The sequence below is a fragment of the Roseibium sp. genome, from assembly GCF_965276855.1.
In the GTDB taxonomy this organism is placed as follows: domain Bacteria; phylum Pseudomonadota; class Alphaproteobacteria; order Rhizobiales; family Stappiaceae; genus Roseibium.
This window is the reverse complement of the sequence record NZ_OZ255700.1, coordinates 3,778,030-3,893,372: the sequence shown is the minus strand read 5'-3', so window position 1 is coordinate 3,893,372 and position 115,343 is coordinate 3,778,030. Positions and strand designations below refer to the sequence as shown.

Annotated in this window: 106 protein-coding genes (2 of these 106 only partly in view); 38 read left to right on the top strand and 68 right to left on the bottom strand. The window is 56.7% G+C overall.

Features of this window, described 5'->3' with window-relative positions; genetic code table 11:
- On the top strand, positions 1 to 211 hold the 3' end of the coding sequence (locus ACQY4Z_RS17935) for a permease (protein ID WP_428523525.1). The gene continues 812 nt to the left of window position 1, outside the view; the window shows 211 of its 1,023 coding nt (coding positions 813–1,023); its start codon lies off the left edge, out of view; its stop codon occupies positions 209 to 211.
- Between the two features lie 53 nt (positions 212 to 264).
- Here the strand turns inward: ACQY4Z_RS17935 and ACQY4Z_RS17930 are convergent, their stop codons facing one another.
- From ACQY4Z_RS17930 to ACQY4Z_RS17915, 4 genes are read right to left on the bottom strand one after another with little or no spacing between them, the layout of a single operon-like run.
- The gene (locus ACQY4Z_RS17930; protein WP_428523523.1) at positions 265 to 1,602 is read right to left on the bottom strand and encodes an NAD(P)/FAD-dependent oxidoreductase; all 1,338 of its coding nucleotides are present in this window, start codon (positions 1,600 to 1,602) and stop codon (positions 265 to 267) included.
- Complete coding sequence (locus tag ACQY4Z_RS17925) at positions 1,602 to 3,101, bottom strand: aldehyde dehydrogenase (RefSeq protein WP_428523521.1); 1,500 nt, start codon at positions 3,099 to 3,101, stop codon at positions 1,602 to 1,604. The genes ACQY4Z_RS17930 and ACQY4Z_RS17925 overlap by 1 nt, the downstream gene beginning before the upstream one ends.
- Positions 3,102 to 3,103: 2 nt before the next feature.
- Positions 3,104 to 4,009 carry a dihydrodipicolinate synthase family protein gene (locus ACQY4Z_RS17920; protein ID WP_428529602.1) on the bottom strand — a complete coding sequence of 302 codons (906 nt, stop codon included), beginning with the start codon at positions 4,007 to 4,009 and terminating at the stop codon, positions 3,104 to 3,106.
- A gap of 29 nt (positions 4,010 to 4,038) precedes the next feature.
- A complete protein-coding gene (locus tag ACQY4Z_RS17915) occupies positions 4,039 to 4,749 on the bottom strand; it encodes a GntR family transcriptional regulator (RefSeq protein ID WP_428523519.1) in 711 nt (236 codons plus the stop codon).
- 129 nt (positions 4,750 to 4,878) lie between these two features.
- Here ACQY4Z_RS17915 and ACQY4Z_RS17910 point away from each other — a divergent pair, with 129 nt between their 5' ends.
- Positions 4,879 to 5,856 carry a GlxA family transcriptional regulator gene (locus tag ACQY4Z_RS17910; RefSeq protein WP_428523517.1) on the top strand — a complete coding sequence of 326 codons (978 nt, stop codon included), beginning with the start codon at positions 4,879 to 4,881 and terminating at the stop codon, positions 5,854 to 5,856.
- Positions 5,857 to 6,024: 168 nt separating this feature from the next.
- Here the strand turns inward: ACQY4Z_RS17910 and ACQY4Z_RS17905 are convergent, their stop codons facing one another.
- Positions 6,025 to 6,903, bottom strand: coding sequence for a LysR family transcriptional regulator (locus ACQY4Z_RS17905; RefSeq protein ID WP_428523515.1), 879 nt, complete (start codon positions 6,901 to 6,903; stop codon positions 6,025 to 6,027).
- A gap of 93 nt (positions 6,904 to 6,996) precedes the next feature.
- On the opposite strand from ACQY4Z_RS17905, the gene ACQY4Z_RS17900 reads away from it, so the two are divergent.
- Together ACQY4Z_RS17900 and ACQY4Z_RS17895 are read left to right on the top strand one after the other, a co-directional pair.
- Positions 6,997 to 8,253: a M24 family metallopeptidase gene (locus ACQY4Z_RS17900; RefSeq protein ID WP_428523513.1), complete on the top strand. Its 1,257-nt coding sequence runs from the start codon at positions 6,997 to 6,999 to the stop codon at positions 8,251 to 8,253.
- 1,017 nt (positions 8,254 to 9,270) lie between these two features.
- Complete coding sequence (locus tag ACQY4Z_RS17895) at positions 9,271 to 9,777, top strand: hypothetical protein (protein ID WP_428523511.1); 507 nt, start codon at positions 9,271 to 9,273, stop codon at positions 9,775 to 9,777.
- Positions 9,778 to 11,119: 1,342 nt separating this feature from the next.
- Here ACQY4Z_RS17895 and hypE read toward each other — a convergent pair.
- The 21 genes from hypE to ACQY4Z_RS17790 form a co-directional block, all read right to left on the bottom strand.
- Positions 11,120 to 12,169 (bottom strand): hydrogenase expression/formation protein HypE, encoded by a 1,050-nt coding sequence (gene hypE, locus ACQY4Z_RS17890; protein WP_428523509.1) that lies wholly within the window; start codon positions 12,167 to 12,169, stop codon positions 11,120 to 11,122.
- Positions 12,166 to 13,299, bottom strand: a complete 1,134-nt coding sequence (gene hypD, locus ACQY4Z_RS17885) for a hydrogenase formation protein HypD (protein ID WP_428523507.1) — start codon at positions 13,297 to 13,299, stop codon at positions 12,166 to 12,168. The genes hypE and hypD overlap by 4 nt, the downstream gene beginning before the upstream one ends.
- The gene (hypC, locus tag ACQY4Z_RS17880) at positions 13,296 to 13,586 is read right to left on the bottom strand and encodes a HypC/HybG/HupF family hydrogenase formation chaperone (RefSeq protein ID WP_428523505.1); all 291 of its coding nucleotides are present in this window, start codon (positions 13,584 to 13,586) and stop codon (positions 13,296 to 13,298) included. Before hypC ends, hypD begins: the two co-directional genes overlap by 4 nt.
- A gap of 3 nt (positions 13,587 to 13,589) precedes the next feature.
- Positions 13,590 to 15,071, bottom strand: coding sequence for a sigma-54-dependent transcriptional regulator (locus tag ACQY4Z_RS17875; protein WP_428523503.1), 1,482 nt, complete (start codon positions 15,069 to 15,071; stop codon positions 13,590 to 13,592).
- Positions 15,068 to 15,898, bottom strand: coding sequence for a hydrogenase nickel incorporation protein HypB (gene hypB / locus ACQY4Z_RS17870; protein WP_428523501.1), 831 nt, complete (start codon positions 15,896 to 15,898; stop codon positions 15,068 to 15,070). The genes ACQY4Z_RS17875 and hypB overlap by 4 nt, the downstream gene beginning before the upstream one ends.
- Positions 15,898 to 16,230, bottom strand: coding sequence for a hydrogenase maturation nickel metallochaperone HypA (gene hypA / locus ACQY4Z_RS17865; RefSeq protein WP_428523499.1), 333 nt, complete (start codon positions 16,228 to 16,230; stop codon positions 15,898 to 15,900). The genes hypB and hypA overlap by 1 nt, the downstream gene beginning before the upstream one ends.
- A 1-nt stretch (position 16,231) precedes the next feature.
- Entirely contained in the window at positions 16,232 to 17,122 is an 891-nt protein-coding gene (locus ACQY4Z_RS17860) for a hypothetical protein (protein ID WP_428523497.1), read from the bottom strand.
- A 3-nt stretch (positions 17,123 to 17,125) separates the two neighbouring features.
- Positions 17,126 to 17,929, bottom strand: a complete 804-nt coding sequence (gene hybE / locus ACQY4Z_RS17855; protein ID WP_428523495.1) for a [NiFe]-hydrogenase assembly chaperone HybE — start codon at positions 17,927 to 17,929, stop codon at positions 17,126 to 17,128.
- Entirely contained in the window at positions 17,926 to 18,756 is an 831-nt protein-coding gene (locus tag ACQY4Z_RS17850; RefSeq protein WP_428523493.1) for a hydrogenase expression/formation protein, read from the bottom strand. The genes hybE and ACQY4Z_RS17850 overlap by 4 nt, the downstream gene beginning before the upstream one ends.
- 10 nt (positions 18,757 to 18,766) lie before the next feature.
- A complete protein-coding gene (locus ACQY4Z_RS17845; protein ID WP_428523491.1) occupies positions 18,767 to 19,150 on the bottom strand; it encodes a hydrogenase in 384 nt (127 codons plus the stop codon).
- A gap of 12 nt (positions 19,151 to 19,162) precedes the next feature.
- A complete protein-coding gene (locus tag ACQY4Z_RS17840) occupies positions 19,163 to 19,465 on the bottom strand; it encodes a HypC/HybG/HupF family hydrogenase formation chaperone (RefSeq protein WP_428523489.1) in 303 nt (100 codons plus the stop codon).
- A 22-nt stretch (positions 19,466 to 19,487) separates the two neighbouring features.
- A complete protein-coding gene (locus ACQY4Z_RS17835; RefSeq protein ID WP_428523487.1) occupies positions 19,488 to 20,096 on the bottom strand; it encodes a HyaD/HybD family hydrogenase maturation endopeptidase in 609 nt (202 codons plus the stop codon).
- 393 nt (positions 20,097 to 20,489) lie between these two features.
- A complete protein-coding gene (gene cybH / locus ACQY4Z_RS17830; RefSeq protein ID WP_428523485.1) occupies positions 20,490 to 21,236 on the bottom strand; it encodes a Ni/Fe-hydrogenase, b-type cytochrome subunit in 747 nt (248 codons plus the stop codon).
- Between the two features lie 9 nt (positions 21,237 to 21,245).
- Positions 21,246 to 21,452, bottom strand: a complete 207-nt coding sequence (locus ACQY4Z_RS17825; RefSeq protein ID WP_428523483.1) for a hypothetical protein — start codon at positions 21,450 to 21,452, stop codon at positions 21,246 to 21,248.
- A gap of 11 nt (positions 21,453 to 21,463) precedes the next feature.
- Positions 21,464 to 23,257, bottom strand: a complete 1,794-nt coding sequence (locus tag ACQY4Z_RS17820) for a nickel-dependent hydrogenase large subunit (RefSeq protein WP_428523481.1) — start codon at positions 23,255 to 23,257, stop codon at positions 21,464 to 21,466.
- Positions 23,258 to 23,260: 3 nt separating this feature from the next.
- A complete protein-coding gene (locus tag ACQY4Z_RS17815) occupies positions 23,261 to 24,355 on the bottom strand; it encodes a hydrogenase small subunit (protein WP_428523479.1) in 1,095 nt (364 codons plus the stop codon).
- A gap of 221 nt (positions 24,356 to 24,576) precedes the next feature.
- A complete protein-coding gene (hypF, locus tag ACQY4Z_RS17810) occupies positions 24,577 to 26,832 on the bottom strand; it encodes a carbamoyltransferase HypF (protein ID WP_428523477.1) in 2,256 nt (751 codons plus the stop codon).
- 5 nt (positions 26,833 to 26,837) lie between these two features.
- On the bottom strand, positions 26,838 to 28,271 hold the full coding sequence (locus ACQY4Z_RS17805) for a nickel-dependent hydrogenase large subunit (RefSeq protein WP_428523475.1): 1,434 nt from the start codon (positions 28,269 to 28,271) through the stop codon (positions 26,838 to 26,840).
- Complete coding sequence (locus tag ACQY4Z_RS17800; RefSeq protein WP_428523473.1) at positions 28,268 to 29,215, bottom strand: HupU protein; 948 nt, start codon at positions 29,213 to 29,215, stop codon at positions 28,268 to 28,270. The genes ACQY4Z_RS17805 and ACQY4Z_RS17800 overlap by 4 nt, the downstream gene beginning before the upstream one ends.
- A 41-nt stretch (positions 29,216 to 29,256) precedes the next feature.
- On the bottom strand, positions 29,257 to 30,582 hold the full coding sequence (locus ACQY4Z_RS17795; protein WP_428523471.1) for an ATP-binding protein: 1,326 nt from the start codon (positions 30,580 to 30,582) through the stop codon (positions 29,257 to 29,259).
- A 633-nt stretch (positions 30,583 to 31,215) separates the two neighbouring features.
- Positions 31,216 to 32,241 (bottom strand): LacI family DNA-binding transcriptional regulator, encoded by a 1,026-nt coding sequence (locus tag ACQY4Z_RS17790; protein WP_428523469.1) that lies wholly within the window; start codon positions 32,239 to 32,241, stop codon positions 31,216 to 31,218.
- A gap of 215 nt (positions 32,242 to 32,456) precedes the next feature.
- On the opposite strand from ACQY4Z_RS17790, the gene ACQY4Z_RS17785 reads away from it, so the two are divergent.
- The 7 genes from ACQY4Z_RS17785 (at position 32,457) to ACQY4Z_RS17755 (ending at position 41,253) form a co-directional block, all read left to right on the top strand.
- Complete coding sequence (locus ACQY4Z_RS17785) at positions 32,457 to 34,319, top strand: thiamine pyrophosphate-binding protein (RefSeq protein WP_428523467.1); 1,863 nt, start codon at positions 32,457 to 32,459, stop codon at positions 34,317 to 34,319.
- Positions 34,320 to 34,381: 62 nt separating this feature from the next.
- Positions 34,382 to 35,524: a substrate-binding domain-containing protein gene (locus ACQY4Z_RS17780; protein WP_306147373.1), complete on the top strand. Its 1,143-nt coding sequence runs from the start codon at positions 34,382 to 34,384 to the stop codon at positions 35,522 to 35,524.
- Between the two features lie 150 nt (positions 35,525 to 35,674).
- Positions 35,675 to 37,162, top strand: a complete 1,488-nt coding sequence (locus ACQY4Z_RS17775; RefSeq protein WP_428523464.1) for a sugar ABC transporter ATP-binding protein — start codon at positions 35,675 to 35,677, stop codon at positions 37,160 to 37,162.
- 12 nt (positions 37,163 to 37,174) lie between these two features.
- Positions 37,175 to 38,125, top strand: a complete 951-nt coding sequence (locus ACQY4Z_RS17770) for an ABC transporter permease (RefSeq protein WP_428523462.1) — start codon at positions 37,175 to 37,177, stop codon at positions 38,123 to 38,125.
- Positions 38,122 to 39,087, top strand: a complete 966-nt coding sequence (locus tag ACQY4Z_RS17765; RefSeq protein WP_428523460.1) for an ABC transporter permease — start codon at positions 38,122 to 38,124, stop codon at positions 39,085 to 39,087. Before ACQY4Z_RS17770 ends, ACQY4Z_RS17765 begins: the two co-directional genes overlap by 4 nt.
- Positions 39,088 to 39,130: 43 nt before the next feature.
- Complete coding sequence (hisD, locus tag ACQY4Z_RS17760; protein ID WP_428523458.1) at positions 39,131 to 40,462, top strand: histidinol dehydrogenase; 1,332 nt, start codon at positions 39,131 to 39,133, stop codon at positions 40,460 to 40,462.
- A 308-nt stretch (positions 40,463 to 40,770) separates the two neighbouring features.
- Positions 40,771 to 41,253: a phage integrase central domain-containing protein gene (locus ACQY4Z_RS17755; protein WP_428523456.1), complete on the top strand. Its 483-nt coding sequence runs from the start codon at positions 40,771 to 40,773 to the stop codon at positions 41,251 to 41,253.
- Here the strand turns inward: ACQY4Z_RS17755 and ACQY4Z_RS17750 are convergent.
- The 13 genes from ACQY4Z_RS17750 to ACQY4Z_RS17690 form a co-directional block, all read right to left on the bottom strand.
- The gene (locus ACQY4Z_RS17750; protein WP_428523315.1) at positions 41,168 to 42,325 is read right to left on the bottom strand and encodes a Gfo/Idh/MocA family protein; all 1,158 of its coding nucleotides are present in this window, start codon (positions 42,323 to 42,325) and stop codon (positions 41,168 to 41,170) included. The genes ACQY4Z_RS17755 and ACQY4Z_RS17750 overlap by 86 nt on opposite strands.
- Positions 42,326 to 42,334: 9 nt before the next feature.
- Positions 42,335 to 43,390 (bottom strand): sugar phosphate isomerase/epimerase family protein, encoded by a 1,056-nt coding sequence (locus ACQY4Z_RS17745; RefSeq protein ID WP_428523317.1) that lies wholly within the window; start codon positions 43,388 to 43,390, stop codon positions 42,335 to 42,337.
- A 50-nt stretch (positions 43,391 to 43,440) separates the two neighbouring features.
- Positions 43,441 to 45,078: a dihydroxyacetone kinase subunit DhaK gene (locus ACQY4Z_RS17740; protein ID WP_428523454.1), complete on the bottom strand. Its 1,638-nt coding sequence runs from the start codon at positions 45,076 to 45,078 to the stop codon at positions 43,441 to 43,443.
- An 11-nt stretch (positions 45,079 to 45,089) separates the two neighbouring features.
- Complete coding sequence (locus ACQY4Z_RS17735) at positions 45,090 to 46,085, bottom strand: ABC transporter ATP-binding protein (RefSeq protein ID WP_428523453.1); 996 nt, start codon at positions 46,083 to 46,085, stop codon at positions 45,090 to 45,092.
- Positions 46,078 to 47,175: an ABC transporter ATP-binding protein gene (locus tag ACQY4Z_RS17730; RefSeq protein WP_428523451.1), complete on the bottom strand. Its 1,098-nt coding sequence runs from the start codon at positions 47,173 to 47,175 to the stop codon at positions 46,078 to 46,080. The genes ACQY4Z_RS17735 and ACQY4Z_RS17730 overlap by 8 nt, the downstream gene beginning before the upstream one ends.
- A 5-nt stretch (positions 47,176 to 47,180) precedes the next feature.
- Positions 47,181 to 47,369 (bottom strand): hypothetical protein, encoded by a 189-nt coding sequence (locus ACQY4Z_RS17725; protein WP_420340084.1) that lies wholly within the window; start codon positions 47,367 to 47,369, stop codon positions 47,181 to 47,183.
- A complete protein-coding gene (locus ACQY4Z_RS17720) occupies positions 47,366 to 48,307 on the bottom strand; it encodes a carbohydrate ABC transporter permease (RefSeq protein WP_420340083.1) in 942 nt (313 codons plus the stop codon). The genes ACQY4Z_RS17725 and ACQY4Z_RS17720 overlap by 4 nt, the downstream gene beginning before the upstream one ends.
- Positions 48,304 to 49,251, bottom strand: a complete 948-nt coding sequence (locus ACQY4Z_RS17715; protein ID WP_420340082.1) for a carbohydrate ABC transporter permease — start codon at positions 49,249 to 49,251, stop codon at positions 48,304 to 48,306. Before ACQY4Z_RS17715 ends, ACQY4Z_RS17720 begins: the two co-directional genes overlap by 4 nt.
- Before the next feature lie 121 nt (positions 49,252 to 49,372).
- The gene (locus tag ACQY4Z_RS17710) at positions 49,373 to 50,692 is read right to left on the bottom strand and encodes an ABC transporter substrate-binding protein (RefSeq protein WP_008194494.1); all 1,320 of its coding nucleotides are present in this window, start codon (positions 50,690 to 50,692) and stop codon (positions 49,373 to 49,375) included.
- Between the two features lie 218 nt (positions 50,693 to 50,910).
- On the bottom strand, positions 50,911 to 51,936 hold the full coding sequence (locus tag ACQY4Z_RS17705; RefSeq protein ID WP_428523448.1) for a LacI family DNA-binding transcriptional regulator: 1,026 nt from the start codon (positions 51,934 to 51,936) through the stop codon (positions 50,911 to 50,913).
- A gap of 485 nt (positions 51,937 to 52,421) precedes the next feature.
- Positions 52,422 to 53,180, bottom strand: a complete 759-nt coding sequence (locus ACQY4Z_RS17700; RefSeq protein WP_371932249.1) for an ATP-binding cassette domain-containing protein — start codon at positions 53,178 to 53,180, stop codon at positions 52,422 to 52,424.
- A gap of 31 nt (positions 53,181 to 53,211) precedes the next feature.
- Complete coding sequence (locus tag ACQY4Z_RS17695) at positions 53,212 to 54,333, bottom strand: ABC transporter permease (protein WP_428523446.1); 1,122 nt, start codon at positions 54,331 to 54,333, stop codon at positions 53,212 to 53,214.
- Positions 54,334 to 54,413: 80 nt separating this feature from the next.
- The gene (locus ACQY4Z_RS17690) at positions 54,414 to 55,364 is read right to left on the bottom strand and encodes a sugar ABC transporter substrate-binding protein (protein ID WP_428523444.1); all 951 of its coding nucleotides are present in this window, start codon (positions 55,362 to 55,364) and stop codon (positions 54,414 to 54,416) included.
- A 184-nt stretch (positions 55,365 to 55,548) separates the two neighbouring features.
- On the opposite strand from ACQY4Z_RS17690, the gene ACQY4Z_RS17685 reads away from it, so the two are divergent.
- Positions 55,549 to 56,550 (top strand): LacI family DNA-binding transcriptional regulator, encoded by a 1,002-nt coding sequence (locus ACQY4Z_RS17685; protein WP_428523442.1) that lies wholly within the window; start codon positions 55,549 to 55,551, stop codon positions 56,548 to 56,550.
- Between the two features lie 40 nt (positions 56,551 to 56,590).
- Here ACQY4Z_RS17685 and ACQY4Z_RS17680 read toward each other — a convergent pair whose 3' ends face one another.
- From ACQY4Z_RS17680 to ACQY4Z_RS17670, 3 genes are read right to left on the bottom strand one after another with little or no spacing between them, the layout of a single operon-like run.
- Positions 56,591 to 57,748 carry a Gfo/Idh/MocA family protein gene (locus ACQY4Z_RS17680; RefSeq protein ID WP_428523440.1) on the bottom strand — a complete coding sequence of 386 codons (1,158 nt, stop codon included), beginning with the start codon at positions 57,746 to 57,748 and terminating at the stop codon, positions 56,591 to 56,593.
- A gap of 11 nt (positions 57,749 to 57,759) precedes the next feature.
- Positions 57,760 to 58,653 (bottom strand): TIM barrel protein, encoded by an 894-nt coding sequence (locus ACQY4Z_RS17675; protein ID WP_428523438.1) that lies wholly within the window; start codon positions 58,651 to 58,653, stop codon positions 57,760 to 57,762.
- Between the two features lie 25 nt (positions 58,654 to 58,678).
- Complete coding sequence (locus ACQY4Z_RS17670; protein WP_428523436.1) at positions 58,679 to 59,782, bottom strand: Gfo/Idh/MocA family protein; 1,104 nt, start codon at positions 59,780 to 59,782, stop codon at positions 58,679 to 58,681.
- 143 nt (positions 59,783 to 59,925) lie between these two features.
- Between ACQY4Z_RS17670 and iolD the strand changes: the two genes are divergently transcribed.
- The 5 genes from iolD (at position 59,926) to iolG (ending at position 65,561) form a co-directional block, all read left to right on the top strand.
- Positions 59,926 to 61,791, top strand: a complete 1,866-nt coding sequence (gene iolD / locus ACQY4Z_RS17665; RefSeq protein WP_428523434.1) for a 3D-(3,5/4)-trihydroxycyclohexane-1,2-dione acylhydrolase (decyclizing) — start codon at positions 59,926 to 59,928, stop codon at positions 61,789 to 61,791.
- On the top strand, positions 61,791 to 62,777 hold the full coding sequence (gene iolC / locus ACQY4Z_RS17660; protein ID WP_428523432.1) for a 5-dehydro-2-deoxygluconokinase: 987 nt from the start codon (positions 61,791 to 61,793) through the stop codon (positions 62,775 to 62,777). Before iolD ends, iolC begins: the two co-directional genes overlap by 1 nt.
- Before the next feature lie 103 nt (positions 62,778 to 62,880).
- Positions 62,881 to 63,723, top strand: coding sequence for a 5-deoxy-glucuronate isomerase (locus ACQY4Z_RS17655; protein WP_428523430.1), 843 nt, complete (start codon positions 62,881 to 62,883; stop codon positions 63,721 to 63,723).
- On the top strand, positions 63,720 to 64,571 hold the full coding sequence (locus ACQY4Z_RS17650; protein ID WP_428523428.1) for a class II fructose-bisphosphate aldolase: 852 nt from the start codon (positions 63,720 to 63,722) through the stop codon (positions 64,569 to 64,571). The genes ACQY4Z_RS17655 and ACQY4Z_RS17650 overlap by 4 nt, the downstream gene beginning before the upstream one ends.
- Positions 64,572 to 64,574: 3 nt before the next feature.
- Positions 64,575 to 65,561, top strand: a complete 987-nt coding sequence (gene iolG, locus ACQY4Z_RS17645; RefSeq protein WP_428523426.1) for an inositol 2-dehydrogenase — start codon at positions 64,575 to 64,577, stop codon at positions 65,559 to 65,561.
- Between the two features lie 55 nt (positions 65,562 to 65,616).
- Here iolG and ACQY4Z_RS17640 read toward each other — a convergent pair whose 3' ends face one another.
- From ACQY4Z_RS17640 to ACQY4Z_RS17620, 5 genes are read right to left on the bottom strand one after another with little or no spacing between them, the layout of a single operon-like run.
- Entirely contained in the window at positions 65,617 to 67,086 is a 1,470-nt protein-coding gene (locus tag ACQY4Z_RS17640; RefSeq protein ID WP_428523424.1) for an aldehyde dehydrogenase, read from the bottom strand.
- Between the two features lie 8 nt (positions 67,087 to 67,094).
- A complete protein-coding gene (locus ACQY4Z_RS17635; protein ID WP_428523422.1) occupies positions 67,095 to 68,129 on the bottom strand; it encodes an LLM class flavin-dependent oxidoreductase in 1,035 nt (344 codons plus the stop codon).
- 2 nt (positions 68,130 to 68,131) lie between these two features.
- Entirely contained in the window at positions 68,132 to 69,055 is a 924-nt protein-coding gene (locus ACQY4Z_RS17630; RefSeq protein ID WP_428523420.1) for a flavin reductase family protein, read from the bottom strand.
- Positions 69,055 to 69,831: an alpha/beta fold hydrolase gene (locus tag ACQY4Z_RS17625; RefSeq protein WP_428523418.1), complete on the bottom strand. Its 777-nt coding sequence runs from the start codon at positions 69,829 to 69,831 to the stop codon at positions 69,055 to 69,057. Before ACQY4Z_RS17625 ends, ACQY4Z_RS17630 begins: the two co-directional genes overlap by 1 nt.
- Positions 69,803 to 70,402 (bottom strand): amino acid synthesis family protein, encoded by a 600-nt coding sequence (locus ACQY4Z_RS17620; RefSeq protein WP_428523416.1) that lies wholly within the window; start codon positions 70,400 to 70,402, stop codon positions 69,803 to 69,805. Before ACQY4Z_RS17620 ends, ACQY4Z_RS17625 begins: the two co-directional genes overlap by 29 nt.
- A 119-nt stretch (positions 70,403 to 70,521) precedes the next feature.
- Between ACQY4Z_RS17620 and ACQY4Z_RS17615 the strand changes: the two genes are divergently transcribed.
- Positions 70,522 to 71,397, top strand: coding sequence for a LysR family transcriptional regulator (locus ACQY4Z_RS17615; RefSeq protein WP_428523414.1), 876 nt, complete (start codon positions 70,522 to 70,524; stop codon positions 71,395 to 71,397).
- A gap of 223 nt (positions 71,398 to 71,620) precedes the next feature.
- Here ACQY4Z_RS17615 and ACQY4Z_RS17610 read toward each other — a convergent pair whose 3' ends face one another.
- The 3 genes from ACQY4Z_RS17610 to ACQY4Z_RS17600 all read right to left on the bottom strand — a co-directional run bounded on the left by ACQY4Z_RS17610 (position 71,621) and on the right by ACQY4Z_RS17600 (position 75,621).
- Positions 71,621 to 73,576, bottom strand: a complete 1,956-nt coding sequence (locus ACQY4Z_RS17610; protein ID WP_428523412.1) for a tripartite tricarboxylate transporter permease — start codon at positions 73,574 to 73,576, stop codon at positions 71,621 to 71,623.
- Positions 73,577 to 73,651: 75 nt separating this feature from the next.
- Positions 73,652 to 74,602, bottom strand: a complete 951-nt coding sequence (locus tag ACQY4Z_RS17605; protein WP_428523410.1) for a Bug family tripartite tricarboxylate transporter substrate binding protein — start codon at positions 74,600 to 74,602, stop codon at positions 73,652 to 73,654.
- Between the two features lie 107 nt (positions 74,603 to 74,709).
- Positions 74,710 to 75,621, bottom strand: a complete 912-nt coding sequence (locus ACQY4Z_RS17600; RefSeq protein ID WP_428529599.1) for a hydroxyacid dehydrogenase — start codon at positions 75,619 to 75,621, stop codon at positions 74,710 to 74,712.
- 148 nt (positions 75,622 to 75,769) lie between these two features.
- Between ACQY4Z_RS17600 and ACQY4Z_RS17595 the strand changes: the two genes are divergently transcribed.
- Together ACQY4Z_RS17595 and ACQY4Z_RS17590 are read left to right on the top strand one after the other, a co-directional pair.
- Complete coding sequence (locus tag ACQY4Z_RS17595; RefSeq protein WP_428523408.1) at positions 75,770 to 76,933, top strand: mandelate racemase/muconate lactonizing enzyme family protein; 1,164 nt, start codon at positions 75,770 to 75,772, stop codon at positions 76,931 to 76,933.
- An 86-nt stretch (positions 76,934 to 77,019) separates the two neighbouring features.
- Positions 77,020 to 78,018 (top strand): aldo/keto reductase, encoded by a 999-nt coding sequence (locus tag ACQY4Z_RS17590; protein ID WP_428523406.1) that lies wholly within the window; start codon positions 77,020 to 77,022, stop codon positions 78,016 to 78,018.
- Positions 78,019 to 78,160: 142 nt separating this feature from the next.
- On the opposite strand, the gene ACQY4Z_RS17585 is transcribed toward ACQY4Z_RS17590, so the two are convergent.
- Positions 78,161 to 79,096: a LysR family transcriptional regulator gene (locus ACQY4Z_RS17585; protein WP_428523404.1), complete on the bottom strand. Its 936-nt coding sequence runs from the start codon at positions 79,094 to 79,096 to the stop codon at positions 78,161 to 78,163.
- Between the two features lie 107 nt (positions 79,097 to 79,203).
- Here ACQY4Z_RS17585 and ACQY4Z_RS17580 point away from each other — a divergent pair, with 107 nt between their 5' ends.
- The 5 genes from ACQY4Z_RS17580 to ACQY4Z_RS17560 all read left to right on the top strand — a co-directional run bounded on the left by ACQY4Z_RS17580 (position 79,204) and on the right by ACQY4Z_RS17560 (position 84,700).
- Positions 79,204 to 80,247 carry a D-cysteine desulfhydrase gene (locus ACQY4Z_RS17580; RefSeq protein ID WP_428523402.1) on the top strand — a complete coding sequence of 348 codons (1,044 nt, stop codon included), beginning with the start codon at positions 79,204 to 79,206 and terminating at the stop codon, positions 80,245 to 80,247.
- A gap of 68 nt (positions 80,248 to 80,315) precedes the next feature.
- Positions 80,316 to 81,281: a glycine betaine ABC transporter substrate-binding protein gene (locus ACQY4Z_RS17575; protein WP_133953293.1), complete on the top strand. Its 966-nt coding sequence runs from the start codon at positions 80,316 to 80,318 to the stop codon at positions 81,279 to 81,281.
- Between the two features lie 94 nt (positions 81,282 to 81,375).
- Complete coding sequence (locus tag ACQY4Z_RS17570) at positions 81,376 to 82,431, top strand: quaternary amine ABC transporter ATP-binding protein (RefSeq protein ID WP_428523399.1); 1,056 nt, start codon at positions 81,376 to 81,378, stop codon at positions 82,429 to 82,431.
- On the top strand, positions 82,428 to 83,969 hold the full coding sequence (locus ACQY4Z_RS17565; protein WP_428523397.1) for an ABC transporter permease subunit: 1,542 nt from the start codon (positions 82,428 to 82,430) through the stop codon (positions 83,967 to 83,969). Before ACQY4Z_RS17570 ends, ACQY4Z_RS17565 begins: the two co-directional genes overlap by 4 nt.
- Positions 83,966 to 84,700, top strand: coding sequence for an alpha/beta fold hydrolase (locus ACQY4Z_RS17560; protein WP_428523395.1), 735 nt, complete (start codon positions 83,966 to 83,968; stop codon positions 84,698 to 84,700). Before ACQY4Z_RS17565 ends, ACQY4Z_RS17560 begins: the two co-directional genes overlap by 4 nt.
- Positions 84,701 to 85,030: 330 nt before the next feature.
- Here ACQY4Z_RS17560 and ACQY4Z_RS17555 read toward each other — a convergent pair whose 3' ends face one another.
- The 8 genes from ACQY4Z_RS17555 to ACQY4Z_RS17520 form a co-directional block, all read right to left on the bottom strand.
- Positions 85,031 to 85,366, bottom strand: a complete 336-nt coding sequence (locus ACQY4Z_RS17555) for an IclR family transcriptional regulator domain-containing protein (RefSeq protein WP_428523393.1) — start codon at positions 85,364 to 85,366, stop codon at positions 85,031 to 85,033.
- 322 nt (positions 85,367 to 85,688) lie between these two features.
- A complete protein-coding gene (locus ACQY4Z_RS17550; RefSeq protein WP_428523391.1) occupies positions 85,689 to 86,027 on the bottom strand; it encodes a RidA family protein in 339 nt (112 codons plus the stop codon).
- A gap of 9 nt (positions 86,028 to 86,036) precedes the next feature.
- Positions 86,037 to 87,431 (bottom strand): NAD(P)/FAD-dependent oxidoreductase, encoded by a 1,395-nt coding sequence (locus tag ACQY4Z_RS17545; RefSeq protein ID WP_428523389.1) that lies wholly within the window; start codon positions 87,429 to 87,431, stop codon positions 86,037 to 86,039.
- Positions 87,418 to 87,726 carry a (2Fe-2S)-binding protein gene (locus tag ACQY4Z_RS17540; protein ID WP_428523387.1) on the bottom strand — a complete coding sequence of 103 codons (309 nt, stop codon included), beginning with the start codon at positions 87,724 to 87,726 and terminating at the stop codon, positions 87,418 to 87,420. The genes ACQY4Z_RS17545 and ACQY4Z_RS17540 overlap by 14 nt, the downstream gene beginning before the upstream one ends.
- Complete coding sequence (locus ACQY4Z_RS17535) at positions 87,701 to 88,801, bottom strand: NAD(P)/FAD-dependent oxidoreductase (protein WP_428523385.1); 1,101 nt, start codon at positions 88,799 to 88,801, stop codon at positions 87,701 to 87,703. Before ACQY4Z_RS17535 ends, ACQY4Z_RS17540 begins: the two co-directional genes overlap by 26 nt.
- A 61-nt stretch (positions 88,802 to 88,862) precedes the next feature.
- Positions 88,863 to 89,861 (bottom strand): TRAP transporter substrate-binding protein DctP, encoded by a 999-nt coding sequence (gene dctP, locus ACQY4Z_RS17530; protein ID WP_428523383.1) that lies wholly within the window; start codon positions 89,859 to 89,861, stop codon positions 88,863 to 88,865.
- 40 nt (positions 89,862 to 89,901) lie between these two features.
- On the bottom strand, positions 89,902 to 91,212 hold the full coding sequence (locus ACQY4Z_RS17525; RefSeq protein ID WP_428523381.1) for a TRAP transporter large permease: 1,311 nt from the start codon (positions 91,210 to 91,212) through the stop codon (positions 89,902 to 89,904).
- Positions 91,209 to 91,679: a TRAP transporter small permease gene (locus ACQY4Z_RS17520; protein ID WP_428523379.1), complete on the bottom strand. Its 471-nt coding sequence runs from the start codon at positions 91,677 to 91,679 to the stop codon at positions 91,209 to 91,211. The genes ACQY4Z_RS17525 and ACQY4Z_RS17520 overlap by 4 nt, the downstream gene beginning before the upstream one ends.
- Positions 91,680 to 91,788: 109 nt before the next feature.
- On the opposite strand from ACQY4Z_RS17520, the gene ACQY4Z_RS17515 reads away from it, so the two are divergent.
- Entirely contained in the window at positions 91,789 to 92,718 is a 930-nt protein-coding gene (locus ACQY4Z_RS17515; protein ID WP_428523377.1) for a LysR family transcriptional regulator, read from the top strand.
- Positions 92,719 to 92,962: 244 nt separating this feature from the next.
- Here ACQY4Z_RS17515 and ACQY4Z_RS17510 read toward each other — a convergent pair whose 3' ends face one another.
- From ACQY4Z_RS17510 to ACQY4Z_RS17490, 5 genes are all read right to left on the bottom strand, one after another.
- The gene (locus tag ACQY4Z_RS17510; RefSeq protein WP_428523375.1) at positions 92,963 to 94,936 is read right to left on the bottom strand and encodes a putative bifunctional diguanylate cyclase/phosphodiesterase; all 1,974 of its coding nucleotides are present in this window, start codon (positions 94,934 to 94,936) and stop codon (positions 92,963 to 92,965) included.
- 340 nt (positions 94,937 to 95,276) lie between these two features.
- Positions 95,277 to 96,860, bottom strand: coding sequence for a gamma-glutamyltransferase family protein (locus tag ACQY4Z_RS17505; RefSeq protein ID WP_428523373.1), 1,584 nt, complete (start codon positions 96,858 to 96,860; stop codon positions 95,277 to 95,279).
- Positions 96,850 to 98,364, bottom strand: a complete 1,515-nt coding sequence (locus ACQY4Z_RS17500) for a tripartite tricarboxylate transporter permease (RefSeq protein WP_428523371.1) — start codon at positions 98,362 to 98,364, stop codon at positions 96,850 to 96,852. Before ACQY4Z_RS17500 ends, ACQY4Z_RS17505 begins: the two co-directional genes overlap by 11 nt.
- A complete protein-coding gene (locus ACQY4Z_RS17495; RefSeq protein ID WP_428523369.1) occupies positions 98,357 to 98,875 on the bottom strand; it encodes a tripartite tricarboxylate transporter TctB family protein in 519 nt (172 codons plus the stop codon). Before ACQY4Z_RS17495 ends, ACQY4Z_RS17500 begins: the two co-directional genes overlap by 8 nt.
- Positions 98,872 to 99,816: a tripartite tricarboxylate transporter substrate binding protein gene (locus ACQY4Z_RS17490; protein ID WP_428523367.1), complete on the bottom strand. Its 945-nt coding sequence runs from the start codon at positions 99,814 to 99,816 to the stop codon at positions 98,872 to 98,874. The genes ACQY4Z_RS17495 and ACQY4Z_RS17490 overlap by 4 nt, the downstream gene beginning before the upstream one ends.
- 124 nt (positions 99,817 to 99,940) lie before the next feature.
- On the opposite strand from ACQY4Z_RS17490, the gene ACQY4Z_RS17485 reads away from it, so the two are divergent.
- Complete coding sequence (locus tag ACQY4Z_RS17485) at positions 99,941 to 100,846, top strand: LysR family transcriptional regulator (protein ID WP_428523365.1); 906 nt, start codon at positions 99,941 to 99,943, stop codon at positions 100,844 to 100,846.
- A 311-nt stretch (positions 100,847 to 101,157) separates the two neighbouring features.
- On the opposite strand, the gene ACQY4Z_RS17480 is transcribed toward ACQY4Z_RS17485, so the two are convergent.
- Entirely contained in the window at positions 101,158 to 101,844 is a 687-nt protein-coding gene (locus ACQY4Z_RS17480) for a FadR/GntR family transcriptional regulator (RefSeq protein ID WP_428523363.1), read from the bottom strand.
- Positions 101,845 to 102,024: 180 nt separating this feature from the next.
- Here ACQY4Z_RS17480 and ACQY4Z_RS17475 point away from each other — a divergent pair, with 180 nt between their 5' ends.
- The 5 genes from ACQY4Z_RS17475 (at position 102,025) to hydA (ending at position 107,022) form a co-directional block, all read left to right on the top strand.
- Positions 102,025 to 102,819: an ABC transporter substrate-binding protein gene (locus ACQY4Z_RS17475; protein WP_428523361.1), complete on the top strand. Its 795-nt coding sequence runs from the start codon at positions 102,025 to 102,027 to the stop codon at positions 102,817 to 102,819.
- A gap of 79 nt (positions 102,820 to 102,898) precedes the next feature.
- Entirely contained in the window at positions 102,899 to 103,570 is a 672-nt protein-coding gene (locus ACQY4Z_RS17470; protein ID WP_141185456.1) for an amino acid ABC transporter permease, read from the top strand.
- On the top strand, positions 103,570 to 104,307 hold the full coding sequence (locus ACQY4Z_RS17465; protein ID WP_428523359.1) for an amino acid ABC transporter ATP-binding protein: 738 nt from the start codon (positions 103,570 to 103,572) through the stop codon (positions 104,305 to 104,307). The genes ACQY4Z_RS17470 and ACQY4Z_RS17465 overlap by 1 nt, the downstream gene beginning before the upstream one ends.
- 28 nt (positions 104,308 to 104,335) lie before the next feature.
- Positions 104,336 to 105,619, top strand: coding sequence for a cysteine desulfurase-like protein (locus tag ACQY4Z_RS17460; RefSeq protein WP_428523357.1), 1,284 nt, complete (start codon positions 104,336 to 104,338; stop codon positions 105,617 to 105,619).
- Positions 105,616 to 107,022, top strand: coding sequence for a dihydropyrimidinase (gene hydA, locus ACQY4Z_RS17455; RefSeq protein WP_428523355.1), 1,407 nt, complete (start codon positions 105,616 to 105,618; stop codon positions 107,020 to 107,022). The genes ACQY4Z_RS17460 and hydA overlap by 4 nt, the downstream gene beginning before the upstream one ends.
- Positions 107,023 to 107,137: 115 nt before the next feature.
- Here hydA and ACQY4Z_RS17450 read toward each other — a convergent pair whose 3' ends face one another.
- Positions 107,138 to 107,569 (bottom strand): hypothetical protein, encoded by a 432-nt coding sequence (locus tag ACQY4Z_RS17450; protein ID WP_428523353.1) that lies wholly within the window; start codon positions 107,567 to 107,569, stop codon positions 107,138 to 107,140.
- 89 nt (positions 107,570 to 107,658) lie between these two features.
- On the bottom strand, positions 107,659 to 108,558 hold the full coding sequence (locus ACQY4Z_RS17445) for a LysR substrate-binding domain-containing protein (RefSeq protein ID WP_428523351.1): 900 nt from the start codon (positions 108,556 to 108,558) through the stop codon (positions 107,659 to 107,661).
- A gap of 115 nt (positions 108,559 to 108,673) precedes the next feature.
- Between ACQY4Z_RS17445 and ACQY4Z_RS17440 the strand changes: the two genes are divergently transcribed.
- The 6 genes from ACQY4Z_RS17440 to ACQY4Z_RS17415 all read left to right on the top strand — a co-directional run bounded on the left by ACQY4Z_RS17440 (position 108,674) and on the right by ACQY4Z_RS17415 (position 114,560).
- Positions 108,674 to 109,828: an ABC transporter ATP-binding protein gene (locus ACQY4Z_RS17440; RefSeq protein ID WP_428523349.1), complete on the top strand. Its 1,155-nt coding sequence runs from the start codon at positions 108,674 to 108,676 to the stop codon at positions 109,826 to 109,828.
- A complete protein-coding gene (locus tag ACQY4Z_RS17435) occupies positions 109,828 to 110,748 on the top strand; it encodes a carbohydrate ABC transporter permease (RefSeq protein WP_428523347.1) in 921 nt (306 codons plus the stop codon). The genes ACQY4Z_RS17440 and ACQY4Z_RS17435 overlap by 1 nt, the downstream gene beginning before the upstream one ends.
- Positions 110,745 to 111,680 (top strand): carbohydrate ABC transporter permease, encoded by a 936-nt coding sequence (locus tag ACQY4Z_RS17430; protein ID WP_428523345.1) that lies wholly within the window; start codon positions 110,745 to 110,747, stop codon positions 111,678 to 111,680. The genes ACQY4Z_RS17435 and ACQY4Z_RS17430 overlap by 4 nt, the downstream gene beginning before the upstream one ends.
- Before the next feature lie 128 nt (positions 111,681 to 111,808).
- Positions 111,809 to 113,068 (top strand): extracellular solute-binding protein, encoded by a 1,260-nt coding sequence (locus ACQY4Z_RS17425; protein WP_428523343.1) that lies wholly within the window; start codon positions 111,809 to 111,811, stop codon positions 113,066 to 113,068.
- 74 nt (positions 113,069 to 113,142) lie between these two features.
- Positions 113,143 to 113,967, top strand: coding sequence for a phosphodiesterase (locus ACQY4Z_RS17420; protein ID WP_428523341.1), 825 nt, complete (start codon positions 113,143 to 113,145; stop codon positions 113,965 to 113,967).
- A 218-nt stretch (positions 113,968 to 114,185) separates the two neighbouring features.
- On the top strand, positions 114,186 to 114,560 hold the full coding sequence (locus ACQY4Z_RS17415; protein ID WP_428523339.1) for a hypothetical protein: 375 nt from the start codon (positions 114,186 to 114,188) through the stop codon (positions 114,558 to 114,560).
- A 266-nt stretch (positions 114,561 to 114,826) separates the two neighbouring features.
- On the opposite strand, the gene ACQY4Z_RS17410 is transcribed toward ACQY4Z_RS17415, so the two are convergent.
- A protein-coding gene (locus ACQY4Z_RS17410) for a sigma-54-dependent transcriptional regulator (protein ID WP_428523337.1) crosses the window boundary here: on the bottom strand, positions 114,827 to 115,343 show its 3' end. The gene runs 860 nt beyond the window's last position; 517 of the gene's 1,377 nt are visible here — the last part of the coding sequence; its start codon lies off the right edge, out of view; it ends in the stop codon at positions 114,827 to 114,829.

Here is a 115,343-nt window from a genome sequence, read left to right as displayed (position 1 = left end):
CTACGCCGCCTTGCCACTCACGCGCGGTCTCGTCGACAACGGCATGTCCCCAGGCGCGGCGATGGCTTTCCTCGTCTCTGGAGGCGTCGTCAGCATCTGGGGAGCGCTCGCGATCTTTCCCGTGCTCAGACTACGTCCCTTCTTGCTCTACCTGGCGCTGGCCATCACCGGCTCCCTGCTCGCCGGTTATGCCTTCGGTTGGGTCTATTGAGTCTTGAACAGCCAAAGGCTGATGGTTTTTAGGATACTTTTGGCGTGGCCCGTCTATTCGTCAGCAGCCCGCCATTCCTTCCAGCGCAATACGGCATTGGCTCCGAGTTCGCGAAACGGCTGCGGCGGCAGTTTTTTGGGCGAAGACTCCGCCCCGAAATGCCGCGTGATGTCGCTCTCGATACCGAGGGCAAGTTCCGCGGCGCCCATCCCGGTCAGGGTTCCGCGCGCGGTGCCAAGACCGTTCTGAACACACCCGGAATAGATACCGTCGTCCAACTCCCGCATCACAGCCACACCGTTCATGGAAAGGCACAGATGTCCGGCCCATTGGTATTCCATCTTCACCCCGGCCAGTTGCGGGAATCGCCGATCGAACTTGGCCCGCATGACCCTGGCTGCGCGGTCGACATGCGCCTGTTCCAGCTTCATGTTCGGCTTCAGAACTGCGCAAGTGCGTGTGACAATCCGGTTGCCGCCCTGACCGGTATCGATCCGCCTTAAGGTCGTGCCCATCGGGTCGGAGGGAGTGATCCCCCATCGAGGCTGTCCACCGAGTTTCTTCAAAGCATCTTCATCGAGTTCCGGGGTCATCACGGCAAACAAGAACAGCTGCATCAACCGGTCACGTTCATAACCGAAACTCTCCAGATGACCATTGATTGTCAGAATGATCCTGCCAGTTGAAACCTTGCCGCCGGGCGTCACGACGAGCCAGCCCGAGTCCTGCTTGGAGAACGAGGTTACCGGGCTCTCTTCAAAGAGTGATACGCCGGCCCGTCTCAACCCGGATGCCAGACCGCGCACATAACCTGCTGGCTGTAACATCACGGTGCCGGGGGTATAGAGCCCGCCAAGATAGTGACGGCTTCCCGTCAGCTCCGTCATTTGGCGCGAGTCAAGCAGTTCATAGTCTTCGCCGAGGCTGGCAAGGTGGTGCGCATAGCTCTTGTTATGAGCGGCAGCCTTCACGCTGGCAGCACCGTTTACCTTGCCCGCCGGATCGAAATAATTCGCGTCAATCTGGTATTCGTCTACCGCTTCGCGTGCGAAATAGATAGCCTGACGGTTGAGGGCTATCAGGGACTTGTCGTCACCAGCCCCGGCATAGTCCTCTGATGTCAGTTCATGCGGCAGATCGATCATGAACCCGGAATTGCGTCCGGCAGAGCTCTCTGCGATGGGCAAGGCATCCAATACGACAACCTTCAAGCCGGCATCGATCTGCGTCAGCCGACGCGCCGCGCTGAGCCCGGCGAAGCCTGCACCGATGATGGTGACGTCCGCCGTGAGGTCCTCGCCGAGAACCTGCGGCCGCAGCGGTGCCGGCAGAATCCGGTTCCAGGCCGCCGGCCCTTGCAAACTTGGCAGGCATTTGGCGGCCCGCTGCATCAGCCGACCGCCTCGTCCTCGTCGTCGGCGAGATCCACCCAGATTGTCTTCAGCTGGGTGTACTGGTCATGGGCTGCAAGGCTGTTATCACGGCCGCCAAACCCGGACTGCTTGTAACCTCCGAAGGGCGTCGAGATATCGCCTTCGCCGAAACAGTTCACCGTAACGGTCCCTGCCCGGATTGCCCGCGCGCCGCGCAGGGCCTTCTTGGTGTTGGAAGTGAAGATCGATGCGGCAAGGCCGTATTCAGTGGCGTTGGCCATGGCAATTGCTTCGTCAAACCCACGCACGGTCAGAACACTCAAAACCGGTCCGAAGATCTCTTCCTTGGCAATGGAAGACTGTGCCTCGACTTCAAGCACGGTAGGTTCTACGTAGGCCTCCCCATGGGTTTTGCCGCCCATCAAGACGGTGGCGTTCGTGTCGAGATAAGAACTGACTTTCTGGAAATGCGCACTCGACACAAGCGCACCGACCCGGTGCTCCGGATCAAGCGGATCGCCAAGGGTCCATTCACGGGTATGAGCCAGAATCCGCTCCATCAGCGCGTCCTTGATCTCCTCTTCGACGATCAGGCGCGAACTCGCCGAGCAGTTTTCGCCCATGTTCCAGAATGCGCCATTGACCACATGCGCTGCAACACGATCGAGATTGTCTGCATCTTTCAGAACAACGCTGGGGTTCTTGCCGCCCATCTCTAGAACGACTTCCTTCAGATTACTGTCTGCCGCGTAGTGCAGGAACCTGCGTCCCGTTTCGGTCGATCCGGTGAAGGACACCATGTCAACATCCATATGCCGCCCGAGCGGCTCGCCGACCTCCGGACCGGTACCCGGCACCACGTTAAAGACACCGCGGGGGATGCCCGCCTCCATGGCAAGTTCGGCAATGCGCAGCGCCGTTAGAGAGGTTTCCTCCGCCGGCTTGACGATCACCGAACAACCTGCTGCCAGCGCAGGCCCGATTTTCCAGGCCAGCATCAGGAGCGGGAAGTTCCATGGCAGCACAAGACCGACCACACCAATCGGCTCACGCACGATCATCGCGATGTGGTCGTCCGATGCAGGGGACACCTGATCATAGATCTTGTCGATCGCCTCCGCGTGCCATTTCAGGCAATGGATTGTCTCCGGAACATCGACGGTCTCGCAGTCGAAGATGGTTTTGCCACTGTCGAGGCTTTCCATCACCGCCAGTTCCCGCCGGTTCCGGGTGAGCAATTTGGCAAAGCGGATCAGAACGTCCTTCCGTTCACCGGGAGACAATTTCGACCAGCGCCCGTCTTCAAATGCATCGCGCGCTTTTGAAACAGCGAAGTCGACATCCTCAGAGCTGCAGGCCGCTATATCGGCCAGCGTCTCACCCGTGGCCGGGTTTACGCTTGAGAATGTCTTTCCCGATTGTGCCGGCCGATAGCTGCCATCGATAAAGGCGTTGGTCGGCAAAGTGAGTTTGGCGGCCAGAGCCTTGTACTCGTCACGCGTCAGAAGATCGGTCATGGTCACGCTCCTGCCGTGATGTCATCAATGGTGGATTTCAACACGCGAACAACCTGCTCGAGTTGGCGTTTGTCGTCCTTGTTCAGCGCCTTCAGCGGGGGGCGCGGCGGTCCGGCATAAAGACCACTCATCTCAACACCGTGCTTGACGCACTGGATGAATTTGCCGCCCTGCTCCAGGACGCGCATCAACGGCATCATCGCCGACATTATCTTGCGCCCCTTGGAGAAATCGCCCTCGACCGCACAGGCCTGGTAGAGCGCGACATGTTCCTCGGGCAAGAAATTGGAACCGGCACAAACCCAGCTCCGCGCACCCCAGGCAAAGAACTCCAGTGCTTGGTCGTCCATGCCACATGACATCTGGATATGCGGATAGTCACGGGCCAGCAGATGCACCCGGTTGATGTCGCCTGAGCTTTCCTTGATGGCGCAAACATTGCGGGACCGGCCAACCCGGTCCAGGAACTCCTCGCCCATGTTGACGCCCATCCGGCCCGGATAATTATAAAGCATGATCGGTAGATCCGCCGCCCGGTCGATGGTCAGGACATTAAGCGCATTTTCCCTCTCCGTCGGCACCGCATAAGGCGGCGTGGCCACCAGGACAGCTTCGGCATCCATCTTTGCCGCACCTTCCGCCAAAGCGATGGAGTCCGGCGTGCGCATAGTGCCCGTACCGACGATTAGCGGAAGACGTCCCGCTAGCTTGTCCTTTGTGAACTGCGCAAGTTCCAGACGTTCTTCCACTGTCTGGGTATAGTTCTCGCCCGTTGAACCGCCCGAAATCACGCCATGAACGCCGCTGTCGACCAGGTGATCGATCACCTTCTCCAGCGCATCCCAGACGACATTGCCATCGGCATCATAAGGCGTCACGGCAGGCGTATAGATACCCTCAAAAGTCAGTCTTGGTGTCATCCAGATGGTCTCCCGCTTCAGGCGGATTTAAGATTGGGGGGCTGACCGAGTGGGGCTTCCAACCCGGGCGGCATGACAAAGAGCTCAATCTGGTCGCGCGACAGAGCCCAGTGTTCGAGCGCAAGCTCGGCAGCCCGGACATCATTGCCCGTTTCGATCGCCGCTATCATCGCATCATGTTGGTCGCTGGCCAGTTTGAGCCGATCATCCTTCGCCCCGTTTTTCGGGCGGAAGAACGTCATTCCGATGCGGGTGTGGTCAATCAGCAGCCGGTCAAGGCTCGCCATCAGGTAGCTGTTGCCGGCCATCAGGCCGGTGATGCGGTGAAAACGATCGTTCGTCAGCGCACGCGCGGTCACGTCACCGGTGTCCATCGCCTCCCGAAAGGCATCTTGTGCCGCCTTCAGTTCATCGATCTGTGCCGGCGTGGCGTTCTGGGCAGCCAGGCGCAGTATGGCGCTGTAAATCAGCGGTGCGGCCAGGAAGAAATCGCGCAGCGTGAAATGAGTCATATCGGAAACACGCGCGCCGCGATTGAGCTGCAACGAGACATACCCCTCGCCGGACAACTGCTGCAGCACCTCCCGCAAGGGTGTGCGTGACAGTCCGTAGAGATCACAAAGCTCTGTTTCTTCAAGCGCACTTCCGGGCTTGCGCTCCAGCGTCAGGATCGCACGCTTCAGATCTTCATAGGCGACCGTCTTGGCCGTTCCACGCTGAGGGGGCATCACTCCGCTCCGTTTCGATTTTGGTTGACCGATTTGTATACAATGTGAATACAATGACAACACATAAATCATACAATGATGCCCGATGCTCGAAACGGGCCAAGGCGACAGGCTCCGGAGAAAAGCGACATGCCCACAACGCGCGACGTCACCTTCCTGCTGCTCGACGATTTTTCCCACATTGCCTTTGCCTGTGCCGTTGAGCCGCTGCGCATCGCCAATCTGCTTCAGGGTGAGGAGATTTACCGCTGGCGTCTTGCGTCGGTTGATGGTGAACGCGCCGTTTGTTCAAACAAGACGGTCACCCTTGTCGATCAGGGCCTGACTGACCTGGCTCCGCGCAGCAGCCTGTTTCTGATTTCCGGGCAAAATGTCGGCGACCGGGCAACACCGGGCGTGCTCGCTTTCCTACGGCGCGAACGGGCGCGCGGCACCCGGATCGGTGCCATCTGTTCTGGCGCTCATGTGCTGGCAAGCGCCGGATTTCTGAACAACCGCCGGGCGGCCATCCACTGGTCTTTCCATGACAGCTTTCAGGAGAATTTTCCGGAAGTCGAACTGTGCCGCAACGTCTTTGTCGCCGACGAGACCTTTGTGACCGCCTCGGGCGGCACGGCAGCGACCGATCTGATGCTGCACCTGATTGGCGAAACACACGGTGAAGACCTTGCAGCAGCGATTGCCGACATGATGGTCTATTCCGGCGTCCGCCCCGCTGATGCGGCCCAGCAGATTTCCCTCCAGGCCCGCCACGGCATCCGCAATCCGCACATCGCCGAAGCCATACGGCTTCTCAATGAGAGTGCGCCCTACTACCTGCCAACGTCAGAGATCGCGCGTACGATCGGCATTTCCACACGGCAACTGGAGCGCCTGTTTCAGAAGCACTTGAAAATGTCGCCGAAGCAGTTTGCCATCAACCAGAAACTGACCAGAGCGCGAAACCTTTTGCTGCAGACTGAGCAGTCGATCTCCGAAATCGCTCTGGCTTGCGGCTATGAGTCGCCGTCGCACTTCATCCGCACCTATCAGAACCGCTTCGGCGTCACCCCGCACAACCAGCGGGTCTTCGCTGCCACACCTCAGACTGTATACCAACTCGCCTGACCGGTGCAGCAGATCCGGTCTGGCAACGTCACCCACCCACCGCGGTGGATGCGGGATTGGCAACTTTTGTCGAGTTTGGGTTAGACGGGGCAAACAACGGACATTCCCTGCGATAAAATCGAATTTCCGCTCGGCAAACAAACTGCCGACAACGCAATTGCACAAAGATCAGCTTTGACCGAGGTGTTTGGCAAGGTTGTCAATTTCGGGCCGAACAGCTTTCGCTGCCTGCCAAACCAGAAAGTACCCCTTGCCGGTTTTCAGCGGCTTATCGACCAGCCTCACAAGCCGCCCGGATGCCAAGTCTGCTTGCAAGAGCGAACAGCTTGCCAAGGCGATGCCCTCGCCCTCTAAGGCCAAACCGATGGAATGACTGTAACTCTGGCACAATGTTTTGGTCAGACCGTGAAAAACGCTTTGATGTTCCCGCTGTTGCCATACGTCCCAGTTGATCCAGTCCGGTGCATGTCTCTTATAGTCCAGCAGCCTCGAATTTTGGTGGGCGTTGGCAAAGCGTTCGGCCTCAGCGGGAGAGGCAACAGGGGCCAGTTCCTCGTCCATCAGCAAATGCCCTTCCCACCCCTCGGGAACCTTGTAGGCGTAGATAATGGCAAGGTCGTTGCTGGCTGAAAGCACGTCGCGGGGATCATCCTTAACGACCGTTTCGACAGGACAGGATGAAGAGCTGAGCGCAAAAGACCGAAGGCGCTCGAACAGCCAAAAGACTGACACTGCTGAATTGGCTGCGATGCGGACGGAAGACGCCGCCGGCGACCTAACCTGATCAAGCGCGCCTTGAAGATAGTCCAGTGCCATGGCCACGGGATCGGCCAGTTGTGCCCCGGCCTGCGTCGGTTTGAGGCTCCGCGCGCAGCGCTCAAACAAATCCGCACCCAGCCAGTTCTCGAGTTGCTTCACACGCTTGCTGACCGCGGCTTGCGACACATAAAGCTCAGACGCTGCAGCGCTGAAGCTGCCGGCGCGCAGCGCCGTTTCAAAGAACACAAGCGTGTCGAGCGGCGGAAGCGATTTTCGTCGGCTATCCATTCTCATTGGTTATAGCTATGCCTGAGAATTTTCAATATTCACCGCGTGCCGATGTAGAATTAGTTTTGGCTCAAACTTATTGGGTGAAACGACATGGCAAATTTCGACTGGCATGCAGAGCGAAGCGATCTGGATGGAATCGCATTGCTTGATCGCGCACCAGAAGATCAAGGGATCGATCTGAAAGCCGTCAGACTGTACCGCCTTGGCCGGGTGCGCGAGCAGATGGCTCACTTTGGCGTTGACGCAGTCATCCTGTCGGACCCCATCAACATCCGCTACGCCACAGGCGCGCGGAACATGCAGGTGTTTTGTCAACGCAATGCACCGTCGCGCTACCTGCTGCTAACCGCCGCGAGATCTCTCCTTTTCGAGTTTACCGGATGCCTGCATCTTGGGCAGGGCTGGGAAACAATTGACGAAGTGCGCCCCGCCAAGACCGCCAGCTTTGTCGCGGCCGGTCCCGGCATTCAGGCCCGGGAAAAGGCCTGGGCAGTTGAAATGGCGGACCTGATCAAGGAGCTTGCCGGGAAAGGAGCAACCGTCGGGCTGGAGCGGCTGAATGCCGGAACAGCGATTGCACTTAAGGACTGCGGTCTGCGCATCGTTGATGCTCAGCAACCGGTCGAAATGGCGCGCTCGGTCAAGTCCAGCGAAGAAATGAAATGCGTGAATGCCTCATTGCGGGCGACCGAGACCGGCGTGGCCAGGTTGCGGGATGCAATCCGCCCCGGAATGACAGAAAATGAACTGTGGTCCGTCTTGCATCAATCGGTGATCGCGCAGAATGCGGATTATTGCGAAACACGGCTTCTTAACGCAGGCGCCCGGACGAACCCGTGGTTTCAGGAAACCTCCAGCAACGTCATTGGTGAAAACGAATTGATTGCACTCGATACGGATGTGGTCGGCTGTCACGGCTACTATTCCGATTTCTCGCGCACATTCCATGCTGGACCGGGAAAACCGACCGAGGTGCAACGCGAGCTCTACAAGGTTGCGTACGAACAGGTCCAAAGCAACATGGACATTCTCCATGCGGGCATGAGTTTTCGGGACTATGCGGAGCGTGCGTGGGATATCCCGGAAAAATTCTACGACAACCGCTATTACCTCTCGGCCCATGGCTGCGGCATGACGGGCGAATACCCTTATCTGTATCACAAGGGGGATTTTCCCGATGCTGGATATGACGGAGAGATCGTCGCCGGCATGACGATCTGTGTTGAAAGCTATATCGGCGCCGCTGGGGGCTGCGAAGGTGTCAAACTTGAGCAACAGGTTCTGGTAACAGAAACGGGCATTGAGCTGCTGTCCCTCTTTCCCTTCGAAGAAGAACTGCTGCGTTAAATTTTCTTATAAATGTTTCTGTATTTTCGCGAAGTTCAGCGCCATTGCTCAAAATTGGCGCAACCCTCCAATGAAATCGGCGATATGCCTTGGAATAACCGTTTACCCAATGACAATCAACCTGATGCCGAGTTCAACACGATCATAAAGATTAATGATGTCCTGGTGCCATATGCTAATTCAGCCGCTTAAATGATTGGTTCCGATGCTCCGTGGCTGATTGGTACTGTGGAGGCGGTTATAGGCCCACTAAGATTGAACAAGAATATTCCCTTCGACAAAATGGTTTTCCGCTTTACGCTGTTGTGAAGCGAGCTATGGAGAATATTGGTGTTCTTGCTGCCGATCCCGGCGTGATCTCTACACGTCTAATGCAGATGAATCTGATAAGTGGCGTTGTGAAAGGATGATTAGCCCCCGTCTGAAGCAAAAGCCAAGGCTGACCTTTCATAACACAGAACGACGACAACGCAGTTCCTAGATACGCAAAAGCATCATCAATCGGAACATCTGTCCTCGATTTAGGCAAAGGAAATACATTCTCTGCCCGCAGGAAAGCCGCCTCAAACACAGCACATGAGGCAGTCCCTCCGCCAAACCTTACGGCTTTACGAACATATGCTCCCGTTCGCCATAGATGGGTCAAAGCGCATTGCGATCGTCGTGAAGGCGATCACCAGATAGCGATTACCGGTCTTCACATAGCCCGCATAGAAGAACCTCTGGCCCGTGTAAGCGCCGTATCGGTTCTTCGCGTTGACCGAGCCGCAGATCTTTCATGCCATACCACCCTCGAATTCGTTAATCACGTCGAACGTGAAAACGGCCGAGTAGGGATCAACAAGCGTCTCAGCCGCTTTCATCCTCACAGCCTGCTCAAGTGCAGGATCTACTCGCGAGACCTATATCGCCTGCAATATCGCTCTGAACGAGCGGATGGGAAAAAGTCGTTGTCCTGCATCGGCCTTTCGCCCTCAGCCCAAACGCACAAAATTCTCGATCGGCTCTGAAGCAGCGTTGTCTAACATCGCCCGGATCATCGATATGCACTTCTGCGCAATGATGGGCCACACTCCGGTGACGTATGAAAGTTCAAAGGAGATCTTTGGCGAGCCATTCGACTTCGACAAAGCTCTTGAGTTCTCATCCACCCTGGGCAAGGTGTCAGCAAAGCTGAAGATTCTTGATTTGGCTGATGAAGAAACGATCGCCCTTTGCCGCCTCGGGAATATGTCGTTGAAGACAGTCGATTGTCGCAGCGCACAAGAAGCCTTTTTCGACCGGCGCAAGTCATATCTCGTTCGCTTGAAGAACCGGAGCATCCGGGGCAGTCCCAATCACGAGGCACAGGCCGATCTCCTAGCTGTTGGAAGCATGCTGAAAGCCCTCGACTATGAGGTCACCGGGAAGAACCTGATGCTCGGCTGCCGGTTGATCGGCCGCGACTTCGGCGATCGCCCATCTGGATACAAAAACCGCTATCAGAAGGTGATGAAAACGCTCCGCGGCAAGAAGCCAGCATGACTTCGATTTGCAACAAGTTCGATCCGGATTTGTCAGCAATTCGCATCAAATTCGGAAGGAGTTTTCCAGCCGGAACTTCATGAAAACATTGAGCTAATTGAAGAACCAAAAATCCACTACACTAACAAAGGAATAGAACAACAGACAAATAGATCATTCTTTGGGGCCTGCGGCCCCGCGAGCTTCGCTCCGGCCTTCGCCTTCGGCTCCGGCACTGCGCACGCTCGCAATGAAACTCCCTCCTGGAAGAGATTGAAAAAAAGATCTCAAAAACATCCCGGCATCGGACTTGGTCTGGCTGAAACAAGAAGATCAGAGAAAGGCACCGGCTCGCGCCTGCGGCGCTCTCCGCCCCCTTCCTCCGGCTTAGCGAAGCGTTAGGTTTTCTCCTCCGGAAAGAAGAACAGAAACTGTTCCAGCTCGATGGGCCGTTCCGGCCCGACGAGCGCTCTTTGATAATGTATACATCACGCGGTCTTTGTGCCGGGTCTTGGCACCAAGTCTTGACACAACACCAAGATGGCGTGTGTTTCTGCTCTCCTCCCCCTCCCCGGCTGACAATCGCCTCGTCCGAACCCACCAGATATGCCAGAGGATCGATTTTAAGAGTCACTGGTACACACCGCGCACTCTCAACGATAATCACACACGCCAAACAGAAAGCGCGCCATGGGGCTTCCCTGTCGATCTGGCGTTTCAAGAACTATCGGTCCGGACGCACATCTATTTCGGGACAAAGGCCAGCAAGGTATTTCGCGATCGACACTGAGATGATCATCAGCCTGATTGGGCAAATGAAAGACAGCCGATCAGAGGGTCAGATTGCTATCGGTTTGATGGCTGGAACTATCCGGCCAGACCTCGCCACGAAACAGTTTCAACGACGTGGCTCGGAATTAGCGGTCGATTGAACTTGGCGATCTGCAGAAAAGCTCGGGTTCGCGTTTGCGGTTGAGCAAAAACAAGCAGATGCTGTTGACTTAATTTGCACTTAATACAACCAACCTGGCCGATTGATGAACAGCGGATCAAAGGATCGCACGGGTTTGCCGGTCGAAATTTTGAAAAAAGTTCACCCTGAAACGAGCGTTATGAACTTTGGTGAACCAACTTTGAACCAAATGTTCCGGGAATTGGAGTGGATCTGCTGGTGAGCCCAGAAGGCATCACCCTCGCATCATCGCGGTTTCTCTAGGACTTCGCTTTTGACGCGTGTCAGTTATCGCAGTTCACGCAAGATGGATCCAGCTCAGGAGTACTTGTCGGCTTTGGGAGAGAAAACAATATCCAAACTCTGATTGAAAACCTCTAAATCAGACAGCGGCCTCCTCCCCAATTTAGATTAGCAAATTCTGGGCAGTTGCTCGCCTACAAGCATGTCCACCAACCGTTCGCCGCCGAAGAGCGTGCGCATGGTCACCCGGCCGGAATGCCCGTCGAGAGCCTTGCCGATCACGACCGCATCGCGTCCTTCGGGCGTGGACCGCATGGCCGCAAGGGCCGCGTCCGCCTGGGTTTCGGGAACGAACATCACCAACGTGCCCTCATTGGCAAGATAAAGCGGGTCCAGCCCGAGGATTTCGCAAATGCCCTTGACCTCGGCGCGGAGCGGCACTGCCGTTTCGTCGATCTCGATGCTGACGCCGGCTGCTTCGGCCATTTCGTTCAAGGAGGACGCCAATCCGCCCCGGGTCGCATCGCGGGCTGCGCGGGTGTCCGGTGCTGCCGCCAAAACCGCCTCGATCAGCGTATTCAAGCTCTGACAGTCCGATGTAATATCGCTTGAAAGCGCCATATCGCCGCGAGCCGCCAATATGGCCGCGCCATGATCGCCCAGAACGCCGTTGACGATGGCAACATCGCCCGGCCGGATCTGACTTGCGGCCATCGATCGGCCCGGAGGGATCACACCTACCCCTGTTGTCGTCACGAAAACCTTGTCCGCAGCGCCTTTGCCAACGACCTTGGTGTCGCCAGTTACGACGCGCACCCCAGCTTTTTCCGCTTCGATTTGCATGGAGGCCACCACCCGGCGCAGCAAGGCGATCTCGCAGCCCTCTTCGATGATAAAAGCCGCCGACAACCAGAGCGGTTTGGCGCCACCAACTGCCAGATCGTTGACGGTGCCGCACACAGCGATCTTGCCGATATCGCCGCCGGGAAACTCCACCGGCGAAACCACAAAACTGTCCGTGGTCATGGCCAATTGAGCGCCAGGTTCTTGCAAGGCATCCGCCGTCAGGCGCGCCTGATCCTCATTGCTGGCTGGCCTGAAGACATCGGTGAACACCTCTTCGATGAGGTCCCGCATGGCCTTGCCCCCACCGCCATGGGCAAGGGTTACGCGGTCCCCGCGCAACCGGGAGGCCTTGATTGGAGCCGCCATGTTCATTCCGCCGCCTCCATCGCGCTGTACTGGAAATAAGCCGCGCATGCGCCTTCTGAACTAACCATCAGCGCCCCAAGCGGCATGTCGGGCGTACAGCCCTTGCCGTAATGTGGGCATTGATACGGCTTCAGACGGCCTGTCATCACTTGCCCACAGGCACAGCCCTCTGGCTCCTCGACCGACCGTTCCCCGGCGCCATACCCGACCTTGAAGCGGACCTCCGCATCAAAGGCCTTGTAGACATCGCGAATGCGCAGGCCACTGGCGTCGATTTCCCCAAGACCGCGCCATTCAAACCGCGGGCGCGGCTCATAAACGTCTTCAATGGCCGCCAGAGACACCGGATTTCCGTGCTCCGGAACAACACGGGCGTACTGATTTTCCACTTCAGCCCGACCGTCGCGGATCTGCTCTAGTACCATCAGCACCGACTGCAGCAGATCGAGCGGTTCGAATCCCGCAACCACAATCGGCTTTCCATAGACTTCGGCAATAAAGTCATAAGGGTGGGTGCCGATAACCATGGAGACATGGCCCGGCCCGACAAAACCGTCAAGAATCATGTCGGGATCATCAAGAAGTACCTTTATCGGTGGTGGCACGGTGATGTGATTGCAAAAGACTGTGAAGTTCGTGAGGTCTTCGCGGGCGGCCTGCTGGATCGACAAGGCCGTCGACGGGGTTGTTGTCTCAAAGCCCAAGCCGAAGAACACAACTTCCCGTTCCGGATTGCGGCGTGCGAGCTCCAATGCATCAAGGGGCGAATAGACCATGCGAATGTCCGCGCCGTCCGCCTTGGCCTGCAGCAAGGATTTCCGGGAACCGGGAACCCGCATGGCATCGCCGAAGGTCGTGAAGATCACCTCCGGCCGCTCGGCGATCTCAACACACTCGTCGATCCGGCTCATGGGTAGTACACAAACCGGACACCCGGGTCCATGAATGAATTCGATGCCTGCAGGCGTCAACCGGTCCAGTCCGTAGCGGAAGATGGCATGGGTGTGCCCCCCGCAGATCTCCATGATGTGGACGGGTTTATCTGCCGTTGCGCCGATATCTTCAACGACTTCTTCAATTTTTGACAACACGGATTTGGCAGCAACCGGGTCCCGGAACTCTTCGACATATCTCATTGTCCTGCCTCCAGTGCAGCATCCCCCTGCGCCATGGCCTCCAGGGTTTCCTGGGCTTCGCCAAGGCCGCGCAATGCTTCCAGCGTCTTTTCCGCTTCGTCCTCATCAATCAGGCTCATCGCGAAGCCGACATGGATCAATGTCCAACAGCCGACGAGGTCAGCCGGATCGGTGCCGGCAACGCACGCAATATTCACCTCGCGGCGGACACCCGACACTTCAGCCAGAGCCATCAGCTTTGATGCATCCGTGATCTCGACAATCTGTCCAGGAATTCCCAGGCACATGGGTCAGTCCTCCTCTTGTTCGGCAGGGGCATTGCCCGGTTGCCGGATGCCGCATCGGTCGAGTTTGGCCCTCAGGCCAACACGCGACAGGCCGAGTTCGTTGGCTGCCCGGCTCTTGTTCCACTTCAGCCGGGTCAAAGTTTCGCGCAGGATCCGCATTTCGATCACTTCGATGCGGTCCTTGAGCGTCCCCTCGCCGGAAATCACGTCGTCCGCATCCGCGTTGATACTTGGCGGCGAAGACGGGTCCGCCTGCAAGATGTGGCGGGAAATGAGCTCGGGACCGAGAACAGCTTCCTGAGCTGCAATCAACATCCGCAAAAGCTCGTTCTCAAACTCTGGTAGGTTGCCCGGCCAATCATAGTTCGACAAAAACTCGACCGCGAGATCGGACAGACCGTTGACCGGTTTGCCATGCTTCACCGCCAGTTCGAACAGAAGGTTTTGCCCCAACACCCCAATGTCCTCGATCCGGGACCGTAACGGCGGCAGATTCAGTTCAACCCTAGCAAGGGCATAGAAGAGATCCTTGTTAAATGCTCCCCTCGCAACCCGTTGCGACAGGTCGTCGGGCGCTCCGGTCAAGAAGCGGATGTTCGTGGTCAGCGTTTCACTGCCGCCCAATTGTTCGAAGGTCCCTTCTGTTGCGGCCCGCAACAGCGTGAACTGCATCTGATCGCTCAAGGTTTCGATACCGTTGAGGAACAAGGTGCCGCGATCCGCCTTCTGAAAGAGCCCGACCTTGTTGGTCGGTACGCCTGGAAGCGTTCCCCTTTTTGCTCCGAGCAGCTTCACCTGAAGCATCGCATCGGACAATCCGACACAGTTGAGTTCATAAAACGCCTGATCAGAGCGCAAGGACGTATAGTGGATGGCGCGCGCGATCTCCGCCTTGCCGGTTCCCGATTCACCGCAAATCATAACCGGGACATCAAAGCTGGCGTACTTACGGGCCTGTTCGATGACGGCATTCATCGGGGAATTCGGCGCTCGCAAGACCTTCTCAAACCCCAACCCTTCCCGCAGCGCCTTTCGCCGGGTTTCCAGCTTGCTTTCCACCGAACGGGCTAAAAAGCGCATTTCCAACGACATCCGGTCATGCTCGCGGGTGAGCTGAAACAGCTGCGCGGCATTCTTGGCGACCATCATCAGATGATCCGGATGCCAGGGTTTCGTGAGGAATTGATAGACACCAGCCTCGTTGATAGCCGCGATCATATCGTTGGTTTCTGTATAACCGGTGATGACGATGCGCACCGTTTCCGGCCACTTCTTACGCACCTCGGACAGAAACTCGATGCCCGTGGTTCCCGGCATCCGGTGATCGCAGAGAATGACCTGGACGAAATTCTCTTCCATGAGCCGGGTTGCCTCATCGGCGTCAAGCGCTGTCAGGCAGTCGAACTCGTCCTCCAGCGTCATGCGCATGGACGCCAGCGAGTGCTCCTCATCGTCGACCAGCAAAACCGTCGGCAAGCTGCTCATTCCGCCGCTCCCCGTTGCGCTTTGACGGCCAGATTGTCCCGCAGCCAGGCCGTCCATGCCTGCATGCCCTCTCCCGTGCGCGCCGACAGTCTCAGGATCTCAATATGCGGGTTCACCCGCCGAAGGTTGGCCTCATAAAGATCCAGATCCACATCGCAATAAGGCGCAAGGTCGACCTTGTTCAGGATTGCCAACCGCGCTGCGGTAAACATGTCAGGATATTTCAAAGGCTTGTCTTCACCCTCGGTCACAGACAGGATCGCCACCTTGCAGTCCTCTCCGAGATCAAAACTTGCCGGACACACAAGATTGCCGACATTCTCGATGAACAGGACACTGTTCGTGCCAAGCGCCAGATGTTCGATGGCGTGACCAACCATATGACCGTCCAGATGACATCCCTTGCCGGTGTTCACCTGTATGGCCGGCGCGCCGGTTGCACGGATCCTTTCAGCGTCGTTCTGAGTTTGCTGATCGCCCTCGATCACCGCTAGTGGAACATCCTCAAGTGCTTCGATTGTCTTACACAAAAGCGTTGTTTTCCCCGATCCGGGCGAGGACACCAAATTGATTGCAAAGACATCCAGAGCGCTCAGTTTGGACCGATTGCGATCCGCATACCTGTCATTTTTGGAAAGAATATCGGTCTCGATCTCAATCAGCCGATCCTGAGAAAAACCGGGTACCGAGGTCCCCGCTGCTCCTTGTCCATAATGATGGCAATTGCCTTGTTCATGGGAATACTGATGAGAGTGATCATGATCATGCGTGTGATCATGTGTATGCACTTTCACTTGTCCGTCGCCGCATCCGCATACCGTACACATCAGACCACCTCCAAGTCCTTGATTCGCATTTCGTCTCCCCCCTGCGGCATCATCTTGCCACCACCACAACTTGGGCAGGGGTCCAGACGATGCTCTATCGCCTTTTCCTCCATACAGTCGTAGCACAGCGCCCGTCCGGGCAAGTCGATCACAATCAGCTCCGCTCCTTCGGCAACGGAATTCCGCATCACCACATCGAAAGCAAAATGAAGGGCCTCAGGTTCTATTGCAGCGAACCTGCCAATTTCGAGCCGCACCCGTGTCACCTTCTCAACATTATGCGCCCGCGCCTGATCCTCAATGACCTCCCGCAAACCCTCGCAGATTGACATCTCATGCATCATCCACCTCCATCAACGATACGGGCATGCAGGGATCGAGAATGTCCAGCACAAGACCCGCCAGATCCGCTTTTTCGCGCGGCAAGTTTGCTAGGGACTGGTCCAGAACCCCACCTGGCGCCAGAAGGTGATCGGTCGGCGTGATCCGCCGAAAATTCTTGACGTGGCCGTCTTCAATCTCCGCACTGATCGCGTACAAACCGCGTGCTGCGGGCACAACCGCGCGCCCCGGCGCCACGATGGCGACGTCTTGAAGGCGGCCCGTCAAACAGTCCTGCGCATCATAAAGCCGAGCCGTTGCCCTCCACAGCGGGCCGCGGCCAAATTCTTCTTCGATGTGACGCATGACAGGACGATGCGCCTGCCGGGCAGCTACAGAGTTCTCCAGGGCTGCAGCTCCAAACACATTCTGGCGGGTCGCTGCCGTCAGATCGGCAGCGCAGGCCTCTCCGGGTCCGAAATCCGTCCGGATTTCATGCAAAACCTGCGTTATCGGACTGCCAGACGCCAGAAACATCGCAAAATCGCCGGGCTCCTCCGGAAGTGATCCCAGCGGACCAAACAGAGCCGCACGAACCACCGCCGTATCAGATCCCGAGATCTGCGGAATGGGCTGCGGCCGCCCGCCAAAGAATCCCGGCCAGGTCACGCAGAATTTCAGCAAATGATCTCTGAGGATCTCACGCGTCAGATCCTCCTTCGGGGTTTCGGTTAATGGTAGGCCGAAGGCCATGCGGGCGGCGATGTCTTGAGCCGTGCGGCACAGGTTGAACAGGCGCGGCAGCAATTCGGCAGCCTCTTCGACCGGCTTGCCGATGACAAGGCTGGCCACCGGCAGCGGAGCCGTTGGTCTTGCCTTGACGGTTGCCCCCCGCGCCCGCATCTCTCAAGCCTCCGCAGCCGCTTGGGCGGCCAAACCGCCGGTAATGATGGCACGCCGGGTCGGCACTGTCTCGCGTTCTGGCCCGTCGTCGGCCTCACGGTCATTTGCGGGCGCCGCAGCCGCTTCCCGGGCCGCCCGAATATCAGCGGCACGGTCGGTGTCAGCGATGTTGCCGGGATCAAACAGCGCCGCCATAACCGCTCGCGCCACCTCCACCGCCTGCATCTGCGTCTTGAACTCGAACATGGGCGAAAACAGCGAGCACGCCATGTAAGCGCCTGTCATCTCGCGGGTATTGTGGATGAACTCGTAGTCGCCAGACGGAAAGTTGAGAATGTCCTTGGTTCCCGGCCGGATTTCGGACCAGTTGTCGTCTTCGCTGGGCATCAACACCAGGTTCATGAACCAGGGCGTGATCAAGACACCGAGCGGGCGCTCGTTCCACACCTGAAATCCGACCGCCTCTACCGACAGCGTCTTGTTGACCATCGGCAGGTCCCGCATGCTGGCATGCCAGACCTCCCGAAAATCCGACGTCAGCCGTTGGGCAATTTCCTCCAACTTTCGGTCTTGGGCCACCGCTTCGGATCCCGGGTCTTCCAAAACCATGAACTGTGCCTTCGGCGCACTGCAATTGGGGCAGGACCAGTCGCCCGGAAGATCCCGAAATGCCGTTCCGGGCTCAACCTGCCGGTAATCGTCTCCTTCTGCAGGATCATATGGCGTCCAGCAGATCTTACATTCCATGATCGCCGCCGGGCTGATCTTGTCGGCCGCGCCGAGATAGCTGCCTTCGAAACCGCTCATGAGATCGCCTCCAGCACCTTCAGGATCCGCGCACCGCTGTCGGTCAGGTCTTCCGGCGCCGCCACGGCCACTTCCGGCACACCGGTCACTTCGAACGTATCGAGGATCAGGGTGTCCATGGAGTTGAAGAACTGAACCCGCCAGACATGGGCCAAGGCGGTCGCGGTGATGCGGCAGTTGCCATAACCACGAGAAAGAATGGTCACCGCCCCCTCGCCCAGAGCCGTATCCAGCCAGGCCAGGTCTTCTTCCGTGTGTGGCAGGAGGGACAGATTGATCACATGCAATTCGGAGCCAGGTCCAAAGTTAGCCGACTTGTCTTGAAGTTCTGCCAGCAGCGCCGGCGCATTGATCACGCCCGGCCCAGGCGGTGTCGCGTCCAGCTGTCCCTGCCTTACCGGCGCGAACGGATTTTTGGTCACGCTGGCGGAAATTGGTCCGACTTCCAAAGCGTTGATGCCGGCACCATTCAAGCGCCAGACACCAGCAAAGACGCTTTCCTGCACGGCAATTGCCGGGACACCCCGGACCTTCGCCGCCACCTCGCCGTCGCCGAGGGTGTCCGAGATCAGCTTCATGCTTTCTACATCGAGGTCGGACAGATCAAAACGGGCGGGCGTATGCGCTGTACAGGCGTCCGCCACAGCGCGCAAAACGGCAAATGCCGGTTCCAGATCCTCAAGCGATGCTTCGACGTCGGGCAAACGCGGCGCATAGCTGCGCATGTCCTGCGGCATCGCCATGTATTCGAGCTGATCGTCGCCCTCCGCCATGGGCTGTGAACCGGGGCCGAAACCGACAGGTGGTGTGAGGAAACTGTTGGACATGGTCGGTTCCTTATTCAGCTGCGATCGGTGCGGCGATGATCTGGGTGATGCGCTCGACATATTCGTGCCAATCGCGAACCTTAGGTATTCCGCCGGCAAAACTCCCTGATCGATAAAACAGTAGGCTCGGCGTTTTCAGGACACCTGCGGCCTCGCGCACTTGGTATTCGACCGGATCGGCAACAACCGCGCAGTCGAACCGGCGTTGAAATGCCTGATGAAGTTCAGGCAGGATCACCGCAACGTCCGCCGTCTCCAGATTGCGGGACGGGTCACCGGGTACGAACAGAACATGGTCGCCGGGCGCTTCGATAAAGGCCGCCACTTCGGCCATGGTCGTCAACGTTGGCCAGCCGTAGTCGTCGGTCAGCCGGGCAATGAGCGGGTGGGTCATAACGGGTCCTCCTCAAGCGGTCGTTCGGCCGGCATCGAGCGCCGCCTGCAAGTGACTGGGCAATTGCGGTTCTGCAGCATCAAGATCGGCAAAGGCGTCACCCACTGCCCCTCCTGCCATCACAGCGCGCAGACCGGCCAGAGCAGCGGAAATCTTCTCAGCCTCATCAGCACTGATCACTTCTCTGGACGCCCCTAGAAAGGTGAGTACCCAATCCCCAACAGCAGCCTGAGGCGTCAGCGAAAGATCAACGATCTCGTGACACTTGCCATCACTCGCTTTGCCGGCGATGCCATCAATATCGATGAGTTTCATGGGTATACCGACACACATGGGGCTACTCGCTGACCGGGAAAAAACGGTCATCGCCGGTCCGGCAGGCAACTTCCGCAGATGGCCGTCCCGCCTCATAGGCGCCGCGCAAGATCGACGGATCCGCGAGCAACCGCGTGTCGCCCTTTCCAGGCTTCGCCTCGATGCCGAGTTCGGAGAGTTTGCGAAGTCCGATTTTCACCGCCGGGACGATCTGGTCGGCAACAGCCGGACGCAATCCGCCGCCGTAATCTTCGAGCTCTTCCGGCTGGCAGCCAATCAAGATAAGGGTTTCGGGGCAATAGCCCATGAGCTGCGCCGTAGCGATCACGTCCTGAAAGCCCGTCTGATGAAGAGACATCTTCTTGGCGCCCATGAAACGGGGCACCTCGTCGCCCTCGATAATCTTCAGGGTGCCCGGTTCGAGACCGTAGTCGATGGCGTCAAAAACAAGCAGGATGTCTGCGGCTTCCAGAAACGGCAGCAGATAGAGCCCCTGGGTCCCGCCATCCAAGAGCTGGACCGTATCGTCGAACGCCCAGCTTTCGGCGAGCGCTTCCAAGCAACGGACACCGAACCCCTCATCTGCCCAAAGCACATTGCCGATACCGAGAATGAGCACTTGCCCCGTCATGTCCCCTCCCAAGGCCGTGGTTATTTGCTTTCCACTTCATCTAGGATTGAGAGTATCGCGGGTTTTTCTGTGTTCAAATGACTTAGTTCAATTTGCGGAAATATTTTGTAATCAATTGTTTTTCCGTCATTATTCGAGATCCAGGCATCTGACAGATTTACATCTCCGGAAGAAAAGTTTCCAACAATCCTAATTTCCGGATACATCTTTTACATATTCAAATCCAACTCAGAATGCTGCATCCGATTGGGCCTCTAACCGGATTAGACTTTTAAACTGACACTTGCCGAGGGCTCCGGGCTGTCAGGGCCTCGCTGGGACAGGGCCCCACAAACAACAAGTGGCAGACCTTTTGGACTGCCACTGGTTTTTGTCACCGCAAACGACGAACCCTCAGTCCGGTTTGTCATCCTTGAAGGTTCGATGTCCGGAAATCATCGTCGAAACGATGGACTGGCGGCTCATGATGTCCTCGCGAATGGCCACGTAGATGTGAATGATCATGAAGATCACGATCCACCACATGCCCAGGTGATGGTAGGTGTGCACCAGCATGCTGTTGCCGCCGACCAGCGTGAACACCCAACCGAACATCACATCCGCCCAACTTCCATGACCCAGGCCTTCGCCGTAAAGGGCAAAGCCGGTGATGATCATGAAACTCACCCCAAGGGTGATGAAGCAGAACATTGCTAATTGCGCGAGCGGATTGTGACCCACGTATTTCTTGGGTTCCTTTTCTAGGAACAGATACCAGCGGATCTCGAACAAGACTTCGCGCCACCAAGAACCACTGAGTAACGGCACGTAGAATAGCTGCCGAGCATGGTGGTTACCGAAAATAGCCCAGTACATTCGGCCCAGGAAGCCGATCGCCAGGATCCACCCGGCCGCAAAATGGGCAAAGCGGATGTATCCGAACACGAACTGGTAGGTCGCCTCGGCGATAATCATGGTTGGCGGAGGAGAGCCGATGAAGTATCCGGTCACACACAGGACCAGGATCGCTGCGGCGTTGATCCAGTGCCAGATCCGAACCGGCGCTTCGTAGACATAAACACTGGTCTGACGGCTGGCGCTGGAGAGATCCTCCGGATCGGCATGCGTTCCGGCCAGAGGGTCGCCTAACATGTCTGCCATGGGAGCCTCCTATGACCTGACCAGAACCCTGCGCACAAACCGCAGAGCTGCATGGATCACAATCCCGGCCGCTGCGGCCCCGAGGACCAGCAGCACCAGATGGTCGGCCGAGGTCAGCCAATGGACATCGCCTTCGACCCAAGCCTTTTCATGGCCACCATGGGCAAGAGCCGCAGTGGCGGACAGTAGATAAGAAACAATCGCCAAACATTTCATGTCCAGTCTCCTCAGCGGATCTTCACGGTGGTGAGTTCGTCCCCATCCGGGGACATCACATGGGTGGAACAGGCCAGGCACGGATCGAAACTGTGCAAAGTTCGCAGAATTTCGACTGGTTCTTCGGGGCGCTCCATCTTGGTGTTCATAAGGCTTGCCTCAAAGGCGCCGATGTTGCCCTGACTGTCCCTGGGCGAACCGTTCCAGGTGGTCGGCACGACACATTGGTAGTTCTCGATCCGGCCATCCTTGATCTTCACCCAGTGGCCAAGCGCACCACGCGGAGCTTCTGTCATGCCCACGCCCTTGGCTTCCTTCGGCCACGTTGAGGGGTCCCATTTGGCGACATTGGCAGTGCTTTCGTCGCCGTTCTTGATGTTGGTCATCAACTTGTCGAAGAAATGCTTCTGCAGTCTGCCGCAGTATTCGCTTTCCAGCGCCCGGGCCGCCGTGCGCCCGAGAGTGGAGAACAAGGCATCGACCGGCAGGTCCATTGTTCTGAGAAGTCCGTTGACCTGATCGGAGATATCTTCATGCCCCTGCGCATACCCCACGATGTAGCGGGCAAGCGGGCCGACCTCCATTGCATTGCCCCGCCAGCGCGGCGCCTTGATCCAGCTGTATTTGGCGCCCTCATCAATCTGCTTGATGTTGGTCTTGCTGCCCTTAAGGTTCGGCCCCAGCTCGAACTTGGCTTCGGTCTTGCCGTCCCAGGGATGCAAGCCCTTGCCCGGCTCACCGTAGTCGTACCAACTGTGATCCACGAACTCCTGGATCTGCTCCGGATCGCGCACGTCGACATCATGGACGGTCGTCAAATCGCCATCGATGATCGCGCCGCGCGGCAGGTAGAGCTGCTCCGGAGAGAAATCATTGGCATGCTCAGGAATGTCGCCATAGGCCAAAACAGCCTTGGAACTGAGCCCCCCGCCATAGAGCCAGTTCTTGTAGAACCCGCCGATAGCAATAACGTCCGGTAGATAAACGTTCTTGTTGAACTCTATGCACTTGTCGATGATAGAGCTGACCAGGTTCAGACGCTCCATGTTGATCGCCCCGACCGCGCCTGTTGAATGCACGTTGATTGGACAGGGCACGCCGCCCACCAGCCAGTTGGGGTGCGGGTTCTTGCCGCCAAAGATCGTATGGACCTTGACGACCTCTTTCTGCAGATCCAGTGCTTCGAGATAATGTGTGGTCGCCATCAGGTCCGCTTCCGGCGGCAGCAGATAAGCGGGATTATCCCAATATCCATTTTTAAATAAACCCAGCTGACCGCTTTCAACGAACTGTTTCAATCGGTTCTGCACATCCCGGAAATATCCCGGCGACGACAACGGATGACTCGGTGAGACTGCCTGCTGTAGCTCGCTGGTCGCCTTGGGATCGGCCCGCAAAGCATTTATCGGATTCACCCAGTCCAGCGCATGTAGGTGGTAGAAGTGCACGATGTGATCGTGGATCTGCAGATTGAGCTGCATCATGTTGCGGATCGAGTTGGCATTATCCGGGATCGTGATCCCGAGCGCGTCCTCGACCGCACGCACGGAAGTCAGCGCATGCGTCCCGGTGCAAACGCCGCAAATCCGTTCGGTGAACGCCCAGGCATCGCGTGGATCGCGGCCTTTCAGGATCACCTCAAGACCTCGCCACATGGTGCCGGTCGAAACGGCGTTGCGAATGTAACCTTCATCGTCGACATTCACTTCGCAGCGCATGTGACCTTCGATCCGGGTAACCGGATCGACCACGATCCGCTGACCTGACGTGTCGAGATCGAAGCCGTTGGGTGTCTGGACAACCATGGATCAGGCCTCCTCTTTGCTGGGCTGTGACTGGGTTTTCTTCTGGGCGGTCTTGAGAGCGGAGATCGCGGCATGGGCGGCAACACCGGCGCCAACCACGCCGGCCGCGGCAAACCCGACCTGATCGGCGTTGGATTCCACACCGAACTGGGTCAGATCAGTGACGCGGTCATAGAACGTTCCCTGGTCCCAGAAGCCGTCTTCGGAACAGCCGATGCAGCCGTGGCCCGACTGGATTGGGAAACTGACGCCATCGTTCCAGCGGATCGTGGAACAGGCGTTGTAGGTCGTCGGCCCCTTGCAGCCCATCTTGTACAGGCAGTAGCCCTTGCGCGCATTTTCATCGTCCCATTCCTCAACGAACTGACCCGCGTCGAAATGAGGGCGGCGGTAGCATTTGTCGTGAATGCGCTGTCCGTAGAACATCGCCGGCCGGCCCTGCCGGTCGAGTTCAGGCAGACGGTCAAAGGTGAGCATGTAGGTGATGACACCGGTCATGACCTCGGCGATCGGTGGACAACCGGGCACCTTGATGATCGGCTTGTCCAGGATCACCTTGTGGACGGGCGTTGCCTGGGTCGGGTTCGGCTTGGCCGCCTGAACGCAGCCATAGGACGCACAGGCCCCCCAGCTGATGATCGCCTTGGCATCCTTGGCTGCATAACGCAGCTTTTCGACAAACGGCTTGCCGCCGGTGATGCAGAACATGCCGTCTTCGTTCAGCGGCGGATTGCCTTCGACGGCGAGGATGTATTGCCCCTTGTATTTCTGAATGGTGTCTTCAAAGGCCGCTTCAGCCGCGTGACCTGCCGCGGCCATGAGGGTATCGTCGTAATCGAGACTGATCATCGACAACACCACATCTTTGGCCAGCGGATGCGCAGACCGGATGAAGCTCTCCGAGCAGCAAGTGCATTCCAGGCCATGCACCCAGATGACCGGTGTCCGCGGCTTGGTTTCCATGGCATGCGCAATCTTGGGAACGAACGCAGGTCCGAGCCCAAGTGCCGACGCGGTCAGCGAACAGTATTTCATGAAACTGCGCCGGGTGATCCCTTGTCGGCGCATCACGTCGTAAAAGGTTTCAATATCGGCCACGAATGTCTCCTCCACCAACGGCATTGGACACCGGAGTGAACACCGGCATCTTTCATCATTGGAGCCTGAAGGGGCTGGCCGGACGTTTCAAAGCGTTGACACGAGAAACCGCATTATTTTTTTATTTGATATATTTCAAAATGATACGCAGGAACGGGCTAAAATTCCGCCCAGTCGAGCGGTTACCAAACAACCGCTCGTTCCGCTGGATGGCAATTGAGTTACCGCTCCGAGAGGACCCGCGCCGCCGCGACAAGGGATTGTCCCAACGCCACACCGCCGTCATTCGCCGGCGACGTTCGGTGGACCAAGACGGGAACACCCCGAAGTGCTTTCATGCAGGCGTTGAGCAGGGTGACACTCTGAAAACACCCCCCGGACAAAGCCACGGCACGCGCACGGCCCGAGGCGACTAGCGATCGGGCGGGCGCCGCAAAGGCATGGGCCAGTCCGGCATGAAACCTTGCGGCGATGGCGGCTGCCGGGACACCATGGTCCTGATCTGCGACAATCGCTTTGAACACGCTTGCGGTGGTGATTTGATCGCCACTTTGCCTAAACTCGTAAGGACGATCAAGATCCTCTGGCGCTGATGCGGCAAGAGCTTCCAGTCGCATGGCGGCTTCGCCCTCAAAAGTCTGTTCCTCGGGACACAGCCCAAGGACAGCAGCGACCGCGTCAAACAACCGGCCTGCCGAGCTGGAAGCAAACGAATTGATCCCGGCTAAGGCCGCCTGCCGGATCAGCGCCACGGGCTGGTCTGGAAACAGGCGGTCAGCGGCTGTTCCCAGATCCGCTCGATCAAGCCGCATCACTGCGTTCCGCCAGGGCTGGCGCTGGGCCGCGTCACCGCCAACCAGCGGCGCTGGTTCCAGGAAAAACTCCCGACTGAAATCATTATAATCGCCCAGCAGCAGTTCACCGCCCCAAATGGAGCCGTCTGCGCCGAGCCCCAAACCGTCCAGGATGATGCCCGCCACAGCGCCGCCGGTAAGCGGCCAGCCATTGTCCGCCATGCAGGCGGCAAGATGGGCATGATGGTGCTGAACCGAGATCAACGGCATTTCACCGGCGCGGCTTTCCGCATGCTGGGACGACCGGTAGCCAGAATGCAGATCGCAGGCAAACACTTCCGGCTGATGATCGAACAAGGCCGCGTAATCTGAATCTGCCTTGCAGAACTCGTCAAAGGTCAACGCCTCGTCCAGATCGCCGAGATGGTGCGACAGCAGCGCCCGCCCGTTCTTGATTAAGCAGATTGCAGATTTCAGATGGGCACCAAAGGCCAGGACCTGCGGGGCATGCTCGAACCCGTCCGGCAGGGGCAGTGTTTCCGGCACCCTGCCCCGCGCCCGGCGCAGGCACATGATCCCGTGTTTGGTCACCTGTTCCACGCTGTCGTCGAGACGGCGTTCGATATCCCGGTCGTGAAGCAAAAAACCGTCGGCGAGATGACCGAGCTTTTGCTTTGCCTCCTCGTTACCAATCACCTGCGGTTCGCCGGATACATTGCCGGACGTCATGACCAGTGGCCGCCCGACAGCGTCCAGCAATAAATGATGCAGTGGTGTGTAGGGCAGCATCCAGCCGAGTTTTGTCTGTCCGGGTGCGAGATCCTCGGGCAAGGTTTCTGCCATCGGCAACAAGACGATTGGGGCGGCCGGGTCCTTGAGCAGGTCCAATGATTCGGGATCGGTCCGGGCGTATCGCTCGACATCTGCCAAGCGCCCCATCAGCGCCAGCGGCTTGGCTGGGCGGTTCTTCCGGCGCCGCAGGGTGGCGATGGCCTCGGGCTTCGTGGCGTCGCAGGCCAGATGAAAGCCACCCAATCCCTTGATCGCCAGAATATCGCCGTTGAGCAGTCGCTGTGCGGCCCATTGGATCGGGTCTTCGTCTGTTGGGACACCATCGGCCTCGCCCCAGACCTTCGGGCCGCAGTTCGAACAGGCAATCGGCTGGGCGTGAAAGCGGCGGTCCGCCGGATCCTTGTATTCCCGGGAGCAGTCATCGCACATCCGGAAAGCTGCCATTGACGTCATTTTCCGGTCGTAAGGCACGCCTTTCAGGATGGTGAACCGCGGTCCGCAATGGGTGCAGTTGGTAAAGGCATAACCACTCCGGCGCGGATCGGGTCCGTAAATGTCGGCGACACAGTCCTCGCAAGTGGCCGCGTCCGGTGTGACAGCCGTTTCAGCGCCTTGCCCTTCGCTTTTGACAATCTGGAAATCCGTTGGCGGTTCGCTGAACACAAATGGTTCGGGTTCCACCGCATCGACCCGTGCCAGGGGCGGTTTTTCGGTCTCCAGCGCGGACACAAAGGCGGCCAGAGCGTTACCAAAACCATGAATAAGCACCCCTTCCGGGTCATTCATCACGGTGCCCTTGATGCCGAGCCGGGATGCGAGCTGCCAGACGAAGGGCCGGTAGCCAACGCCCTGAACCTGGCCGCGAATGCGGATGCGGAGCCCGTCCCGCATGCCCATCAATGCACCGTACACACCATGCAGGGATCAAAACTGCGCACGATGTGCTGCACCGATAAGGGCGTGTCCTCGCCCTCTCCAACGGGAGCCCCCACGAGCGCTGCTTCGACCGGCCCTGGATGCCCAGCGGAATCGCGCGGACTGAAGTTCCACGTGGTCGGAGCGATGATCTGATAGCCCGCAATACGCCCGTTTTCGATATGCACCCAGTGACCGAGTGCACCGCGCGCGGCTTCCACCAGACCTTTACCGGTACCGTTCTCAGGCACGGGAACATCACTCATAAATGACGCTTCAGGCGTGACTGATTTGACCCAGTTTTCCATTAGGATTTGCGTCCTGGCGATTTCCAGTAGTCGTCCGGCGACCCGCGAAAGCACACTGCTACCAAGCTTTGCCAATTCAACCGCCGCTGGGTGTCCATCGATCACCTGGCGCGCGAAAGCTCCGGTTTCCATGGTTTGGCCGGCAAGGCGCGGCGCCTTGCACCAGCTGTAGGCGGTTTCCCGCATCTCTTCGTCCGGAACGGTCTGCCCGTTGGCCGGATGACGCTCTTCTCCCAGCATCCACGCGTGACTGAGATCTTCCCGGATATCCTCGGTCGATAAGGCTGCGGTCCTGCCACCTGCCCATACACCGGGTCCGAAACTGCGTTCCTCTGCCAACGGATACGCACCATAGGACAAATACCGGTCCGGGCCGCGGCCCAACTTGCACAGTTCCAGATCCGCTGCGATTTCCATGAAAAGGCCCGCATCGCCGGTCGGCCAGGAGCTGATCGCCTCAGCAGTGGCAAGCTCGGCGAACGCTTCGACAGGCGCTCCAAACACGACCGTTTCAAGATACCGGCGGAAGGCGGCAAGGGTCGAGGCGAACCGGACCTTGTCCCGGGCGGTCGGCGCACGGGTGACGCCTCCCGCCTGGATCGCAAGTGTGTGCGGCCACTTGCCTCCAAGCAGCCCAACGATATGCAAAAGCTGCGCCCGCGCTTCCACGGCCTGCCGGACCGCCGAGCCCTGCATGGCCGTGAACCGTTCAAGTGCGCGGGGATGCCAGTCCCGCCCGGCGTAAGAGGGCCGCGCGAAATCAGCCATGAAAAACAAATTGAAATGGGTGAGATGATCACAAACGTTTTCAATGGCATGCAGCAACGCCGTGGCCAGTGCGCCCTGGGGCGCGGGCGGCCGTCCAGCGGCCGATCCAAGCGCAGCAGCTGCGGCCGCTGACTGGCTGATGGAACAGATCCCGCATATGCGTGGTGTGATGGTCAGGGCGTCGATCGGCGCCTTGCCGAGCAACATGGGCTCGAATCCGCGATAAAGCGGGGAATTGGCAAAGGCGGCCGACACCTTCCCGTCCGCGACTTCCAGCCGGATTTCCAAATCGCCTTCGACGCGGTTGAACGGTCCGACCAGCAAATTCCGGCTGCTCATGCCTTGCCGGCCTTTGGCTTGGGCGGAACCTCGATCCGGTCGGACACCGCGTTGCGGGCAATCCGGTCCGGGGTTGCGGCCTTCGACAGCGACGCCAACGCCATGAACCAGGCTTTCGGCATATCTGACGGGAGGCCAATTGGGATCCCGGCGAATTTAGGCGTTTCCGTAAACGGATGGCGCGGCTCTTCGAACTCCGGCGCCGTGCAGTTGATGCACGGATATCCGGCCCGCGTGCAGGAGCCATCGCCGTTCCAGCCGCGGATATTGCAGTCGCCAACGGCTTGGGTACCGACGCAGCCCAGATTTTCCATCATGCAGCCCAGCTCACTCAGTTTCGTAGCGCTGGCCTTGTATTCATAGAACTCGTTTTTCGGACACGCATGATGGACCAGATGGTCCGCGTAGAATTTCGGCCTCGCAAGACTGTCCAGATCCTCTGCGCTCAGGGAATTGGAGGCGAGCAACAATAGGGTTTCCGTCACCCAATCCGGATGGGTCGGACAGCCGGCAACATTGATGACAGGCAATCCGCCCACGGACCGGAAATCCGCGGACAGGGCGCCCCCCGGATGATGGCCGTCATATTGAACACCGACCGCAGAGGACGGATTACCGCCGGCAGTCGGAATACCGCCATACGTGGCGCAAGTTCCGACCGCCACCACGTGCTGGGCCTTTGGCGCTAGACTCTTTACCCAATCGAGCATCGAGCGTCCCGTTCCGGACAAGATATGGAACCGGCCTGTGCCCTTCGGACCAGTGGCAATCGCCCCCTCGACGCACAGAACATCCAGCTCCACGGCACCGCTCTCGACCGCCTCCAGAAGTCGACGGACTTCGCCACCGGTTTGTTCTGAGAGCGCCGGATGCCACAAGAACGTGATGCCGGCGCCGTCCAGAAGATCGAAGACATTCGGGCTTTCAGCGCACAGAAGTGACATGGTGCAGCCGCCGCAACCGGCCGATTGAAGCCACAAAACATTCATGGGGCCGGCTTTCTCCGCAACTTGAGGCAAAAACAACTTCCGCCGGTTTCGGGTTCGCATAGCGTCAGGTCTCCGCCATGCTCCTGGGCAATCTTGTGGGAAATGGACAATCCCAACCCGGTTCCCTTGCCGACCGGCTTGGTGGTGAAAAACGGATCAAAAACCGAAGTTGCAATCGTAGAAGGGATTCCCGGCCCGTTGTCACAAACCTTGAGTATCGCCCAATCTCCGTCGATTTTATGGGAGAGAGTAATCTGTGGCTCGTCTATCGCTGCGAGCGCATCGATCGCGTTCTGCACAAGGTTCATAACGATCTGCTGCACATGTCCGGGATTACCGTAAGCAATCGGTGCATCACCTTTTTCGAACACAATATTGACCGGGGTTTTGGTGCCACGTGCGACCCAATCAACGGCAAGACGAGTAGTCGTTACTAGATCGAAGTCAACTAACTCTCCGCTGCCGTCTGCCGACAAACGGCGCAGATCCTCCACAATATCTCGCACCCTCTCAGCACCGTCTTTTGCACCGGTAATTGCAGTCCTAAGGTTCGACACAGCCCGGTCTAGTCTGAGTTCCTGGCGCAAGGTGATCAATTCATCGCGGGGAGCCCCGCCCGTTACCGCATTGAAGTAAGTCTCAAGCTTGGTGGCGGATTTTTCCAATGCATGCGTATTGGCGTAGACAAAACTGATCGGATTATTCAACTCGTGCGCAACACCTGCAACAAGACGTCCAAGACCTGCCAGTTTTTCGTTTCGCACCAGCTGCGCTTGCGTTTCCTTGAGCGTGACGTGGCTTTCCTCAAGCTCCGAGTAGGCTCGCCGCAATTCGCCCAATGGCCGGCCGACAATTACTGCACCAACACTCTTGCCGCGCTCGTTCAGACGAGGAGCGATACTGAGTTCAAACGGTGAATCACCGTCTTCCGTTTCGATATCGATTTCGACCACAGCCCGCTCATGGGTGGAAATCGCGCGCTCAATTGTTTCCTTGAAAATAGGAAATGAGCCTGGGTGGACCAGATCATCGAAGGACTTGCCGGACCAGTCGGTTCTGTTGCCGCTAGCCAACCGATCGAAAGATCCACCGGTTTGCTCGATCACACGTCCACGATCGACCACGACAAGTACGTCGGAGACCGAGCTCATGACAGAGCTCAGAAACTGTCTGAGCTCCTCCAGCTGACTGTTCTTTTGCTCCAGCTGTTCCTGATAGGCGACAAGCTCAGTATAGGTCTGATCGACCGCCTCAAGAACCTTCGCCCACGCGTTATCATTAAACTCGTATCCTGGGTCAGCTTCTTCGGAACGCTGCATCATGTCTTTCCGGCGGATCCAATTTCCTAGTCTAAGATCTATTTTGAGTATCGCTCAAAAAGCTGCTCACGCAAATGCCCTGCGATCCGGCGCAAGTACCGGCAATAAAATTATACGTTCGCCAAACGCCACGGGCTGTTCCCGAATGCGAGATTGCTTCGGCTCTGAAGACTGCATGTGTAGATATTGAAATGCCAAAAAAAACCGATACCAACCCGAATATGTATAGCGCGTAGGAAAAAAGCCAGATCTCTAGTTTCTTTTTGGACTGTCCAGGCCGCAACTCATCCGCAGCGAGCAAGTCCGCCCATAAATGAGGTGGATGGAAAACAATCGTGATATGTGCTTTTCTTGCTTGGCTCCGGTTGTCCGCTTCGGGCCGAGATTAGCCGTCCTTGTGTCCGCCTTCTTCCGGGGTTTGGCGCGACCGAGCTGCCGACCCCATGAGGCATCACCCAGGCGTCATCGCGGTTTCTCTAGGACTTCCATCCATTGGTTTCGGAGAAAGGATAAATACTGTCATTCACAGCGCTTTCTTCTGCGAAAAAACTCAGCCTGCATGGTAAAACTGTCTAAGCAGGGACAAAGCCAAATGAGCGATATCCTTTTGCGAGAACAAATAGTTTTTGATGCTACTTAATCTTCCTTTGCCACCCCAGTCGTCGCGCGCATTACGAGGCTGGTCGGCAAAATATGATGCTTAGCCTTGCCATCGCCGCCATCCCTCACCGCCTCAGAAATCAGTTTTGCGGCCATCGAACCGATTTCGCCGATGGGCTGCCGGACTGTCGTCAGCGAAATCATGCTCCAGCTGGCCATGGGTATGTCGTCAACGCCAATAATAGAGACATCTTCTGGAACCTTCAGACCGATCTTTTGCGCGGCATCCAGAGCACCGATCGCAATCACATCGTTTGCGCAAAAAATGGCTGTGGGCGGGGTTTCTGATCGCAGCAAATGGATGCAGCCCGAATAGCCGCCTTCGTGCGTGAATTCCGTATGGTGCATCAGATCAGTTTCAAAAGGAACGCCGGCATTCTTAAGCACAGCCTTGGCCCCCTCAAGGCGACCGGCTGTCGTTGATGTCGTGTCCGGTCCCATGAGAAATCCGATCCGGCGATGACCGAGCGACAAAAGATGAGACATTGCCTCCGCTCCTGCAGAGTAATTGTCGCTCTCGACAACATGCACGTCCCCCTTCTGGTTCGAACGGATCGCGAGAACCGTAGGCATTTCACGGTCTTTCAGGAATTCAACCATGGGGGAATCGATCATGGCAGTGGTAACAATCACACCATCAAGAATATCCAGCAAAGACCGCAGTTTACGGCCCGCCCGGTCGCGCGTGATCTCGTCAATGATCAGCACCATATCGAACCCGAGATCATCGAGCTCATTATGAAGACGATCGAGAAGGTACGGATAGAATGAGTTGTGCAGGGCCGCGACGACCACGCCAATAACGCCGCGGCGCCCGGACTTGGTAACAGATACAGTCGGCGCCCTTGCAGAGGCTTCATAGCCGAGGCTTGCTGCGGCATTCAAAATTCTCTGACGGGTGTCTTCAGACAACTGGCCACTGCCAGCCAAGGCGCGCGACGCGGTCGATTCAGCCACCTGCGCAGCTTTCGCAACATCTCTAAGCGTAATTTTGCCGGACAAGCATCACCTTTTTCCGAAACTTTCCGGGAAAGGACACTGGCGGCCCGGAAAACTATAAACATCGAAAAATATTTTTATCGGCATTCTGTTGTTTGTTCAACTTGTTAGCAGCTTCCGCATCGGAACGCGGCTTACCAACCGCAATTTTCCGTTGACTTGCGCAAGTTATTCCGGAAATATTTCGGAAATATTGCGCAAAGGGAGGAAATTGCGGCATGAAAACCGTCGGTCACCTTATCGGCCGGGCGCTGAAAGCCTATGGCGTGCCATACATCACCGGCTTACCCGGACATGGAAACTGGAACCTCATCGATGCGTTCAACGATCCAGGTTCCGATATACCTATCGTTCAAACGATGCACGAGCAGGCAGCGGTCCACATCGCGGATGCCCATTACCGGGTGACCGGTCAACCGATCGCAGCTTGCACATCCATTGGACCAGGCGCCGCCAACACGATCATGGGGCTGGCCAACGCGCACTGCGATTCAACTGCACTGATGTTGATTACGGGCGCTGCGTCCACCCACATGCGTGGGCACGGCGTCATGCAGGAAATGGACCGGGAAAACACTCCGGACTTCACAAAGGTCACGGAGCAGGTAACCAAACGCAACTTCGACATGATTACTCCGGACTCTGCTCCCTTTATCATGCATCGCGCATTCAATGCGATGATGACCGGGCGTCCAGGACCTGTGCACGTCGACATTCCGCTCGATGTTCAATCGGCCAATACCGATATCGATGTGCAAGACCTTGAAAAACGCCTGCCTACTGGCAGACAAAGAGCAGATAGCCAGGCTATTGAGGCGGCGATCGAATTACTCCTAAACGCAGAGCGCCCGTGCATCGTCGCAGGGGGTGGAGCAATTACTTCAAACGCCAGCCCCGCTCTCAAGCGTCTCGTCGAACGCCTTGGTATTCCGGTTGTCTTTACATGGAACGGCAAAGGTGCCCTGCCTGAAGACCACCCGATGAATGCTGGTACTGTCGGTTGGCCCGGCTCCCTTCCGGGGAATACGTTGGCAAGCACTGCTGATGTGGTCATGTCGCTTGGATGCCGGTTCACTGACTGGTCAGCGTCTTCTTGGCGCAAAGGCGTGAGCTTCTCCATACCTGAGTCCAAGCTCATCCATGTAGACATTGATCCCCGGGAAATCGGCAAGAACTATCCGGTTGAAGTTGGGGTCGTTTCAGATATCTCCTTGGCTTTGGAAGATATCGACGCCGGCATCTCGGGCGAGCAGGCCCGAAAGGCCTATGAGCGCAGATCTGCTCATCACGACAAACTCGTTCGGCTTTGGGCGGAATGGGATGAAATCCAAGAGCCACGCCGCTCTCACGACAAGATCCCGACGACCATGCTTCGCACCTTGCGGGAATTGCGGAAAGTTCTTCCGCGCAACGGGATTGTCACGGTGGGCTCCGGGCACCCGCAGAGCTCGACCAAGCAAGACTTCCCGATTTACGAGCCGCGTACACACATTACTCCCGGCAGTTATTCACCGATGGGCTTCGCCCTTCCGGCGGCGATCGGCGCAAAGCTTGCCAAGCCCGATGCTCCGGTGGTCTGCATCATCGGGGACGGTGACTTCATGATGTGCATGCAGGAACTCGCGACCTGTGTGGCCTACAACATCCCGGTCGTCTTCCTGGTTCTGAACAACTCCGGCTACATCTCTATCCGGGACGGCCAGGATGCGTTGATGGGGCGGAACATCATTTCCGAGTTCTCAATGCCAGGCGAAAACTCCGAGCCCTACTCGGTGAAGTTTCCAGCGCTCGCAAAGTCCTTCGGGTTCGACTTCGCAACCCAGGTTCAGCGTGTTGATGAAATCGGATCAACGATCAAGGCGGCGCTCGAAAGCGGTGGACCTGCACTTGTCGAAGTTCCGATCACCAGGGACGTCAGCATCGCAGCATCGAATGTCGTTGGGTGGTGGGACTTCCCGCCAGTGCCGACCGCTCCGCAAGCGGTCCGCGACGATTACGCCGCTGGTTTCGCAGCCGAACAACATCAGGGTCGCGATACGTCAAACGTGAAGATCGTCAAGGCGGAAGGCGCGGTAGGCTGATCTTCTACCCAAAACAAATAAACAAAAACAGTTACTTAAACTCGAATAGGAAGGAAACTGCAATGAACCGTTCTGCTTTCATTTTCGGTGCCAAAGCCACAATCGCGGTTGGCGCACTGGTCTCCGCATCCGCTTTGGGCCTGGTTTCACCTGCCGCTGCTGCTGCACCTGAATGCGCACCGGCAGCATCCGAAACGATGGACACGTCACAGTTCAAAAAAGAACCGCCATATACGATTGGTTTCTCCAATGCGGAATTGCGCGACGGCTGGCTACGCACCTTTTTCCATACCGTTGAAAACGGTGCGGAAAAGCATGCCGATAAACTGCAGAAATTCATTATCACGGATGCCAACGGGGATGCGACGAAGCAAATCTCCGACATTCAGGATCTTTTGAACCAGGACATTGATCTGCTGATGGTGAACCCGCAAGCAGCTGACTCTCTGGATCCGATCATGGGCCGCGTGATGCGGCGTGGTGTGCCGGTCGTAAGTGTTGCTCGCACAGTCAATAACGAGGACAACTACGTCACCTTTGCTACCGCGTCTGATACATATCTGGCCTGTCACAGCGCGACATGGCTTGCAGAGCATCTCGGCGGTGAAGGCAAAATCGTTTTGCTCCCGGGCCGGGCTGGTGCTTCGCCAGCTGAAACTCGCCTCGAAACGGCGCGTGAAATCTTTGCCAAATACCCGGGCATCGAAATTCTCGACACCCAATATACTGGCTGGAGCCCGGCCAACGGTAAGTCGATCATGTCAGCTGTCATTCAGCGCTTCGGCAAGGACATTGATGGTGTCTGGGCGGACTCAGGCCTGCAGGGTTCTGGTTCCGTTGAGGCCTTCCTGAGCGCAGGTTTTGCCTCCGAAGACATCCCACCGCACACCGGTGGCGACATGAACCGGATGTATCTGCTTGCGCTGGAGCATGGCTTCCCGTTCGCGGGCGTCGACTACACACCGTCAATCGGCGGGTTCGGTGTTGATCTTGCTATGGACATCCTGTCCGGCAAGCCCGTACCGAAGCAGTTCAACGTCCCTGCCCCGATCATCATCTCTGAAGGTCACAACACTGAGACCATTCAAGGCACTGTTGCGCTGGCAGATTATGCCCAACCCGACAAGCCAGGCACCTACATCATGGGTCACGGCATTGGTGCTGATTACGATCCGGAGAACTTCTCCGCGAACTATCCCAACTAATCCTCCCACCAGTGTCGCGGCAGTGTCTTGCCCAGCCGCGACACCAACTCCCCGGATGAATTTCCGGGGCTTTTCAAAACGGTTCGTCATGCATCCAGACCGTTTCGAAAAGCCTAAGAGCAATTGTTGGCTGATGACAGGAGCATGGGAATGATAAACCTGAAAAACATCACCAAGGTTTTTCCCGGCGTTAAGTCGCTCGACAACGTTTCCTTTGAGGCAAAAGCTGGCGAGGTCCACGCGCTTCTAGGTGAGAATGGAGCCGGCAAATCAACCCTGATCAAGGTCATGGCAGGGGCATACATCCCCGAAGAAGGTGAGATCACGTACGACGGTGAGGCACGCAACTGGGAATCGCCTCGCCAAGCGATGGATGCAGGCATCCATGTGATCTATCAGGAACTGATGCTTTTCCCGGAAATGACGGTGGCTGAAAACATCTTTATCGGGGAAGAGCCGCGCGGTCGTTGGGGCCGGATCGATTATCCGGAGATGACCCGCCGGGCCACAGAAATCTTAGATCGTCTGGGCCACCATCTGGATCCTTCGGAAATCCTGAAGAACCTAAGCGTTGCAGACCAACAGATGGTCGAAATCGCCAAGGCTTTGGTCGGTGATACGAAACTTCTGGTTCTGGATGAGCCTACCGCCGTGATCTCCGGACGCGAAGCTGCCTTGTTGTTTGAACGTGTGAACATGCTCAAGGAACAGGGCGTGTGCATCATCTACATCTCTCACCGTCTCGAGGAGATTTTCGAGATTGCAGATCGTGTGAGTGTGCTTAAGGACGGCCAGTATGTGGGCACCGAAAACACAGCCGACATAAACGAAGACCGCCTGGTGGAAATGATGGTCGGGCGTGAGCTATCTGATATCTACCCAGAGAAAAGATCTCGCACGGATGATGTCCCGGTTCTGACCGCTCAAGATCTTCGTATGGCGCCCAAGGTCAAGTCCGCCAGTTTTGAACTCTATCCAGGAGAAGTTGTCGGACTGGCCGGCATGGTCGGATCCGGACGCTCGGAAATTGCGCACGCCATCTTTGGGTCGATGGAGCGTGAAACAGGCTCAGTCACCATTATGGGGGCTCACTACAACAAGCCTACCCCGCGAGAGTCGATCGATCGAGGCATTGGTTTTCTGACCGAGGACCGCAAGGGCCAGGGGCTTCTTCCCTTACTGGATACAGCGGCGAACATCACGATCCCAAACCTGAATGAAGTCTCGAACAACTCGGTCATCGACCGGAAACACGAATTCCAAATCGCTGAAGACGAAATCCGGCGTTTCAACATAGCAGTTCCTGGGCCGGATTATGGTGTCTGGCAACTTTCAGGTGGCAACCAGCAAAAGATCCTGATCGCTCGCTGGTCGCGTGTCTGCCACCGCGTCCTAATCCTGGATGAGCCCACTCGGGGTGTCGATATCGGAGCCAAGGTAGAGATCTACAAGATGATCCGGGAGCTGGCGGACGAGGGAATCTCTATCCTCGTGATCAGTTCAGAATTGCCGGAAATCGTTGGGCTTTGCTCGCGTGTGATGGTGATGCGCGAAGGCGTCATGACCGGCGAGCTTTCCGGGGAGGACGTCAACGAGAAAGACATCATGCGCCTGGCAACACTTCAAGAGGCCGCCTAGGGAGATCTCCACATGAGCCAACTGGTCTTTAAACTCAGACGGACGGAACCTGCGGTCTTCATGGTGATCGCCCTTATCGCGGTTATTGTTGTTACCGGCTTTTTCGTCAATGAACGTTTCGGCACATCGCGGAACTTCCTGAACGTTTTTGAACAAGCCGCTCCACTGGGATTTGTCGCGATTGGTCAATCGCTGACGGTTCTGGTAGGGGGCATTGACCTCTCCATTGGTGCGGTCGTGTCCGCCTCCAACGTAATGCTCGCAGCCCTTGTTGGCGGCAATGATGCAATGATGATCCCTGCGATCGTCATCGTTCTGGCTTTCGGGGCGTGCTTTGGCTTTGCCAACGGGTGGATCACGGTTGTCACAGGAGTGCACCCTTTGATCGTCACTCTTGGGACGGCGTCAGTGCTGCAAGGCGCTGTTCTTCTGTACACCCTGCAGCCGACCGGAAGTGTCCCCTTCTGGTTTGAAGAATTTGCCTATGGCCGGATCCTCGGCATTCCAATATCCGGGCTCGTGATGCTGGCGTGTTTTATCGGTGTCGCCTTGTTTCTGAAGTATCGCCAGACGGGCCGGCAGGTCTATGCCGTCGGCGGCAACCCGGAGGCCGCGCGCCTCAGTGGGATCCGGAACAATCGCATCACAATGCTCGCTTATTCCGCCTCTGGATTTTTCGCAGCGCTCGCCGGGACATACTACGTGAGCCGGACCGGTATCGGTGACCCACTTGTCGGCGAGCCATTGACGCTTGCCTCGATCACACCGGTGATCGTAGGCGGAATCATCCTTGGCGGTGGAAGAGGCAACATCCTTGGCGCCCTTCTCGGTGTGGCCATGATTTCTCTGCTCAACAACCTGCTCAACTACATGAACACGTCCACGTTCATTCAATGGGTCATCCAGGGTCTGATCATTATCGTTGCCGTTGCCATCTACGTCGACAGGAGTAAGAAGCTATGACCGCAGAGACTGTCACTCTCAACAGAAATGGCTTGCTCACCCCAGACCGGCTGAAGAGCCTGATCCTGCCCGGTGCATTCCTTGGCCTCATCGCGATTGCAACCATCATCTCGCCGTCTTTCCTCTCGGTCAGCAACTTGCAGGATGTGCTGACGCAAGCGGCCCCGCTCATGATCGTGGTGATCGGTCAGACCTTTGTCATCCTGGTGCGGGGGCTTGACCTTTCGGTCGCCTCCTTGATGGCAACTGTGGCTGTGATCGCGACCGCCTTCGATACGCAAGATGATGCTATGATCCCGGTTATCTTCGTCTCCGCAATCTCGTTCTGCGTGGTCGTTGGCTTTATCAATGGCTGGCTGGTGACCAAGAGAAATGTATCGCCGTTCCTGGCAACACTAGCCATGATGATCGTGCTGCAGGGTTTGCGGTTCTATTACACCAAGGGCGCTCCCTCAGGGATTCTGCCGGAAGGTTTTCGCTTCCTTGGCACCGGACAAATCCTGGGAATTCCTGTCAACGTCATCGGCTTCGCAATCTTGTTTGTTGTGCTTTCCTTTGTCCTGAAACGCACAGTGTTTGGACGCAAAGTCTACACGGTGGGAGGCAACCCCTCGTCGGCAGACCTGGTCGGGATCAATTCCCACAACATCACGATACTTTGCTACGTGATCTGTTCTGTTCTAGCGGGGATCGCCGGACTGCTGCTGGTCGGATACGTGGGATCAGTCGATAACTTTGTCGGTCGCGGTTATGAGCTGGATTCCATCGTTGCAGCCGTGGTCGGCGGCGTCGCTCTCAGTGGAGGAAAAGGAAATCTTCTCGGAGCCGTTTTAGGCGCTCTGATTTTGGTCCTGATCTTCAATCTCGTCATTATCGTTGGATTGCCGGTCCAGGCCCAGATGGTGATCAAGGGCGTCATCATTGTTGCTGCCGCAGCGTACTTCGCAAAGAGCCTGAGATGATGGCTCCACAAACCTCATTCCAATATCGAAAGGACGCAAAGATATGACCGTCACGTATCTCAAACGTGGGAAACCCGTGGATGAACGCGCAGAAGATGATGCTAAGACCCGCGCTGTCGTGGAAGCCACGTTGAAAGACATCGAGTCTCGTGGCGATGTCGCCATTCGCGAACTCAGCGAGAAGTTCGATAACTACTCACCACCAGCGTTCAAACTTACCGACAGCGAAATCGAAGCCATTACGTCTAAGGTTTCAACGAGAGAAATGGCGGACATCCGGTTCGCTCACGATCAGGTCGTCAAGTTCGCTCAGGCGCAACGAGACTCCATGCTGGACATTGAGGTGGAAACACTGCCCGGGGTCATTCTCGGTCATCGAAACATCCCGGTTCAGTCTGTTGGTTGTTACGTTCCGGGTGGCAAATTTCCGATGGTTGCGTCAGCGCACATGTCTGTCGCAACTGCCAAGGTTGCGCAGGTTCCACGTATCATCGCGGCCACCCCTCCGTTCAAGGGAGAACCGAATCCAGGTGTGATTGCGGCAATAAAAATGGGCGGCGCGCATGAGATTTATGTTCTCGGCGGCATTCAGGCGATTGGCGCCATGGCTCTCGGCACGGATACAATCGACCCGGTTCATATGCTCGTCGGCCCAGGCAATGCCTTTGTCGCCGAAGCCAAGCGCCAACTCTATGGGCGCGTCGGAATTGATCTTTTTGCCGGCCCGACCGAAACAATGGTAATCGCCGATGACACCGCTACGGACGCCGAGATGTGTGCGACAGACCTCTTGGGCCAAGCCGAACACGGTTACAACAGCCCGTGCGTCCTTCTCACCAATTCCCGAAAGTTGGCAGAAAACACGCTCGCGGAAATCGACCGGCTGTTGAGCATTCTTCCGACGGCTGATACTGCCCGCGCCAGCTGGGACACTTACGGTGAGATCATTGTCTGTGACACATATGACGAAATGCTGGATGTTGCGAACGACATCGCTTCAGAGCATGTGCAAGTCATGACGGATCGCGACGACTGGTTCCTCGATAACATGCACAGCTACGGTGCCTTGTTCCTTGGACCCCGCACCAATGTTGCCAACGGAGACAAGGTCATCGGAACCAATCACACGCTCCCGACCAAGAAAGCAGGTCGCTACACGGGCGGTCTTTGGGTGGGTAAGTATATCAAGACCCACAGCTACCAAAAAGTGGTCACCGATGAAGCTGCAACAATGGTCGGTGAATACGGTTCACGCTTGTGTATGCTTGAAGGTTTTGTCGGCCATGCAGAACAATGCAACGTCAGGGTCCGCCGATATGGCGGTGTAAACGTTCCTTACGGAGAAGGCGCACCCTATCGAGAAGCCGCCGAATAAATGCACCATAGAGCGCCGGTCGAGCCGGCGCTCTATTGCAGACGAGCATTCGTCCCGCGTTTCCACTCTTATCCGAACAATCACCTCAAACCGGCAAGTTCTAATACCCAAAGTGAAGTCTTCCGGGGATTGGCTCGGCCGAGCTGCCGACCCCAAGAGGCATCGCCCAAGCGTTGTGGCGGTTTTTCTAGGACTTCCATCCGGCACCGATATGCGCCTTCATTTTTCCATTTCCCGACTGGAAAAACACCCGACACCGTCTTCCGCCCGTCCTACACTTTTGTAAATCGAAGATTTGGACAAGCAGAATGACAAACAACAAGACAATTAGTGACGCATGTAAAACCTGGATCAAGCGCTGTGAACGCAATGAGCTGGAACGAGCAACCCTGCGCTCTTACCGCAATCACGTGGATCACTACATCGAGCCAGCTATCGGTGATCGCGAGCTAAGCAGCCTCACCCGCTCACACGTGCGCGATTTCATGGATGACATGCTGGACAAGAACACCAGGGCCATGACCGACAAGGTGCTGCGCTCTTTGCGCTCAGCGCTGAATGAGGCTCTCGATCGCGAGTGGATCGATAATAACGTGGCTCTGTCCGTGAAGCTGCGCAGGGCATCACGCAACGCGCCCGATCGCATCATCCCGACGAAGGCTGAGATCAAGGCGATGCTGGAGACCGTTCCAGACAAGCAGTCTGTCATCCTAGCTTCACCCAGACTGTATTTCTGGCTGACGATCTTACGCATGCGTCGACAAATTCCACGCCTGCGAGGCCTTCCTTGATCCCGGGCAGCAGTGTTTGCGTGCTCTTGCCCTCCCTGTGTGCCCTGATTGCGTCGGCAGCTTCCCGGTAGAGGTTGGCAAAGCCTTCCAGATAGCCTTCCGGATGTCCGGGCGGGATCCGTGTGGTGGGCGCGATGCTCTCCAGCATGCCCGCGCCGCCTCTTGTCAGGCGCTTTGCTGGTTCTCCGAACGGCGAGTACTGCAGATAGTTCGGATTTTCCTGATGCCATTCAATTCCGGCCTTGTCGCCATAGACCCGGAGCTTGAGATTGTTCTCATTGCCCGGTGCGACCTGTGAACACCAGAGCATGCCGCGCGCCCCGCCGTCAAAGCGCAGCATGACGTGGCCGTTGTCATCAACCTGCCGGCCCGGAACAAAGGACTGCAAATCGGCGGCAAGGCTTTCAGCCCGCAGGCCGGTCACAAAGCAGGCCAGATTGTAGGCATGCGTTCCAATGTCACCAGTTGCACCCCCTGCACCTGACCGGGCAGGATCCGTACGCCAGTCGGCTTGCTTGTTGTGCTGTTCGACCGTCAGCCAATCCTGCGGGTACTCGACCTGTATGACCCGGATTGTTCCAAGTTCGCCGTTTTTAACCATCTCCCGCGCCTGGCGGATCATCGGATAGCCGGTGTAATTGTGCGTGAGAATAAATAGAGCTGGTGAGGCTGCGGCCGCCTTGGCCAGCTTTTTGGCGTCTGCCAGCGTCGAGGTCATCGGCTTGTCGCAGATCACGTGAATGCCGCGCTTCAAGAATGCCTTGGCAGCCGGATAGTGAACATGGTTCGGCGTCACGATGGCAACGGCCTCGATCCCGTCCTTCAGCCGGGCCTCCCGTTTGGCCATGTCTTCAAAGGAACTATAGATCCGGTCTTCCTTGAGGCCGAGAGCCTGCCCGGACGCGATGGCCTTGTCCGGTGTTGAGGACAAGGCGCCTGCGACCAGTTCAAAACTGTTGTCCAGCCGTGCTGCGATCCGGTGAACTGCGCCGATGAACGCATCCTTGCCGCCGCCGACCATGCCGAGGCGGATTGGGCGCTGGAATGTGACTTCTGTTCCTTCAATGGCCATGTCGTGCTCCTATTCAATGCCCAGCATCTTGCGGTTGGCCGCGTCATCGGTCCCGCCGTCGGCAAAGTCATCAAAGGCTTTTTCAGTGACGCGGATGATATGGTCGGCAACAAATTGCGCGCCTTCCCGGGCACCGTCTTCCGGGTGCTTCAGGCAACATTCCCATTCGACGACCGCCCAGCCGTCGAAGTCATTGGCTGCCATCTTGGAAAAGATGGCGCCGAAGTCGACCTGCCCGTCGCCCAAGGAGCGGAACCGCCCAGCCCGGTCAACCCAGGGCTGATAGCCGCTGTAAACGCCCTGGCGGCCGGTCGGATTGAACTCGGCGTCCTTAACGTGGAACATGCCGATCCGGTCCTTGTAGATGTCGATGTTGTCGAGATAGTCGAGACACTGAAGCACGTAGTGCGACGGGTCGTAGAGCATCTTCGCGCGGGCATGATTGTCAACGCGTTCCAGGAACATCTCATACGTTGCGCCATCATGAAGATCCTCGCCCGGATGGATCTCGTAGCAAACATCGACGCCCATATCGTCCGCATAATCCAGAATTGGCCGCCAGCGCTTGGCAAGTTCGTCAAATGCGGTCTGTACCAGGCCTGCTGGTCGCTGTGGCCAGGGATAGATGTAAGGCCACGCCAGAGCGCCGGAAAACGTCGCATGCGCGGTGATTCCAAGATTGCGGCTGGCGGTCAGGGCTTGCTTGACCTGATCCACTGCCCAGGCCTGGCGCGCGGCCGGATTGCCGCGGACTTCCGGAGCTGCAAAACCGTCAAAGGCTGCATCATAGGCAGGGTGGACGGCCACGAGCTGGCCTTGCAGATGGGTTGAAAGCTCGGTGACCTCAACGCCGTTCTCTCGGGCTTGTCCGGCAAAGTCGTCGCAGTATCCCTTCGAGCTGGCGGCTTTTTCCAGATCAATGAGCCGGCCGTCCCAACTTGGGACCTGTACCCCCTTGTATCCGCAATCGGCGGCCCACTTCGTAATTGCGTCCCAGGAATGGAACGGCGCCTCATCTCCCGCAAACTGCGCTAGAAAAAGCGCTGGACCCTTTATCGTTTTCATGACGACCTCCCAAAGCATTGAGTTCACAAAGAGCCACAAAAGGTTCTTCGTCAGCCCACCAAGGCTTCTTCGCTTGCGAGCTTCTCCAGTAGACGGGCAACGGCTTCAGCGCCCGGGTCGTTGTGGCCGGACAAATTGGCTTCCGAAACGTAACTCGCCCGACCTGCCCGTGCCCTCGTAATCCGGGATGTGGCATCAGCCCCCTGCCGGGCTTCTCTGGCCGCTGCCTCAAGCCCTTGATCCAGAACGTTCAAAGCTGGCATAAGGGCGTCAATCATTGTCCGGTCACCCGGTTCGGCTCCGCCGACTTGCATGATCCGGCCCAGTCCAGCTTTCAGGGATCCAATACCATCGCTGCCAGAGGAGGAAGCGTCACCAGCTGCGGCAAAGAAGATAGCCAGCAGGACACCTGAAGATCCCCCCATCGTCTGGCTGAGTTCCAGGCCGATTGCACGATAGAGTTGGGTGAGATCCGCCAACGGCAATCGATCCAATGCCTTAATCAACGCACGGGCTGCGGTCGCAAGTGTGCTGCCCGTATCGCCATCTCCAGACTTCGCATCGAGGGCATTCAGGTCATCCTCTGCCTCAATGAGGATGCTGCAGCATCTTTCAAGAAACTGCCGGGTTTTGTCGTTTGGCGACGGCAATGGTTGAATTGGTGCCAATCCATCCGGCAGAGGCAGTATGGACACTGGCCCGAGCGCCAGACATCCCGGCCAGACCCAGGGAGCGACCGGCGCTTGCAACAATCCCTCCTCTGCCTTGCTGACCGGGAGAAGTGATACCGAAAAGCCGTGCATGTCGAGTGATGTCATCATGGCCGCTGGTCCGATCAACCAACGGATTTGCCCGCCGATGCGTGAATGGGTCAGCTCCTCCGCCAGCACGGACATTTCAAGAGGTGTTGTTCCGCCCAAATTGTTCAAAAGCGCAACATGAGGCCCCGGTGCAATTGACGCCTCGAGCCGATCAACAACCATCGCCATTGCAGACTTGGCGTTGGAAAACGCGACCTGCTCCACGCCGGCCTCACCGTGAATGCCCAGGCCGAGCTCTGCCATTCCGGCCTCTATCCGCTCCTCCTTTGGAGACCCGGGCAACGTGCATGTGTCCAACGACATCCCGATGGAAACCGCACCGGAAATCACCTTTTGCGCCGCCTCTGTGACAGTCGAAAGATCAGCCCCCTGGTCTGCCAAGGCGCCCGCGATCTTGTGGACGAAAAGGGTTCCGGCGACGCCCCGTGCTTGGGGCAAATCGGGCAAGGCGACATCGTCATCGACAATGACCATGTTGACCTTGAGGCCGAATGCCCGGGCCCGCTCGACCGCAAGGCCGAAATTCAGCCGATCACCCGTGTAGTTCTTGACAATTACCAGGCATCCGGCCTTGCCGGTCACGGCCAGGATGCCTGCCAAAACCGCGTCAACAGATGGCGATGCAAAAACCTCACCGCATACGGCCGCCGTCAGCATGCCCTGACCAACAAACCCCGCGTGGCTCGGCTCGTGCCCGGAGCCACCTCCTGACACAAGCGCCACCTTCGACTTGTCCCAATCAGTGCGCACAACAACCTTGATATGCGGATAACCGTCCAACCTCGCCAATCGACCACCCGCGGTTCTAAGCGCGCCGTCTATGGCTTCTGTTACAAGGGTTTCTTTTGAGTTGATGAACTGCTTCATGTTCCCTCTCCTCAGTTGATACGGGCGCCACTGGCGTCAAAGAAAAGCGGATTGCGAGGTTGGATCGAGATGATGTCGCCGGGCTCCAAATCCGCATGCGGATCGGTTAACGTCACCAAATCGTGCCCCTCCAGCGTGAGATGAAGGCGAATCTGGTCACCAAGGTGCTCCACCCGTTTGACAGTCGACTCTTTGCCTTCGCCCTGCTCAATGTGCTCTGGACGCAATCCGATCTGGCGTGCGCCTGCCGGGCTACCGGCAAACATGTCGGCCGGCAGGATATTAATGCGAGGCTGACCAAGACGTCCGGCGACATAGAGGTTCACCGGATTTTCGTAGATTTCCCGCGGGGACCCGAATTGAACAAGCCGGCCGTTGTCCAGGACGCCAATATGGGTCGACATTGTCATGGCTTCGACCTGATCATGAGTCACGTAAAGAAGGGTCGCCCCGAGCGTTTCCTGAATGCGTTTCAGCTCGATGCGAAGATCGGACCGCAATTTTGCATCCAATGAACTCAAGGGTTCATCCATCAGGTAGATGCTCGGATTGCGGACCAAGGCGCGGCCTATTGAAACCCGTTGCATTTCACCACCCGACAACTCGGTCGCCTTGTTGTTAAGCTTGTGCGGTATCCTCAAGACCTCCGCAACCTCTGTCACTTTCCGCTCGATCTCGTGTTCTGGTGTCTTCAAAAGAGGCGAGCGCAGGGGGAAAGCCAGATTGTCCTTCACGCTGAGGTGCGGATAAAGCGAATACTGCTGGAAAACCATTGCCACGTTGCGCTGTGCCGGCGTGTCATCAATTGCAGAGCGGCCACCGATCACAACATCACCGGCATCCGGTTGTTCCAAACCGGAGATCAGCCGTAAAATTGTGGTTTTTCCGGCCCCGGTTGGCCCCAACAATGTAACGAATGCACCATCTGGAACGGTTAAGGTCACATCTTCAACAGCAACGGTTGTTCCGAAGGATTTGGAGAGATTTCGCAGATGCACCTCAGACATGCGCCAGCACCCCCTCATTCAGCTCCGACCGGAGAGCCCGGCCTGATTGATTATCGAACAGTGTCGCGGTCATCCCGTTGAATGTCAGACCAACCTGCTCTCCGGACCGCACTGTCTGGCCGGATGGGACACGCGCCTTCAAGTCACCGCCCGGCGTCTTGACTGTTACAATCTGAGTGGTTCCGAGATACTCGGCAGCGACAACCTCACCGCGGCTGTCACTCTCGTCCGTCAATGAAATGTGTTCCGGCCGTATGCCATAAACCAGGTCTCCCTCGAACGGTTCGCGCGCAGACGGGATGACGAGATCTGCATGATGCATCCGGACTGAAGACGCACCGGGATGCACCTGACCGTGGAACCGCAGAAAGTTCATGGGTGGGGATCCAATGAAATCGGCCACAAACATACTGGCTGGTTTGTCATAAATATCCTGCGGTGTGCCGAATTGCTCGATGACCCCATGGTTCATGACAACGATCTTGTCGCCCATTTGCATGGCTTCCAGCTGATCGTGCGTGACATAGACGGTGGTCGCCCCCATCCGGTCATGCAGGGCACGCAGCTCTTCTGCCATGTGCTCCCGAAACTCAGCGTCCATTGCACCCAAGGGCTCATCCATCATAAACGCTTTTGGCTCGCGCACGATTGCCCGGCCCAAGGCAACCCTTTGACGGTCACCGCCGGACAGACCGCCCACCGGACGGTCCAGAATGTTCTCAATACCCAGGATTCGGGACACCTCGGCAACCTTTTCGGTCACTTGCCGTTTTGGCATTCCCTGACAGATAAGCGGATAGCTTATGTTTTTGCGCACATTCATGTGCGGGTAGAGCGCAAACATCTGAAAAACAAAGGCGATATCACGCTGGCGCGCTGGTTTCTGCCCCACCTCTTCGCCGTCTATGTAAATCTCACCAGACGTCGGAAGCTCCAATCCCGCGATCATCCGCAGCGTTGTGGTCTTGCCGCACCCGGACGGACCGAGCAGCATGAAAAACTCGCCATCCTCGATCTTGAAGGATGAGGACTGCACGGCCGTGAAGTCACCAAAGGTTTTCCGCAGGTTCCTGATTATGATCTCTGCCATTTGGTTCAGTCCGGAAAGTGGCTGACGACAATGAACATTACAGTTCCGGTCAGCGTAACAATGAAGGAATAGGTGTAGGCCCACATGACCAGGGGCTGCATCAGCATGATCACGCCAATCGCGATCAGGACCGATGCCAGCATTTCCCAGGGCCCACGACGGAATTTCATCAATCCATTTAGAAAAACAGTCATTTGCGGACAGCTCCGAAGGTAATGCCGCGCAGCAAGTGTTTGCGAAGCAGGATTGTGAAGACCATGACCGGTACCAAGAACAAGGTTGCCCCGGCCGCCACAGCCGGCCAGTCCTGTCCTCCCACCCCTATGATTGTCGGGATGAAGGGCGGCGCTGTTTGTGCTGTGCCGGATGTCAGCAACACGGCAAACGCATATTCGTTCCAGGAAAAGATCAGACAGAAGATCGCCGTAGACGCGATGCCGGTGGCAGCTTGTGGCAAGACCACTTTGTAAAATGCCTGAAAGCGCGTGTATCCGTCGATCAGGGCCGCTTCTTCGTATTCACGCGGGATCTCGTCAATGAACCCTTTTAGCAGCCAGACCGCCAACGAAATATTTACCGCCGTGTACAGCAGAATCATTCCGAGATGAGTGTCCGACAATCCCAGTGTCCGGAACATAAGAAATATGGGAATTGCAACCGCAATCGGCGGCATCATCCGTGTCGACAGGATGAAAAAGAGAAGATCATCCTTGAGCGGCACCTTGAACCTTGAGAAGGCATAGGCAGCCAGAGTGCCCAGAAAGACGGACAGGAAGGTGGACCCAAAACCGATGATCACGGAATTGAGGAACCGCTCTCCATACCGGGACGGACCGGCGATCACCATGTCCCGGTTCCGAACAACCTCCTCGTACCAGGTCTCGGGTGGCGGAAGTGCCTCCAACTGTTCAGGGGACACTCTCGTCCGGGTGGTGAACAGGTTTACATACCCTTCCAGAGAGGGTTCAAAAAGAACCTTGGGGGGATAGGCAATCGCATCAACAGGGGATTTGAACCCGGTTGTCAGGATCCAGACAAGCGGCAGCAGAGTGATGACTGCATAAGCGACAACCAGTGTGCCTGCGATCCATTTCTGCGGCGCCGATGGTTCTGTGATGGAGTAACTGCTCATCTTTCTTTCACCTTGTTCAGCGCCTTGACGTAAATCGACGCCAGCCCGAAGACAGTCACAAACAGGATGATCGCGTAAGCGGATGCATATCCTGTGCGCCATTTCTCAAAGGCTTCGCGCTTCAGGTTGATAGAGGTCAGCTCTGTGATGGATCCGGGCCCGCCCCCGGTCAGCTGCACCACGAGATCAAACATCTTGAAGTTCTCAATGCCGCGGAAAAGCACCGCCAGCATCAGGAACGGCAGCACCATCGGGATCGTGATTGTCCAGAATTGCCGCCATTTGCTGGCACGGTCGATTTCGGCAGCCTCGTAGATGTAATCCGGAATAGATCGCAACCCGGCCAAGCAGATCAGCATGACAAACGGGGTCCACATCCAGGTGTCCACGATAACGATGGACCATGGGGCCAGCGTCACATCACCAATCATCTGAAAGGAGGACGGGTCGATGCCAGTCAGAAAGGAGATACCATAATTAAAAAGGCCGATCTGCGGCTGATAGAGGAAGGTCCAGAAATTGCCGACGACGGCGGGCGAAAGCATCATGGGCAACACGATCAGGGTCGTCCAAAGGTCATTGCCCTTGAATTTCCGGTTGATCAGCCATGCGAGTGCAAAACCAATCAGCACCTGAAAGAAGATTGTCCAGAATAGGAAATGCGCGGTCGCCTGCATCGTCAACCAGATATCGCTGTCGGTCAGGATGCGTTCGTAGTTGCGCAGGCCAATATATTCCACCTCCCTGTTGGGCCGGTTGGCCCGGAAATTGGTGAAACTCAGATTTATGGTCCAGATCAGAGGAAATATGTTCACCGCCAGAAGCAGGAATATTGTCGGCAGGACAAAGATCCAGGCGATTGCCCGATCGCTTAGGCCCCGAATTTTGGCCGCGACAGAGGGTGGCGTGGCTTTCGCCGCGCGATTGAAAGGCGTGTCTGACATTTGGTGCTCATTCACAGAATAGGTCTGGATCAACCGGCAGGCCTGCGCCACTAGTAACCTGCCTGCCGGTAATCCTGCGCGCTATGGCTGCGCCGACTGCGCAGCCACCTGCTCCATACGCCTAGAGTTTACCTTCGTCCTCGAAGGTTTCCGTCCAGTCCTCAATCAGCTTGTCGAGGGCTTCTTGTGCGGTGCCTTGGTCGGCAACCACGTAGTCATGCAAGCGTTTTTGCATGGCCAACAGCAGCTCCGCATAAGCCGGCTCCTGCCAGAAATCCATCACACCGTCCATGGCGAGTAGGAAATCGGAGGCAAAAGGTGCACTGTCCGCAAAACTCGGATCGTTCAGAACGCTGACGTGGCAGGAATAGCCGCCCAGATCCCACCATTTGCTTTGGACACTCGGCTGGGCAAACCACTTGATATATTCAAGAGCTGCCTCCTGCTTGTCGGAATAGGCGACAACAGAAATACCTTGGCCGCCAAGCGTGGAAGCTTCCTTTGCCTGCCCCGGATTTACGAAGAAGCCGATCTTGTCACCGCCAGTATCCGGATCCGCATAAAGCCCTGGGAAAAACGCAAACCAGTTCATCGCCATTGCGACCTGGCCGGACTTAAACGCATCCAGTGACTGCTCCATATAGCTGTCGGTGTATCCAGGAGGTGTCGCAGTCTTATAAAGCTCCTTGTAAAACTCCAGACCTGCGACTGCTTCCGGCGAATTGACGGCGCCTTCCATATCGTATTTGCCGGGCGTCATTTCATATTTGAAACCAAACGGATACATGGAGCTTGTTGCACCCATGGTGATCCCTTCGGAGCCGCGCTCTGTAAAAATTGCTGCACCATAGCGCTTTTGCCCGTCGATCTCCCGCTCCTGGAAGAATTGAGCAATTTCCAGCAGCTCCATTTGCGTCTTCGGTGGAGCCAGATCCCGGCCATGTTCAGATTTGAAAGCTTCCTGGATTTCCGGCTTCTCGAACCAGTCCTTGCGATAGAACCAGCCGTTGGCATCGCCCATCGCTGGCAGGGCGTAGTAGTTCGGCGTTCCTTTCGGCCAGGTCGAATAGGCATAGACGGTTGCCGGAGCAAAATCGTCCATGCTGATGCCTTCCTTGTCAAAGAAGTCATTCAGTTTGACGTAATGGCCGTTTTCCGCGCCGCCGCCGATCCATTGACTGTCGCCAATCAATAGATCGCACAACTTGCCGCCGGAATTCAGCTCATTGAGCATGCGATCGGCGAAGTTTGGCCACGGCACAAATTCAAATTTCATCGTATGGCCGGATTGGGCCTCGAATTCCTTGGAAAGCTCGACAAGGGCGTTTGCCGGATCCCATGCGGCCCAACATAGCGTCAGCTCATCGGCTTGTGCCTGAGGCGCCAGTACTCCGCTTGCCGCCACAAGAGCGGTTGCCGCGAGAAGTTTCGCAGTTTTCATCGCTGATTTCCTCCCGAAATGGTCACGCGCCGCGCTCTAGCCCGGCAGCCGCACTCCTCCAAGTGCACGAGCACGTTATTGACGTACGTATGTCACGTCAATCAAAATTTTGACATACGTCTTTCTTTTTCGCTGGTCACTAGAGATCTTGAGCAAACCACACCCAATGCCGGCCCCAAATACCGGGACGGACTTCTCGAACAACCTATAGGCAGATTTCAGTAGAGATTCTGGCGCAGGATGATCTCAATCCGGATCTGCTCCTGCGCCTCATAGATGTTTGCGCCGTCGCATTTGGCCCTAAGCACGCGAAGTGCGCTGCGCGCCAAATGCCCAACGTTTTGCACGATGACAGCATCGACCTCCCGATCCAGGAGCGCCTGCCGCGTTACCGGCGTCAAATCATGCGCAACAACCACCAAGTCACGCTCTTCCGCAAAAGGCCGCAGCGCGTCAAGCATGGCGGCATTCCCGGAGCCCATTGAATAAATGGCCTTGAGATCCGGATAGGCCGAAAGGGCGCGTGACAATGTGTCGGCAATCCGGTCGGGATCATCATAAAACTCGATGGTCGGCAAGGCCTTCAGATTCGTGAATTCACTCAAGAGAATTTCATCGAACCCATGCCGCCGTTCAATGCTGTCCCGCGCAACCATGGAGTTTGCTGTCACAAGAACCGAGCCGCACTCCTTACGCAAGAACTTGCCAATCAAAGCCCCGGCGGTCTGGCCGGCAGAGAAGTTGTCGGTCCCAATGAAATGATCCGATCTCGAATTTGGCAAGTCGGATACAAAGGCAACGACGTGGACACCGGCATCCTTGATATGCGCAATTGCATCCCTGACCTGAGGCGTCTCGGGCACCATCAAAGCCACACCGTCGAGCAGGTCGAGATCCAGCATCGTGAGTTTCTTGGCAACCGCGTGCGGATCCGAGACATTTACATATGCGATTTCGACATCTGCCCGATCCGTAACCTGTGCATCGGCCGCCTCACGGATCGCCTCGCCAACAGTGTCCACAAAATGATTTGGCCCCTGCGGCAGAACAAACATGAATTTGTAGCGCCGCTTCTTTGCAAGATTGGCTGCATTGGTGTCCCGGATATAGCCCAGCTTCCGGACAGCCTCCTGAACACGCTCGACGTTCTTTGGGCGAACATCAGTCCGGCCATTCAGCACGCGATCGACGGTTGACAAGCTGACACCTGCCTCCCGGGCGATGTCATGTACAGTTGGCCTCACAGCTCCCCCTCAGGCAAAACGCTCGCACACACCAAAAAGACATACGTCCATCAAAAGATGATCTTAAACTTCTTGTTCGCAAGAAAAAAGCGGATCTTCAGGGGACCGTGAACACCTTCCCCAAAAAAGAAACTCAAAGGCCAAGGGGATAATAGTCAATCACTACAATTACTTGAAGAAGAACTGAATCAATTGCACACCTAAGGTTCGCAAATGAACCGCTCCCCCATCCGCAGAGCACCGCGGCGCGGCTCCCCACCTCATGGGAGGCCAATGCACACTTGGCACATCAAGTTCAAGCCAACAGGGGAATTACCTTTGATGTATTGATTAGATCATACATGTCACTTGCACATCAGTCATCGACAGAACCTCGAACAAGCAGAACAGGGCACTTGCAGCGCCCAGAACATCGCCCACTGATCATGCAATTCAACCCCGCGAAATGGGCACCCTAGGCAGAACCAAGGGGCCCGCGCGTAGAATCAAACGGTGCCCCCGAGAGAATCTTCCAGAGCAACAAGTTCCTGCCCGCCAGCCATCATGTCCTGGAGTTCATCCGGGGTGATCTGGCCGCGTTGTGCCGTTCCCAGCGTTTGACCGCGGTTCAGCACCGTGAACCGGTCTCCAACGGCAAGCGCATGGCGGACGTTATGGGTGATGAAAACAACCGCGATGTCCTGCTTGCGCACCTTGTCGATGGTCGCAAGCACGTTTGCCGTCTGACGGACACCCAGCGCTGAAGTCGGCTCATCAAGGATCAGGACCTTGGCTCCGAAATGAACTGCGCGCGCGATGGCAACGGTCTGGCGCTCACCGCCGGACAAGGTTCCAACTGCCTGATCCGGACCGCGCAGGTTGATGCCCATCTTGCGCATCTCCTCCATGGTGACCCGGTTCGCGTAGTCATGATCGAAAAGCTTCAGCGGACCGAGGCGGCGGATCGGCTCATTGCCCATAAAGAAGTTCCGGCTGACAGACATCAGCGGGATCATCGCGAGATCCTGATACACGGTCGCAATACCGGCCGAGATTGCATCTCTCGGATCGGCAAAATGCATCGGCCGTCCCTCAAAGAGGATTTCCCCTTTTGTCGGCTTGTGAACACCGGACATGGTCTTGATGAAGGTCGACTTGCCAGCACCGTTGTCGCCGAGAAGACAATGGCATTCGCCGGGATAGATATCGACGGAAACACCGGCCAGCGCGATCACCGAACCGAAATGCTTCTCAATCCCCTGCATTTGAATAATGGGAGCGTGCGTGGACGTCATCTTATCTCTCCCCAGTGATGATGCGGCGGATGTAGGTGTTCAGGATCACCGCAAAGAGCAGAATCACGCCGAGAAAAACCCGGAAGAGGGAACTCTCCACACCAGCAAAGAAGAGCCCTTGCTGGACCACGCCAAAAATCAAGGCGCCCAGCGCGGCTCCGATCACCGAGCCGTACCCGCCGGTGAGGAGTGCGCCACCAATCACGACTGCAATGATGGCCTCAAATTCCTTGAGCAGCCCGCGGTCAGCCCCGGCCGACCCGAACTCCATGACCTGGCACGTTGCAAAGACAGTGGCGCAAAAGGCCGTGAACATAAACATCAGGATTTTGACGCGGTTGACCGGAACCCCCACATAGCGCGCTGCTTGCGCATCGCCGCCCGCTGCAAAGATCCAGTTTCCGAATTGGGTGCGGGTCAAAATAATGTGGCCAACGATGACCAATGCGATCGCCCAGACGATCAGCATTGGGATGCCTTCGACCACCGGCTGCCCAGCGCGCGAGCCGCGCTCAAACACATCGATGATGCCAGCGTCGCCCATCCAAGCGAAGAAACTGGTCAAGATCTTGCCGCCGAACAGGGCTGCGAACCAGTCGCCCTCGGCCGCACGGTCGACCCCGCCGATGATGGTCTTACGCTCGATGATTTGCGGCAGATATATGGTGAAGCCGCGTAGGATAAATAGGAATGCAAGTGTGACAATGAAGCTCGGCAGTCCGGTGCGTACCACGATGTACCCGTTCAACGCTCCGATCGCGAGCGCCATGACAAAGGTGGCAAGGATCGCCTGCCAAACAGGCCACTCGAGCGTCACCGTAAAGATGGCGATCATCATGCCGGAAAAGCCGATCATGGACCCGACCGACAGATCAAATTCGCCTGCAATCATCAAAAGACAGGCGCCAACGGCAATGATCATGAATTGCGCGGAAACGGTTGACCAGTTCATCACCCCTTGAGCGCTGAACATGCCGCTGTCGCCGGCAAAAATAAGAAACAAGGCAAATACGATTATCGTGCCGCAAATCCCGCCGAGTTCCGGGCGGATAAGGGCTTTTTGCAAGCTGGATTGCTGCTTTACCCGCTCATCAGCAGTCGCTGCCACGTTGGCCTCGGTCATGTGGCCCTCCCCGGCTCAATTTTTTGATTTGTTATTCGTGAAAAAGGGCGGCGCAACGCGCCACCCTATACCTATGGAAATCAGCGGTATTCGCCGGCAAACTTCTCAACGAGGGTCAGCCCGTCCTTGGTCACGAAACCAGGGCCGGAGTTGATGTTGTTGCCCGGCAGAACGCCATAGCGATGGTAATTGGTCAGAACCACGACCGGCAGGTAAGCCTGCAGGAACGGTTGCTGATCGATCCCCCAGTTGATGACACCGCTTTTGATGCCCTCAACGATGTTCTCACCAAGGTCAAACGTACCGAAGTAGATGTCGCCGGCCATGCCGTTCTCATCCAGCGCCAGCAAGGTCGGATCTGCACTGGTCGGACCAAGCGTCAAAACGGCATCGGTATCCGGGTTAGCATTGAGGTAAGCGAGAACACGGTTCTTGATTTCAGCCGGATCCTGGCCGCTGTCGATCATTTGATCACCCAGCTCCACACCAAGTCCGTCCGCAAAACCCTGGCAGCGCTCTGTCGAAGACGGCGAGCTGATGTAGTGGTTCACACACAGGAAGCTTGTAACGCCATCTCCCTTGGCGCGCAGGCCCGCTGCATGGCCCGCGTCATATTCCGGTTGACCGACATACATCAAGGCTCCGACTTCGCGGGCCTGTTCCGGTGTACCGGAATTCATGATGATGACATCAATGCCGGATGCCACAGCATCCTTGATTGGCCCGGACAAAACGTCCGGATCGGACAATGTCGTGATGATACCGTTCGGTCCTGAAGCCGCGGCCTGCTCGATGATGCGTGCCATGTCCGCAAGATCACCGGTCGGTGGATTGCGGTACTCGACGTCAACGCCCATCTGATCACCGGCAAGAGCGATGCCGTTCTTGATGGTGTTCCACCAGCTGTCGCTGTCCGGCGCGTGGCTGACGAGAATATACTTCTCACCTTCGGCTGATGCGACTTGAGCCCCGGCAAGCGGAGCAGCAATGACCGCTGCGGCAAGCAGCAGCGACTTAAGGGTAGATTTCATTCCTTCCTCCCAAGGATTGCCATTTTCATGGTCAAAGAGCGGCTTGAAGCCCTCTCTCATTTTCAGAAAAACATGAACCGACCCATTTTGCAACCGGTTGCAAAATGGAAATCGAAAATTCATACTGATCGCTGAGGCCTGTTGAGGTAAGACACCTAATCTAACTGTTTGGATTGATGGACCGATGACCGTTACCTTGAAAGAAGTTGCCGAACTTGCAGGCGTGTCACGCTCTGCGGTATCGCGCACCTTCACTGACGGCGCATCCGTTTCAGACAAGACCCGTCGCAAAGTTGAGAAAGCGGCCACAAAGCTTGGCTATACGCCGAACATTCTGGCCCGTGGACTGACCACCAGACGCACAAAACTAATCGGCCTGGTTTCCAACAACTTTCACAATCCGATCTTTCTGGAAGTCTTCGACCAGTTTACGCGCAAGCTTCAGGGCGTGGGGTTGCGGCCGCTTCTGGTAAATCTGTCCGATGAGACCGACCCGGAAGCATCCGTGCGCATGCTCCGGCAGTACTCAGTCGACGGCGTGGTTGTTGCCTCGTCCACCCTGCCACCTGGCTTTTCGAAGGCATTCAAGGATGCCGGAGTGCCGGTGGTGAACAGCTTCGGACGATATTCGACCGCGCCTGAATTCCATGTGGTCGGGATCGACAACGTGGAATGCGGCCGGATGGCGGCGCTGGAACTCGCCAAACGTGGCTACAGGCGTGTCGCCTTTCTCGGAGGACCTGCGACGGCCACCTCGACCCAGGACCGGTTCAAGGGTTTCTCCGAAGAGATTTCCCGGCATCCAGACATGGAAATGACGGTGAGCTACGCGAAGGCCTATTCCTTTGAGGCCGGCCGGGCGGAAATGCAGCGCCTTCTTGATATCCGTCCACTCGCCGAAGCCTATTTTTGCGGCGATGATGTTCTGTCGATTGGGGTCTTGAGCGCGATTGAGGATGCTGGCCTGAATGTTCCCGGCGATATCGGCATCATTGGCCTGAACGACATGGAAATGGCAGGTTGGCAGAACATCAATCTGACGACGATCCGCCAACCGGTTCAACAAATCATCAATTCCTCTGTGGAACTGATTGTCTCAATGCTCGAAGACCCGGCCAGGTATCCGGAAGCCCGGCTGTTCCCTTGCGAAGTGATCGAACGCGGCACTCTGCGCCCGGTGTCCTAACTGGGCAAAACCGGACGCAAGAAACACAAGCATCGCCGGCTTACCTGAACATGGGCGGGCGGGCGTCTACCCAAACCCCCTCCCGTTTTCCGCTGTCCGCAACCGCAAAAACAGCAGCCATCGAACGCAGACCATCTTCGGCCCGCGGGTAAAGATCTGCAGCCGGATCCATCGGCCTCCCATCCTTACGCGCCTGAATGGCTTCGGCGAGATCGGTGTAAATGTTGGCAAATGCCAGCGGCATGCCTTCCGCATGCCCGATCGTGACCCGCGACGTCCGGTCGGCCTCGGGCGACAATCCCCCTTCCCCCCGCTCAATGATCTCCAGACGACCGTTGAGTGGCATCCAGTAGAGCTGGTTGGGCTGCTCCTGGGACCACCGCAATCCGCCCCTTTCGCCAAAAATCTGAAGGGTCAGTCCATGTTGCCGACCAATCGCGACTGAAGACGTCCAGAGCCGGCCAACCGCTCCGCCATCCATTCGGAAGTTCACCATGGCATCATCTTCAAGCTCCCGGCTGGCAATGCAGGAAACAGTATCCGCGGACAAGCGCTCCACCTCCTGGCTCGTCACAAACGAGGCCATGTGAAGCGCATGAATGCCGCAATCGGCGAATTGCGCCGAAACCCCGGCCTGGGCCGGGTCATACCGCCACCGGACGCGTGGGTTGTCAGCATCGGCCGCGTCAGCGTGGTGCCCGTGTGCAAATTCCGCCTTGACCAGACGGATTTTTCCAAGATCGCCGCGCGCAACCATGGCCTTCATGTGCCGGACCAGTGAATAGCCGGTATAGCCATAGTTGACCGCGCAGATGTTACCGGTTCCTTTGGAAATCCGGACGATTTCTTCGCCCTCCTCGACCGTCATGGTCATGGGCTTTTCGCAAAGGACATGAAACCCATTTTCAAGGAAAGCCTTGGTGATTTCGAAATGGGTTGCGTTCGGTGTAGCCACTGTGACCAGATCGACCCGATCCTCGCGCCCGCTTTCGCCGTCCAGCATTTCCCGCCAATCACCATAGGCACGATCAGCCGCCAAACCCAACCGTTGACCATATTCGCGACCCGCTTCAGGCCGGTGATCCAGCGCACCTGCAACAAAGGAAAACGCGCCATCTAGCCCGGCCCCAAGCCGATGCGCCGGTCCGATCTGGCTGCCTTCACCGCCGCCAATCATGCCCCAATTCAATCGTGCCATTGGTCCTGCCCTCAATTGAAACCGATGGATTCCAGGTACTCACGGTTCGCCCGAGCATCGTTGATCGGCGACACATCGAGCGTCGGGTCGCAATCCTGCTCCACAGTGCACCATCCCTGGAACTCGTTATCGAGAAGGATCTGCCGCACCTTTGGAAAGTCGACATCCCCGTCGCCGAGATTGCAGAAGATGCCTTGCCCACAGGCGTCGTAGAAACCTGTCCGATTGGCGACCACATCAGCCTTAACTTTCGGGTCGATGTCCTTGAAGTGCATGTAGGAGATCCGCCCGATGTTGCGTTCCATGAACGCGACAGGGTCAAACCCGGCATAAGAATGGTGGCCGGTGTCAAAACAAATCTTCAGATACTTCTCATCGACCTCGTCCAAAAGCCGTTCCAGCTCCGGTTCAAAGTCCATGAAGCCAGCTGCGTGCGCATGAATTCCGACGGTCAGGCCATAGTCTTCGGTGCCTATTTTGGCCGCTTCAGCGATACGGTCCCGATAAGCGGCCCATTCGGAAGCATCCATCTGCTCAGCTTCGTCAGGTCGTCCAGCCGTCGGGGCGCGACGCGGGGAAATGGAGTCGATCAGCACCATGTGCTGGGCGCCATGTGCCACCAAAGCCTTGGCCGTCCGGTGCGTGCCATCCAACACATTCTCCCAAGCATCCGGGTCATGAAACGGCCGGAACACGACACCGCCAATCAGTTCCAGGTCGTACTGCGCAAGGGCTTCCGAAAGGACTGCAGGGTCTTCAGGCATAAACCCAACCGGTCCAAGTTCAATGCCCTTGTATCCCGCTCCCGAGCACTCCTCCAGCACTGCCTTCCAGGCCGGATTGCGTGGATCGTCAGGAAACTCAACGCCCCATGAACACGGCGCATTGCCAATTCTAATGCTCATCTTGCGAGCCTTTCAAACAGTGATCTTAAGTTGCTTTCAAGGGTTGCCAGCTTTTAGTCCGCGAGGATTCCATTGCCGCTTCCACAATGTGTTTAACGGCCAGACCATCCCGGAAGGTTGGCCATATCGATGCGCCCGAGTGGATCGCCTCCAGAAAATCCTTGGCTTCAATGATGATCTGGTCTTGATAGCCCGTGCCGTGCCCAGGGCCTTGGCAAAAGGGTTCGTAATCAGGATGCGCCGGGCCCGTTAGGATCTTGCGGAATCCGCGGTCCGCTTCATTCTCATCCATGAGATACAGCCAGAGAGCATTCTGGTCTTCCTGATCAAAACGGATAGCGCCTTTTGTTCCTGTGATTTCGTAGGCGTATCCCATCTTCCGGCCAGTCGCGATCCGGCTGAAGTACATGTGTCCCATCGCTCCGTTTTCGAAGCGCGTCATCATCTGACCATGGTCGTCGTTCGTTACCTTGCCGCCGGGACGATTTTCATGAACCCGTTCGATTTCCGCCATGACACTGCGCACCGGACCAACCAGCGCAAGCGCAGCGTTGATCATGTGCGGCGCAAGATCTCCCATGGTTCCGTTCGCATCACCATCCGTGCGCCAGGACGCCGGAGCTTTCGGGTCAGCATAAAAATCCTCCGTATGCTCACCGCGAAACCATGTGATGTCGCCAATGACACCATCTGCGATGAGTTTGCGGGCGTATTGGCTGGCCGGAGTACGGATGTAGTTATAGGCGACCATATTCACGCAGCCGCTTTTATCTGCAGCTGCGACCATGGCCTCAGAGTCCTCCAAGCTTGCGCCCATCGGCTTTTCACAGAGGACCGGCTTGTTCAAGGAAAACGCAGCCTCCGCGATGTCCCGGTGGGTTGACTGTGGGGATGCGATGACTATCGCGTCGACCCTTGGATCCTCGACGAGCTCTTGCCAATTGGCAGCAGCGCGGTTGAAGCCGAAGGCATCACGATACTTTTCAGCAGAGGCAAGTGAGCTTGCACACACCATTTCAAGCTGTGGCCGCAATGCGGTGTTGAAAACTGCACCGACGGCAGACATGGCAACGGCATGCGCCTTGCCCATGTAGCCTCCGCCGAGGATACCGATCCCGATTTCCGCCATGCCTCACTCCCGTTTCCGGTTTTCGTTTTGCCTCTTCCGAAAAAGATTTGCAACCGGTTGCAAAATTTGTATCTTGAGAACCAACAACGCGCAAGCACCAATCGAATGCCTTGCGAGAAAACACGTTACAGGGAGAGACCTGAATGAGCTCCAAGACGGTTCAGCTCACAACTGCGCAGGCCATTGTCCGCTACCTGGCAAATCAGTTTATCGAAGTCGACGGCAAGGAAATACGAATTTGCGGCGGCGGCTTTGGTATTTTCGGCCATGGTAACGTGACCTGCCTTGGTGAGGCCCTTTACAATCATCAGGAAGAGCTGCCCCTGTATCGTGGACAAAACGAGCAGAGCATGGGGTTTGCAGCAGCTGCTTATGCCAAACAGTGGCTGCGGCAGCGGTTCATGTTCTGCACGGCCAGTGCTGGCCCTGGCACGTCGAACCTTCTCAGTTCTGCCGCGCTGGCACATGCCAACCGCTTGCCCATGCTGATGTTGTGCGGTGATGCCTTTCTCACCCGCCTGCCCGACCCGGTGCTGCAGCAGCTTGAGCACTTCAACAACCCGACACTTGGCGTCAATGATGCGTTCAAGGCGGTGACCCGCTATTGGGACCGGATCACGCATCCGGCACAGGTCATTCAGTCGCTCCCCGCCGCCCTTGCGACAATGCTCGACCCTGGAGACTGCGGACCTGCATTTCTCGGCCTTCCCCAGGATGTGCAAGGCTGGACCTATGACTATCCGGAAAGCTTCTTTGAGCGCCGGGTACATCGCACTCGCCGGAGCTCCCCCGACGAGCGGGAAATTGCAGATGCGGCAGCACTGCTGAAAACGGCCAAGCGGCCGCTGATCATTGCCGGTGGCGGCGTCCAATACAGTGGCGCGGTCAGCGAACTCACGGCCTTTGCGGAAAAGCACCAGATTCCAGTGGTCGAAACCATTGCTGGCCGCGCCAATCTCCTGGCAACGCATCCCTTGAACGCCGGCCCAATCGGCGTGACAGGATCGAACAGCGCCAACAATCTGGCCGAACAGGCGGATGTCATTCTTGCAGTCGGCACGCGACTGCAGGATTTCACCACAGGATCCTGGACCGCTTTTGCCCACGAGGCCCGTTTCATTTCGATCAACGCAGCCCGCCACGACGCTGGCAAACACATGTCGACCCCTGTTGTCGGCGACGCAAAACTCGGACTTTTGGCCTTGGGTGAGGCTTGTGCGGACTACAAGACACCTTCGGACTGGACCGGGACTGCGGCTGAAGAACGGAAAGCCTGGGACGCATACGTTGCTGACAACGTGTCTTATGGCAATCGTCCAAACTCCTATGCCCAGGCAATTGGTGTGGTGAACGAACTCTGCGATCCCCGGGATCGCGTTGTTGCCGCGGCCGGCGGCCTGCCGGCGGAAGTAACGGCCAATTGGAGAACCCTCGATATCGGCACGGTTGATGTCGAATTTGGCTATTCCTGCATGGGATACGAGATTGCCGGTGGCTGGGGCGCACGCATTGCCCAGTCCGAGCGCGAACCGGACAAGGACACGATCGTCTTTACCGGTGACGGCTCTTATCTGCTGATGAACTCAGATATCTACTCATCCGTTTTGACCGGCAAAAAATTGATTATTCTGGTGCTCGACAACGGCGGGTTTGCGGTAATCAACAAACTGCAAAACAACACCGGCAATGAGAGCTTCAACAATCTCATTGCGGATTGTCCAACCGTTCCAGAACCATTCGCCGTCGATTTTGAAGCCCACGCTGCGTCGATGGGCGCGCACGCTGAAACGGTATCCAATCCGGCTGAACTTGGCGAAGCCTTCAAGCGGGCCAAGGCGGCCAATAAGACCTACGTCATTTGTATGAAGGTTGATGCTTACGAAGGCTGGACAGCCGAAGGGCACGCTTGGTGGGAGGTTGGAACCCCGCACGTGACATCGAGCGACAAGGTCCGGGCCGCGCACGTGGACTGGGAGTCCACGCGCCCGAAACAGCGCCGGGGGGTCTGATGCTTCTTAAAGCGATTGCCCGGAACAATTTCGTTGTGGTGGGACGCGCCGGGATCGACTTTTTCACCGATGCCGGGGTGCGGGCTGAAGATGCTGAGCGGCTCGGCGTCGGTCTCGGCGGATCAGCCGCCAATATAGGCGCCGGCATCTGCAAGCTTGGCGGCAAGGCTGCACTGGTGACCCGGGTCTCGGACGACAGCGTCGGCAGCTACTGCATTGGCCAGCTCAAGCACTACGGCGTCGATACGGAGCACGTCACGCCTGTTGGCGGTGAATACCGCAATTCGCTTGCTTTTTACGAGTCTGTGGTCGAGGGGCACCGCAATGTCATCTACCGAAACGGCGCAGCCGACTTTCAGATGGATGAGCACGATGTAAGCCGCGTCGACTACGGAAATTATGGCGCGCTGATCACCGCCGGTACTGTCTTTGCAGCCGAGCCTTCGCGAAGCGCGACCTTCAAGGCCTTTGACCTTGCCAAGGCAGCAAACCTGCCGCTGATCTTTGATGTCGACTATCGGCCTTACTCCTGGCCGTCGGCCGACGTCGCCGCTGATGTTCTGTCGCGTGCAGCAGCGCAATGCGACATGATTGTCGGCAATGACGAGGAATTCGGCTTCATGGCAGGTGACTATGACAAGGGGCTTGAGAAAGCCCGGGAACTCGTGCGCACAACAGCTGAGCTGGTAATCTACAAGATGGGGGAAGCCGGAGCGATCACCATCACCCGCGATGGCGAGTTCAGAACGGGCATCTACCCCGTTGAGGCTCTCAAACCCAATGGCGCGGGCGACAGTTTCATGAGCGGCCTCATGACGTCCATCGCAGATGGTTTTGAGCTCAAGGAAGCCATCCTCCGTGGGTCTGCCTGTGCATCCATCGTCGTTGCCAAACCTGGTTGCGCCCCCGCCATGCCGAACAAAGCCGAGCTGGAGGCCTTCTTGTCCTCGCATCCCGGCCCGACACAAGAGCATCGGACGTTTTGATGAAAACGCTCAAAGATGCTCGACCACACTAAGAGCGATCAGCTTTCGGCGTGAATTCGATCCCGATTTCTCGCCCGCTGATCCAGTCTGAAAGGACCATTCCATGCATATCGCGCCGCATGACAACCAGAACAAGCCGATCGTGGACATCGACAATCCGACCGTTCCGCTGAACTACTTCAACATCGTCAAGCTCAAGAAGGGCGAGGCGTTCCACTATCAGGTGCCCGGCTATGAAACCTGCATCGTGCCTGCGACCGGCACTGTAACCGTTGAGGTCGAGGGCCTCACATTCGACAAGCTCGGCAACCGCGGCGAAGATGTCTGGGACGGTGAGCCTGAGGGCGTCTACATCCCTGTTGGGGCCAAGGTGACAATCATCTGCACCTCCGATGAAACGGAGACATTCATCGCGGGCGCAAGGTATGATGAAGTGCTGGATCCGTTCGATGTGCGCGTCGATGGCATCGATCTAGTCCAGTACGGCTCGGATGACACCAAGACCCACCGCAAGATCAAGCATATTCTCGGTCAAAAGCAGCACGGCAAGGTGGGCCGTTTGCTGGTCAGCGAACTGTTCACCGTTGGCCAGGGCGGCTGGTCCGGCTTTCCAGCCCACAAACACGATACCGACCGTCTGCCGCATGAAACACGGCACGACGAGACCTACAACTTCCGCTTCCGGCCAAAACACGGCTCAGGTGTTCAAATCCTTCAGCGCGAAGAGGGTGTTCCCGGAGAAGCCTATCAGCTGATGGACGGTTCGACTTTCATGATCGACAAGGGCTATCACCCCTGCGCCGTCATGCCCGGTTACGAGATGTACTATTTCACAATCCTGGGCGGTCTCAGCCAGCGTTCACTGGTCCAGTATTTCCAGCCGACCCATGCCTATCAGGTCGAGACGATCCCCGGGATCAAGGACATGGTGGCCAAATTCAAATGACACTGGCAACACTGAGCCAAGTCCTTCAACCGGCCTTGAAAGACGGTTATGCCGTTGCCGGTCTGGTGACGCTCGGCTGGGAAGATATGCGCGCCTATGTGGCCGCTGCCGAAGAAGAAGGTGTTCCGGTGATCTTGCAGGCAGGCCCCTCCTGCCGCAAACACACACCTCTTCCTGTTCTGGGCGCAATGTTCCGGCATCTTGCGGAAGGGGCAAGCGTTCCAATTGTTGCGCATCTTGATCACGGCTACACATTCGAGGATTGCCAGCAAGCACTCGACAGTGGTTTCACATCGCTGATGTATGACGGCTCGCGCAAACCGCTTTCCCAGAACATCGATGAAACCGCGCGGATTGCGGAACTAGCGCATTCCGCCGGGATATCGTGCGAAGGTGAAATCGGCTTTGTCGGATATGCGCAAGGGGATGCTTCTGAAGGCACGGACCCTGCGGATGCCGAAAAATTCGCGGCCGAAAGCGGCGTGGACGCCATGGCGATCTCGGTTGGCAATGTTCATCTTCAGGAAAACAAGGAAGGCGGACTGGACGAGGCCCGCATCAGCGCGATCCAGGCACGAACCACAGTCCCGCTGGTCATCCATGGGGGCTCCGGTGTCCCTGTCGATCAGCGGCAAAAGCTCGCCAGAAATACAAACATTTGCAAATTCAACATCGGAACCGAGCTGCGCAAGGCCTTCGGAACTGCGATGCGGGACGCAGTCAATCGGGATCCGGACCGGTTTGACCGGGTGACGATCTTATCAGAAACACATGATCCGATGGTCGCAGCGACCCGCACTGTTCTCAAGGCCTTCGGTGGCCCATCCAAGAACGAGCCCAAGGAATAAGAAATGGTCAGATTTGGACTGCTCGGATGCGGGCGCATCGGCCAGGTGCACGCCCGCGCCATTCAGGCGTCTCCGGACGCGACGCTGGTGGCGGTGGCAGACGCATTCGATGCGCCCGCTCAAGCGCTTGCGGCAACAACCGATGCAGAGGTGCGTGAGGCCGCGGCCATCATCGAAAGCGATGACATTGACGCCGTCATCATCGGCACGCCAACGACGACCCACTACGACCTGATCCATCAGGCAGCACGGGCGAAGAAAGCGATCTTCTGCGAAAAACCGGTCGACCTGTCCTCTAATCGGGTGCAGGACTGCGTCAAGGTGGTCAACGAAAACGGCGTCATGTTCCTGACGGCCTTCAATCGCCGGTTCGACCCCAACTTTGCACACTTGCAAAGCCGGATTGCCGGTGGTGACATTGGCGATGTCGAGCTGGTCACCATTTTGTCCCGCGATCCCTCCCCGCCGCCGATCGACTACATCAGAACATCTGGCGGCCTGTTCCGGGACATGATGATCCATGACCTCGACATGGCCCGGTTTATCCTCGGCGAAGAGCCCGTCACGGTCTTTGCGGTTGGCTCCTCCCTGGTCGATCCGGAAATTGGCAAGGCGGGTGATGTGGATACCGCGGCAGTCACGCTGACAACGGAAAGCGGAAAGATCTGCCAGATTTCAAACTCGCGGCGGGCAGCATACGGCTATGACCAGCGTCTGGAAGTGCACGGTTCAAAAGGCATGCTGAGGGCAGAAAACATCCTGGAAAACACGGTCGAGATGGCAACCCAAACTGGCTTTGCAAGAGCTCCTGCCCAGCATTTCTTTCTAGAGCGGTATGAAGCGGCTTATCTGGCGGAAGTCACCCACTTCATTGACTGTCTGAACAACGGAAGAGAGCCATCACCCAGCATTGAGGACGGTCTGCGCGCGCAGATCCTGGCAGATGCGGCGGCTAAGTCACTCGAAACCGGCAGACCGGTGTCAGTTTGACGATCGTTTGCCCGCCGGGACTCTCATCACACCGGTAAATGGTAAGTTTCTACCGTCAACGCATGACGAACGGATTGGCCATCGGTTCACCGGAGGTGTTGATCCAGACGGTCTTTGTACGGGTGTAGTCCTGGACGGCCTCAATGCCCGCTTCGCGTCCGTATCCGGATTGATTGAACCCACCGAACGGGGCGATTGGCGAAATCGCTCTATAGGTGTTGACCCAGCAGATCCCCGCCCGCAGTCTGGATGACACGCGATGTGCGCGGGCAACGTCCCGCGTGAAGATTCCAGACGCGAGGCCATACGGCGTGTCATTTGCAAGCGCGATAGCCTCGTCTTCCGTGTCGAACGGCAAGAGCGACATGACCGGCCCGAACATCTCCACCTTCAGTGTTTCGATGTCCGGGTTCGGGCAGGCCACCAGCGTCGGTGCCATGTAATTGCCCGAGCGCTCAAGCGGCGCACCGCCAAGGCGGATTTCGGCACCTTGTTCGATCGCCTTGTTCAGCGTGACCTTGATCTTTTCAATCTGCGCATTTGTGCAAAGCGGGCCGACATGTGTTGCGGCCTCGAGAGGATCACCAACCGAGATGTGGGCTGCCTTTTCCGTGATCTTGTCGATCAGTGCTTCAAACACAGTCCGTTGCACAAGAGCACGGGATCCAGCCACGCAGCTTTGACCCGATGCACCAAAATTTCCGGCAATCAAGCCGTTTGCGGCGCCATCAAGATCCGCATCGTCAAACACCAGAACCGGAGACTTGCCGCCGAGTTCCAGACTGGTGACCGCAAAATTCTCAGCTGAATTGCGCACAACATGCCGGGCTGTTTCCGGTCCGCCGGTAAAGGCAATCCGGTCGACATCCGGGTGCCGGGTCAACGGAATGGCACAGTTCTCAGAATCTCCCGTAATGACGGAGACGACCCCCGGCGGAAATCCGGCCTGATCGATCAGTGAGGCAAACTCCAGCATCGGAATGGGCGCGATTTCCGAAGCCTTCAAAACCACGGTGCAGCCCGCTGCAAGTGCCGGACCGAGTTTGGTTGCTGTTAAGAACATCTGGGCGTTCCAGGGTACGACAGCAGCAACGACCCCAACCGGCTCTCGTTTGGTGAACACATGCATGTCCGGTTTGTCGATAGGAAGCACCGATCCTTCGATCTTGTCCGCGAGCCCTGCATAGTACCGATAAAAATCGCCGACATACTTTGTCTGCGACAGAGTTTCGGCGAGCAGCTTTCCGCTGTCGGTTGTTTCCAGTCTCCCGAGGTCTTCCGCGTGCGCTTCAACCAATTCCGCCAGCCTGAACAGCAACTTGCCGCGCTGTGTCTGGGTGAGGTCACGCCATGCAGGGTCCTCCAAAGCTCTCCGGGCAGCTGCAACGGCCCGGTTCACATCCCTTGGATCCGCGCAGGCGAACGAGGCCCACGGGTCACCCGTCGCCGGATTTTCAGTATGCAGGATTTGACCGCCAGAGCCCTCACAGCGCCCGCCATCAATATAAAGCTGATAGTGCTGCATGTTGTCTCCTAATCGAACGCTGGCATGACGTCGTCAATGAATCGACGCAGTGAGGCCTGCTTGCGCTCAAAACTCATACCGCTGTCGATCCAGAACGAGTATTCATCGTATCCCAAATCTTCGTAGCGTTTGATGCGGTCGATGACGTCTTCCGCCGTACCGATTGTCAAATCCCGGGCCATGTTCTCCGGGGCCATCATCTTGTTGGCCGCCAATTCGTCTTCAGACAGGTTTTCAATCAATCCTTGGGAAACGGTACGTTTGTTCTGAAACCAGGCTCCGAAATAGCAGTAGAACCGCGAGAGTTCCTTGGCCGCCAGAACCGCATCATCAGAATCGGACGCCACATAACTGTGGTGCAACAACATGATCTTGGGCCTCGGACCGCCATGACTTGCACACGCGTCATTGAAGCGGCCCATCAGTGTTTCGATCTCCTCCATGCCCTGCCAAAGCGGGGTCACCTGAATATTGAAGCCTTGATGCACACCGAACTCATGGCTGTTCGGGTCCCTGGCAGCAATCCAGATCGGCGGGCCGTTTTCCTGCAGGGGCTTGGGCGCGGACGTGGTGGGAGGGAACGCATAGTAGCCGCCGTCATGCGCGCAATCGCCTTGCCACAGCGGACGAAGCAGCGGGGCGGTTTCCCGCATGCGTTGACCTGCCTCCCAAGGATCGAGGCCCGGCATCAACCGCTCATATTCATAGGAATAAGCACCACGAGCAATTCCAAGCTCGATCCGGCCACCGGTCATCAAGTCGGCCGCTGCGGCCTCCCCGGCCAGTTTGATCGGGTGCCAGAACGGCGCAATCACGGTTCCAGTTCCTAGGCGTGCATTCTTCGTATGATGCGCCAGGTCCACGAGTGTCAAAAACGGGTTGGGCGCAATCGTGAATTCCATGCCATGGTGCTCACCGGTCCAGATGGCGCGCATACCGCCCTCATCCGCCAGTTTGCATAAAGACACAAACTCCTCATAGAGGATCTCATGCGGCTGTTGCGGCGTAAGTCGCTCCATGTGAGCAAACAGGGAAAATTCCATGTTCAGACTCCCTCCGAAAGCGTGTGAATTTCTCCGGTCATGGTGTCCCCGAGATAACAATTGAGATTGCCTGTTGCGCATTCCCGGGCATAACGGGCCATCATGCTGGCAAGCGGCGGACTGGCATACGTCAGAGCAGCCAACTCTTCGGGAGGCACCGCGGTCAGTTTCGTGTCTGGAGCGACATGGGACGCCTGCGCCAGAAGATAGGCAAAATGCTTCGATGCATCCGCATCATCAAAGACGGAGTAGACAGCGCCAAAACTTGCCGAAATGCCGTTGTCTTGAAGTGCGGCCTGAATGGCTTTGCGAAGGCCGGACTTGTTCGGAACGGAACATTCGGGCAGCCGGTAACCGGCTGGTGTCTTTTCAAGCAAGACCCGCCCCTCATGGCGGACAATTGCCCCGGCGATATTCACTCTTGCGGCCGGATCGCGCGCGCTGCGCTCCCGGGCGAGACTGAAGAACTGACCATCGGCGTATCCAAGCCCCTGACCGGGCTTTTGCGCAAAACCAATGACCTCACCAATCAGGATCACATGATCTCCGGCGGAAACCGTTTGGTGGGTCTTGCATGAAAAACGCGCCAATGCGCCGACCGGAAAAGGTATGCCGTCGGCATCAAAGTCATGCAGTGTTTTGGCAAAACGGTCTCCCTTGTATCCTGCAAAGGTGTTTGCAATGTCCGTCTGGCCTTCCTCAAGAATGCTGACGCAAAACTGCTCGCACTCCGCAAATGCGTCGTAACTTGAGAGGAACTTGCCAGGGCAGACAAGCAGCAATGGCGGGTCGAGCGAAACGGATGTGAAGGAGTTCGCGGTGAACCCGACAGGCGTTCCATCGGCCCTGCGGGTAGTCACCACCGTGACCCCGGTCATGAAGCGGCCAAAGGCGCCGCGCAGTTCTTTCGGGTCGATCGGTTTCATCAATGGCACTCCGTTGCAAAAGCCAGCAAAGCCCGGGTCACTTCATCGTGGTGCGTCATCGGCATCATGTGAGCCGCGTCTTCGACCACCATTACGCGCCCCTTCGGAGCCAAGGCGGCCATGGCCTGTGACATCGCGGGTGTGGAATTTGGCTCAAGGCCACCGGTCATGAACAGCGCTGGACACTTGAGGGACATGAGTGCCCGATCAGATGGCCCATCTTCCCTTGCGAACACCTCATATGCAGTCCGGTAACCGTGAAGATCGGCGCCACGCAGCCAGGCCTCGCAAGCGCTGCGGGCCTCCGATGGCTCTGTCCCGAACCAGCGATCGAGTGTCGGTTCCGGATTTGGACCTGTATCAGACCGCAACTTTTCCGCACGTAACAGAACTGCTTGTTTGGCGGCATCAGAGCGCCGATAGATCGCATTCAGTGCGGCGACACCTGCGACCAACTCCGGATAACGCGCAGCAATGTCGAGAGCGATCATGGCCCCCATGGAATGTCCTGCCACCACAGTCGGCCCGTCCAATAATTGGGCAACCGCGTCCGAATAGTCCGGCAAGTCGGCTGGTCCTTCCAGGTGGCCACTATGGCCGTGGCCTGGCATATCCGGTGCAATCACCTGAAAATGGGACGCAAGATCAGGCACTTGGGCCGCCCAGGCATCGGCCTGCAATCCGACACCGTGGAGAAGAAGGACACGAGGCCCCTCGCCTTCCTTGATGCAGGCCAGTCCGCCCTGATCAGACCGCGGCCGGGTTGTCCAGATCACGGCCCATCTCCTTCAGATCCTGATACCGGTCACCGATCCGGTGGAACGGCCGGCCAGACGTCGCCCCCCCAAGCGCGACCACAACCTCATCAGCGCGCGGAGCGTCGGGAATCGAAAACTGGATTGTCAGATAGTGGGACCGCCTTCCCGCATCGTTCTTGTCCATGAGCGGGATCATGATCGGAGCGTTTGCCGGTCCCCGGGTGTTGCTGAAAGCGAGATAGGATTTGGCGCCGACTGCTTCCCGATAAAAATTGCCGAACCTCAGCGTATGGATCAGCCCGGATGCATGTTCAATTTCTCCGTCAAGGCCGACAACGGCTGCCTTGCCGTAGGCTTCGATTGCTTCTCCGCTGCCGCCGAGCTTCAGGATCCGGTCGGTGAGCAATTCACCGAGAACAGGACCAAACGCCAAAATCTCCGGTTTCAGATCCTCAACAAACCGGCCGGCCCACGGGTTCTTGACCACCGCGGCAGCCGCAAACACGTGCCATGGTCGTTCGGTTGCCCTGAACCCCTCGATCAGGATCTCTTCTTCATAAGCAACGATTTTCCGGATTTCCGGCTGCATCCAAGGCCCTCCCTTCCACTCTTTCGGCGGTTAACCCGGAGTATCCCGGTGCTTGACAATCGGCACAAACGAATGATTTTGAGGCTTAGGCATTAGTTCCACTAATGGATGTGTTATACATGACCTCAGCACTGCCTCCCCTGAACTGGTTTCGTGCGTTTGAAGCTTCGGCCCGGCATCTGAGCTTCACGGCAGCTGCAGACGAAATCGGCATGACCCAGTCCGCTGTCAGCCAACAGATCAAGGCCCTGGAAACCAAACTGGGTGTACCGTTGTTCGAGAGGAAAGCCAGGGGGTTGGCCCTTACTGATGACGGACGGCGGTTGCTCCCACAAGTCGATGCGGCTTTGGACACTTTGACAGCGGCCACACGATCGTTCGTGCCTGATAAACCGAAGAAGCTTCTGACGGTCTCCGTTTCCGTCAGTGTGCTTCAATGGGTGATTGGCCCTGCGCTCCCTTCCTTTCGTGCGGCATATCCGGACATAGCATTGCGATTTATCGGAGCCATTTGGCCAGACGAATTCAGTCGCTCTCTTGCGGATGTCGTCATCAGTTTTGGCTCGCGGAAGCAGGCCGGACCAACTGCAGCGCTCCTTGGCAGCGGCAAACTGATTGCCCTCGCGCCAAGCCAACTGATCACATCATTAGATACGTGTCCGGTCATCGACACGGTTGGGATTTCAGGTGGTTGGTCTGAGTGGAGGACAGCAACCGGCATGGGCTGTGCCGACCCGTCCATTTATGTGGATTCCTACGGCGCAGCTCTGGATCTTGCCAGCAACGGCAACGGCATGTGTCTTGTAAACGAAACCCTAGCTCGGCACGCCGTTCAATCCGGGATGGTTGTCCCGGTCAGTACAATGACCATAGGGGCGAATGAGGCGTATTTCATCGAAACCGATCCCTCATCAGAAGACGCAGATACATTTCGAAGGTGGCTTTCAAATACGATATCCAGCGGCAAATCAGCTCAAAAGCAATTCAAAGGCTGAGCACCCCAAGAGCACGGGTATTGAGCTTTCAAATCAAACTGGCGCGGCTGATCTCGCACGCAGTTCGGGAGCGACCTTGCGGCTCCTCATGGTCTTTTGTCATCAGCCAGTAAACAACAAGCGTTTTGGCGATTGCGGTGGAGCCACACTCGTCCCGGCAAGACTCTTGGACAGCCTCAACACAACGCGATCCACGAGACGCCCCCTGCAACCGGAATGACACTTACGGCAAAGGCACAGACAGAACTTCGCTAAAAAGCAGTGTGCAGGCGACAATTACTCCGGTCACGCTCAGGAGCAGGATTGCCCAGTTCTTCCCTGAAAACCGGTCATGCTGTGCAACTACGGTCAAAACGAGACCCAGGAGAACTGCTGTTGCGCCAAACCCGAGAAGCGGAAACAAGAAGACAGCGCCCAGCATCACCAACGGCAGCGCTGTCATGCGGACCCATGACCCTTCCACCGCAAACTCGGTTACATGCCGGGTGAATACCAACCTTAAAAGGGCCAGGCCGACCATGACAGTCATTGCCATGGCAATCGTCCTCGGAAAGACGGCAGCTTCAGGGTTCAGACCGGCCGATTGCTGCAGAGCCAGCAGCGCAATACCACCGGCAATCAGCAGCCCAAGCAAATCTCTGAGGATAGCGGGTTTTGGCGCGCGTTCGCGTTCATCTGTGGGCGTCACGGTGCTTTTGGAAACGAGTTGTTTCAAACGCGGCAAGAACGGATAGAAGAAGGTCAGAAGTGTCAGTGCAATGATGGCCATTGACAGCGGCCGCCCAAAGAATTGTCCCCAAAGATTTCCAATCGCGTCGCCGATCGTCCAGCTCTGGACAAAGCCCTGCTCAGCAATCCGGCCAAGGATCAATCCAAGAACGATCGGTGAGACGGAAAACCCACGCTTGCCGGCAACCCAGCCGACAATGCCAAGCACAATCATAATCGCAATATCGGACAAGCTGTTGCGGATCGCGAACGTGCCAATCACCGTCATGAAGGCGACGATTGGAACGAGTGCAGCTTTCGGCGCACGCACGATGGCCCCGTAAGCGAAACGGCCGATCATCAGTCCGACGGGCAACATCAAAACTGTTGCGAGCAAAAGGCCGAAGATGAAGGTGTAAACGATATTGGCACCGTCAGCGAAGAGGCTTGGCCCCGTCCGCACACCTTGAACCAGCAACGCCCCCAAGATAACCGCATCCGGTGGGGTCCCCGGGATGCCCAAGACCAGGGTCGGAATGAAGCCACCGCCAACCGTGGCATTGTTGGCCGATTCCGTCGCAACGATCCCGCCCGGATTGCCCTCGCCATAGGGCGGTTTGCCCTTATTGGTGCGCCGTGCTTCTGAATACGCAACCAGGCCCGCGATCGAGCCACCTGCCCCTGGAAGCGCTCCAACCATCGTGCCAATGACAGAGCTGCGCATCACATTGATTTTGTTCTTCAAAAGAAGGCCAAATGCTTCTGGGAGCCGGAAACCCCGTGTTTGCTCAGGTGCCTTGAGGTGCCTGTCCGGCGTCGCAACCAAATCGATGAGCACTGGTATGCAGTAGAGACCAATCAGGGCCGATACTGTCTCAACTCCGCCCAGAAGCACATTTGACCCAAATGTGAAACGAACCTCCGCACTCGTTTCTGAAATTCCGATCATGGCGAGCAACAGCCCGAAGCAGGCTCCGATCACGCCTTTCAAAAAATCCCCTGTCGACAGCGCTGCAATCAGCGAAAGACCAAAGACCGCCAGCCAGAAATACTCCACAGGGCCGAATGCCAAGGCGGCTTCGGCCAACGGCGGCGCCAGAAACAAGAGCGCCAAAGCACCGACGAGCCCGCCGATCACCGACGAGATACATGCGACTGACACGGCGAGATCGCCATCACCCCGTTTGGCCATTGGATAGCCGTCGAAGGTGGTCGCAATTGCCGACGGTGTTCCGGGCGTGTTCAACAAGATGGCGGCATAAGCGCCGCCGTAGATCGCCCCGGTATAAATCGCCCCCATGAGAATGAGAGCGCTGTCCGCAGACATTGTGAATGTCAGCGGCACAAGCACGGCGACTGCCATGGTTGCAGTCAATCCTGGAATGGAACCAATGATCGTTCCCGCAGCCACACCCAACAGGGCAAGCAGCAGGTTCAGCGGTGACAAAGCACCGATGATAAACTCGAGCATGAATTCCTCCCGGGAGAGACGCGGAACGTCACAGGTGTGAGGATGAAGGCGCAAATAGCGCCTTCATCAGTATTATCAATCGATAATGCCAGCCGAACGTGCCGCGTTCAGATACCCTTCGGCCTTATCGGAAATGAAGGCGTCCATATCAGCCCCGTAGCCAACGTCCACGAGCGCAAAGCCGCCATCAAGCATCTGTTTTTGGAAGTCCGGATCTGCGTTAATGGCCTTGATGGCATCAGACACCTGCGTCCGGACCTCTTCAGAAGCAGAGTTCGGCACAGCTATGCCGCGGTAGGCACCGGACACCATGTCGTAGCCCAGCTCGCGAAAGGTCGGGACATCAGGAAACGCCGGGTGGCGGTCTTCCATCGCAACAGCCAGAAGGCGGACCTTGTCTCCCTGCGCCGCGCCAACGGTGGTGTACCCCCAAGCCGCCTTCACCTGCTTGCCGAGGAGAGCCGTTACAGACGCGCCCGTTCCTTTAAACGAGACATATGTGCTCTCAATGCCGGCCATCTCATCAAACTGAACTTGCGCCAGGTGATTGGCTGTCCCTTTACCTGAGCCGGAAAAAATGACCTGCTTCGGGTTGGCCTTGGCATCATCAATCAGGTCCTGAAGCGTCATGTACGGGCTGTCCGCCGTAACCACGATGGCATCCGGCGTGTAGTGGAACATATAAACTGCTGCCAGGTCCTCTGTTTGAAACCCGACGTCACCTTGTTTTGGCTTGATAATGATATGGGGAAGGTTGATCCCCATAATGACGGATCCGTCGCCAGCCATGTTGTTCAGTTGCGACCAGCCAACGGCGCCACCGCCACCTGGCTGGTAATTGACAACCATTTGTTCGCCGTAGAGCTTCTCAAAGAAGGGCTGCTGGAAACGCGCGGTTATGTCGGATTCTCCACCCGGGCCAAACGGAACGATGTAATCGACACTTCCGCTTGGAAATTCTTCCGCAGATGCAGCGCCGGCGAACACCGCCAATGTCGCCGCCAATAAGGCAGACTTAAGTTTCATGCTTATTTCCTCCCTGTTGAAATGCATGTATTTTTGATCTTTTTTTTGATCTTAGGCATTCAACATCGCTCCCGTCACGTGTTTTTACGTAAGGGAGCCGGAAAAAATCATGCTCCTTCTTCGGTTAAGGCTTTCAATACATTTTCTACAGTCACCTGGCTGACACGCACATTCGCCTGCCTCGTAACACCGGCAATATGCGGTGTCAGAATGAGATTTGGACAGTCCTTGAAGACGTCGGCTGCGGCACCGTCGAGGGGCTCCTGTGCAAATACATCTATTGCGGCCCCAGCCAACCGCCCCGCCTTTAGTGCGGTCGCTACCGCGTGTTCGTCTACAATTTCACCTCGCGCCGCGTTGATGAGCAACGCACTGGACTTCATCTTTGAGAGCTCACTCGCACCAATCAGCCCAGCCGTGGCAGGGGTCAACGGAACGTGCAGGGACACGACGTCTGCTCTTGCGAGAAGGTTCTCAAGATCGCAGGATTGGACGTGTGTCCACGCAGGGTCCGTATCGGCAAGGTAAGGATCGAAGGCGATGATGTTCATGCCGAATGCACGCCCAACCTGAGCCACTGCCTGAGCAATTTCACCAAACCCAACGAGGCCGAGCGTCAGCCCCTGGACTTCACCGCCCCCACCAAGTGCAGTGCGAGGCCAATTCCCATCCAGCATTTGCTGATTTGAGGTGAAGGCACCGCGCCGCAAAAACAGCATAGCCCCAAAAACATACTCCACGACTGATTGCGTGTTGGCACCGGTCGCGGGTCTGACACTGACACCCCTTTTGGTGCACTCCCTAAGGTCGATGTTCTCCAGCCCCACGCCCAGCCGACCAATCACCTGCAATTTTGGCGCGGCATCCAGGAGGCGACCGCTGACCTGCGTCCGGTTCCGCACGATCAATGCATCTGCATCGGCGAGTTTCTGAAACAGCCTTTCTTCATCATCAACCAACGACGGATCATAGAACACTTGGAATGCAGGCCCGAATTTCTGAAGGGCGGCTTCATCCATGAACTCTGAAACAACAACTTTTTTTTCCAATTGCGCTTCCCTCCTCATCCCCCGCATTGGCGACCGACCCATATAAGCCGATACATCCGAGGCGACCAAGGCCAGACCAGCCAGGTCACCCGCATATTCAAGGACAGGGAGATCTCAATTGCGCATCGTCGATATCCGGGAAGTGACCAAGCCAATCTCTTCGCCGATCAGAAATGCTTACATTGATTTCAGCAAAATGACCGCGAGCCTTGTCGCCGTCATTACAGATGTCGAACGGAATGGCAGGCGCGTCGTCGGGTACGGTTTCAATTCAAATGGCCGCTATGGGCAGGGCGGGCTTATCCGCGAGCGTTTCCGCAACCGCATTCTTGAGGCTGAGCCAAAACAACTTCTCGACCAAACTGGCACCAACTTCGATCCTCACGCCATCTGGGGAACGATGATGCAAAATGAAAAGCCTGGAGGCCATGGAGAACGATCTGTTGCTGTTGGCACGATCGACATGGCGGTTTGGGACGCGGTTGCAAAGATCGAGGACAAGCCGCTGTTCCGCTTGCTTGCAGACCAAAATGGACGTCAAGCCGATCCAAAGGTCTTCGTTTATGCAGCGGGTGGATACTACTATCCCGGAAAGGATGATGCCGCGTTGCGAGCGGAAATGCGCAGCTACGTTGATCGGGGTTATACCGTCGTAAAAATGAAGATCGGCGGTGCATCGATTGAAGAAGACCAACGCCGGATCGAATCCGTACTCAACGAGATTGAAGGCGATGCCAAACTCGCCGTAGATGCGAACGGCCGGTTCGATCTGGAAACGGCGATTGCCTACGCCAAGATGCTACGGCGTTACCCGCTATTCTGGTTTGAAGAGATCGGAGATCCTTTGGACTACCAGCTTCAAGCGGCAATGACCGAGTTTTACCCAGCACCGATGGCAACCGGAGAGAACCTGTTCTCCCACCAGGATGCTCGCAACTTGTTGCGGTATGGCGGCATGCGCCCAGACCGTGACTGGCTGCAATTCGATTGCGCGTTGTCCTATGGCCTCGTGGAATATCTTCGCACGCTCGACGTATTGCAGGAGCACGGCTGGTCGCCGGCGCGATGCATCCCCCATGGCGGACATCAGATGTCGCTGAACATCGCGGCAGGGCTGGGTCTTGGCGGCAACGAGAGCTATCCGGATCTCTTTCAGCCCTATGGCGGATTTCCAGACGGAGTTGATGTGATTGATGGGCATATCGTCATGCCCGACCTGCCCGGCATCGGATTTGAGGGCAAGTCAGATTTGATCACGGTTATGCGGGAGCTCGCTGAATGAGCCCATTACCAAGATCCAGATCTTTGATCTTTCAAGACAAGCGCTTAAAAAGGCCAAGTCGGGGTTTCGAGTGGGGATAGGGCAAAGTGGAAAAACGGAAACTGGGGGCCAATGGGCCGGAAATAGGCGCAATCGGTTTTGGAGCCATGTCGTTCTCCGACATGTACGGACCAACGAATGAAAGAGAAAGCCACGCCATTCTCAACGCCTGCCGTGACCTTGGTGTAACTCACCTGGACACCGCAAATGTCTACGGCATGGGAAAATCGGAAACGGCGATTGGCACTTATCTGAAAGCCAATCCCGGTAGCCGGGACGAGTTTGTTATCGCAACAAAAGCCAGCATCACCCGCGATCCAGATGGGAACCGGAGTTTCGACAACTCGGCAGAGCACCTGGAAAGTGAACTGGACAAGTCTCTTAAGCGGCTCGGTCTTGAGTATGTGGACCTGTTCTACGCCCATCGCCGCGATCCGCGCTTCAGCCCGGAAGAAACGGCTGCCAATCTTGGCCGGCTGGTGGAAAGGGGCAAAGCCCGCGCAATCGGCTTGTCGGAAGTGGCACCATCGACCCTGCGGCGCGCTATGAAAGCCTTTCCCATTGCAGCTGTTCAGTCGGAATATTCCCTCTCGACCCGGTTTCCAGACTTAGGGCTGGTTCAAACCTGTGCCGAACTCGGGGTGGCCATGGTGGCTTTTTCTCCGGTTGGCCGTTCGCTGCTGACGGACAACCCGATCCCAAGCGACCGCATTCCAGATCTGCCATTTCTTGCCGGCAATCCGCGTTTTATGGAGCCGAACCTGACAGAAAATCTCAGGATCTTGGAGGGTTTTCAGAACCTCGCAGCTGAGATGGGCACAACTGCGGCCGGGCTGGCCAATGCCTGGCTTTTGACACGCGGACCGCATGTTATCCCGATCCCGGGCACACGATCAGTGGATCACTTAAAGGAATGCATATCCGGGGCATCCCTCATCCTCTCCGCAGCTGATCTGGACCGTATCGAAACCGTTCTCCCAGTTGGATGGGCCCATGGCGATCGCTATTCAGATGCCCAATGGATCGGACCAGAACGATATTGTTGAAGAAGGACAGCTTCGGCAAATGCCTAAAAATCTGATGGAGGTCAGAGTTACATAGGCATGGCAGTCGGAGCTTGCCGCCGTCGGCAAAACAATAAGCTGAGAGTGCTGTTCTGTAGACATAAGAAGTAGCGGCAAGCGGCCACTACATAATCGGATGTCGCGTCTCCAAAAAAGACCATATTGAGCGGGTCAGTCGATTGGTGTGCTTGTCGTTCCGGAACAACGTGATTTCCAATGGAACAGACCATTCAGGTCGCCCAGTCTGCACCAGTGCTCCGGACCGAATATCCTGCGCGACAAGGGTTTCAGGCAACCAGGCGACCCCCATCCCGTCGCGCGCGCGGATCCTTAATGCCCCGGCCATGGCGTTTTCATAAACGACTCGCAAACGGTCCTGGATTTTTTCTTGCTGGAACAAAGACCCAAGATGCTGCCCGATTGGCGCCTCATCACCAAAGCGTAGAAACGGCAATTCGAAAAGGCCTGAATTCAGATCGAAGAGCGGGGCACCGTCAGGCGTCGGCTTCGACACTGGGATCAACGTGTCCTGACCGATTTTAAGGGTCTCAAGCGGCAGTGCGTTGCTGCGTGCCATTCGGCGGCCAGTGTCACAATAGCGGACGTGCGCACTCTCATAAGCGATTACAAAATCGACATCGCCATTTTGCAGATCCCGCAGGCAGTTTGGCAAATCGTCCGCCCGAAGGCGTGACATGATAGGACCATAGGTTTCCTCAAAACTCTGCAGCCAAGTAGGATAAAACCGCCATCCGATAGAATGCTGGGCGCCGAAAGTCACCACATACTTGTCAGGCAAGGACTGGGCCTCAAGCAACTGGCTCCGTTCGTGCTCGACCCGGTCCAGCGCCTGTGTGCCCGCTTCCAGCATTTGCAAGCCAGCCGGTGTTAGGCGTACAGGCTGACGGGATCTATCGACCAATGTCACGCCAACCCAGGCTTCAAGCGAACGAATGCGTCGGCTGAATGCTGACTGACTCAGATTACACAGTTGCGCGGCCTGGGAGAAGTTACCGGTCTGGCTCAGGCGAAGAAGGTCCCGGAAAAGATAGAGATCCATACCGGGATCATGCAAAAATTGCATAATGTAATGCAACCATAAAATTGGACGACCACTTTTTATTGCCTCATTCTTGGTCGTGAGGAAAAACTAAGCAGGTCGAGCCAATGTCCGTTGCAACAATAAATTTCAAGACCAAGCCACGTATTGATTTTGAGCCGTTTCCACGCATCAGCCTATGCCACCAACCAACGCCGATCGAGGAAATGCCACGCCTGACGGCTCATCTGAATGGGCCTAAACTGTTCATCAAACGCGATGATTGCACCGGACTTGCAACAGGGGGCAACAAAACCCGCAAGCTCGAATTCTTGATGGGAGATGCTCTCCGTATAAACGCCGATATGGTCGTTACTCAAGGTGCCGTTCAATCCAATCATGTCCGCCAAACCGCTGCCGCCGCGTGCCGATTGGGCTTGGATTGCCACGTTCTTTTGGAGCGCCGTGTCCCAGACCGGGATCCCGACTACGAGGAGACAGGTAATGTCTTTCTCGATAAGCTGTTTGGCGTCACCTACGAGTTTCGCCCTGACGGCCTTGACATGAACGCGGAAGCGGAGACCGTCACGGAGCGTCTGCGTGCAAAAGGTCGGCGACCTTACTTCATCCCCGGTGGAGGATCGAATGCAATCGGCGCTCTGGGTTATGCCAGCTGCGCCCAGGAAATCGCGGACCAGTGCGCAGAAACGGGCCAAGCCTTTCAATGGCTGGTCATGGGCACGGGAAGCTCAGGCACACAAGCCGGACTGGTCGCAGGATTTCACGTTCTGGGATACGACCTCCCCGTTATGGGTATCAGTGTTCGCCAGCCACACGAGCGGCAAGTCACTGCCGTGCATGCCACAACGGAAAAAACACTCGAAAAACTGGGCGGCACCTCCATCGAAAAAGAGAAAATCCTCGTCGACGATGGGTACGTCGGAGAAGGCTACGGCCTGCCAGCAGAAACCACCCTTGAAGCCATTCACCTGACCGCGCGTCAGGAAGGGATCCTTCTGGACCCGGTCTATTCGGCCAAGGGCATGGCCGGCCTGATCGGTCTCATCAGGCAGGGCTTCTTTTCGCCTGATGACAACGTCCTTTTTTTGCATACGGGAGGATCAACATCCCTGTTTGCCTATGAAGATCAAATACTTGGGAGTATGGGATAACCGGGAAACCGGAGCCCGATGAACAAAAAGCCGCAAAGTACCGGCACCTTTCACCAGAGGAGTTGAACATGAACACGAGTTTGAAAAGCATCACGTTGGCCACGGCAATCAGCGTCATGACGCTGCCCGCATTTGCAGCCGAGGAAGTAAAGATTGGTGTCCCGAGCTGGACCGGAGCTCAAGCGATAGCGCACCTTTTGGGCGCTGTGGTGGAGATGCGGATTGGCGGTAAGGCTGAAATGGTCCCAGGCAACAATGCGACCATTTTCCAGGCTATGGACCAGGGCAAGGGAGACATTGACGTTCACCCGGATGTCTGGCTGCCAAATCAGGAGAGCTTTACCAAGAAATATGTCGATGAAGCGGGAACAGTGACCCTTTCTTCAAACCCTTACGAAGGCAATCAGGGCTTCTGCGTTTCCAAGGATTTTGGTGAGGCCAACAACATCACGGATATTGCCGACCTTGGCCGCCCAGACGTTGCAGCAATGATGGACAGTGATGGCAACGGCAAGGGAGAAATGTGGATCGGCGCGCCCGGCTGGGCTTCTGCGAATGTGAATGAAGTCAAGGTGCGCGACTATGGCCTGATGGACTTCATCGAGCCAATCAGAGCAGAAGAGAGCGTCAAGACTGCACGGGTCAAGGACTCCATTGCAAAGGGCGAAGGCTATGCTTTCTATTGCTATAAGCCACACGCCATCTGGTACATGTTTGACGTTAAGATGCTGACAGAGCCGGCTTACGACCCGGCGAAATATGTCATGGTTCAACCCTCCGATGACGCGGACTGGTTCAGCAAGTCGAATGTGGCCACCAAAGATGCCTTGAAGAAGGTCCAAATTGCCTGGTCGAACTCCCTGGCGGACAGATCCCCGGCGATAGCCGAGTTTTTTGCAAACTTCTCCTTGAATGCCGATGATGTCAGCAATTTCGCATATGAGATCAGCGGCAAGGGCCGGGAGCCAGCAGAAGTTGCTAAGGAATGGGTCGAGGCAAACCCGGACCGGGTAGATGAGTGGCTGGGTCTTTGAACCGCTAAACTTGATATTCATGGTGTCGGCTGAGCCGGCACCATCTGCTTTCTAGCATCGCAATTGGCGTCAACAATTCAGGACCTGACCAGATATGAACGGCGACACCGTCATTGAAATCTCCAATGTCTGGAAAATCTTCGGCGCGAACTCGGATGCCGCCCTGTCTGCGGTCCGCGATGAAGGATTATCCAAAGCCGAGGTTTTGGATCGGTGGAACGCGGTTGTGGGTGTCGCGGATGTCAGCCTGTCGGTCAATCGGGGTGAGATTTTCTGCATCATGGGTTTGTCGGGCAGCGGCAAGTCAACCCTGGTTCGGCACTTCAATCGCCTTCTGGAACCGACCGATGGGAAAATACTGATCGAGGGAACAGATGTCGTTGGGCTTGGACCGGCAGACCTGCAGTCGTTCCGTAACAGGAAGATCGGCATGGTGTTTCAAAACTTTGCCCTGATGCCGCACCGCTCAGTACTCGATAATGTTGCCATGCCGCTTGAAATCCGCGGTGTTTCAAAGAACGAACGGATGCGCCAGGCAGCTTCCTTTCTTGATATCGTTGAGCTCGGTGCCTGGGGCGCAAAATATGCCCATGAGCTCTCAGGAGGAATGCAACAGCGGGTAGGACTGGCGCGGGCCCTGGCGGCAAATCCGGATGTGCTTCTGATGGATGAGCCGTTCAGTGCCCTGGATCCACTTATACGGCGGCAACTGCAAGACGAATTCATCCGGCTGAGCAAGATCTTGAAGAAAACGACGGTGTTCATCACCCATGACTTGGATGAAGCCGTGCGCATCGGGGACCGAATTGCGATCATGCGGGACGGCCGCGTCGTGCAAATGGGCACAGCCGAGGACATTGTGATGCATCCGGCCGATGATTATGTGGCCGACTTTGTCGCCGGCATTTCAAGGCTGAAAGTGGTCCGCGCGCACGCGGTGATGCGACCAATCTCAGAGTACGAGGCCGATCACGGGCCCGTGCCGGAAGACGCACCGCGCGTTGATGAGGGAGAGACCCTCAGTACGCTGATCAACATGGCTATCGATACGGGCGATGCGATTCTGGTTGAGGACCAAGGCACACTTGTTGGAGCAATCACCCGAGCCGACATTCTGCGGACGGTGATCGAGGGGACAGAGGTATCATGATGGATCAGCTCAACACCTCGATAGAAGATGCCGAAGCCGAAGCGGCCCGGATCTACGATGAAGAACGGCGACAGAACATTGCCAAGTTCGTTCGCACCAACCCTGACTATTACATAGAGAATTTCAACCGGATCGGCGCCCGATCCCGCTTCACCCCGACCTTGAACCTTATGGCAGGGTTGTTTGGCCCGGTCTGGTTTGGCGCTCGCGGGCTGTGGTCCTGGGCGCTGCCCTTTCTGATCCTTGAAACGGTTGCGATCGTTCAAATCGCGCGGGGACTCTTCGGAGACCTTGCCGCCGAGGCGATGGCACGGATCGCCTCTATCGAAGGCACTCTGGAACTGCGCCGCAAACAGCTTGCTGCGGCGATCGAAAGCGGTTCTGACAAGGCCGAAGTCTATCAGCGTACAGTCGCATCTCTGGAAGCCAATATCGGCGGCATTCGGGCGGAGGCCCAGGCATTGGCAGATCAAGGGATCTGGATCGCCCTCGCTGGCGTGGTACTTCTCATTCTGGTGAAGGCCGTCGAAGCCGTGGTCGCGAACTCGGCATTGGAGTCAAGATTTTCCGAATGGCTGTCTGACAGTACGATCCGGTCCGGGATGCCCGGCTCGCAGATCGCGTTCAGCGCTGTCTTCATGTTTGTCATCGTGCTGGCGTCTGTCCTGCACTACAGTTTTCCGGATCGCTTTTCACTTTTATCCGCCTTCCCGACCGACCCGGATATTCGCCTTGTCAGCATTGATGCCGTGGAAAGGTTCTTTGCCTTTTGTGTTGCTAACGGGGAGGCCCTCTTTGACGCCATCACCTATGGTATCCGGCTACTGCTTGACACCCTTGAACTTGTCTTTGTCAGCACTCCCTGGATTGTTGTCGCCAGCCTGATCATCCTCCTCACATGGCTCACAGCGGGCGTCCGCACCGCCATCTGGTCCGGCGCGTTCCTTGCCTACATGGGCCTGCTCGGATTTTGGGACAAGGCGATGACCACACTGGCCTTGCTCGGCACTGCGGCCTGCCTGTCTATTGCGATCGGGATCCCGCTCGGGATGTTCGCGGCGCGCCGGCCGCGGTTTTATGCCGTGATCCAGCCGATCATGGATTTCATGCAGACCATGCCGGCCTTTGTGTTCATGATCCCGGTTATCGCTTTCTTTGGAACAGGCAAACCGGCGGCCGTCGTCACCACCATGATCTTCGGCGGCACGCCGGTTGTTCGTTTGACCGTGCTGGGTCTGCGCGGCGTTCCGGAAAGTGTGCGTGAGGCGGCGATCGCCTTTGGCGCCAACAAGTGGTACTTGCTGACGAAAGTGGACCTTCCCTTGGCAAGCCCCTCGATCCGGGCTGGCATAAACCAGACGATCATGCTGTCCCTGGCAATGGTGGTGGTTGCATCTCTGATCGGCGCCAAGGGTCTTGGTGAAGACGTTCTGGAAGCGTTGCAATACGCAAACGTCGGCCAAGGTATTTTGGCCGGTTTCTCCATCCTATTTTGCGCCATGATCCTGGACCGCATTGTACAAGGGGCCCGCAAATGATCCCTTTGGTTCTTGTCCATGGTTTCATGGGCGGGAGTGATCAATGGGAACCGCAGTCCCCGTTGAAGAACGCGGTTCCGTTGATCGCAGTCGATCTTCCCGGCTTCGGCAAAAACGCGCACCTCACCCCAATAAACTCCATTGAGGAATTGGCGCGCTGGGTTCTGAACGAGCTGAGGGACCAGGGCGTCGAGCGATTTCTACTGCTCGGGCATTCCATGGGAGGCATGGTGGTTCAGGAGATGATCCGGCAGGCACCAGATCGCATCGCGCGGTTGGTGCTTTACAGCACCGGCGCCCTTGGTCTATTGCCGGGCCGGTTTGAGCCGATCGAAACGTCCATGCAACGGGCAAAAGATGACGGAGCCAAAGCAACGGCGCGCCGGATTTCTGCAACCTGGTTCCTTCACCGCGAAAACGCCAATGCCTATCCCGCATGCGCGGCAATCGCCGAATGCAGCAGCCCCAACGCGATCCAGGCAGGCCTTGAAGCCATGCGGGACTGGTCAGGAGTTGATTTTCTAAGCTCCATAAGAGCCCCAACGCTGATCATCTGGGGTGATCAGGACCGCACTTATCCCTGGCCGCAAATACAGACCCTTTGGCAATCGGTACCCGAAAGCAGTCTGGCTGTTGTTCCCGGCTGCGCGCACGCTGTTCATCTTGAGGAACCCAAGCTCTTTAATTGCCTTGTCAGGCGTTTCATTTCTGAAAACGCCGGAATGAGTTGAAATAGACTTTTAGAGATAACTAAGGGCGGCAAACTCGGCCGGTTGGTAGCGCTCTCTCAAAAGCGGGATGACCGGTCATCGCAACGATTTACGAGCAATCCCACACATGCAGGGCGAGCGTTGCACGGAAGCTTGGATGACTTTTTGTCTTCTAATGGCTGCCACTAAAGCCGTGGTTGCTCCCATCTGGATTTCCTGACTTCTTGAAACCGACGACAGAAATCGCAATCAACTCTCGTCGCGAGCGCTCATAATGATTCAAAATGGGCACATCCAGATAGTCAAACGAAGCGTCTGCCTTCTGAGGTCAATTTCTGCTTCCGCCCCAATTCAAAGCAGCAGCACTATCGATTTGCGTGCCTGAAGAAGCAAATCCACGAGACAGTCTTTTATCGTTATGAAACGGTGAGATGGGACCGGCACGGAAACGGCGTATATCTGACCGATTGGATCTTTAAGTGCAAATCCTGCAGCGGAGATACCGTCTGTATGCTCGTTGATGTCCCAGGCGATCGAAGTCTGGCGAATTTGCTCGATCTCCTTCAGAAAATCTGAGAGGGGGCGAGCTCCATCGTCGGCAAGTTTGACCTCCGGGCTTGCCGGAGCCACCAAGGAGTCATCCTCCATAAGGGACAGCGCCGCCTTGCCGTTGGCAGTTGTCTTCACAGGAAAAGATCTCCGACGGAAGACACTGGCCGCAGAGGATGCGACCCGACCACCAGCTTTGCCTACACCAACCACTTCCTCTGGAGCCTTAAAGATGCCGTCAACGCCTTCCTCATCCAGTTCGTCTTAGGCATCCTTGGTAGTATTGGCGCAGATATCGACAAGCCGGCTTTTCTGAGGTTTGCCGTTGAATCAGGACTGTGCCTCGCGCCACAATTGTCTGCACTCACGTCACTCGTTTTGCCGCTTAGCAAAGGATGTATTGGGCGCTGCCCATTCTTCGGAGCGACGAGCGGACAAACCGATTGCGAAGCCCCGCCGTTCAATAGGCTGCTGTCACAATGACTTCGACCTTAAGCTCCGCGCGCGCCAATTTGGCCTCGCCACAGGCACGCGCTGGCGCATGCCCCTCGGGCACCCATGTGTCCCAGACGGCATTCATCTCGGCGAAATCGGACATGTCGGCGAGCCAGATCACGACTTGCAGCATCTTTTCGCGGGATGACCCAGCCTTTTCCAAGAGGGCATCGACGCGTGAAAGGCAATCGCGGGTCTGTTCGGCCACCGTTTCCCCGTCGCCCACCTGCCCGCATAGATAGGCCACGCCGTTGTGCTTGACAATCTTGCTCATCCGCTGACCGGTATCGAACCGTTCAATCATGTCTATCTCCTATTCCGCCGCATCGTGCGCGGTTGTTTCCATTGCCGCCAATTCGCCGAGGGTCACCGGTTTCAGCGGCGGGCGAATGCGGTAGTAGCCTGTTTCATCCGGCGTCTGGCCATTCGCCTCTGCTAGTAACGCCGTCACGGTCAACCCGCAATAGCGCCCCTGGCAAGGTCCCATGCCCGGACGTCCGAAAGCTTTTGTCTGGTTGGGACCGAGGCAGCCGAGTTTCGCATATTCGCGGATCTGTCCGGCGGTAACCTCTTCGCACCGGCAGATCGTCGTGCTGTCCTCAGGCGCAAGCGCCTCGGCGCACGGCGGATAGGCCGCATCCAAAAAAGGCCGCGCGGCCAGTTCACGGGACAGTGCGGCCCGCAAAGGAGCAGCGCGCTTGTTGCACTCAGGCTGAGCCAGGCGGCCTGTCTCTTCCGCGATCTTCAGCACCGCCAACCTTCCAGTGAACTCGGCCGCCCTGGCCCCGCCGATCCCCGCCCCGTCCCCGGCGATGTAGATGCCCTGGACATCGCTGTGTCCCCAGTCGTCAACAGCCGGGACAAAACAACCTTGGGCCGCGTTCCAAGAATGGGAAACGCCCAACGCCCGCGCAGCCTGTGTGTTTGGCACCACCCCGTGGTGTAGAAAGACGGTCTCACAGTCAATCCGGCGGGTGCGGCCCTGGCTGGTGAAAGTCACGGCTTCCGCCTTGCAAATTCCCTCGATCGCGATGCTCGTCGCGCCAGTGTACCGCGGAACCCGCGCACGCCCGATCTCGGAGAGCATCTTCATACCCTTGAGCAGATAAGACCAGCCACGCAAGGCACCGCCAATGTGCCGCATGCCACGGAGCCGATCACCTTGGGTCTGGGTCTCGATCATTGCCCGTGGCGGTGTGCCCGCGCGCACCATTTGCGCCGCGATAAGATAGAGCAGCGGGCCAGAGCCCACGAGCACGGCGTTACGCGCCAGCACGCCCGATTGCTTAAGCAGGATCTGCCCGGCTCCCGCTGTCATGACGCCTGGCAAGGTCCACCCCGGCAGGGGCATGGGCCGTTCCAGCGCTCCTGTTGCCAAAAGCACCCGACCGGCGACAAGCTGCGCCGCGCGCCCGTCTCTTGTGTACGAAACGCGGAACCCTTCCTCGATCGTCCAGACGACAGCGCCGCACAGGTGCTCGATGCCTTCGCCGCGCAGCCCCGCGGTCAACGTCGCGCCGTGTGTGTAGTCCTTGCCCAGGATATCTCCGCGGCGCTCCGCAACCGTGTCGACGTCCCGATAGATCTGGCCACCAGCGCGCGGTTGCTCGTCCAGAACCGTCACGCTGAGACCCAGTGCAGCAGCTTCTGCCGCAGCGGCCATGCCGGCCGGGCCGGCACCGATAATCACAAGATCACGCTGATGCATCCTCGCCTCCCGCCTCATGCGGCCGGGCGATCCGCAAGCCGCCCCTGACCTCAATCATGCAGGCCTGCCTGACAACGCCATCGATCTCCACGAGACAATCGAAGCAGGCTCCCATCATGCAAAAAGGGGCGCGCGGCGCCCCCGACGCCGGTGTGTGCCGGAATGTACCAACCCCGGCTGCGAGCAGCGCAGCGGCAAGGTTTGCCCCTTCGGGCAGGCTGAGGGGCACGCCGTCGAAGGTCACCTCGACCCGCGGGCTCTCGTCAAGTTCAAGAAACGGCGAAGCGGGCTTCACTGAAGACCTCCAGATCCGGCGCTGCTCCAGTCCCTTCAAGCCAATCGGGCAGGATTCGCGCGTGAGCGGCAGCAAGCGTGATGCCGCTATGACAGGTGACCAGATAAGCGCCGGGCATCTCGGCGCTTTCCTGATAGATGGGCAATCCGTCCGGCGAGAGCACACGTAGCGCGCCCCAGCTGCGGACCAGGTGCGCTCTGGCCAGGGCGGGGTAGGCTGCGACGGCCTCGGTGGCGAGACCGGACAGCCCGGGCTGCGTTACCCGGTCATCGAGGCCAACCTCTTCGTTTGTAGCGCCAATCTGGATGCCGCCTTCGTCGACCTGCCGCGCGATGAGCGATGGCCGGTTGATGATTTTCGGCAGTTTCTCAGTAATAAGCACCTGCCCGCGCTGCGGCCGGACCGGCGCCTTGAAGCCCAATTTCGGGCCAAGCAGCGTCGCGCCCAGTCCGGCTGAAAGCACCACCTTGCCGGACCCAACGGTGGTCCCGTCGTCGCAGATGACGCGAAATCCATCGGACCTGGTCACATCGATGACCGTTTTGCCCGTCAACACCCGGCCACCAAGCCGGCGCACATCGGCGGCCAGAGCTTTCAGAAGCATGAGAGGGTTTGCATGGCCGTCCTGGTGATGCAGGATCGCGCCGACCACCTTGGGGCCGATATGCGGCTCTTCCTTACGCAGCGCGTTATGACCGAGCACCTCATAGGGATAATCGCCGTCCAGCTGCGCCTTTAATATCTCATATTTCTCGACAGTCGCCTGCAAGGTCTCTTCCGAGAAATGCAAATCGTAACCGCCCCTCTGCTCCAACGGAACTGCCTGCCCGGTATTGGCGCCGAGTTCTTCCGCGAAGTCCGCCCAGATCGCCGCGGATTGTTGCGACCAGCGCGCATAGCGGGGCTGTTTCATACCCTTTGATTGGACCCAGACCAGACCGAAATTGCCGCGGCTCGCCCGGAACGAACCGTCGTCACCATCGAGAACAGTAACTGTCAGCCCACGCCGGAGCAGGCCCCATGCAACAGAGAGGCCGACGACGCCGCCGCCTATAATCGTGTAGTCGGTGTCCATGCGAGCATTCCGCTGTTGTTGGCTGGGGCAGGACGGAGGATCCGCCCTGCCCCGACCGTAATCACTTGCTGGCTGAAGCGACCTTGTCGAGGATTGCCTGACCCCAGTCGGCACCCACATCTTCCAGCACGGCAGGCCAGACATCGGTGCGCACCTTCTGTGCCATCGCGGCGAGTTGGGCATCGCTCAGTTCGACGACAGTTGCGTCCAGTTCATTGACAAGACGCTGCTCGTTGCGCGTCTGATCAGCCTCCGCAACGCCCCAGCGGGTCTCTTCGAAGGCAGCGGCCTGCTCCTTGAGCGCGGCCTGATCCTCTTCCGACAATTCCGCAAGGCTCTCGTTGGAAATGATCATGTACCAAACTTCGAAGTGGGTGTTTGCGGGGATGTAGGTACGCGTCACATCGCGGAACGAGGCATAGTAGCCTTCCGCGCCCGAGCCGATCACGCCGTCGACAACGCCGGTCTGAACGGCGGTGAAGGCTTCCGAAAACGGGATGGGAGCCGGAATGTAGCCCAGCGCCTCGCCGGTCAATTGGAAGCTCTTGATGCCGGGAACGCGGACCTTGATGCCGTTGGGCTCGACCGAGCCAGCGTTCGGATTGTCGACATTCAGCGAGATGCCGCCGAAATAGACCGGATAGGCCGCCAGCATGGTGATGTCCTGCTCGGCGTAAAGTCCATCCATAACCTCGCGAACCACGCCGCCCGGGCCATAAACCGCGCGGGCCTGTTCCCAGTTGCCGGCGAGATACGGGAACGAGCTGATCTGCATGCGGCGGTCGGCGGCTGTGGCGGCCGGCTGGGTTGCCATGTCGATGGCACCGACACTGATGCGTTCCTGCACAGTGGTGTAATCGCCCAAGGCGGACGCAGGGAAGATGTTAACGCTCACGTCGCCGCCGGTTGCCTCAGCGACAGCGTCCGAAAAGGCCCGCAGTTCCATGTCGATGGTGGTATCTTGCGGACGCACGTGGCTCATTTTGAGATCCTGCGCCTGCGCGTATGTGCCAAGTGCCATCATAGCGGCTGCGGCCGTGGTCAGGAATGCAGTTTTCATTTTCGAAGTCCTCCTATTCGAGTTGCAGAAATTGGTGTGTTCAAGGCGCGACGTCGTAGCCGAAGACGCGCGGCAGGAAGAGAGACAGGTCCGGCCAGAGCGAAGTCAGGAAGACCACCGGCACATAGCCAAACAGAATGAGAATCATGGCCGGCGGAATAACCTTGGTCACCTTCACCTTGCCGATCCGGGCCCCGAGATAGAGGATCGAGGCATAAGGAGGTGTCACTCCGCCCATGGCTGTGTTGACGCCCATGATGGCGGCAAACTGTACAGGGCTCACGCCGATTGCGGTCATCAGTGGCAGGAGCAACGGAGCGATCAGGATGATCGCGGTCACATCGTTGACGACCATGCCCACCAGGAACAGCAAGATGTTGATCAGGATGAGCAGCAGCACCTTGTTTTCCGTGATCGAGAAGATGCCCTGCACCAACTGCTGCGGAATGCTCTCGTAGACGAACATCTGGCTAAGGATCATGGAGAACAGGATCATCATCATGATCGCGCCAACAGCCGTGGCCGCTTCCTTTCCGGCGGACAGGAAGTTCGGCCACTTTAATCCCTTGTAGATCAGGAACCCGACCGGGACCGCATAGATCACCGCGACAGCGGCCGCCTCGGTCGGCGTCATGATGCCGCCGTAGATGCCACCGAGGATGATCACCGGCATCAGCAGTGCGGGGAAGGCATGCAACCCGCGGCGGGCAGCCTCGCCGGACAGCTCCGAAAAGGTCGGCTTCTCGTCGAGGTGCAGATTGAACTTGCGGGACATGAACAGGTTGATCACCGAGAACGCCACCATGATCAGAAGACCGGGCCCGAGCGTTGCAAGGAAGCAGGCAAGGATAGAAGTATCCGTCACCCAGCCGTAAACGATCATTGTCACCGATGGCGGGATCAGCAGACCAAGGATCGAGGAATTGGCGATCAGCGCGGTGGCATATTCGCGCGGATAACCACGCTTTTCCATCTCCGGGATAAGCAGGGGGCCAATGGCGGCGATGCCTGTCAGGCCGGAGCCGGAGATGGCTCCGATGACCGCGCAGGAAACAGCAGCGACGACACCAAGCCCGCCGCGCACGTGCCCGATGAAGGCGTTGACGAAGCGTAGGAGCGAGGCAGCGATGCCGCTCTCCGACATGATCGTTCCCGCCAGCACAAACAGCGGAATGGCGAGCAGGACCGGGTTGCCGAGTTGCTGAAAACCCCACAACATCATGCCCTTCATCGTCACATCGCCCAGAAAGTACATAACCATGAGCGCCGCACCGAAACAGTAGGGCAAAGGCACACCGAGCGTCAGGGTGATCACCAGAATGGCGATGGCGATGAGCGCGATCTCGATCATGCTGGCTCTCCGGTGCGTAGGCTGTGAATGTGACGGAACAGGTGCCAGGCGGTGTAGACCATCATCAGCCCGAGGCCGATCAGCAGCGCGATGTCGGAATAGAAGGTCGGGATGTACAGCGTCGGGCTCTCGCGCCACACCCGCCAAGCATAGCGCGTGTAGTCCCACGCCCAGGACAGCAGCCAGAGACCGACGACCAGGCTGATGATCTCGCCGATGACGGCCAGGATCGCGTGGCCGCGCGGCGTCTTGATGAAGATTTCGAGGACATTCGCCCGGATATGGCTGTTCTCGCGCGAAGCGTTGACCGACCCCAGAATATAGAGCCAGACAGTGGGGTAGAGCATCGTCTCCTCAAGCCCCATCACCGGCACTTGCAGCACATAACGTGTGATGACCTGCACGAACTGCCCCAGAGCAACAATGCAGATCAGCCCCGTCAGCAGATATTTGGAGAAAATGTCCATATGCCCCCTCCCACGGTTTTCCGTGTGGTTATGGACAACACAAAACTGGACACTATCTATAAAATCAATTTAATAATCTCTTTATGTTCATCAATGATGTTTATATCTTATGGATCTCTCACTCCGGCAACTCACGACCTTTCGCGAAGTCATGCGCACAGGCTCCATCAGCCAGGCCGCGCGCGCAGTCGGCAGGACCCAGCCAGCTGTTTCGACCATGATGAGCACGCTAGAGGATCAACTCGGGATAGCACTGTTCGTCCGACGGCAAGGTAAGTTGAGCCCAACACCGGAAGCGCATTTCTTCCTTGAGGAATGCGAGGACATCCTCGGCCGGGTCGAACGCACCGAACGCACGCTGGAGCGCATCGGCTCGCTGCGGGCGGGCAAGTTGCGGGTCGCCTGTCATCCGGCCGCCTCCAGCACCTTTCTGCCCCGGCTCATGACGCAATTCATGAAAGACAAGGAGGACTTGGAGGTCTCGCTGATCATGCGGTCCTCCGGCATGATCGAGGACCTGATCGCGTCGCAGCAGTTCGATGTCGGGTTCGCGGAGACACCGCAGCCGCGCGCCTCGATCCGGCAAATCGACTACGATTTGGAATGCGTGTGCATCCTGCCCGCCGGAGATCCACTTGCCGCGTTGGAGGTTGTGACGCCGGATGATCTCGACGGCCGCCCGATGGCCGTCCTGTTCGATGAGCATGGAACGGCCGCACAGACCGAAGCGGCGTTTCGCGACGCCGGCCGCCACTTAAACAAACGGCTGGAGCTGCGGACCTTCCTGCCGGGCCTGCAGTTCGTTGCGGCCGGCGTTTGCACGATGGTTTGCGACATGATCACCGCCTATAGCCACCTCATGCAAATCCCCGAGGGTGACCGGCTGGTCATCCGCCGTTTTCGGCCAAGAGTTTCCAACAGCGTCTCAATCCTGACGCCCGCGTTCGCGACGCAATCCATTGTCGGGCAAGCGTTCATTGCCGACATCCATACTGCCGTTGAAGAAATGCAGGCCGAAATCTCTGATGCGTTAGAATAATGATACCCGTCAGGAAGGACAGAGCACCCTGCCAGTCGTGATCGCCAAAATCGTCGTCTTCATTGATCCCGCGCCGGTGTACCGCAGAGACCCATGAGGCTTGCGAACCTATTGCGTTTGAGTTTTACGGAGGTCTTTCAGGCAGGTCATGTTTTATATTACCCGGTTGACGAGCAGGGTTCACAGCAGACGAATTTGGACCTGATAAGCCCAATTCAGGACGGCAACCTGGAATTCCGAAACGTCACCTTTCTAAGGCACCAGCCTCGAACTGCGTCTCAAGCAGATGCACTGTTGCGTGGATATCATCGACCGGAACAGGCGCCGAGAAGTAGTTGCCCTGGATCCAACGACATCCAATCTTGGAAATCGTCATTAAGGCATCCGTGTCCTCTATCCCTTCCGCGACCGTTTGCGCGCCGATCTCCTCCGACAACCGCTGGATCAATCGGACCACCGGCACGGAAGTTGGCATCGTGTCGATAAAGGACTTGTCGATCTTGATGCAGCTGATCGGGAACTTCGAAATGTATGCGAGGTTGGAATAACCTGTACCGAAATCATCCACCGCGACCTTGTAGCCAAGCGCAGTCATGCTTCGAAGCCGCTCTGCAACCTGGTCCTGGTCATCGGCCAATACGGATTCCGTGATTTCCAGTTGCACGGATCCGGTCTTCAAATCCGGATGCTGCGCATGTGAAGACAACGCAGACATAAAGCCGTCGTCCAGAAACTGTCGCGGTGATACGTTCAGCGATATCCCAATGTCCAAACCCGATTTGTGCCACTGCTTCACCAGCGCACAGCTCTGGTCCAAAACGTAATGATCCAGCACTTCAATCAGCCCGCTGTCCTCGCAGACAGTGATGAAGTCCGCAGGCATTATGAGGCCTCGATTGGGATGCCGCCATCTGGCAAGGGCTTCTGCGCCAATGACCTTTCCCGAACTCAGATCCACACAGGGCTGAGCAAAGAGTTCGATTTCTCCGCGCTCGAATGCCGAGGCCAATTCGGCCTCGGTCTGAAGCAGTTCATCGGCAAGACGCCCCATATGGTCTGTATAAAGTGACGATCTGTTCCGGCCCAGACGTTTGGACTCATAAAGCGCAACATCAGCCTGCCGGACATATTTCTCGCAGTCCCGGTCATGGCCCGGCATGACCGACACGCCAATGCTCGTAGTCACTTCAATCTTCTTGTTCTTGTAAAAAAACGGCTGGCAGACAGTCGTCCGAATATGGTCGATGCGGTGTTTCACATGTTCAGGCGTATCAGCGCCAGAGAGCAAAATGACAAACTCATCACCGCCAATACGAGCCAGAAGGTCGTCCTCAGTTAGGCAGGCCTTGATCCGCTCCGCGGTGGCGATCAGCAGTTTGTCACCCGCTTCATGACCATATTTGTCGTTTGTTTGTTTGAATTTATCGAGATCAAGATAAAGCAACGCTATTGGCGCAGCTGTATTTCCAGCTCCAAGTTCTTCCAGGTGCCGCTGAAAATAGGCCCGATTGTAACAATCGGTGAGTTGATCCTTGTCCGCAAGATAAGACGCACGATCCCGCGCATGTTTGAGTTCGGTCACGTCAATCGATGTCACCAGCGTGGCGGGCGCACCAGTGGCCGCATCACTGCAACTCTTGAAGGACATATCATGCCAGACCAAACCAGCATCTGTTCTGATCCGCATCACCCGGCGGGCGTCACCGCGCAATTCCACTTCGCTGAGGATTGTGTCCAGATCTGATGAATTGACAAAAATGTCCGGCAGATGCGTTGTCTCGGAGCGCCAAGTATTTCGGGCTGCCGGGTTCATGTAAAGCTCTCGGCCTGTTGTTGCAAACAGGGAGATCATCACATCGGTATGCAAAAGGGCTTCAGCGCTTCTCAAGGTTTCCGGCGCGTCTTCGGCAATACGGGTCGCTTCGCACATCATCGCGATTCTGCCGTCCGGTAGCCGGTATCCGCTATAAATCACATCGACAGAGACCGGCTCACCGTGGGGGTATAGGGTCCAAAGCTCACTGAAGACGGCATCGCTCTCAATAAACCCGGCTTGATATTGCTTCAGCCTCTTCGCGACCGTAGTCGACATGTCTTTTGATAAATCGCGGGCCGCAAGTTCTGGCTCAGTTTCTGCTTTCCAGAGACGTAACGCAGCTGCATTGGCCAAAATGACCCGGCAGTGGTCGATGTCATAGACCCAAATGGCTTGGGTCAAACGCCTTGCCACATCAAAAGGAGCGTTAAATTCCGGCGGCTTTCCAACTGGCATAGAACGAGGAACGGTCGATGGCCCCGAGTGCTCCGTAAAGTCATTCATCAATGCCGGCTTTCGATTATCTTTGAATTGCAGGCGACTTACGCAGCGTCGTCCAGACTGCCCGACCGGTCAAGTACCTCCTCTATCTTGGTATTAACGCCACACAATGGCTTCCTGTGCCATTGACACATCACAGAACACTTCCGGCCGCTTTTTGCCAGCGCATCACAAGTTGTTACCCGCCGCCCAAGAGCGAAAGGCTGAACGGCGTGTCCAGCCAACACACGTTTGCTGCACCCTAATACCCCACCGCTTGCCCGTCCTTTCGAGGATCAGAGCCTGCAACGTATCCACCATCTGGCAAGCGATGAACGAGTTGAGCACCACCAAACCCAAATGCATTATCAGGGCTCTCGACAGAAATTTGATGCCCCAAAGCGCTCAAGCCCTCGCGTACTTGAGCTGACATTGTCAGTTCACAGGCAACCTTGAGGCCCTCTATCATACGCCAGCGCGGTGCACAGGCCGCGGTCTGAACGTCCTGATCCCAGATCTGCGTCCGCAGCAAGAGCTGAACATGACCCTGCGCCTGGATGGGTCCTCCCATCATGCCGAAAGCCATCAAAGGCTTGCCGTTTTTCATGGCAAAACCGGGAATGATCGTGTGCATGGGGCGCTTTCTGCCAGCAACACAATTTGGGTGCCCCGGAATTGTGTTGAACCCGGCACCGCGGTTTTGAAGGGAAACGCCAATGCCGGGTACGACCACACCGGAACCGAAGCCGGCATAATTCGACTGTATGAAGCTGACCATCATACCTGAGGCGTCGCCGGTATTCAGGAGGACCGTTCCGCCACGCTTAGGGGCACCGACGCCATGATCAACTGCCCGGTTCGGATCGATCAATTGGGCACGAGACTTGAGGTAGGCGGCGTCGAGCAGATCGCGCTCGCCGACAGTCTTCATTGCCGTCCGATCGGCGACAAAAGCATGCAGATCCCGATACGCCAGTTTTATGGCCTCGATTTGCAGGTGAAGCGATTGCACATCATCAGGCCCATAGTCACGAATGCCGGTGTGGTCCAGGATCCCAAGAGCCATAAGCGCGGCAATACCCTGTCCATTTGGGGGAATTTCATGCAGGTCCACGTCATCAAATTGCTGTTTGAGCGTGCCACACCACTCGGCTTCGTGAGAAGACATGTCCTCCAGGGTCATTGCCCCACCGTTGGCTTTTAGGAAATCGACGATTTTCTCCGCCAGCGCACCTTTATAGAAAGATTCTCCGCGGGTTCGTCCGATTTCGCGAAGCGTTTCAGCAACACCCGGGTTTCGAAAGCGCTCTCCGGCCTTTGGCGCGCGGCCTCCGGGTAGAAACGTGTCGGCAAAACCTGGCTGATCACCGAGTGAATCCGCAGCGTTGGACCACAGTTTCGCAATGACGGGCGAGACAATGAAGCCCTGTTCAGCGTAACGCACAGCCGGGGCCAGAACGGTTTTAAGATCCAGTTGACCGAAACGTTCAGACAAACTGACCCAAGCGCTGACAGCGCCCGGAACTGTTACAGTGTCCACGCCGAGGTTCGGCATCCCCTCGGGGAAACGGTCCAGAGTCCAAGCAGCAGGAGACCGGCCGGAAGCGTTGAGGCCATGCAATTCCTTGCCGTCCCAAAGAATGCAGAAAGCATCCGAGCCGAGCCCATTTCCCGATGGCTCAACCACTGTCAGTGCAGCAGCTGTCGCAATCGCAGCGTCAACCGCGTTACCGCCTTGTTGCAAGATGCTCAAGCCAGCTTGCGCAGCCAGAGGCTGGGACGTCGCAACGACATTGTCCGCAAGAACGGGGGACCGTCGAGACGGATATATTGGATCATGACGCATCTTGAGCGTTCTTCCCATTTTTTTTGTTTGTTTTGATGTGGTTCCGGACGGCCCATGCAATGGCCAGCACCGCGGCAATCAAGAAGATCAGACTGATCGGCCTTGTCAGAAAAAGCGTTGGATCGCCATCCGTCATCAAGGCGCGCCGCAGATTTGTCTCCGCAATTGGACCAAGAATGACCCCGAGTACGAGAGGGGCCAAAGGGTACCCAAGAGAACGCAGCGCGTATCCAACCAGACCAACGAAGCCCAGCAGATATAGGTCCGTAACCCGGTTGTTAAGCGCAAACGCCCCGACCACACAACACACGAGCACTGTTGGCACAATCAGCCATTTGGGCACCGCTGCGACCCGGAGAAACAGCCGCATGGACAACACCGACACAATCAGCATCATGAATGATGCCACCGCCATGGCAATGAACATTCCGTAGACGAGGTCACTATGATCCAGCACCAGCCTTGGCCCAACTGATATGCCGTGAACCATCAGCGACGCCATCAGGATGGCATCTACGGCGGACCCTGGAATTCCAAGTCCAATCAATGGAATAAGTCCTCCACCCGCCGTGGCAGAGTTGCCGGATTCCGAAGCAATGACACCGTCTGGTGTGCCATTCCCGAACTTTTCCGGCGTCTTTGAAGCCCGCTTGGCCTGGTCATAGGCAACCAGATTGGAAATGGATCCCCCGGCACCCGGCAATGCCCCGATCAGCACGCCAATCACTGACGATCTGGCCAGGTTGACCGGACTCATCAAGACTTCCTTCATGACCTTGAAGGTCTTGAAATCTATCGCTCCTGTGACCAGCGAAGCACCGGATCTTACAGTCCGGGCATCTTCAACTTCGCTGAGAAGTTGGGAGATTGCGAAAATGCCGATCAACACCACCAGGAACGGAAGCCCGGTTTCAAGCATTTCGAAACCGAAATCGAACCTTGGCCGGCCGAGGATAGGGTCAGCACCGACCGTAGAAATTGCAAGGCCGATCAGCCCGGCAAGCAGGCCACGGAGCACGGAAGCACCGACAAGGCTTGCGACAATCGTCAAGGCAAAGACAATCAGGGAGAAATATTCCCATGGCCCGAGCTTGACTGCGAAAATCGCGAGCGGCGGGGCCGCAACCACCAAAACTGCGGTCGATATCAACGTCCCAAAAAAGGAAGCCCAGACGCCAAGCGACAAAGCGCGGCCCGGATCTCCTTTTCGGGCCATCGGAAAGGCGTCGAATGTGGTCGCGACGGACGATGGGGTCCCCGGAATTCCGAGTAAAGCGGCCGAGATCAAACCACCTGTCAGACCGCCGACATACACCGACAACATAACGGCAACACCCTGCAAGGGATCCATGTTGAACGTCAAAGGCAGCGTCAAGACGATTGCCATCGTCACCGTAAAGCCGGGAATAGCTGCAGCAATGATACCGGCAACGGTACCAACCAGCATGAACGTCAGCGTGCTCAGGGCAAAGATCTGGGAAAGCGCAGACAGGAGACTATCCATGGAACAAATCTCCGCGTGGCAAAAAGACGTTGAACACGTCAGCAAAGAGCGCATTCAATCCAAATGAAAATGCAAGCGCCACGAAAACCGCAATCAATATCGTGATCGGACTGCGCGGCATCAGGAGCAACTGTATAGCCAATACGAATACGAAACTGGCGACGGAGAAGCCCAGTATCGGCAACACAACGAGATATGAGACAAAGATGCCGAAACAAAGAATGACCAGGAAACGTGTTTTGATCCAATGACGGGTACTGGCACCAAACCGGCTCCAGGCATCGCGCGGTATCTTACGCAAGCTATCAATCACCGCGATGAACGCGACCAAAATGATGGTTCCGAAAACAAACCGGGGAAACGCCCCTGCTCCGAGCGTTTCAAACATTGAGCTCGGGATGTGCCCGGCAGAAACAAACAGGGCAACCGACGCTAAAAGCAATACGATGTAACTCAAGAAGCGGGCGATTTCGCCCGCTTCCATACTTTGTTGTTTGTCGTTTTCACTCACTGGACGACAACCGATGCTAGGGATTTCACCGTGGCATCAAGCTTTGCCAAATAGGCGCGATACTCTTCCTGCCCCATGAAGGTCACCTGAGAACCAGCATTGTTTGTTTGTTCGATATAGGTTTCATCCTGAGCCAGATTTTGCAGAGCGGCCTCCATGACATTCCGGACTTCCTCCGGCGTACCTTTGGGCATGACGATTCCGCGTGTAACAGTCAGAAGAATGTCTTCGCCTTTTTCGCGAAATGTTGGAATTTCGGGCAAGGCCGGGTGACGTTCTGCAGATCCGGCGACCAAAAATTCCAGGTCGCCGTTTTTGGCGAACTCGAGCGAGGAGGCCACGTCACCGATGATCAGATCCAGATTGCCACCGACGACCGCACGAACACGCTCACCAGTGCCTTCATAACCCACATACTTGAACTTCAGGTCGTAAGCCTGCTCGATCATCGCCGCGAAAAGATGTGGCAAGCCGCCGAGCGTGACGCCCATCGTGAGTTCATTCGGGCGCTCCTTGGCGTAAGCAACAAACTCGTCGAAATTGGAGTAGTCATCGGTCGGTTTCGTGATCAGGAATTGCGGTGAAGCGGTCATCAGAGCGATCGGCTCAAAATCTTCCCAGGTCAACTCCGTCAGGCCAGTCAAACTCGCCATCAACAGGCCTTCGTGGACCTGTGAAACTGTGTAGCCATCAGCATTGCGCCGCGACGCTTCGCGCAGCCCAACTGTTCCGCCGACGCCAGGCATGTTGATGATTGGCAATTCCACACCAAGGTGAGGTTCGATGTTGGCAGAAACCAGACGCATCAAAGTGTCGGAACCACCACCTGGCGACCACGGCACAATGAATTCAACCGGACGCTCCGGGTAGTCTTCAGCAACGGCTGGGGCAGCCAACATGGCAGCAGTAAGGAGAGCTGCGAGGCCCTTGATGAGTTTCATGAGTGAGTTCCCTGGTTGGTCGGTAATTCTGAATTTTTATGCGTCTAAAGACCGTATCATAAGTTTTTTGCGATCAAAGAGGATAATTATTGCTTTTAAATTCAGTTTTTCTTATTTTAATCGAATGGATACCCGTCAACTCGAGACGTTTCTCGCAATAATTCAACGCGGTGGGTTCGCGGCAGCCGCCAAAGAAGTCAACCTCACCGCATCCGCTGTCAGCCAACAGATTTCCGCATTGGAAACAGATCTCGGCACTGCTTTGTTTGACCGTTCCCGGCGCCCTCCGGCCCTCACCACCAAAGGCCGTGAAGTTCAGGCGGCGGCGCGCTCGATACTGCGGATCGTTGCAGACACAAAGGCAGCGATTGAAGGGGAAGACGTTGGAGGGACGCTGGCCCTTGGAGCTCTCAGAACATGCGGAACCAACATTCTGCCGCAAGCGCTATCGCAGCTCAAAGACAGCTACCCCGACTTGAGGTTCAGATTGGCGATTGGTCAGTCTGAAGACTTGATGGCGGACGTCGTCTCCGGCCAGCTGGATGCTGCCTTGGTGGCTGACAATGTTGCCGTACCACCGGGTCTCCAATGGACATTGGTATTCACAGAACCGTTGGTGATCCTCTTGCCCTGTGGTTACCCAGGCAAAAACCTTGAGGAACTTGCGCGTGACATGCCCTTTGTCAGATACGGGATACGAGTGCCCCTGGCCCGCCAAATCGATACCGAAATCGCCCGGCTCGGGATAACGGTTCAGCAAGTCATGTCGGTCAATACGATGTCGGCGGTCGTCGGCTGTGTTCAGGCCGGATTGGGCTTCGCCATTGTACCCTATGCGGCATTGCGTGGTCTTCAAACAAGTTCACTTAAATGGTTCCCATTTGGCGCGACGCCAATTCACCGCGGATTGGGCATCGTGCAACACCCGGAGTCTCGCCGGGCGAAAGTACTGAAAAGACTGTCTGAACTATTGCAGCTTGGTGGCAACGTGACAGATGATCGCGAACACCGGCATCACGATGATGCTTGAGGCAACCTGGATACCGCGAAAGCAGACTTGAACCGCTGAATCTCAACATGGAAACCCGGCAATAGGTTTCCAACAACGTGACCGAACCCAAGTGGCGGGCGGATCCGGTGTGGGCAAATCCGGCCGGCAGGGCTGCCAAGTCGCGCACTTGGTTAAGATAAACCACGGACTTGTGTTTGCAGATCCGTGTGTCCGTCAACAACCTCTTGAACAGGCAGCCCGGTCAAGAGGCGCAGTTGAACCTGAAGGGTGCCTGGCCTCTAGGACGTTCGTTCGCGTGCAGACAAGAACGAACCTCTGCTGTGTTCGCTTCACGCCACATCGTACCCAGCGCAGCTGGCTGTATTGGTCACATGCTGACGCATCGCCAGCCGAGAGGCTTCGGCGTCTCCAGCTTCCAGCGCAGCTACAATAGCGCGGTGTTCTGACAAGGATGCGCGCATTCGGGCCGGGTCGGTGATTGGGATCGGCTGGCGTTGGGTTTCAGTAACGAGTTCGCGAACCTGGTTATAAAGTCCTGCAATCATTCGGTTCTTGCATTTTTGAGCGATTAAGTCGTGAAACTCCAGATCGGCCTCCACGTTGCTGAGAAAGTCTCTGCCCGACCAAGCCTGCTCCATTCGGCTGGTCAGCTCATTTAATTGCGCCAACTCATCACGCGAAAGGCGGCCAGCCGCGAATGCAGCGATTTCACCTTCCAAAACCAACCTCGTTTCAAAAACCTCTTGCAGAGAATGTTCGTCGGAGAACTTCCACTCAGACATGGTTCTGTTGGCCCCAGCCCCGACCACAAAGGTGCCTCGTCCGGCTTCCGTCTTGATCAGGCCTATTGTTTCCAATGTGAGCAAGGCTTCCCGCAACGACGCGCGGCTGATGCCGAATTTTTCCGACAATTCCCGTTGGGATGGGATTTTCTCTCCGCTTTTCAAGTCTCCGCTGAGGATCATTTCCTGCAGTTTACGGGCTATGCTCTGCGGAACGGGCGTACGTGTAAACATAAGTGCTTTCGTTTTGTCTCTGATCGGACTCTAGCGGTTTCTAAGCCGTCTTTGTCGTCTTTTTGCTGCCAATTGTGCATTCAGCATCATTTTTGGGCTTGCGCAGAAATGGATCGAATTGTTTATTGGTCTAACTGGTCAGACCAGTTAGACCAATAAACACCTTCCAGGGGAAATCAAATGTCATTTCACTCAATTTTTAAGGCCGCGGCGATCGCGGGGCTTGTAGCGACCTCTTCCATGACATCCGCTTCAGCTGCAGATCTCACGGTCGGCGCAAACATCGGCAATGTGCCGTGGGAGTTTCAGGATGAAACCGGGAAAACGGTGGGTTTTGAGGTGGATCTCGCGACTGAAGTGGCCGATCGTCTCGGCAAAACGATTGCTTTCGAAAACATTCCCTTTAACGGCCTTTTCTCGGCGGTTCAGTCCGGCCGGATCGACATGGCGGTTTCTTCGATCACCATCACCAAGAAACGTTTGGAATCAGTCTCTTTCGCACAGCCTTACTACGATAGTGATCAATCATTGACCGTGGCGGCAAGCAGCGGCCTCAAGACTGTCGACGACATGAACGGCAAGGTTATCGGTGTCGACACAGGGTCCACCGGAGACATCTGGGCGACGGAAAACTCCGACAAATATGGTTTCGCCGAAATCCGCCGTTATGAGGGCCTTGCACCCGCAATGCTGGACCTGACCGCAGGCCGAATTGACGGCTACATCAGCGACATTCCGGCCCTGCTCTACTACACCAAGGACAAACCCAATCTCGCCGTTGTGGAGCGGATCACCACCGGTGAACAGTACTCCATGATGTTTGCAAAGGACGCAGAGCTCGCAACCCAGGTCAATGACGTTTTGACCGAGCTCAAGAAAGAGGGGTACATCTCCGGCCTTCATGAGAAGTGGTTTGGCGCCCAGCCTGAAGAAACCACGTCCACAGTTTCAGTCCTGGAAATGCCGAAACTCTAAGCGCTACGCAGATGGGCGGCGCGAAACGGGCCGCCCAAACCTGACATCAAGTGTTCTTGAATCTTATCTCGGAAAACTCATGGATCTCTTCGAGACGTTTTTTAATGTTCCCGTGCTCGTTCGAACATTTCCGCTTCTCATAAGCGGCCTCATCGTGACACTACAAATTGGAATAACCAGCATTGTATCTGGCCTGGTTCTTGGTTTGGGCCTGGCTCTTGTGCGTATGTATGCACCCGCAGCACTGCGTCTGCCGGTCATGATCTACATCGACATTTTTCGGTCCATCCCGCTATTGGTTCTTCTGATCATTGTTTATTATGCCTTGCCGTTCATCGGGATCCGCTTGTCGCCCTTCCTGTCTGCGGTCGTCGCACTGACCCTTGTCTCCGGTGCATACACTGCAGAAATCTTCAGGGCTGGGATTCAGGCCATTCCGAAAGGCCAATTCGAAGCCTCGCGGGCGCTGGGTCTGTCGTACAAGGACATGATGGTTGACGTCGTTTTGCCTCAAGCAATCAAGATCGTCATTCCGCCGCTGACCAACAATTGCATCAACGTGATGAAAGATACAGCGTTGGCATCTGTGGTCGCCATGCCGGATCTTTTGAAACAAGCCACCCAAGCGCAGGCACTTGCGGCAAATCCAACGCCGTTGATCGGCGCAGCTATAATTTACTTGGCGTTCCTGTGGCCGCTTGTCACCCTCGTGTCGCGCTTTGAAAACCGGCTCAATCAGAGGGGCGCCTGATGCGAAACATCATCGAAATTGAGAACGTTGCGAAGTTTTATGGCGATTTCGCTGCGCTGACCGACATCGACCTGAACATCACCGAGGGCGAGGTTGTTTGTGTTATCGGCCCCTCGGGTTCGGGTAAGTCTACTCTAATTCGCTGCATCAACCTTCTGGAGACCTATGCGGAGGGCGGCACGATACGCGTGGATGGAATACCGGTAGAGGTGGGTCCAAACCTTGACCAGGTCCGGGCGGAAGTCGGCATGGTGTTCCAATCCTTCAATCTTTTCCCGCATATGAGTGTCTTGAAAAACGTCATGCTGGCACCGATGCGGGTCCGCAAGTCTTCGCCGAAGGACGCAAAAGCCAAGGCACTGGACCTCCTCAAGCGTGTCGGGATTTCCGAGCAGGCAGACAAGTTCCCCGGTCAATTATCTGGTGGCCAGCAGCAGCGTGTGGCGATTGCCCGGGCGCTTGCCATGGAGCCACGGGTTTTGCTGTTTGATGAACCAACCTCTGCCCTGGATCCGGAAATGGTCGGTGAAGTGCTGGATGTCATGCGCACCTTGGCAGGCACCGGTGTCACCATGATCGTGGTGACACATGAAATGGGATTTGCCCGCCAGGTCGCGGACCGGGTGATTTTCATGAACGGTGGCCAGATTGTTGAAGCGGGAACACCTGAACAGATCTTTGACGCCCCAAAAGAAGAAAGGACGCGCGACTTTCTGAGCGCAGTCTTGAACCACTGATAGAAGCAGCCTCATGCTGGAGCCACACATGCATACCAACCAACCACTGGACATTGCCTGGGTGCGGGAACAGTTTCCCGCGCTACGTTCGGATTGGGTCTTTTTTGACAACGCCGGCGGATCGCAAATCCTGAAACCGGCGGTCGACCGGATAAACGAGTTCCTGTATCAAAAAAACGTCCAAATTGGTGGGAGTTACGAGAGATCCCAAGCCGCTGCGGCTGCACTTATGGATGCCCGCAAAGCCGGACAGTTGCTCGTCAACGCCGCACGCCCGGAAGAAATCGTCTTCGGCCATTCCACTACTGTTTTGGTGCAAAACCTCGTCGAAGCCATGCGCCGGCAACTCGCCCCAGGAGACGAGGTGATTGTCACCAACGCAGATCACGAATCCAACATCGGCCCGTGGCGCCGGCTGGAGGAGTTTGGCGTTGTCATCAAGGTTTGGGAAATCGATCCCGCCAGTTTGACCCTTCGCCTGGAAGATCTTGATAAACTGATGGGGAACCGCACCCGTCTCGTCGCGGTTCATCATGTCTCAAACATATTGGGCGAAATCAATCCGGTGCGCGAAATAGCTGATTTCGTTCATGAGCGGGGGGCCCGGCTCTGTGTCGATGCCGTCGCTTATGCGCCGCACCGGGCTATTGACGTGCAGGCATTCGATGCCGACTATTATATCTTTAGCCTCTACAAGACTTACGGCCCCCATACCGCGGTGATGTATGGCAAATACGATCTCCTTTTGGAGCTCGACACGCTCTACCACTACTTCTACGGCAAAGAGAAAGTCCCTGGAAAACTCGAGGCCGGCAACCCGAATTATGAGCTCGCCTACTCGCTGACCGGCATCGTTTCCTATCTGCAGGAACTGGGCGAAAAATGCGCAGCGCGTGAAAACAGCACGCCGCGGGCGAAGATGGAAGCCGCGATGGCGGCGATGGCAGCTCATGAAAACGCACTCACAGAAAGGTTCTTGAGCTGGGCCCGCGGCCGCTCAGAGATCAAGATAATCGGACGTGAGACCATTGATTGCGGCACCCGCATCCCGACAATCGCATTTACAGTCGCGGGTTGGTCTCCAGAGGGCATTTGCCGGGAGATAGACCACGCGCGGATTGCGATCCGGCATGGAGATTTCCATTCCCGGCGCTTGATCGAAGAGCTTGACCTTTCAAAATCCGGCGGGGTCGTTCGTGTCTCCATGGTCCATTACAACACGCTAGACGAAATTGAGCGGCTGACGGATGCCCTTGACGCTGTCTTAGACGCAGGAGCGACAACTGCGGCTGATCAGAAGGTGTCCGCATGAAAGAATTCACGTTCGACACGATCGTCCGGGGTGGCACAATCGTTACGGCTGCCGATACGTATAAAGCCGATATCGGGATCGACGGTGGGGTGATCGCGGCCATCGGGGCGGATTTGCCAAGAGGTGAAACCGAGATCGATGCCACCGGGTTATTGGTCATGCCTGGGGGGATCGACAGTCACGTCCATATCTCCCAACCGTCCGGCGACGGCATCGTCATGGCCGACGACTTTGAAAGCGGAACCAGATCTGCCTTGCTCGGCGGCAACACCACCGTCATGCCGTTTTGCTTGCAGGAGAAAGGTATTTCGCTCCGGCAAGCACTCAGCGCCTATCACGACTTGGCGGATGGGCACTGTTATACGGACGTCAGCTTTCACATCATCGTATCCGACCCGACCCCTCAGGTTCTGGGTCAGGAGATGCCAGCACTAGCCGAAGAAGGCTATACATCCATCAAGGTCTTCATGACCTATGAGGGGCTCCGGTTGAGAGATGATGAAATCCTGGCGACCCTTGATGCAGCCAAACGGTCCGGCCAGATCGTTCTTGTTCATTGTGAAAACGAAGATGCAATCCGATATCTGATTGGCAGGCGTGAGGCCGACGGGGATACGGCACCTTATCATCATGCCACCTCCAGACCGATTGCGGCCGAGCGTGAGGCCACCCATCGCGCCCTCTCCCTCGCGGAAATCGTCGATGTGCCCATCGTCATCGTTCATGTCTCGAACCGGCAAGCCATGGAGGAGATCTCAAGGGCACGGGCACGCGGGCAGAAAATCGCCGGTGAGACTTGCCCACAATATCTGGTGCTTACGGCTGATGATCTCGACCTGGACGACTTTGAGGGCGCAAAATACGTTTGTTCCCCACCGCCGCGTGACAGACAGAGCCAGGAGGCATGCTGGACCGGTCTGGAAACAGGTGTGTTCGACCTGTTTTCCTCCGACCACTGCCCCTTCCGGTTCGATGACCCGGCAGGCAAGATGAATGCAAAAGGACAACAGTCATTCCGCTGGATCCCGAACGGTATTCCAGGTGTAGCAACGCGGCTGCCGATCCTGTTTTCCGAAGGCGTAAAATCGGGCCGGATTGATCTCAACCGGTTCGTTGCACTGACGTCGACCAACCACGCAAAACTCTACGGGATGTATCCGCAAAAGGGGACGATTGCGATTGGATCGGACGCCGATCTTACATTGTGGGACCCTGAACTTAAACGCACCATCACGAATGACGACCTGAAACACGGTGCGGATTATACACCCTATGAAGGCATGGAGATCACCGGCTGGCCGGTACGTACCCTTTTGCGTGGCAAACTCGCAATGGAGAAGGGCGAGCTCATGATGGACAAGGGATACGGTAAGTATCTTTCACGCGGTCGCGGTCAGGTATGAGTTTCAACCTCATTCATTGAGGCGATCTGATAAATCGCCCGTGAACCGCTCGACTTGGTCCTATGGAAGCCCCCTTCTACCGCCTGGCGAACTGACTGCCGACCCATGGCATCAATCAAAAGCCAGCAATAAAGACCGAAATTGTGCCGCATGTTGCATCATGGGATCTTCGGATCCGGGTTTTCCGTGTGGCCGTCAACGGCAATTGCTTTTGGCGCTGCCAAGTCATTGGTGATGAACATGTAAGCCAGATCCAGTTCACTCCATTGATAATGGCGACCCTGGTCATTTGCCTCATGTGAGTGATCACCACCAGCGTCAGTTTCAGAGCTGGAAGAAAGGTCCGGTACAATTTCTCACCAAGGTAAATTCCAAGCTTCAGATTTACCATCGACGGAAACATGCATGTTTCTGCCAAAAGCACAATCAGAATGTAGGCGACAAGGAACTCTGGGAACGAGATTAAACTCAGCGTGACCAGATTTACGGACCGGTCAAACAGGGCCAATATGCCAAGCCCGAGGCGCTTGGCGATCAAGGTCGGCACGAGGAACAATCAACCAAGAAATAAAACTACCTGCAAGAAACTCTTTCAAAGGGCCTGCCCCCGCGCTCCACTCTGGTCCGCATTGGATCTTAAGCAAGTGCCTTTGTCGGCAAGTCCGTCCCGTCGACACAGACACCCAAAAAACTCTGGATGAGCCGCAGGTCTTTTTTGTCCCGGGGGATAACGACACAATCCCGGTATTCTTCCGGCATTTCCTGCACTGGTATGGCGACCAGATTGTCTGATGGATAGAGGCTGTTTTCCAGAAGGAGTCCGACGCCAAGACCATGCAGCAAAGCTTCCTTGACCATGGGAAAAGTCGTGGTTTTCAGGATGCGCTGGAACGTCAGACCGTGCTTTTTGATCTTTCGATTGGCAATTCGCTGTGTCAGCGATCCGTCCTCGGGCAAGACAAGTGTTTCCGTTTGAAGGTCAACAAGCGAAAGAACCTGCTTTTTCGCCAGCCGGTGATCAGCCCGCATGTGTACCATGTATTTGGATCGCCTAAGCTCATGGGTCACAAGTGCCGGGTTTTCCTGAGGTTCGGTGACAATCGCCATATCCACCTGACGCTCGTTCAACAGCGTCATGGCCGTGGTCCAGTCATAGAGCGTGAAATCGATCTGAACCTTGGGATAGAGCTCTGCATACCGGGCAATAATGGGCATCGCAGGCCGTGGTGCGTTGGCGATCAATCGAATACTGCCGTCCGTTAGAGCGCTGTAGTCGTTCACTTTTTCCGTCACCAGTTGGTCCAGCGTCGCCAATCGGTCGGTGATTGAAAACAGCTCTATGCCCGCACGCGTCAGCTCCAGACCGTCGCGGCGCCGAATAAACAGCTGGGTCCCCATCAGGTTTTCCAGTTTGGCCACATGCTGGGTTATAGACGACTGCGTCACATTGAGCGCGCGCGCAGCGCGGGAGAAACTGCGTTCCCGCGCAACATAGGTAAAAGCCTTGATTTGGTAGGGACTGGGCGAAGCGTTCATGACAGTTCCATGTTGTCTGCATGAAACACGATAGCGCCCATTAGCAACGCTAATATTACGTCACAGATGGTTCAATCACGCTCGCTACGGTGATCGCAACTAGAGGGGCGATCATATGGCGGCCATTTCCTTAAAAGCGATCGAAAAGAGTTTCGGCGACACGTCGGTTCTTGAAGGGATCAATCTCGACATCGCACCGGGAGAGTTCCTGACGCTTGTCGGACCATCTGGATGCGGGAAGTCGACCTTGCTCCGGATTTTGGCCGGACTGGAAGCACCAAGTTCTGGTGACGTTCTGATCGACGGCCGGAAAGTCAACCAGGTACGTCCCGCTGACAGGAACCTAGCGATGGTCTTCCAGTCCTATGCACTCTATCCGCATTTGACCGTCGGCCAGAACATGATGACGCCCTTGCGGCTCCGGGACTTATCGTTTGCCGAACGGCTTCCTTTCGCCGGCCCGCTGCTCGCAAAGTCCAAGTACAAGACGCTTTGGGCGCAGGTGGCCGAGACGGCGAAAATTTTACAGATCGATCATCTTCTCGATCGCAAACCCGGCCAACTCTCAGGCGGTCAAAGACAACGTGCAGCTCTGGGCCGGGCGATGGTTCGCAAACCGGCCGGCTTCCTAATGGACGAACCTCTATCCAATCTGGACGCGGCGCTGCGCATTCACATGCGCTCAGAACTGGCCGAACTTCATCGATCCCTTGCAACGACCTTCGTTTACGTCACGCATGACCAGGCCGAAGCTCTGACGATGTCAGATCGGATGGCAGTTATGATGGATGGCAACATCCTGCAGCTCGGCACGCCAGACGAGATTTACAACAATCCGAAGGACATCCGGGTTGCAGAGTTTGTTGGAGCGCCGAAGATCAACCTCTTGCCCGGGCACCTGGACAGCAATGGCCACGCCCGCTGCGGCGATGTTGTCTTGACGCGGGTCGCAGCAACCTCCTCAGACAAAATTACGATCGGACTGCGCCCGGAACATTTGAGCCTCTGTGACGACACGGATCCGGAGGCTTTGAAAGGCCGAGTGGTTCACAAGGAAAACCTCGGCGCCGATATCTACCTACATATAAGTATGAAAGATGGCGCGCATCGTCTCGTGGTCCGCGCGGCGCCCGTAGATGGTGTTGCCGTGTCCATTGGTCAGGACGTTGCCTTCAAACGGCAACACGGTGCCGCCATGATCTTTGCAGCCGGCGGCAAACGTATCGGCCTTGATAACAACGCCGGCACCACCGTTGCGGAGGTGGCGTAATGCCCCGCTCCAAGGCGCACTATTGGTTTGTCGGCCCTGCCCTTTTCCTGATGTTTGTCATTTTGCTTCTGCCGATTGGCATCGCATCCATCATGAGCTTTACGAATTACAGCCTGGGCAATTCCGGCGCTGAATTTGTTGGACTTGAAAATTACGAGAAGATCTTCACCCGTTCCACCTATGAAAAGATGTTTGGCGCAACCTTCCGCTATGTCTTTGTGGTTGTTCCGCTTTCCGTTGGACTGGGGCTCGGCGCCGCGCTCCTCATCAATTCGACCAAGCGGTTCGGTGATCTTTACAAGACCATCTACTTCCTGCCCGTGATGGCTGCGCTGATTGCGATGGCCATCGTTTGGGAGTTCGCCTTTCACCCGACCATCGGGATCGTCAATTCCACATTGGAGCGCGGTTGCGGAACTGTTCTGGAAGTCTGGGGTTGGTACGCACACGGGTGTGAGCGTGGCTTCCCGCTCTGGCTGACAGACCGCGACTATGCCATCTGGACAGTCGCCTTCATTGGGGTCTGGCAAGGCTTTGGCTTCAATATGGTGCTCTACCTCGCGGGTCTGACCTCTGTGCCGCGTGAGCTTTACCAAGCGGCCGAAATGGATGGCGCAAAGTCGGCCTGGGACCGGTTCCGGCTTGTCACATGGCCGATGCTTGGCCCGACCACGGTCTTTGTCGTCACCATTTCGTTCATCCGCTCATTCCAGGTCTTCGACACAGTCGAGGCGTTTTACCCGCAAGGCGGCGGACCGTCGAAATCGGTCTACGTGATGATGTTTGCCATCTACGAAAAAGCGATCCAGCAAAACCTCATGGGAATAGGCGCCGCCATTACCGTCGTCTTCCTGGCTTTCGTCATGTTTCTGACACTCATCCAGCGCTGGCTGGTGGAAAGAAGGGTCCATTACACATGAGCGACGCAGCTCTTTCCTCTTCCACCACGCTTGGCCTGCCGGCCTTCCGGTTTTCAGCAACAGAAACCCTGAAGCATGTGGTCCTGATCTTCGGCAGCCTGATCGTGCTGCTGCCCTTCTACGTGATGGTCAGTTACAGCTTTAAAAGTCCGGCTGAAATCATGCAAAACATCGGTGGGTTCTTCGGCGCGCAAGAAGCGTTCCGCGACGACTACTGCATCAAGCTCGGCAAGGATGTCGCCGACTGCATGGTGACCCCGATCATTTACAACTACACCACAGCTTTTGAGAAAGCACCGCTCATCCGGTACCTCCTCAACGGCGTGATCGTTACGGCGTCCATCTTTTTCATTCAGGTCCTTGTTGCACTGCCCTGCGCCTATGCGCTGGCGAAACTCAGATTCTGGGGGCGCGAAGCTGTCTTCGGACTGGTTCTGTTCTGCCTGCTTATTCCAGTCCATGCCATCGCGCTGCCGCTCTACATCATGCTGGCCAAAGTGGGGCTGACCAACACCTATGCCGCGCTGGTCATTCCCTGGACCATTTCCGTGTTCGGCATTTTCCTGATGCGCCAGTTCTTCATGACCGTCCCCGATGATCTGATCGACGCCGCCAGGATGGACGGAATGAACGAGTTCTCGATCATCTGGAACGTCATGTTGCCAACCGCGATCCCTGCCCTCTTGGCCTTTGCGATCTTCTCGGTCGTTGCGCATTGGAACGATTACTTCTGGCCACGGATTGTCATCACCGGCGACAGATCTCTGTTCACCCCACCGCTTGGCTTGCGCGAATTCAAGGGCGACGCGGACGGCGACAACTTCGGCCCGATGATGGCGACCGCCACGATCATCGTGGCGCCGCTGATCGTGGCCTTCCTGATTGCTCAGCGCCGTTTCATCGAAGGCATCACGCTCAGCGGGATGAAATAGACCAAAGAGCTCAAAAACATGCGGGGCCGCCCAAGGGCAGCCCCATCACCGAAATCCCGCGAGGGGATCAACCGGGAGCGGACGAGTTTGGCGACCAGCCACTCCCACGGCAACAGACGGAGAGTTCCATGAAAAAGACCCTCACCGCAATAGCACTACTGCTGGCAGCCTCCGCTGCGCATGCAGACGACAAAGTAACGATCGAATTCGCTTACCCGTATTCCCATCTTTTTGATGTGACCTACGAGAAAATCCTGCCGAAGTTCAACGAACAGTTTCCGAACATCGAAGTGAAGATCCGGGCAACATACGAATCTTACGAAGACGGCACCAACACCATCTTGCGTGAAGCGGTTGCCGGCACGCTCCCGGACGTCACCATGCAGGGTCTGAACCGTCAGGCAATCCTGGTCGAAAAGGGCATTGCCAAGTCGCTCGAGCCTTTCATCCTCAAGGAAGAGACGTTCGAAAAAGACGGCTACCATGATGCCATGCTGAAGCTCGGCACGTTCAACGATGACATCTACGGCCTGCCGTTTTCTGTCTCCCTGCCCGTCGGTTACTACAACATGGATGTCATGGCGAAAGCCGGGATTACGTCTGCAGCCGACCTGCCGAAGTCCTGGGATGAAGTTGTTGAGGTTTGCGGCAAACTCCATGAGGCAGGCGTCAAAAATCCGATGTTCTGGGGCTGGAACATCACCGGCAACTGGTTCCTGCAGGCTCTGATGTGGTCGCAGGACAAAGCCACAATGGAAGGCAATGCGTTCCAGATTTCTTCCGACGAAGGTCTGAAGTCACTGGAAACCATGAAAGGCATCTTCCGCGGCTGTGACATGCAGAACATTGAGTGGAAGGCGGCTCTTGCGTCCTTTTCCGCTGGTGAAATCGGCATGATGTTCTGGTCGACATCTGCACTCGGTGCCGTTGAGCGTGCCAAAGGCGATTTTGAGCTGAAGACCAACGAATATCCGGGCATCGAAGCATCTGGCCCGAAAGGTCTGCCAGCCGGCGGCAACGCGGCCATGCTGGTATCTTCTTCTGAAGATCCGAAGGTGCTGAACGCTGCCTGGGAATGGCTCAAGTTCATCACCTCCGGTGAAGGCGCTGCCGATGTTGCCCGGACAACAGGTTACATGCCGCCGAACAAGGCTGCCAACGAAGTCATCTTGGCGGGTTTCTACCAACAGAACCCGAACAAAGAGACCGCTGTCCGCCAGCTGCCACTGCTGCGCGACTGGCAGGCTTACCCGGGTGATAACGGCTTGGCGATTACTCAGGTCATCTACGACGGGATCGAAGGCATTGTGACCGGCGAATTCGACGACATGGCCGAGCTGCAAGAACAGCTGGACGAAGAAGTTTCAGATCTTCTGCCGTCCAACTGATCAACCTTCCTTCTTGCGCCGCCCGGTCTACCGGGCGGCGTTTTTCATCACAAAAACAATCCAAGGAGGAAGACATGAAACTTCTCCAACTGACGGACATTCATTTGACCAAACCGGGGGACACGATTGCCGGACGAGATCCGAATGAGAACTTCCGGAAAGCCCTTCGTCATGCCATATCCCATCATCCCGACGCTGAAGCCATTTTCATCACCGGCGACCTCTCTGACTGGGGCGACAAAGACGATTATCTGCGCCTGAAAGCAGAAATCGCCGAATGCCCTCTCCCTATTCATTTATGCATTGGCAATCACGACGAGCGGGACGTTTTTTTATCTGTTTTTCCGGAAGGCGCGGACGAAAACGACTTTGTTCAAAGAGTTGTTCCACTGAGTGAAGGCACGGCAATTCTGTTGGACACCTGGGGACCGGATACCCATGCCGGTTTTTATTGCTCCAAACGGCAAGACTGGCTCGATCGGGAGCTTTCCAACGCCACGGCCCCGGTTTTCCTGTTCATGCACCACAACCCTGTCCCGATCGGCATTGCGCCCATGGACAAGATCATGCTCCAGGACGCAGACGGGTTTGGCAAAGTCGTTTCCCGGCATGCGGCCAAGATCCGGCATATTTTCCATGGGCATTGCCATCTGCCTCTGGCCGGTTCTCTGCACGGAGTTCCCTTTAGTGCACCGCGCGGTACCAACCATGCCGGATGGCCGGACTTTGCCAATAAGGGCAACCTCGCAGGATCGGACCTGCCGGAGAGTTATGCGGTCGTCCTCGCAGAGGAAACTTCCACCATGATCCACATGATCGAATATGGATATGAGGGCACCGTTCGCCGAGAAGGGTCTCCCGATTACGCAGACTGGGATCGCCTAACCATGGTCCGTTAGCGCGCCTAACCAAGAGAAATAGTACCAGCGGCCGTTTGTCTTGCTGAAGTTAAACGGCCACTCTTTTGCGTTGCGGACCAACAGCCGTAAATTGATGGTGTCACCAACGTGCCCAAAACGTGCGACAGGAAAGCATTTGCGGTCCCGGCAGTCTCCATAGCAAGATACCCTTCAGATCTTCGACAGCCAGAGCTGTTTAAAACATCAAGGGGAAATTCATGTTGCGGGCTCTGTCTGTCTTACTTCTCGTGCTTTTCACCTCCACGGCATTAGCTTGGGAGTTCCGCGCCAGCCGTGTTTGCGAATTGCTTCACAAGGATGAGACCGCGTCCGTTCGGGTTGTCTTCGACCCAGCTGTCCCGGAGTACTTCATCGCAATCACACCGAACCGCCCCTGGATGCCCGGCCCGGTTTTTTCCATGCGCTTTGATGGACCACTCTCAAACACCATCGCCACCGACCGGCACGTCATCACGCCGGTGGAGGAACGCTCACCGTTACCGATCGGGGCTTTGGCAATGTGTTGGATGGATTGGAATTCAACGCCATTGCCACCGCCATGCTGGGCGATCAGGCCGTCCAGATACCGCTAGATGGCGCAGCCCCCGAAGTCCGTGAGTTTCGCGCCTGCGCATCAGGATTGGGTGTCTGAGAGCGGCTTTTAAGCAAATAGTGACCAAACAGTTGGTCGCTCAAAAGGGCCAGACACCATTTCATTGGGACAAGAAGCTTGCTTACAACGGCACGCTTCCCGCCCCCGTTACCGATTTTTGCCAGTCTTGTTTCACGACGATGGTTTTTCAGACGTAGGCGGACCTTATTGACCCAATACAAACGCCGGCAGGTCCGAAGCTCAAAGCTAGCCTTCCACACGTCTGTCGATGCCGTGGCGGCGCATGCGTTCCCACAAGGTTGTTCGTGAGACACCCAGAAGCTTGGCAGCGTCCTGCAACCGGCCATCGGTTTCATCAAGGGCCCGCAAGATGTGGGTTCGTTCTGCCTGATCCCTGACTTCGGCCAATGAGGGGAATCCGAGAGAGCTGCGTGGCTGAGCAGTTGTTGGGCCACTAGACGCATGGCTTGCAGGCTGGAGGATGTGCGCGGTGTTTTCCGGAAACAAATCGAATGGCGTCAGCTCAGCGCCGCCCGCTAGTGCAACGGCGCGTTCAACGCGGTTCCGGAGTTCGCGAACGTTCCCGGGCCAATCATGCTGCTCGGCCGCTGATACTGCAGCAGCCGTGGCAGGTTTTGGAGCAATTCCCATGCGCTGCGCAGCGTTTGCGGCAAAGGCTGTGAGGAGCGGCGCCACTTCTTCCAGACGCTCGCGCAAAGGCGGAATGCGGATCGTCACAACGTTGATGCGAAACAGGAGATCC

Coding starts and splice junctions, on each gene's coding strand:
- ACQY4Z_RS17930 (WP_428523523.1), bottom strand. CDS start 1,602: ATGCAGCGGGCCGCCAAATGCCTGCCAAGTTTGCAAGGGCCGGCGGCC.
- ACQY4Z_RS17925 (WP_428523521.1), bottom strand. CDS start 3,101: ATGACCGATCTTCTGACGCGTGACGAGTACAAGGCTCTGGCCGCCAAA.
- ACQY4Z_RS17915 (WP_428523519.1), bottom strand. CDS start 4,749: ATGCCCCCTCAGCGTGGAACGGCCAAGACGGTCGCCTATGAAGATCTG.
- ACQY4Z_RS17910 (WP_428523517.1), top strand. CDS start 4,879: ATGCCCACAACGCGCGACGTCACCTTCCTGCTGCTCGACGATTTTTCC.
- ACQY4Z_RS17905 (WP_428523515.1), bottom strand. CDS start 6,903: ATGGATAGCCGACGAAAATCGCTTCCGCCGCTCGACACGCTTGTGTTC.
- ACQY4Z_RS17900 (WP_428523513.1), top strand. CDS start 6,997: ATGGCAAATTTCGACTGGCATGCAGAGCGAAGCGATCTGGATGGAATC.
- hypE (WP_428523509.1), bottom strand. CDS start 12,169: ATGAACATGGCGGCTCCAATCAAGGCCTCCCGGTTGCGCGGGGACCGC.
- hypD (WP_428523507.1), bottom strand. CDS start 13,299: ATGAGATATGTCGAAGAGTTCCGGGACCCGGTTGCTGCCAAATCCGTG.
- hypC (WP_428523505.1), bottom strand. CDS start 13,586: ATGTGCCTGGGAATTCCTGGACAGATTGTCGAGATCACGGATGCATCA.
- ACQY4Z_RS17875 (WP_428523503.1), bottom strand. CDS start 15,071: ATGAGCAGCTTGCCGACGGTTTTGCTGGTCGACGATGAGGAGCACTCG.
- hypB (WP_428523501.1), bottom strand. CDS start 15,898: ATGTGTACGGTATGCGGATGCGGCGACGGACAAGTGAAAGTGCATACA.
- hypA (WP_428523499.1), bottom strand. CDS start 16,230: ATGTCAATCTGCGAGGGTTTGCGGGAGGTCATTGAGGATCAGGCGCGG.
- ACQY4Z_RS17860 (WP_428523497.1), bottom strand. CDS start 17,122: ATGCGGGCGCGGGGGGCAACCGTCAAGGCAAGACCAACGGCTCCGCTG.
- hybE (WP_428523495.1), bottom strand. CDS start 17,929: ATGAGCGGTTTCGAAGGCAGCTATCTCGGCGCGGCCGACAAGATCAGC.
- ACQY4Z_RS17850 (WP_428523493.1), bottom strand. CDS start 18,756: ATGTCCAACAGTTTCCTCACACCACCTGTCGGTTTCGGCCCCGGTTCA.
- ACQY4Z_RS17845 (WP_428523491.1), bottom strand. CDS start 19,150: ATGACCCACCCGCTCATTGCCCGGCTGACCGACGACTACGGCTGGCCA.
- ACQY4Z_RS17840 (WP_428523489.1), bottom strand. CDS start 19,465: ATGAAACTCATCGATATTGATGGCATCGCCGGCAAAGCGAGTGATGGC.
- ACQY4Z_RS17835 (WP_428523487.1), bottom strand. CDS start 20,096: ATGACGGGGCAAGTGCTCATTCTCGGTATCGGCAATGTGCTTTGGGCA.
- cybH (WP_428523485.1), bottom strand. CDS start 21,236: ATGGCAGACATGTTAGGCGACCCTCTGGCCGGAACGCATGCCGATCCG.
- ACQY4Z_RS17825 (WP_428523483.1), bottom strand. CDS start 21,452: ATGAAATGTTTGGCGATTGTTTCTTATCTACTGTCCGCCACTGCGGCT.
- ACQY4Z_RS17820 (WP_428523481.1), bottom strand. CDS start 23,257: ATGGTTGTCCAGACACCCAACGGCTTCGATCTCGACACGTCAGGTCAG.
- hypF (WP_428523477.1), bottom strand. CDS start 26,832: ATGCGGGACGGGCTCCGCATCCGCATTCGCGGCCAGGTTCAGGGCGTT.
- ACQY4Z_RS17805 (WP_428523475.1), bottom strand. CDS start 28,271: ATGAGCAGCCGGAATTTGCTGGTCGGACCGTTCAACCGCGTCGAAGGC.
- ACQY4Z_RS17800 (WP_428523473.1), bottom strand. CDS start 29,215: ATGTCACTTCTGTGCGCTGAAAGCCCGAATGTCTTCGATCTTCTGGAC.
- ACQY4Z_RS17795 (WP_428523471.1), bottom strand. CDS start 30,582: ATGATGCAGCGTTCCGAAGAAGCTGACCCAGGATACGAGTTTAATGAT.
- ACQY4Z_RS17785 (WP_428523467.1), top strand. CDS start 32,457: ATGAAAACCGTCGGTCACCTTATCGGCCGGGCGCTGAAAGCCTATGGC.
- ACQY4Z_RS17780 (WP_306147373.1), top strand. CDS start 34,382: ATGAACCGTTCTGCTTTCATTTTCGGTGCCAAAGCCACAATCGCGGTT.
- ACQY4Z_RS17775 (WP_428523464.1), top strand. CDS start 35,675: ATGATAAACCTGAAAAACATCACCAAGGTTTTTCCCGGCGTTAAGTCG.
- ACQY4Z_RS17770 (WP_428523462.1), top strand. CDS start 37,175: ATGAGCCAACTGGTCTTTAAACTCAGACGGACGGAACCTGCGGTCTTC.
- ACQY4Z_RS17765 (WP_428523460.1), top strand. CDS start 38,122: ATGACCGCAGAGACTGTCACTCTCAACAGAAATGGCTTGCTCACCCCA.
- hisD (WP_428523458.1), top strand. CDS start 39,131: ATGACCGTCACGTATCTCAAACGTGGGAAACCCGTGGATGAACGCGCA.
- ACQY4Z_RS17755 (WP_428523456.1), top strand. CDS start 40,771: ATGACAAACAACAAGACAATTAGTGACGCATGTAAAACCTGGATCAAG.
- ACQY4Z_RS17750 (WP_428523315.1), bottom strand. CDS start 42,325: ATGGCCATTGAAGGAACAGAAGTCACATTCCAGCGCCCAATCCGCCTC.
- ACQY4Z_RS17745 (WP_428523317.1), bottom strand. CDS start 43,390: ATGAAAACGATAAAGGGTCCAGCGCTTTTTCTAGCGCAGTTTGCGGGA.
- ACQY4Z_RS17740 (WP_428523454.1), bottom strand. CDS start 45,078: ATGAAGCAGTTCATCAACTCAAAAGAAACCCTTGTAACAGAAGCCATA.
- ACQY4Z_RS17735 (WP_428523453.1), bottom strand. CDS start 46,085: ATGTCTGAGGTGCATCTGCGAAATCTCTCCAAATCCTTCGGAACAACC.
- ACQY4Z_RS17730 (WP_428523451.1), bottom strand. CDS start 47,175: ATGGCAGAGATCATAATCAGGAACCTGCGGAAAACCTTTGGTGACTTC.
- ACQY4Z_RS17725 (WP_420340084.1), bottom strand. CDS start 47,369: ATGACTGTTTTTCTAAATGGATTGATGAAATTCCGTCGTGGGCCCTGG.
- ACQY4Z_RS17720 (WP_420340083.1), bottom strand. CDS start 48,307: ATGAGCAGTTACTCCATCACAGAACCATCGGCGCCGCAGAAATGGATC.
- ACQY4Z_RS17715 (WP_420340082.1), bottom strand. CDS start 49,251: ATGTCAGACACGCCTTTCAATCGCGCGGCGAAAGCCACGCCACCCTCT.
- ACQY4Z_RS17710 (WP_008194494.1), bottom strand. CDS start 50,692: ATGAAAACTGCGAAACTTCTCGCGGCAACCGCTCTTGTGGCGGCAAGC.
- ACQY4Z_RS17700 (WP_371932249.1), bottom strand. CDS start 53,180: ATGCAGGGGATTGAGAAGCATTTCGGTTCGGTGATCGCGCTGGCCGGT.
- ACQY4Z_RS17695 (WP_428523446.1), bottom strand. CDS start 54,333: ATGACCGAGGCCAACGTGGCAGCGACTGCTGATGAGCGGGTAAAGCAG.
- ACQY4Z_RS17690 (WP_428523444.1), bottom strand. CDS start 55,364: ATGAAATCTACCCTTAAGTCGCTGCTGCTTGCCGCAGCGGTCATTGCT.
- ACQY4Z_RS17685 (WP_428523442.1), top strand. CDS start 55,549: ATGACCGTTACCTTGAAAGAAGTTGCCGAACTTGCAGGCGTGTCACGC.
- ACQY4Z_RS17680 (WP_428523440.1), bottom strand. CDS start 57,748: ATGGCACGATTGAATTGGGGCATGATTGGCGGCGGTGAAGGCAGCCAG.
- ACQY4Z_RS17675 (WP_428523438.1), bottom strand. CDS start 58,653: ATGAGCATTAGAATTGGCAATGCGCCGTGTTCATGGGGCGTTGAGTTT.
- ACQY4Z_RS17670 (WP_428523436.1), bottom strand. CDS start 59,782: ATGGCGGAAATCGGGATCGGTATCCTCGGCGGAGGCTACATGGGCAAG.
- iolD (WP_428523434.1), top strand. CDS start 59,926: ATGAGCTCCAAGACGGTTCAGCTCACAACTGCGCAGGCCATTGTCCGC.
- iolC (WP_428523432.1), top strand. CDS start 61,791: ATGCTTCTTAAAGCGATTGCCCGGAACAATTTCGTTGTGGTGGGACGC.
- ACQY4Z_RS17655 (WP_428523430.1), top strand. CDS start 62,881: ATGCATATCGCGCCGCATGACAACCAGAACAAGCCGATCGTGGACATC.
- ACQY4Z_RS17650 (WP_428523428.1), top strand. CDS start 63,720: ATGACACTGGCAACACTGAGCCAAGTCCTTCAACCGGCCTTGAAAGAC.
- iolG (WP_428523426.1), top strand. CDS start 64,575: ATGGTCAGATTTGGACTGCTCGGATGCGGGCGCATCGGCCAGGTGCAC.
- ACQY4Z_RS17640 (WP_428523424.1), bottom strand. CDS start 67,086: ATGCAGCACTATCAGCTTTATATTGATGGCGGGCGCTGTGAGGGCTCT.
- ACQY4Z_RS17635 (WP_428523422.1), bottom strand. CDS start 68,129: ATGGAATTTTCCCTGTTTGCTCACATGGAGCGACTTACGCCGCAACAG.
- ACQY4Z_RS17630 (WP_428523420.1), bottom strand. CDS start 69,055: ATGAAACCGATCGACCCGAAAGAACTGCGCGGCGCCTTTGGCCGCTTC.
- ACQY4Z_RS17620 (WP_428523416.1), bottom strand. CDS start 70,402: ATGCAGCCGGAAATCCGGAAAATCGTTGCTTATGAAGAAGAGATCCTG.
- ACQY4Z_RS17615 (WP_428523414.1), top strand. CDS start 70,522: ATGACCTCAGCACTGCCTCCCCTGAACTGGTTTCGTGCGTTTGAAGCT.
- ACQY4Z_RS17610 (WP_428523412.1), bottom strand. CDS start 73,576: ATGCTCGAGTTTATCATCGGTGCTTTGTCACCGCTGAACCTGCTGCTT.
- ACQY4Z_RS17605 (WP_428523410.1), bottom strand. CDS start 74,602: ATGAAACTTAAGTCTGCCTTATTGGCGGCGACATTGGCGGTGTTCGCC.
- ACQY4Z_RS17600 (WP_428529599.1), bottom strand. CDS start 75,621: ATGGATGAAGCCGCCCTTCAGAAATTCGGGCCTGCATTCCAAGTGTTC.
- ACQY4Z_RS17585 (WP_428523404.1), bottom strand. CDS start 79,096: ATGGATCTCTATCTTTTCCGGGACCTTCTTCGCCTGAGCCAGACCGGT.
- ACQY4Z_RS17580 (WP_428523402.1), top strand. CDS start 79,204: ATGTCCGTTGCAACAATAAATTTCAAGACCAAGCCACGTATTGATTTT.
- ACQY4Z_RS17575 (WP_133953293.1), top strand. CDS start 80,316: ATGAACACGAGTTTGAAAAGCATCACGTTGGCCACGGCAATCAGCGTC.
- ACQY4Z_RS17570 (WP_428523399.1), top strand. CDS start 81,376: ATGAACGGCGACACCGTCATTGAAATCTCCAATGTCTGGAAAATCTTC.
- ACQY4Z_RS17565 (WP_428523397.1), top strand. CDS start 82,428: ATGATGGATCAGCTCAACACCTCGATAGAAGATGCCGAAGCCGAAGCG.
- ACQY4Z_RS17560 (WP_428523395.1), top strand. CDS start 83,966: ATGATCCCTTTGGTTCTTGTCCATGGTTTCATGGGCGGGAGTGATCAA.
- ACQY4Z_RS17550 (WP_428523391.1), bottom strand. CDS start 86,027: ATGATTGAACGGTTCGATACCGGTCAGCGGATGAGCAAGATTGTCAAG.
- ACQY4Z_RS17545 (WP_428523389.1), bottom strand. CDS start 87,431: ATGCATCAGCGTGATCTTGTGATTATCGGTGCCGGCCCGGCCGGCATG.
- ACQY4Z_RS17535 (WP_428523385.1), bottom strand. CDS start 88,801: ATGGACACCGACTACACGATTATAGGCGGCGGCGTCGTCGGCCTCTCT.
- dctP (WP_428523383.1), bottom strand. CDS start 89,861: ATGAAAACTGCATTCCTGACCACGGCCGCAGCCGCTATGATGGCACTT.
- ACQY4Z_RS17525 (WP_428523381.1), bottom strand. CDS start 91,212: ATGATCGAGATCGCGCTCATCGCCATCGCCATTCTGGTGATCACCCTG.
- ACQY4Z_RS17520 (WP_428523379.1), bottom strand. CDS start 91,679: ATGGACATTTTCTCCAAATATCTGCTGACGGGGCTGATCTGCATTGTT.
- ACQY4Z_RS17515 (WP_428523377.1), top strand. CDS start 91,789: ATGGATCTCTCACTCCGGCAACTCACGACCTTTCGCGAAGTCATGCGC.
- ACQY4Z_RS17505 (WP_428523373.1), bottom strand. CDS start 96,860: ATGCGTCATGATCCAATATATCCGTCTCGACGGTCCCCCGTTCTTGCG.
- ACQY4Z_RS17500 (WP_428523371.1), bottom strand. CDS start 98,364: ATGGATAGTCTCCTGTCTGCGCTTTCCCAGATCTTTGCCCTGAGCACG.
- ACQY4Z_RS17490 (WP_428523367.1), bottom strand. CDS start 99,816: ATGAAACTCATCAAGGGCCTCGCAGCTCTCCTTACTGCTGCCATGTTG.
- ACQY4Z_RS17485 (WP_428523365.1), top strand. CDS start 99,941: ATGGATACCCGTCAACTCGAGACGTTTCTCGCAATAATTCAACGCGGT.
- ACQY4Z_RS17480 (WP_428523363.1), bottom strand. CDS start 101,844: ATGTTTACACGTACGCCCGTTCCGCAGAGCATAGCCCGTAAACTGCAG.
- ACQY4Z_RS17475 (WP_428523361.1), top strand. CDS start 102,025: ATGTCATTTCACTCAATTTTTAAGGCCGCGGCGATCGCGGGGCTTGTA.
- ACQY4Z_RS17470 (WP_141185456.1), top strand. CDS start 102,899: ATGGATCTCTTCGAGACGTTTTTTAATGTTCCCGTGCTCGTTCGAACA.
- ACQY4Z_RS17465 (WP_428523359.1), top strand. CDS start 103,570: ATGCGAAACATCATCGAAATTGAGAACGTTGCGAAGTTTTATGGCGAT.
- ACQY4Z_RS17460 (WP_428523357.1), top strand. CDS start 104,336: ATGCATACCAACCAACCACTGGACATTGCCTGGGTGCGGGAACAGTTT.
- hydA (WP_428523355.1), top strand. CDS start 105,616: ATGAAAGAATTCACGTTCGACACGATCGTCCGGGGTGGCACAATCGTT.
- ACQY4Z_RS17445 (WP_428523351.1), bottom strand. CDS start 108,558: ATGAACGCTTCGCCCAGTCCCTACCAAATCAAGGCTTTTACCTATGTT.
- ACQY4Z_RS17440 (WP_428523349.1), top strand. CDS start 108,674: ATGGCGGCCATTTCCTTAAAAGCGATCGAAAAGAGTTTCGGCGACACG.
- ACQY4Z_RS17435 (WP_428523347.1), top strand. CDS start 109,828: ATGCCCCGCTCCAAGGCGCACTATTGGTTTGTCGGCCCTGCCCTTTTC.
- ACQY4Z_RS17430 (WP_428523345.1), top strand. CDS start 110,745: ATGAGCGACGCAGCTCTTTCCTCTTCCACCACGCTTGGCCTGCCGGCC.
- ACQY4Z_RS17425 (WP_428523343.1), top strand. CDS start 111,809: ATGAAAAAGACCCTCACCGCAATAGCACTACTGCTGGCAGCCTCCGCT.
- ACQY4Z_RS17420 (WP_428523341.1), top strand. CDS start 113,143: ATGAAACTTCTCCAACTGACGGACATTCATTTGACCAAACCGGGGGAC.
- ACQY4Z_RS17415 (WP_428523339.1), top strand. CDS start 114,186: ATGTTGCGGGCTCTGTCTGTCTTACTTCTCGTGCTTTTCACCTCCACG.